We start from the raw sequence: 84,591 nt of genomic DNA on the forward strand, positions 1-84,591 counted from the left end.
TAAGGCTCGGTAGCTCAGTTGGTAGAGCAATGGATTGAAGCTCCATGTGTCGGCGGTTCGATTCCGTCTCGCGCCATTTAAATATTTTGGAAGGGTAGCGAAGAGGCTAAACGCGGCGGACTGTAAATCCGCTCCTTCGGGTTCGGGGGTTCGAATCCCTCCCCTTCCATAACCTTAACTACGGGCATAGTTTAAAGGTAGAACTAAGGTCTCCAAAACCTTCAGTGTGGGTTCAATTCCTACTGCCCGTGTTTTAAAATTATGGCGGGTGTGGTGAAGTGGTTAACACACCAGATTGTGGCTCTGGCATGCGTGGGTTCGATCCCCATCACTCGCCTATTTTATATTATTGGGGTATAGCCAAGCGGTAAGGCAAGGGACTTTGACTCCCTCATGCGTTGGTTCGAATCCAGCTACCCCAGTTACTATTTGCCGGCGTGGCGGAATTGGCAGACGCGCTGGACTCAAAATCCAGTGTCCGCAAGGACGTGCCGGTTCGACCCCGGCCGCCGGTATAGTAATAAAGACAAGGTTTTCGAGCCTTGTTTTTTTATGTCTAACGCTATAATTAATTACCATTTTATACCAATTTCTTTTTTCTTTATCTATCTGATAAAGTTATTTTGTTTGAAAGTTATATAATGAAGTTAGACAACTAACATTTTTAAAAGTTAGATTCTTAAACTGGTTAAAAACTTGTTTAACAGTTATAAAGGGGCTTTTTTGTCAAATGAATGCGTAATTTAGACATAAGAAAACACCTCTGTGTTATACTTGTATTTCAACCACAAACACAAGAAAGCAACAGAGATGCAAATAAATTGTATTACAAAAAGTAAATATTTGATAATCGAAAGCAGTCATCTAATCGAGGAAGAAAGAAGGGAAGTCTAATATAGAAGTTGTTACTCTTGTCGGGAGAACTCCTCCACTATCATAACTAAAAGTTTTTGCCTGATAAGTTAGTCAAGGTTAAGAGAGTTAACGTTGGAATTTCAACTGTGAAATATTATTATATTTTTGGAGTTTCTGTTGAAATAGACTTTGCTTTTTCTTCTAGTATTGTTGCTTCCTTACCATATATAGTTTCTGGAGTTAAATTGAGAATCTTAAGTTGATTTTTAATCAATTCTACACTAGACGGAGAAATCTTTAGAGCAACACCCATTGATTCTCCATCATCTGCGGTAAAATTAATCCACTCGACACCTCTATAGTATCTAGCTTCATGCAGAGTAAATACTCCTGATTGTCTTGATATCCTTTGTGACTTCAAATCATAATCACTTTTTACAGCAAAGGGAATTGTAGCAAACGGAGTGTCATTCAGATCTGAAAAACAGTAATCAAATAGTTCATCATCAGCTTCATCTATACAGTATACCTCACTTACCGTGCGATTCCCTTCTTTATATTTCATTGCTGAATTCTCATTTAATCTTGTGGGATTTAAGATATAGACAACTGGAAATTCATCTTCGTTAGTGTACTCAAAGCCATCTACCGCGAAGTACAAAGCTATCAGAGGATCAGTAGACCAATCTAATGCTGGCGTCGGCATTCCATAATGTTGAGCAAGAAAAGTATAATGAAACAGATTAAGCCTGTCATCTAGAATTGCTTCTCTCAATTCATCTCTATACTGTTTTAAAGCCACGTTGAAATCCATAAAATTTTTGTATTTTATTGGATGTATAGAGCCATCATCTGGCATATCTAAAACTTCGTTTCTAAAAAGACTCGGCCGTAGTTTCCAGTCTTGGCTTCTATGCCCCCTATACCAAAGTTCGTGAGGGTTATTCCTTGCATAATCAAAAATGAGTGTTAGGAATTCCTCCACACTAGTAATTTCCTCAGAGTTGTAATAAATCGGCATAATAATATACTCCTTCATATTAATTTGATTTTTTAATATTATATCATAAATAATTAAGAGTTTACAGCTAATTTAGGCATAAGAAAACACCTCATATAGTGAAATTAAAGAAATATCAAAACAATATAGTGATAAATCGGAAGACTTGCCAATTGCTATGGCATTTTATCTCCTAGGTTTTTCTACATATTCAGGTTTTGATAAAAAATAATTAAAATAAAGACAAGGTTAAATACCTTGTCTTTGTTTTTAGAAAATTTCATCTAATTTGTTAGCAAGAGATTTCTGTTTACTGGGATATAAGTGAGAGTATGTATCGATTGTAGTTGTTATGGAAGCATGTCCCAAACGCTCCTTAACTACAAGATAGTTTTCCCCTTGATTGATAAGTAACGAAGCATGAGAGTGTCTTAAATCATGAATGCGAATTTTTTTAATATCATTATTTCTAGATAGTATTTGCTTAAACTTCTTATCAATCATATTTTTTGTAATTGATATAGGTGAACTTTGAATAACCTGAAGATTGTCAATATCATCAATAAACTCTTTTAGTAAAGTAGTTTGTTCTTGTTTCCAATCTCTCAGCATATTTGCTAATTTGTTATTAATTGTAATATACCTTGTGCCTGCTCTTGTTTTTGTTGAGTTTATATGATTTCTTTTATTTAGAAAATAAGCCGTTTTAGTAACGTGAATAGTGTTAGTTAATAAATTTATATCATTCCAGTTTAAAGCAAGAATTTCTCCCATTCTCATACCTGTAAAGAAAGCAAGTGTAAAGAAAAGATTGTAGCTTTTTTCTTCTTTGGTAATAAGTTTTCTAAATCTAGCAAATTCTTCTACACTCCAAAATGTGATTGTCTTCTTATTGATTGGTAACTTTCTCAAATTTTCAACAGGTTTTTTATCTATCAAGGACTTTCTCACACCGGTATCAAATATTTTTTTGAGAAGTATTATTATTTTATTGATAGTATTATTACTTAGATGTTGATTATCATTTTGTTTTTTGGGTTTAGTTTTTAAGTATTCTCTAAATTCAAAAATATTTTCATAACTTAGCTTATTCAGATTTACATTTTGAAAGTATGGTTTTATATGCCTTTCATAATTATTTTTTTGAGTACTTAGGTAACTAATTTTTCTATTATTTTGTCTGTCTTCTTCTTCAAGCAATTCAAAAAGCATATCAGTTGTTATTAAAAATCAAAACGTTTTTCTTTCAAGTCAACAATTCGGAGATGTTGCTCAAGTTCTAAAGCTTCCTTTTTTGTTTTTGAACCTTTTCGAACAACTCGGATTCTTTTTTGCGTTATAGGGTGAAATCCATCGGATATATCAACTGTCCAAGTTCCATTTTTTTCTTTCCTAACGGTCATTTTCTATACCTACTGAAATATCAAATCCTAGTAGTTCATTTGCAATAGTAGCTGGGATTGTACCAATACGTTTATTTTGATAGACATTAAAACCTCTTGTGACAAGAAGTTTCTTACCTTGCCGTATAATTCGTTTAGAGGTGCCTTCGGAAAATCCAAGGGCAACTAAGTCATTTTTATTTATTGTTGCAATCATTGTTTTACTCCTTAATATTTAATTTAATTTTTTTGTATTTCACATTATTATCAATATATTCGCCCCCTATATAAATTTTACTGTTATATTCGCTTTCATATACGATTTCTTCATTTGAGAATTTATAATCAAATGGGACATAATTTGTATTAATGATTGGTTGTTTTAGATTGTTTGAAGATAATTAAGGATGTTTACCAAAATTATCAAGGAGTTCTTGACCGATTCCTTTTTCAAAATACTTTGTAACATATCTCCCTCTATTATCTTTGCTATCAACATCAACTTTATTTATTCGTACTGCTCCATGTCCCCAAAGTTTGAGTAACTGATTATGAGGGATATAGGGAACATCAAAAAGCAAAATATGAGCATGCCAAGCACCACGCTTTTGTTTTTCTAAAACTGCTATATATTTTAATTGATTTTTCTTTGTTTGAAAAATGTTATAGTTAAAACGTTTAATAAATGTTTTTAGTAAGTTTTTAAATTTATTTCTATCTTGGATATTTTCTTTTGTGGTCAAAGTCAAAAATGATGTATTATCATTAAAATTACAATCCACTAACCTAAGTAACTTCCACTTTGCATTTAATCGAGTTTGTTTCATTCGTTGAAGACGTTTCCTTTGTTCTTTTTCAGTCAGTTCTTCAAATGTTCTTCTTTTTCTTGGTTCACTTTCATTGGCAGACTCCTTATGTTTTCTATTAGTAAAAATTGCTTTTTCATATTCCCAAATTTCAATATAAGAAGAAGTACGTATGATTTTCTTATTATATTTCATAGTATTCAATCCAAAATTAGTGGGAATGTCTTAGATGAATTTCGCCAAAATATTGTTTATATAATAAATAAACTAGAAGGGACTTTGTCCCTTCATTATCAATTTTTTTCTGCTGGTAAAATATCAGAACAGTTAAACCACAAGTTTCCATTATACTGTCCCATATTTAAATCTTTTAAAATTACATGTCTAGTTTTATTGTTAGACATTTCTTGTTTTGACAAGGTGGGAGTAATGGTTTTAACTTTAACAGTAATCATTTCCATAAAGAAATCGCTACTATCGTCTTGGATGGAAACATTAAGTCGTAGTGCTTCTGGTTTTCCTGTTTCCCTATTAAGTTCTTCACTATAACCCTTAACTGCGTAAAATTTATTACCAAGTAGTTCAGTTTTCAAAAAATCATTTAATTTCATTTCGTATATCCTTTCTTATATCACTGCTTTGCAGTGAGGAACAGTTAAAAGCATTTAGTTCTCTTCAGTTCGTGCGTCCGCGGAACTCCGTGCCATTGCGAGCTACGGCAATTTGCCCCCTCGCTCGCAGGCACGACCTAACCGCACTCAATCGAACTGCATGCCTTCAACTATTATTATTAATTATTTTAAAAATTTGAAAAAATGAGTCTGTCGTTGTTTTTCAAATTCTTCAAATCGTTTCTCAAGAGAAGCGACACGGCTAGCTAAAGATTTATTAGCGTTTTTCAATAATTGTATTTCAATGTTAGTATCCTTTTCGTTTTTCTTTTGAAGAGAATGTAAGTATAAGATTTGACGCTCTAAATCAACCTCATTTGAATCTGATACATCTTCCCAAATTTTTTTTATTGATTTATCCAAGTCGTTAGTTTTTTCCACTTGTTTAGATAGTTCTACAAATTTAGAAACTTCTTCTTTGGTAAAATCGAAGAATGTCTGTACGCTGCGATAACTAACTTTAGCCTTAATTTTTGTAAATTCATAGCCGGATAAAGTTTCTATTTTTTTTTCTCCATTTTTTAATAGTACTGATGGATTTACCTGTTTTATTCGCAACTTCTAAATAGTCAATAATACCACCTCCTATAATTTTAAAATGTTACATTATTTCGAAAAAATGTTATACTAGTAAGGTAAAACGATTTTTTACCCACCTTTATGACATCAAAAAGAATTTTACCTGTCAATAAAAAAGTAAAATGTTTTTTTACCAAGGAGAAATTTTTATGAAACCTTTATTTAACTATACAAATATTATTCGTGCTGGACAAATAGATATAAAGTCAGTGAGATTAAAAGCTGGTTTAACCCAAAAAGAATTAGCAAAAATAATTGGAGTAACTAAACAGACAATTATAAATTATGAAAAAGGCACAACAGAGCCTACTTGGGAAAGACTAGAGGAAATAGCGTTAGCCCTTAATGCGGATATTGAAGATTTTTTCCCATATAATGAAATGGGACAAGCAAAAGGTGATTTTGCTTGGGCAGAACATATGGATAGATTGAATAATAATTTTATGTATAGAAGATTGGCAGAAGAAGAAGCTTATCTTAATTCGCTATTTAAGTATGTTCGATTTCAGCAAGATCTAACAGAAAACAAGATAACAGAAGAACTGCTAAACAAAGAATTATCCTTTGATACCAATGTTCCAATCTCTCTTGAAGATAAAGTAAACCTAGTTAAACTTAAATTATCTGAACAACTTGATGAAAACAAAGAACGATTGATTGAATTGTATAAGATTGCTGATTCAGAAACGACTATGGAATTGATGAGATATGACATCAATAGAAATTTATCTAAAAAATAAAATCTATACCATTTTATGAGCTTAAATCAAAAAACCATTATTACGATAAAATAAATAGGCTTTTTTAAATATTTTTAAAAAATATTTTTAAAAAATATTTTCATTTATAAACACAATATATAGAGAGTTCGAAGGCTCCTTTCTATATATTGTGTTCTTTTTCTAAAAATAGCACCATATATGGAATTTTTAACTAAAAAAAGATTTGGGATGCTATATTTAGTGGTATGGAAAGGGGGTTTACAAAAAATTGGGATTAGGCTATAATGATTGTACAAGAACTCCCAAGGCTCCCTTTGATTAATCAATCAAATAGTTTTGCGAGGCTTTTTTTTTAAGGTGAATGATGAATACAACTGATGAAAAAATTAAGGAAAAAAATATTCCTGTCAGATATTACACACTTGTTCCTGATGAGAGCTCTTCAATGAAAGAATTTCTTGAATTTGAAAAGTTGAAGGAAAAACTTGCTAGACCGGTAGAGAACACCGGTGCTAAAGTAATAATTAATGAGTCTGAGGAGACTTTCGCTGAACAGTTCCTTTTTCAGACAAATTATTATGATTTTTCAATATATAGAAAGTGCTTACCGAGAAGGGAGGATAGTATTTTCTCTTTTCGAGATTGTATTGAACTTTATGAATTCAATTCATTTTTGAGAGAAAATTTGATGAAATTTACTGGTAAAATAGAATTACTAATCAAATCTTCTATTGTCCATACCTTATGTAGTAATTATAAAGGAAGTTTACAAAATGGCGAGTGCTATTTAGATAAATCAATTTATAAAAATGAGGATGAATATCAGGAAGTTATTGAAAGAATTGGAATGAGCTTGTTTAACGCAACTACTAAATCTCTTCCAGTAAGTCACCATGTGAACAAAAAGAATTGTAAGTTTCCTTTGTGGGTTGTCGTACCTGAGCTGACTTTTGGAGAAACCACTAGAATAATTGAGTTGTTAAATGATGAACTTTACAATTTATGGATAGAAGGGCTATTTTTCAGTAATGATTATTATAAAAATGATGCTACAATGAAGGATCACATTATATCTGCAAGCAAAAGTTGGATTTCTGCCACATGGTTTATTCGGAATGTTTGTGCACATTATGGAAGGTTATACGCACGTAACTTTAACATGGGTGTTCCAAGATTTTATGCTCCAGTTTTTCGGAAGATTAAAAATTATGGTAAGAAAAAAACACATAATAAAGACTTATTTGCCTATATGCTGGCAATAAAACAAATTCTTATTTGTCATAATTCAAGCGTTCATGATGAGTGGGATACCTTTATTAACGAAATTGAAAGAAAATTTATGACTAGCAGTATCATAGAAAAAACTAAAATTGGTTTTCCGGAATGCTGGAAGGATTGTTTAATAATTAAAAATGTGAATTTAAGCTAAATTGATGAACATAGTGGCGTTCTTAATAAACTGTCATTGGTTTTGAAAAAATTCTATATAAAGTTCTGAAAATACTTAATAAAAATATGAACGAATTATATAGTAGTTTCCACAAAAATACCATAATTGGCAAACTCAGCTAAAATCAGATATTTTTAAATAGTAGAATTGTTGATTACATGCTATTTTAATTGATATAAAAACATTGTATTAGAACTCAAAATCCAGTGTCCGCAAGGACGTGCCGGTTCGACCCCGGCCGCCGGTATAGTATTAAAGACAAGGTTTCGACCTTGTCTTTTTATTTGGGCTTATAGCCATGGTACAAACCACCCGTTTGACGGGTGGTCGTGATTGAGTAATTTATTAAAATTTCACTAAAAAAGGTCTATACCATTTACAAATTGTTTTGAAAGGTTTATAATGTAATTGACATAATAAATAGTAGATTATTTCTTAAGGGGGTTATCATTATGCCTAAATATATTAAAGCTGATCAATTTTTCTATCCACATGGTATTCGTCGTGGCGGTTATTTGGAACTTATTGATGGCAAGTTTGGTAAGCACGTTGAAGAGATTTTGGATGATGCAGAAATTTTAGACTACTCTGGTTACAGCATTGCACCGGGTCTAGTTGATACACACATTCACGGTTTTGGTGGTGTCGATGTTATGGATAATAATATCGAAGGTACACTTCATACGATGAGTGAAGGCCTCCTTAGCACAGGTGTTACTAGTTTCTTACCAACTACACTAACTTCATCATACGAACAATTGCTGGCTGTTACTGAAAACATTGGTGCACGCTATCAAGAAGCTTCTGGTGCTAAGATTCGTGGTATTTATTTTGAAGGACCTTACTTCACCGAAGAATTTAAGGGGGCTCAAAATCCTGCCTATATGAAAGATCCACGTATGGATGAATTCCGCGCTTGGCAGAAGGCTGCTAATGGTCTTCTTAACAAAATTGCTCTTGCACCTGAACGTGATGGTGTTGAGGATTTTGTACGTACTATTACTGGTGAAGGTGTAACTGTTGCTCTTGGTCACTCTAATGCTACCTTTGATGAAGCAAAAAAAGCTGTTGATGCCGGAGCTAGTGTATGGGTTCACGCCTATAATGGAATGCGTGGCTTAACACACCGCGAACTTGGGATGGTTGGTGCTATGTATGAGTTACCACACACTTATGCAGAATTGATTTGTGATGGTCATCACGTGGATCCTAAAGCCTGTGACATTCTACTTAAACAAAAAGGTACTGAAAATATTGCCCTTATCACTGACTGTATGACAGCAGGTGGTTTGCAAGATGGTGATTATATGTTAGGTGAATTTCCAGTTGTAGTTGCAAATGGGACTGCTCGCCTTAAATCTACAGGTAACTTGGCAGGTTCCATTCTCAAACTAAAAGATGGTCTCAAAAATGTAGTTGAATGGGGAATTGCAAATTCTCATGAAGCAGTCATGATGGCTAGTTTGAATCCAGCTAAATCAGTTCATATCGATGACGTCTGTGGACAAATTCGTGAAGGCTACGATGCAGACTTTATCGTGCTAGATAAAAATTTGGAATTAGTAGCAACTTATCTAGATGGAGAAAAACGCTATCAAGCATAATCTAAAAAGTAGAAACGACTTTAGTTTCTACTTTTTTTAATAAATTTGTTATCTCTTTCACATATCACTTGAATTTTATATTGAAAAGGCTTACAATTATGATATAAACAATACAAATAAAAAAGCGGAGGATTGCTTATGAAAGCTTATACTTACGTTAAACCCGGCCTTGCTTCTTTTGTTGATGTAGACAAACCAGTTATTCGCAAGCCAACAGATGCTATTGTGCGTATCGTTAAGACTACTATTTGCGGTACTGACCTTCATATTATTAAAGGTGATGTTCCCGCTTGTAAGAGTGGAACAATCCTAGGACATGAAGGAATTGGTATTGTAGAGGACGTTGGAGCAGGAGTTTCAAACTTCAAAAAGGGTGATAAGGTTTTAATTTCTTGCGTTTGTGCATGTGGCAAGTGTTACTATTGTAAAAAAGGAATCTATGCTCACTGTGAAGACGAAGGTGGATGGATTTTTGGACATCTGATCGACGGTATGCAAGCAGAATATCTTCGTGTGCCTCATGCTGATAATACTCTTTATCACACTCCAGCTGACTTGTCTGATGAAGCTTTGGTTATGTTATCTGATATCTTGCCAACTGGCTATGAAATTGGTGTCTTAAAAGGGGAAGTTGAGCCTGGTTGTAGTGTAGCTATCGTTGGTTCAGGGCCAGTTGGATTGGCAGCTCTCTTGACGGCACAATTCTATTCTCCAGCTAAATTGATTATGGTGGACCTAGACGATAACCGTTTGGATACTGCAGTTTCTTTCGGTGCTACTCATAAGATTAATTCTTCAGATCCTGAAAAGGCAATTCAAGAAATTTATGATTTGACAGATGGTCGAGGTGTGGATGTTGCTATAGAAGCTGTTGGTATTCCTGCAACGTTTGATCTCTGCCAAAAGATTATCGGTGTAGATGGAACAGTAGCCAACTGTGGTGTACATGGTAAACCAGTTCAGTTTGATTTGGACACTCTTTGGATTCGTAACATTAATGTTACTACTGGATTGGTTTCTACCAATACAACTCCTCAGCTTTTGAAAGCCTTAGAAAGTCATAAAATTGAACCTGAAAAATTGGTAACTCATTATTTCAAACTTAGTGAAATAGAAAAGGCCTATGAAGTATTTAGTAAGGCCGCCGATCATCATGCGATTAAAGTGATCATTGAAAACGATATTTCAGAAGGTTAATCTTGTTTTTAAATCCAGTTATTCGTTTTTGAATAGCTGGATTTTTTGAAAATGTTATATAATTCGTGAAAATGAGCAAAATTCTTTCATTGTTCTCAAAATTTCGCTATAATATACGGTACAAAGGAAGTTAAACTATGTATCGAGTTATAAAAATGTACGGAGATTTTGAACCGTGGTGGTTTATAGAAGGCTGGGAAGATGACGTCATTGCGAGCAAAAAATTTGATAACTATTATGACGCCTTGAAATATTATAAGTCTTGTTGGTTTGAGTTAGAAAAGGAGATTCCCCTTTACAAAAGTAGAGGAGACTTGATGACTATTTTTTGGGATCCAGAAGATAAACGCTGGTGTGAAGAATGCGATGAATTTCTTCAGCAATATCATTCCTTGGCTTTGTTGGAAGATGGTCAAGTCATTCCTGATGAAAAATTTAGACCTGGGTACGAAAAGCAGACTGGTTTAGAAATCCACCGTACTTGTCGCATAAAAAAAGAAGAAACAACTTTTTAATGAAGTTGTTTCTTCTTTTTTGATATTTTCTTCGAATAATAAGAATGAGGAGGAAGATATGGTACAAATACTTGCACAAGAATTGATTACTCTGGCCAAAAAACAGGGAGCTCAGGACATCTATTTTATTCCTAAAGAAAAGATTTACGAGCTACATATGCGAGTTGGAGATGAGAGACATTTGATTAACACCTATGACTTTGAAAAGTTGGGGGCTGTCATTAGTCATTTTAAGTTTATTGCGGGGATGAACGTTGGAGAAAAACGCCGTAGTCAGCTTGGTTCCTGTGATTATCAGCATGGAGATAAGGTTTCTTCATTACGTTTATCGACGGTGGGAGATTATCGTGGTCATGAGAGTTTAGTTATTCGCCTTTTGCACGATGAAGAACAAGAGTTGCGCTTCTGGTTTCAGGAACTTAAGGAACTGGAAAAGGGCTTTAGGCAACGCGGGCTTTATCTTTTTGCAGGCCCCGTAGGAAGTGGTAAAACTACTTTGATGCATGAATTAGCCAAGTCATTGTTCAAGGGACAGCAAGTCATGTCTATTGAAGATCCAGTAGAAATTAAGCAGGAAGAGATGCTGCAATTACAGCTCAATGAAGCTATCGGACTGAGCTATGAAAACTTGATAAAACTTTCCCTACGACATCGTCCAGATCTTTTAATCATTGGAGAAATTCGAGATAGTGAAACAGCCCGTGCCGTTGTACGAGCTAGTCTGACAGGTGCCACGGTATTCTCGACAATCCATGCCAAGAGTGTTCGTGGGGTTTATGAGCGCCTCTTAGAACTTGGTGTCAGTGAAGATGAACTTGCAGTTGTTTTACAAGGTGTTTGTTACCAGAGACTAATCGGAGGAGGAGGAATCATTGATGTTGCAAATGGAAATTATCAAGAACACCAGGCAGAAAAGTGGAATGGACAAATTGACCAGCTTCTTAAAGAAGGACATATCACTGCCCTTCAAGCTGAAACGGAGAAAATTAGCTACCAGTAAGCAGAAGAAAATCATCACTCTCTTTAACAATTTGTTTTCTAGTGGTTTTCATCTGGTAGAAATCATTTCCTTTCTAGATAGAAGTCTCTTGTTGGAAAAGGAATATGTATCGCAGATGCGTCTAGGACTTGCACAGGGAAAGTCTTTTTCGGAAATGATGGGTCATTTAGGTTTCTCGAGTGCGATTGTCACGCAACTTTCATTGGCTGAAGTTCATGGGAATCTCCATTTAAGTTTGGGGAAAATCGAAGAATATTTAGATAATCTAGCTAAGGTGAAGAAGAAGTTAATTGAAGTTGCGACCTATCCAATCATTTTGTTAGCTTTCCTACTGCTCATTATGTTGGGTTTGCGAAATTATCTCTTGCCCCAACTGGATAGTAGTAACATAGCTACTTTAGTGATTAGTAACCTGCCACAGATTTTTCTCGGGTTTGTTCTAGCACTGGGGTTAGTATCTTTAACTGGTCTGATTTTCTACAGGAAGTCTGCGAAGATTCAAGTCTTTTCTTATCTGGCTAGAATCCCCTTTTTAGCTGTGTTTGTTCAGTATTATCTAACTGCCTATTATGCTCGGGAATGGGGAAATATGATTGGGCAAGGTTTAGAGTTGGCACAGATTTTCCAGATGATGCAGGAGCAAGGAAATCCTCTTTTTAGGGAAATAGGACAAGATTTAGATCAAGCCTTGCAAAATGGGCATGAATTTTCGAAAGTTGTGCAACATTATCCTTTCTTTAGAAAGGAGTTGGGATTAATCATTGAATATGGGGAAGTCAAGTCCAAGCTGGGAAGCGAATTGGAAATCTATGCTGAAAAAACTTGGGAGGCATTTTTTACTCGAGTCAATCGTACCATGAATCTAGTTCAACCGCTGGTATTTATTTTTGTAGCCCTGCTAATCGTTTTATTGTACGCAGCCATGTTGCTGCCAATGTATCAAAATATGGAGGTAAATTTTTAGATGAAAAAGATGATGATGAAATTAAAAGAAGCCAAGGCAAAAGCTTTTACACTGGTAGAAATGTTGGTCGTGTTGCTCATCATTAGTGTCCTACTCTTACTGTTTGTGCCAAATCTTACTAAGCAAAAGGATGCAGTGAATGACAAGGGTAAAGCAGCTGTCGTCAAGGTGGTAGAAAGCCAAGCTGAACTCTATACTCTAGATAAAAATGAGGACGCTAGTCTAAGTAAACTTCAGGCAGATGGACGCATCACTGCTGAGCAAGCAAAAGCCTATAAGGAATACCATGCAAAACAAGGGACAAGTCAAACAGTTGCGGATTAGGGCTTTTACCATGTTGGAAAGTTTATTAGTTTTAGGAATAGCTAGTATGTTAGCCTTGGGTTTGTCAAGTTCAGTTCAATCAACTTTTGCAGCTGTGGAAGAGCAAATTTTCTTCATGGAGTTTGAGGAACTTTATCGAGAAACCCAGAAACGAAGTCTGGCTAGTCAGCACAAGATCAACTTGATTATGGAAGAGAGAAGTATTGGAAATGGCTATCAGAAATTAGCCATCCCTAAAGGAATTCACTTGCAGTCTAGTCAGTCAATTACTTTTGATAAGGCTGGAGGAAATTCGTCTCTTGCAAGTGTGAGATTTCAAACAAGGAAAGAAGTAGTTCGCTACCAACTATATCTAGGAAATGGAAAGATTAAACGTATTCAAGAAGCAAAAAATTAAGGCGGTTATTTTACTGGAGGCAGTGATTTCACTAGCCATTTTTGCCAGTATTGCAACCCTCTTGCTGGGGCAGATTCAAGAAAGTAGAAAAAGAGAAGCAGAGCTTCTAAAACAGGAAGAAGTTTTGCGAGTGGCTCGTATGGCTTTGCAGACTGGACAAAAACAGTTGACTGTCAATGGGCTTATGGTTAATATTGTCTCTAACGAGCGAGGTTTGGAGGTATACCATGGAACTGAAAAATTACTGGCGATTCAAGACAAGTAGAGTCAGAGCTTTTACCCTTTTAGAATCCTTGGTTGCTCTTATTGTGATTAGCGGTAGTTTGCTCCTCTTTCAAGCTATGAGCCAACTATTGGTTTCAGAGGTTCGCTATCAGCAGAAAAGTGAGCAAAAGGAGTGGCTATTATTTGTGGATCAGCTGGCAGCGGAGTTGAATCGAGCCCAGTTTGAAAAAGTGGAGAATGATAGACTTTATCTCAAACAGGATGGGAACCCCATTTCCATGGGAAAATCAAAGTCAGATGATTTTCGGAAAACAGATGCTAGTGGACGTGGCTATCAACCCATGGTCTACGGTCTGAAATCAGCACATATTTACCAAAAAGGGCAAAATGTTCATTTCAATTTTCAGTTTGAAAAGGGACTAGAGAGGGAGTTTATCTATCGTGTGGAAAAAGAAAAAAGTTAGAGCTGGAGTTCTCCTTTACGCTGTCACTATTGCTGGAATTTTTAGTCTCTTGTTACAGTTTTATCTGAATCGGCAAGTAGCTCATCATCAGGATTATGCACTGAACAAAGAAAAACTTCTTGCATTTGCAATTGCTAAGAGAACCTATGAAAGAGCTAGTTCTGAGAGTGGTCAGCAGTCATTTAATGCAGGAAAGGCAACTTATCGTAATGACCAAAAGGGATTTATAGCGATTGTTGACACAGGAAAAAATAAGTTTGAATTTCACTTTTCTCCTTTAAAAAAGACCGGTCAAAAGTCTGAGAAAACAGAAAACAAGTCAAAAGAAGAACCGGTAAAAAATGAGGCCACCGAAACATCTAAAGTTGCTCCTTCTAAGAATGATAAGACATAGATTATCAGATTTGTGAAATCTAGTTTAAGTGGTGATGTTGGACTCAGTGGGTTAAGACGAGGTTTTTGCTTTAAATCATGCTATAATAGATACATATGGAGGACGGAAAATGGCAAGTGTAAAATTGTATCTAGTGCGTCATGGGAAAACAATGTTTAATACGATTGGGCGTGCTCAAGGTTGGAGTGATACTCCCCTAACAGCTGAGGGAGAGCGAGGTATTCATGAATTGGGAATTGGCTTGCGTGAGTCTGGCTTAAGATTTGAGCGGGCTTATTCAAGTGACTCTGGACGGACTATTCAGACAATGGGAATTATCCTTGAGGAACTAGGTTTGACAGGGCAAATTCCTTATCGTATGGATAAGCGAATCCGTGAATGGTGCTTTGGTAGCTTTGATGGTGCTTATGATGGGGACTTATTTATGGGCATCATCCCACGTATCTTTAATGTCGACCATGTGCATCGTTTGTCCTATGCTGAGCTGGCTGAAGGCTTGGTAGAAGTGGATACAGCAGGATGGGCTGAAGGTTGGGAAAAACTAAGTGGTCGCATCTGGGAAGGTTTTGAAGCCATTGCTAAGGAAATGGAAGCTAATGGGGGAGGAAATGCTCTCGTAGTCAGCCATGGAATGACTATTGGAACCATTGTTTATTTAATTAACGGCATGCATCCGCATGGCCTTGATAATGGAAGTGTGACGATTCTTGAGTACGAAGATGGTCAGTTCTCAGTCAAGATTGTTGGGGATCGTAGCTACCGTGAAATTGGACAAGCTAAACTAGAGGAGCAAGCTAGTTCAGAGAAATAAAAATTCTGTTCTCAATTAGAAGATTTTTAAACGTTTTTATAGAATGCTGATGTCGTGATTCACAAGCTTGCGAGAGCTGAGTGCTTTGACAATAGCATTCTTTTTTGTTAGAATAGCATCAACATGAAAGCATAAGAAGGGACTGACAGAGTTGTCGTTCCCTTTTATCTATCTTATAAAGGGGGGGAATATGCTGTTTCAGAAAATAAAAGCCTATAAATGGCAGGCTCTAGCTTCCTTAATTATGACAGGTCTAATGGTAACGAGCTCACTCCTGCAACCACGTTATCTACAGGAAGTTTTAGAGGCACTGCTAACAGGTGATAACGAAGCTATTTATCATATTGGTTTTTGGTTAATCCTTGTTGCCTTGATTGGTTTGATTGCAGGTGGCATCAATGTTGTGTTAGCTGCCTACATTGCTCAAGGAGTTTCGTCAGACCTAAGGGAAGATGCCTTTCGTAAGATTCAAATTTTCTCATACGCTAATATTGAGAAGTTTAATGCAGGGAACCTTGTTGTTCGTATGACCAACGATATCAATCAGATTCAGAACGTAGTCATGATGACCTTTCAAATTCTCTTTCGACTACCACTTTTGTTTATCGGTTCCTTTATTCTAGCAGTTGTCACCCTACCTTCTCTGTGGTGGGTGCTAGTTCTCATGGTCGTTCTGATTGTTGCCATAATGGGTTTTATGATGGGAGTTGTGGGACCACGCTTTGCAAAATTCCAGACCTTACTAGAGCGTATCAATGCCATTGCTAAAGAAAATTTGCGTGGTGTGCGCGTGGTTAAGTCTTTTGTCCGAGAAAAAGATCAGTTTGATAAATTTACGCAGGTGTCAGATGAATTGTTGGGAGAAAACCTTTATATCGGTTATGCCTTTTCTGTTATGCAACCTGCAATGATGTTGATTTCTTACGGGGCTGTTTTTCTCTCAATCTGGCTTGTAGCAGGTATGGCAGAGTCAGATCCATCAGTAGTTGGTTCCATTGCTTCCTTTGTGAACTATCTGAGTCAGATTATCTTTACCATCGTCATGGTTGGATTTTTGGGGAATTCAGTCACTCGTGCTATGATTTCCTTCCGTCGTATTCGTGAAATCCTGGATACAGAACCGGCTATGACCTTCAAGGATGTGGAAGATGAAGAATTGGAAGGAAGTCTCAGTTTTGAAAATGTGACCTTCACCTATCCAAATGATGCAGAACCTATCCTAAAAGATGTATCCTTTGATATCGCAGCTGGTGAGATGGTTGGGGTTGTTGGAGAAACTGGTGCAGGGAAATCAACCTTGGCTCAGTTGATTCCACGACTATTTGATCCTCAGCAAGGTTCGATCAAAATTGGCGGAAAGGACATTCGGACAGTTAGTGAAGGGACACTTCGCAAAACAGTTTCTATCGTCTTACAGAGAGCCATTCTTTTTAGTGGAACCATCGCAGATAACCTCAGACAAGGAAAGGGAGATGCGACAGTTTCAGAACTGGAACGCGCAGCTCGTATCGCCCAGGCAAGTGAATTTATTAGTCGTATGGACTTAGCCTTTGAAAGTCCGGTTGAAGAACGTGGGACCAACTTTTCTGGTGGACAAAAACAAAGAATGTCCATTGCGCGTGGGATTGTCAGCAATCCTAAAATCTTGATATTTGATGATTCAACCTCTGCCCTTGATGCCAAGTCAGAGCGCTTGGTTCAAGAAGCTCTCAACAAGGATTTGAAGGGAACGACTACGATTATCATCGCGCAAAAGATTAGCTCTGTTGTTCATGCTGATAAAATTTTAGTGCTTGACCAAGGTCGCTTGATTGGTCAAGGTAAACATGCTGACTTGGTTGCAACAAACCCAGTTTATCGCGAAATTTACGAAACGCAAAAAGGAAAGGAGGAGTAGGATGAAGACAGTTGAATTTTTTTGGAACTATTTTAAAGTTTACAAGACATCCTTTGTCGTTGTTATTGCTATGATTATCATTGCAACGATTGCACAAGCCCTCTTTCCAGTATTTGCAGGTCAAACAGTCACAGAGCTGGCTAACTTGGTTATAGCCTATCAAAATGGTAACCCAGATATGGTTTGGCAAAGTCTCCTAGGACTCCTGCTCAATCTTGCCTATATTTTAATCGTTTTAGTAGTTTCTAGTCTTATCTATATGGTCTTGATGAGCCGCATTATTGCCGAATCTACAAATGAGATGCGTAAGGGACTTTTTGGCAAGCTTTCTCGCTTGACGGTTTCCTTCTTTGATCGCCATCAAGATGGGGATATCCTGTCACGTTTTACCAGTGATTTGGATAATATTCTCCAAGCTTTTAATGAAAGTCTTGTGTCTGTCATGACCAATATTGCCCTTTACATTGGCTTGCTGATTGTCATGTTCGCAAAAAATGTCACCTTGGCTTTAATCACAATTGCCAGCACTCCAATAGCTGTTATCATGGTCTTCTTTATCTTAAAGCTAGCACGAAAATACACCAACCACCAACAAAAAGAAGTTGGGAAGCTCAATGCTTATATGGATGAGAGTATCTCTGGACAAAAAGCCGTTATTGTTCAAGGCATTCAAGAAGATGTGATTGCAGGTTTTGTTGAGCAAAATGAACGGGTTCGAAAGGCCACTTTCAAGGGAAGAATGTTCTCAGGAATTCTTTTCCCTGTTATGAACGGAATGAGCTTGGTCAATACAGCAGTAGTTATTTTTATAGGTTCAGCTGTTTTACTGAATGATCAGAACATCGAGACAGCAACTGCTCTGGGTTTGATTGTCATGTTTACTCAGTTCTCGCAACAGTATTACCAGCCCATTATCCAATTAGCAGCGAGCTGGGGAAGCTTGCAACTGGCCTTTACAGGTGCGGACCGTATCCAAGAAATGTTTGATGCAGAAGAAGAAATTCGTCCTCAAGATGCTCCAGTATTTAACGAATTAAAAGAAGGTGTGGAGATTCGTAACGTGGACTTCTCCTACCTGCCAGGAAAACCAATTTTGAAAGATGTTAGCATTTCAGCTCCAAAAGGAAAAATGATTGCGGTAGTTGGTCCGACAGGTTCGGGGAAAACAACCATCATGAACCTCATCAATCGTTTTTATGATGTGGATGCAGGAAGTATCAGCTTTGATGGCAGAGATATTCGCGAGTTTGATTTAGACAGTTTGCGAAGTAAGGTAGGAATTGTTCTACAGGATTCTGTCTTATTTAGCGGAACCATTCGAGACAATATTCGCTTTGGTGTTCCAGATGCCAGTCAAGAAATGGTAGAAGCTGCTGCTAAGGCTACGCATATCCATGAGTATATCGAAAGTTTGCCAGATAAGTATGATACCTTGATTAATGATGACCAGAGCGTCTTCTCAACCGGTCAGAAACAGTTGATTTCCATCGCTCGTACCTTGATGACAGATCCACAGGTCTTAATCTTGGATGAGGCAACATCAAACGTTGATACTGTGACAGAAAGCAAGATTCAAAATGCCATGGAAGCTATCGTGGCAGGAAGAACTAGTTTTGTGATTGCCCATCGCTTAAAAACCATTCTCAATGCAGATCAGATTATTGTCCTTAAGGATGGTGAGGTTATCGAACAAGGAAATCATCACGAATTACTCAAGCTTGGAGGCTTTTACTCCGAACTTTACCATAATCAATTTGTCTTTGAATAATACTCTTCGAAAATCTCTTCAAACCACGTCAGCGTCCCCTTGCCGTATATGTGTTACTGACTTCGTCAGTTCTATCCACAACCTCAAAACTGTGTTTTGAGCAACCTGCGGCTAGCTTCCTAGTTTGTTCTTTGATTTTCATTGAGTATAAGCAAAAAAGTTGTCCTAATTTTGGGCAACTTTTTCTGATAAAAAAATTTTATCACGGACTTTAAAAAAACATATTAGACAGGAGTGGGGAAGGATGGTAAGATAAGATTATCAATAGAAAACGAAAGGAAATCAGTAATGGCAAGAACGGTTGTTGGAGTAGCTGCGAATCTATGTCCTGTGGACGCAGAAGGAAAAAATATTCATTCATCAGTCTCTTGTAAATTTGCTGAGAGTATTCGTCAGGTTGGCGGACTTCCTTTGGTGATTCCAGTTGGTGATGAATCGGTTGTTCGTGATTATGTAGAAATGATTGACAAGCTTATCTTGACTGGGGGACAAAATGTCCATCCTCAGTTTTATGGTGAGGAAAAAACGATTGATAGCGATGACTATAATCTAGCTCGAGATGAGTTTGAGTTGGCCCTTCTACAAGAGGCTCTACGTCAGAACAAACCAATTTTAGCCATTTGCCGTGGTGTCCAGCTAGTTAACGTTGCCTTTGGCGGTACGCTCAATCAGGAGATTGAAGGTCATTGGCAAGGCCTACCTTTTGGGACTTCACATTCTATTGAGACAGTGGATGGCAGTGTAGTGTCTAAATTATTTGGTAAAGAAAGTCAAGTTAATTCAGTGCACCGTCAGAGCATTAAAGACTTAGCTCCAAATTTCCGCGTAACAGCAGTAGATCCACGTGACCAAACTGTTGAAGCAATTGAATCCATTGATGAACACCGTATTATTGGTCTCCAGTGGCATCCAGAATTTCTGGTCAATGAAGAAGATGGCAACTTAGAATTATTTGAGTATTTATTGAATGAATTGTAACGACTAGAAAATTAGTCGTTTTTTTATTCGTTGTTCGCGAATATTTATAGAGTTGTATTTTTACGCAAACGTTTGAATTGTGATAAAAATTGGAAATTTTTAGTATAAAAACTTGAAAAAATTGTTAGTAAGCGTTATGATAGAAAAGAAGAAATTTTGGAGGAATACTATGTCACATATTAAATTTGATTATTCAAAAGTATTAGACAAATTTGTTGCACCACATGAAGTGGAGTACATGCAAGCACAAGTTACAGCAGCAGACGAATTGATTCGTAAAGGAACTGGTGCTGGTAGCGACTTCTTGGGTTGGTTGGACCTTCCTGAGAACTACGACCGCGAAGAATTTGACCGCATCTTGAAAGCTGCTGAACAAATCAAAGAAGACAGCGATGTTTTGGTCGTGATCGGTATCGGTGGATCATACCTTGGTGCGAAAGCAGCTATTGACTTCTTGAACCACCACTTTGCAAACTTGCAAACAAAAGAAGAGCGTAAAGCGCCACAAATCCTTTACGCTGGAAACTCAATCTCATCAACTTACCTTGCTGACTTGGTAGAGTACGTTTCAGATAAAGACTTCTCAGTAAACGTGATTTCTAAATCTGGTACAACAACTGAACCAGCTATCGCTTTCCGTGTCTTCAAAGAACTCTTGGTTAAGAAATACGGTCAAGAAGAAGCTAACAAACGTATCTACGCAACAACTGACCGCCAAAAAGGTGCAGTTAAGGTTGAAGCAGATGCTAACGGTTGGGAAACATTTGTTGTTCCAGATGACATCGGTGGACGCTTCTCAGTATTGACAGCAGTTGGATTGCTTCCAATCGCTGCATCAGGTGCAGACATCAAAGCCCTTATGGAAGGTGCTAACGCAGCTCGTAAAGATTACACATCAGACAAACTTTCTGAAAACGAAGCTTACCAATATGCAGCAGTTCGTAACATCCTTTACCGTAAAGGATACGCTACTGAAATCTTGGTAAACTACGAACCATCACTTCAATACTTCTCAGAATGGTGGAAACAATTGGCTGGTGAGTCAGAAGGGAAAGACCAAAAAGGTATTTACCCAACTTCAGCTAACTTCTCAACAGATTTGCACTCATTGGGTCAATTTATCCAAGAAGGAACTCGTATCATGTTTGAAACAGTTGTCCGTGTTGACAAACCACGTAAGAACGTGATTATCCCTACTTTGGAAGAAGATCTTGATGGACTTGGCTACCTCCAAGGAAAAGACGTTGACTTCGTAAACAAAAAAGCGACTGACGGTGTTCTTCTTGCCCACACTGATGGTGACGTACCAAACATGTACGTAACTCTTCCTGAGCAAGATGCCTTCACTCTTGGTTACACTATCTACTTCTTCGAATTGGCTATCGCCCTTTCAGGTTACTTGAATGCCATCAACCCATTTGACCAACCGGGTGTTGAAGCTTACAAACGTAACATGTTTGCCCTTCTTGGTAAACCAGGATTTGAAGAATTGAGCAAAGAACTTAATGCTCGTCTATAATAGAGCTGAAAAGGGTGGTTTTACCACTCTTTTTGCTTTTTCTTGAAAAGAGAAATTGGACTCTGGCAAGACTTGTGTTATAATATAGAGAGCAAAAAGGCAGAGGCCTAGAGACTTTATAGGAGAAGATATGTCAAAAGATATTCGTGTGCGTTATGCACCAAGTCCAACAGGACTACTACACATCGGTAATGCCCGTACAGCATTGTTTAACTACCTTTACGCACGTCATCATGGTGGAACTTTTATCATCCGTATCGAAGATACTGACCGTAAGCGCCACGTCGAAGATGGAGAACGTTCACAGCTTGAAAACCTTCGTTGGTTAGGTATGGATTGGGATGAAAGTCCAGAAACTCATGAAAACTACCGCCAGTCTGAGCGTTTGGAACTCTATCAAAAATACATCGACCAACTCTTGGCTGAAGGAAAAGCCTACAAATCTTACGTTACAGAAGAAGAATTAGCAGCGGAACGTGAACGTCAAGAAGCCGCTGGTGAAACACCTCGTTACATTAACGAATACCTTGGTATGAGCGAGGAAGAAAAAGCAGCTTACGTTGCAGAACGTGAAGCAGCAGGTATTATCCCAACTGTACGTTTGGCAGTGAATGAGTCTGGTATCTACAAGTGGCATGACATGGTCAAAGGTGATATCGAGTTTGAAGGTGGCAATATCGGTGGGGACTGGGTTATCCAAAAGAAAGATGGTTACCCAACATACAACTTTGCCGTTGTCATCGATGACCACGATATGCAAATCTCTCACGTTATCCGTGGAGATGACCACATTGCTAATACACCAAAACAGCTTATGGTTTATGAAGCACTTGGTTGGGAAGCTCCAGAGTTCGGTCACATGACTTTGATTATCAACTCTGAAACTGGTAAGAAGTTGTCTAAACGTGACACCAATACACTTCAGTTCATCGAAGATTACCGTAAGAAGGGCTACCTTCCAGAAGCAGTCTTTAACTTTATCGCTCTTCTTGGCTGGAACCCTGGCGGGGAAGATGAAATCTTCTCTCGTGAAGAACTTATCAAGCTCTTTGATGAAAACCGTCTTAGTAAGTCTCCAGCAGCCTTCGACCAGAAGAAACTTGATTGGATGAGCAATGACTATATCAAGAATGCAGACCTCGAGACTATTTTTGAAATGGCAAAACCATTCCTTGAAGAAGCAGGACGTTTGACAGACAAGGCTAAAAAATTGGTGGAACTCTACAAACCACAAATGAAGTCAGTTGACGAAATCGTTCCATTGACAGATCTTTTCTTCTCAGACTTCCCAGAATTGACAGAAGCTGAACGAGAAGTGATGGCTGGTGAAACTGTTCCGACTGTACTTGAGGCCTTTAAGGCAAAACTTGAGTCTATGTCAGACGACGAGTTTGTGGTGGAAAATATCTTCCCACAAATCAAAGCAGTTCAAAAAGAAACAGGTATCAAAGGGAAGAACCTCTTCATGCCAATCCGTATCGCTGTTTCAGGTGAGATGCATGGGCCAGAACTACCAGAAACCATCTACTTGCTTGGCCGCGAAAAATCAATCCAACATATCGAAAAAATGTTGGCTGAAATTGCGAAATAATCTGGCGAAACTAAATTTCGTTCTAGATATTTGTAGTAGTAAAATCTGAGAGAATCACCTGGTTCTCTCTTTTTTATTGCCAAAGCAGAATCATATTCAATTAATACTCTTCGAAAATCAAATTCAAACCACGTCAGCTTTATCTGCAACCTCAAAGCCGTGCTTTGAGCAACCTGCGGCTAGCTTCCTAGTTTGCTCTTTGATTTTCATTGAGTATAAATTTTTAAGTGACGCTTTAAAAAGAGTTCTTTTTATATGTACTTATTTGAAAATGCAAAAGTTTTAGTGTATAATACTAAGTGACAGGGCAGGGAAAAGAAGTCAGTGATATGGTAAAATTCTTTACAAACAGACTCGAATTAGCCCAGACATCGTCTATGTTGTTTGTTGAGTCGACTTATTTTTTCTTTGCGTTTTGCTGGACACAGGAAGAAATTCATGAGTCCATGCAACTATCATCCATAACGATGCCTTCGTTTTCGATTCGAAGTTTATATGCGAGACCTTAGATTTAGATGTATGTCTTACTAGAGGTGCATATTTTTCTCTTTCTTCTCCCAAAAATAGAAAGAAATCGACCTTGCTCTGTTTACCTTGCGTTAAGCAAGGTTTTTTTGTGGAATAGTACTGGGCGATTTACGATTTTTCTATCAAGTGGTATAATATTAACTATCCTGATGAATTGAGGAAATCAAATGAAAGAATTTAACAAATCAATCAAATTAGAGCATGTGGCTTATGATATTCGTGGACCAGTTCTTGAGGAAGCCATGCGTATGCGAGCAAATGGAGAAAAAATCCTCCGTTTGAATACAGGGAACCCAGCTGAGTTTGGTTTTACCGCACCAGATGAGGTTATCCATGATTTGATTATGAATGCGCGTGATAGTGAAGGTTATTCAGATTCAAAAGGTATCTTTTCAGCCCGCAAAGCTATTATGCAGTACTGTCAGCTCAAAAAATTCCCAAATGTAGGTATTGATGATATCTATCTTGGAAATGGTGTTAGTGAGCTAATTGTTATGTCCATGCAAGGTCTCTTGGACAATGGCGATGAAGTCTTGGTTCCAATGCCTGACTACCCACTTTGGACAGCTGCAGTTAGCTTGGCTGGAGGAAATGCCGTTCACTACGTCTGTGATGAAGAAGCTGAATGGTATCCAGACCTGGATGATATCAAGTCTAAGATTAGTTCAAATACTAAGGCTATCGTTTTAATCAATCCAAATAATCCAACGGGAGCCCTCTATCCCAAAGAACTCTTGTTAGATATTATTGAGATTGCTCGTCAAAATGACTTGATTATCTTTGCGGATGAAATCTACGACCGTATGGTTATGGATGGCAATGTCCACACACCAGTAGCTAGTTTGGCTCCAGACCTTTTCTGTGTCAGCATGAATGGTTTGTCTAAATCTCACCGTATCGCTGGTTTCCGTGTAGGTTGGATGGTCTTGTCTGGACCTAAACATCATGTAAAGGGCTATATTGAAGGTCTCAACATGCTTTCAAACATGCGCCTTTGTTCCAACGTCTTGGCTCAACAGGTTGTTCAAACTTCACTAGGTGGTCACCAATCGGTGGATGAATTACTCTTACCAGGTGGTCGTATCTACGAGCAAAGAAACTTCATTTATAATGCCATTCAAGATATCCCAGGTTTGTCTGCGGTTAAACCTAAAGCGGGTCTTTATATCTTCCCTAAAATTGATCGCAATATGTACCGTATCGATGATGATGAACAGTTTGTCCTTGATTTCTTGAAGCAAGAAAAAGTACTTTTGGTTCACGGACGAGGCTTTAACTGGAAAGAACCAGATCACTTCCGTATCGTTTATCTGCCACGCGTAGATGAGTTAGCCCAAATCCAAGAAAAGATGACTCGTTTCTTGAAGCAGTATCGTAGATAAGGCTTTCATAGCAAAAAAGCTGGAAACATTTGTCAGAGCTATTGACAAATGCGAAAGAATCAGATAGAATAGTAAAGTATGTTTAGTAACTGATCACTTTATAGCCGGCTAAACGAATACAAAATCTATGAGGAGGTATTCATCGTGAAACGTACTTATCAACCAAGTAAACTACGTCGTGCGCGTAAACACGGATTCCGTAACCGTATGTCAACTAAAAACGGTCGTCGCGTATTGGCAGCTCGTCGTCGTAAAGGACGCAAAGTTTTGGCTGCATAATCCAAACGAATTCAACAAAGAAGTCAGTAGGAACTCGAGTCTACTGGCTTTTCTGTTGCCTAAAAAAGTGAATTTTCCAAAATACCTTTTTTAGAATAAAAACTTCAGCAGATGTATTGGAAAGACAGCATATAGAAAAAAGCTCAAAATCAGAAGGTGAATTTCTGATTTTGAGCTTTTCTTTATTCTTTCAAATGATAAGAGTAGCTGGCAACGACGACATCTTCGTGCCATCTGAGAGCATATTTTAATTTGAGGCTCATTTGATTGTGTAGGATATTTTGCCAAGGTTTGTTAGGGATAAATTGGGGTACTAGAACTGTAACTGTGTAGTTCTTTTTCTTGGCTTCTTGAGAGATTTTACGAACATAGCGAACTGTAGGAGTGATGATATCGCGATAGCTAGTATTAATGTTTTTTAGAGTGATATTTGGGAAGTAGTCGGCAAATTCTTGGAGGATTTCTTGGTCTTTTTCTTCGGTTTCCTTGGTGGAAATGTGCATGGCCAAAACTTCATCTCCAATGCTTTGAGCGTAATTAATCGCTCCAACACTGACTCGGGTAACATTTCCCACTAAGACAAGGACGATATTGCCATCGTAGGTTTTCTTTTGAATTCCTTCATAAAGTCGAAGCTGTTTGGCCACTTTTTGGTAATGACTGTGGATGGACAAGAAGAGGAAGGTTAAGACTAGGATAATTGGGAAGAAGGGCCAGATATCTCCAAGTCTGAAGAAGAGTAGGATAAGAACGATAGCGTAACAAATGATGGCTCCGAGGATATTTGCAAAAGCTGACTTCAAGAAATGAGAGCCTTTTTCTTTTTTCCAGTGGCGAATCATTCCTGTTTGAGAAAGTGCAAAAGGTACGAAAACTCCAATGGTATAAAGAGGGATCAAGCGTTCTGTATTTCCGTTGAAAATGAGCAGAAGGATTATAGCACCGAAGGCCAAGGTCAAAATACCATTTGAATAACCAAGGCGGTCTCCTTTTTCCATAAAAAGATGGGGCATGTACTTGTTTTTAGCCATATTGTAAGCCAACATCGGAAAGGCAGAAAAACCAGTATTTGCAGCAACGGCTAGGATTAGAGCAGTTGAGAATTGGAAGAGATAATAAACAACCTGACCGAGAGCAGAATCCCCTAAAATCCCTCTAGCCATTTGTGAAAGGATCGTTTCTCCGTGTTGAGGAGTAATTCCCATCCAGTAGTTTAGGAAGGTAATTCCTGCAAATAGAAATCCAAGAATCAGAGACATGATGGTCAGTGTCTGAGCAGCGTTCTTCTCTTTAGGAGTTTTGAAAAATGGAACAGCATTTGAGATTGCTTCAACCCCGGTTAATGAAGCTGAACCGCTGGTAAAGGCTCTTAAAATCAGGACGATTGAGAGACTTGGGACAGTTTGACCAATTGCAGAAGTTGCATGATAGCTGAGAGAACCTGTCAACAGTTGGAATAAGCCAAACAATAAGAGGAAGACCGTGCTAAAGATAAAGAGATAGACAGGGATCATCAGAGAACTAGCAGATTCCCTCAAGCCTCGCAGATTCAAAAGCATGAGCAAACAGACCAAAAAAATGGAGATGTGGAGGTTGTAGGGATGGAGAGCAGGAAGTGCTGCTGTGATAGCATCAGCCCCTGCGGCCACGGATACGGCTACTGTTAGCATATAGTCAACAAGCAAGCTTCCACCGGCAATCAAACCGAGCTCAGGAGAAAGATTTTCTCGTGTTACCATATAGGCACCCCCACCTTGAGGGTAGGCGTGAATGATTTGTCGGTAAGAAATGGTTAGACTAGCAAGTAGCAAGAGGACAAAAATGCCGATAGGAAGACTCCACCAAATAGCGAGGGGAGAAAGGCTAGCCAAGACAAGGACGACCTGCTCAGGTCCATAGGCGATAGATGAAAGGGCATCGCTTGAGAGCATTGCAAGTGCCTGTGTTTTTCCAAGTAGTCCTCCCTCGCCTTCAGTTAAGGACTTAAGGGGACGACCAATAAAGGTATATTTTAATTTCGTAAACATTTTCTTTCCTTTTCTGAAAATTTCAACAAGAGTTATTATACTGCTATGAAAATAAGTCGTCAAGAAAAAGTGAGTGATTTTAAAATATTTTTTCCTATAAGAATGAGACTAGTTTTTTGGTATAATAGAAGGTAGAAAAAACGAGGGAATATACATGATTTTTGATACACATACCCACTTGAATGTGGAAGAATTTTCAGGAAGAGAAGCAGAAGAAATAGCCTTAGCGGCTGAAATGGGTGTGACTCGGATGAATATTGTTGGTTTTGACAAACCAACCATTGAACGTGCCTTAGAATTGGTGGAAGAATATAACCAACTTTATGCGACGATTGGTTGGCATCCGACAGAAGCAGGGACTTATACAGAAGACGTTGAGAAATACCTGTTGGACAAGCTAAAACATCCTAAAGTTGTAGCCTTGGGTGAGATTGGTTTGGACTATCACTGGATGACAGCCCCTAAAGAAGTGCAGGAGCAAGTTTTCCGCCGTCAGATTCAGCTATCTAAGGAACTGGACTTGCCTTTTGTGGTCCATACCCGTGATGCGCTAGAAGATACCTATGAGATTATCAAAAGTGAGGGAGTCGGTCCCCGTGGTGGTATCATGCACTCCTTCTCAGGTTCTCTGGAATGGGCTGAAAAGTTTGTGGAGTTAGGTATGACCATTTCCTTTTCTGGAGTGGTTACCTTTAAAAAAGCGACAGACATTCAGGAGGCTGCCAAAGAGTTACCTTTGGATAAGATTTTGGTGGAGACAGATGCGCCTTACTTGGCACCCGTTCCCAAGCGTGGTCGTGAAAACAAGACAGCTTACACGCGCTATGTAGTGGACTTTATTGCAGATTTGCGTGGCGTATCGACAGAAGAATTAGCTGCTGCGACAAGTGTAAATGCGGAACGAATTTTTGGACTGGAAAGTAAATTATGAAAAAGAAAATTTCCCAAGTCATCGTAGTCGAAGGGCGTGATGATACGGCCAATCTCAAACGTTATTTTGATGTGGAGACCTATGAGACTCGTGGCTCTGCTATCAATGAGCAAGATCTTGAACGAATCCAACGTCTACACCAACGTCATGGGGTGATTGTCTTTACAGATCCTGACTTTAATGGGGAACGCATTCGCCGGATGATTATGACGGCTGTTCCAACAGTTCAACACGCTTTTCTAAAACGTGATGAGGCAGTGCCAAAGTCCAAGACCAGAGGACGTTCCCTAGGAATCGAACATGGCAGTTATGAAGATTTAAAAACAGCGCTGGAACAAGTCACAGAGCAGTTTGAAGCGGAAAGTGACTTTGATATTAGCCGTAGTGACTTGATCCGATTAGGGTTTCTAGCTGGAGCAGACAGCCGAAAACGCAGAGAATATCTAGGAGAGAATCTTCGTATCGGTTATTCCAATGGTAAACAACTTCTCAAGCGTTTAGAATTATTTGGCATCAGTCTAGCTGAAGTTGAAGATGCCATGAAATCGTATGAGAATTGAGAAACCGTCCCAAAATGTAGGGGGAATATGATACAATAGAAGTAATCATATACGGTTTAATCAGGCTTGATAGCAAGCATTAGAAAAGTGCTCCACGGGATTAGGCTTGTGTGGAGTTAATGAGGAAAAGTTATGGGAATCTTTGATTTTTTAAAAAAGACGGAAACTGCAGAGGCAACTGAAATAACTGAAGCACAGAATGAAATAGATGAATTTAAAAACAATGCATGTATTGGAATTTTAGATTTGTTCCCAATGAAGGAAACGAATCAATTATTGATTGTTGGGAGTTTAGAAGGGACTCTCAAGGTTGGGGATCAGTTGCAGTTTTGCAATCCTGACCAAGGAATGGAAGCTCTCGGCTCTGTAGAGGTTAAAAAGCTCAGCAGTCAAAACAAAGATGCAGATAGTCTTACTGATGAAGTTCTTGCCCATCTAGTGGTTGATAGGCTTCCTTCTTTGGATAAATTGAAAAAAGGAAGTGTGCTCTTTAGTTCAGGTGTTGAGGAAGAGCAAAAATTATCAAGCTATTCAGATGCTCTTTATCGTGCTTTTGTAGCCATCCAAGAAGGTCAATTGACTAATGAAGACTATTTGGCATCTAGTCTTGATGATAGCGTAGAGATTTTACGCCTCTTTTTATGGAAATGCCGTCAAAATCAGGAAACTGAAAGTGAAGAAAGCTATCAAACTAACACCCGCAAGTTGGAGCGTCTAGCAGAAATTGTCAAGGATAAGTTGTTAGCAGCAGATTCTGTTTATGCAGTGTATTCAGAAAAAACAGGCGAACCTTACCTTTTCTCAACGACCTATGACAGGGGAGAAGAGGGGTATCTCTGTACGGATCCCATGATCATGCTTTTGACGCCATCTTGGTATCGCCAATTCAAGGAAACCATTGATAGTCGACCAAACTCAGTCGTAAAACTGATTGAAAATACGGAAGATAAAAAAGGGATTGAGAATTTTCTTGGGACAGCCTTTTACTTAAATGGTGCCTTGGGAGCAATCTTTAATTCCAAGGAAGTCAGCATCAGTGCCTCGGCTTTGGTTCAAAAGCCAGATTATTCTAATTTGCCAGAAATACAAGTTCCTGTCATGAATCCTGATCTGGTAAGATGGATGTTGTTGATGGGACAATTGGATAGCCCGACGACAGAAGATGAAGAAGTAATTTATAAGCTCTATTATAAGTTCTTCTCGGAAGCTATGCCGAAAGCAAAATTCCTAATTCCTTTAGATGCTGCTTCGGAATTTAAGGACGATAGTCAGGAAGGAAGCTCCTTTGTCTTGGAAAAAGATTCTAGTTTCAACATACCAGTTAAAGAAGGAAAAGATGGACGAAATTCTGTTCCAGTATTTACTGATTGGAAACGTCTGCGAATGGTCTTTGATGAAAAATGGAATGGCATGATAGAAGAAGCAGGAGGCATGATTGAAGTTTTTGATTATGCCATTAATCCAACGGAATACTATGAAGCGGGTGCTTATGTTAGTCTAACAGCTTTTAAAGACATGCAAGAGCTCAGTGAGGAACTAGAAGGCAGAGCTAACGGTTAAACAAAGAATGAAAATACAAGTTGATAGAGATTCTGTCTGTATGGGGGATGATGTCCTGTCTCATGAGATGGAATTTGATGTTCCTGAAGATATGACGGTGAAAGACTTTTTTGATTTTTTAGAAAAGGAACGTTATTTGCCGTCTATCCAAGGAAATAATGTGGCCTGGGAACTTCGAAATCGAAATGGGGAACAAGGTGTTTATTTCACTAAAACAGGAGAGATTATCCATCAAGATGAGGTATTAAAAGAAATGTTAGAAGGAATTACTGAGACTCCCTTATTTGTTTTGCTCTATCATTACACCCCGGAAGCATACTACATTAGTAAAGAGAATAAATAAGAATTGCAGATGATGACCTGACCAAGGCTAAACTGGTTATGTAGTGTTATCGCCCCTTGGTGCTTTTATGAAACATCTTTTTCAATGAAGACTAGGTTTTCGATTGAGCATGAAAAATTGGAAACTTTATAGTTTTATCTACATCCCACTTGAACCACTAACCTTTTTCAAAGATTTTGAAAGGAAATGATATGGCAAATAGAAGTTATATTTACTTAAAAAACGGAGATGAAGCCCGTATTTTAACAGAGGGAATTTACACAATACCCTATTTTTGGCAATTGTTTTGGGATGAAGAAGATTTAAAAGCTCCTATTGCTCTCTGGGAAACAGCAGAAAAACTCGAAGAAGATGAAGAGCAAGCAGAAAAGTTTTACCAAGAGCAGAATGTAGATATCTTGCTTTCTATTGAAAAACTCCAGCAAAACGCCCTCCAAAATCGGTCTTTTTTAGAAGAGAATGTCCCACAAGCCTTGAAACTCTATGATGCCTTTGTCCGTTATATTCTTGTAAACGTAAAAGATGGTGATGTGCTTGGATTTGATGTTTTGGATGTAGTTTTTATGGACCAAGTGTCTGTAGCCGCTGATAAACTGTTAAAAAATATCCGAGCTATTCAGGAAAACCAGCCAAAAGATTTGGATTTTTCTCTAACGGATAAGAACTTAATAGGCCTTGCTATGGGCTTTCCTGATTATTATGCTTCAGAATTATTGCCAGAAGACAATATTCTAGATTCGGATGCTTATCAGGATGAACTGAAGAAAATGAACCCCCAAGAAGATAAGAAAGTGCTTGATATGACTGGATCTGATTCAAAAGGGAACAAGCCTCGTGTTCTTTTAGTGTTTTGGATTTTGTTGGCACTAGGAATGATGTGGGTTTTATATATTATTTTTAGCTAATAAATAGAAAAGAGAATAAATGAGAATTGCAGATTATAGCGTGACCAAGGAAGTGCTGGAGCGTCACGGCTTTACCTTTAAAAAGTCCTTTGGGCAAAATTTTTTGACGGATACTAATATCCTTCAAAAAATTGTGGATACGGCTGAAGTTGATGACCAGGTCAATGTCATTGAGATTGGGCCAGGTATTGGGGCCTTGACTGAATTTTTGGCTGAGCGTGCAGCTGAAGTCATGGCCTTTGAGATTGACCACCGTTTGGTACCAATCCTAGCAGATACCTTGCGTGATTTTGACAATGTGACCGTAGTCAATGAGGACATTCTAAAAGTTGACCTAGCGCAACATATCCAGAATTTCAAAAATCCTGATTTACCAATCAAGGTAGTAGCAAACTTGCCTTACTATATCACGACGCCTATTCTCATGCACTTAATCGAGAGTGGCATTCCTTTTAGTGAGTTTGTGGTTATGATGCAAAAAGAAGTGGCGGATCGTATCTCTGCACAACCAAATACCAAGGCTTATGGTAGCTTGTCCATTGCGGTTCAGTATTACATGACAGCTAAGGTTGCCTTTATCGTGCCTCGTACGGTCTTTGTACCAGCACCCAACGTGGACTCAGCTATCCTGAAAATGGTGCGTCGTCCAGAACCGGCGGTTGCGGTCGAAGATGAGAACTTCTTCTTTAAGGTTTCCAAGGCTAGTTTCACTCATCGTCGCAAGACCTTGTGGAACAACTTGACTGGTTACTTTGGGAAAACTGAGGAAATCAAGGACAAGCTGACCAAGGCTTTGGACCAGGCAGGCTTGTCACCAAGTGTACGTGGTGAAGCTCTCAGTTTGGCAGAGTTTGCCAGCCTAGCAGATGCGCTTAAAGGACAAGGACTCTAGGATGCAGGGACAAATCATTAAAGCCTTGGCCGGCTTCTACTATGTGGAAAGTGATGGTCAAGTTTATCAAACACGCGCGCGTGGGAATTTTCGTAAAAAAGGCCATACACCCTATGTTGGAGATTGGGTAGAATTTTCTGCAGAGGAGAATTCAGAAGGCTATATATTGGAAATTCATGAACGAAAAAATAGTCTGGTTCGTCCACCCATTGTCAATATTGACCAAGCTGTTGTCATTATGTCCGTTAAAGAACCTGACTTTAATAGCAACTTGTTGGATCGCTTCTTGGTTCTTTTGGAGCACAAGGACATTCATCCTATCGTCTATATTTCTAAAATGGACTTGTTAGAGGATAGGGGAGAGCTGGATTTTTACGAGAAAACCTATGATGCTATTGGTTACGACTTTGTGACGAGTAAAGAAGAACTTTTACCCTTGTTGACAGGCAAGGTTACGGTCTTTATGGGGCAGACAGGTGTTGGAAAGTCAACTCTCCTCAATAAAATCGCACCAGATCTCAATCTTGAAACGGGAGAAATCTCAGACAGTCTGGGTCGCGGTCGTCACACCACCCGAGCGGTTAGTTTTTACAATCTCAATGGTGGGAAAATCGCAGATACACCAGGTTTTTCATCGCTGGATTATGAAGTATCGACGTCAGAAGACCTCAACCAGGCCTTTCCAGAGATTTCCTCTGTCAGCCGAGACTGCAAGTTCCGTACCTGTACTCATACCCATGAGCCATCTTGCGCAGTGAAACCAGCTGTCGAAGAAGGTATCATTGCTACCTTCCGTTTTGACAACTATCTACAATTCCTCAGTGAGATTGAAAATCGTAGAGAAACCTATAAAAAAGTCAGCAAAAAAATTCCAAAATAAGGAGAAACCTATGTCTCAATACAAGATTGCTCCGTCAATTCTGGCAGCAGATTATGCCAACTTTGAACGTGAAATTAAACGCCTAGAAGCAACTGGGGCAGAATATGCCCACATCGATATCATGGATGGTCACTTTGTGCCACAAATCAGCTTTGGTGCAGGCGTGGTCGAAAGCCTTCGCCCCCATAGCAAGATGGTTTTTGATTGCCACTTGATGGTCTCTAATCCTGAACACCATCTAGAAGATTTTGCGCGTGCAGGGGCAGATATCATCAGCATTCACGTAGAGGCAACACCTCATATCCATGGCGCTCTTCAAAAGATTCGTTCTCTAGGTGTCAAACCATCGGTTGTTATCAATCCTGGAACACCTGTTGAGGCTATCAAGCACGTGCTTCACTTAGTTGATCAAGTCTTGGTCATGACGGTTAACCCTGGATTTGGTGGACAAGCCTTTCTGCCAGAAACCATGGATAAGATTCGTGAGTTGGTGGCCCTTCGCGAGGAAAAAGGTTTGAACTTTGAAATTGAAGTCGATGGCGGAATTGATGATCAAACCATTGCTCAAGCCAAGGAAGCTGGTGCAACAGTTTTTGTAGCAGGATCTTATGTCTTTAAGGGAGATGTCAATGAACGAGTGCAAGCTCTCCGAAAACAACTGGACTAAAGTTGCAGTTTTTGCTGGTGGAGATCGTGGACATTACCGGACAGATTTTGATTGCTTTGTAGGTGTGGACCGTGGCTCACTCTGGGTACTGGAGGAAAAACTTCCTCTTACTATAGCCGTTGGGGATTTTGATTCTGTGACTGTAGAAGAACGTCAGTTGATTCAAGAACATGCCCAGCATTTTGTCCAAGCTCAGCCAGAGAAGGATGATACCGATCTGGAACTAGCACTGTTAACGGTTTTTGAAAAGGATCCTCAAGCTCGAGTGACCATTTTTGGCGCCCTAGGTGGTCGCATCGACCATATGCTGGCCAATGTCTTTCTGCCTAGCAATCCTAAATTGGCGCCCTATATGCGTCAAATAGAGATTGAGGATGGGCAAAACTTGATTAGCTATTGCCCAGAAGGGACCAGTCAACTTGAACCACGTTCGGACTATGATTATCTGGCCTTTATGCCGGTTAGGGATAGTCAGTTGACCATTATCGGTGCCAAGTATGAGTTGACAGAGAAAAATTTTTTCTTTAAGAAAGTTTACGCTTCTAACGAATATATAGATAGGGAAGTGTCGGTGAATTGCCCAGATGGCTATGTGGTCGTCTTGCATAGCAAAGACAGGAGGTAGGATGGAAAGTTTACTTGTTGTTTTATTAGTTGCTAATCTAGCCGGCCTCTTTCTTATTTGGCAAAGGCAGGATAAGCAGGAGAAATATCTGACCAAGAGCTTGGAGGATCAGGCAGATCATTTGTCAGACCAGTTGGATTACCGCTTTGAACAAGCCAGACAAGCTAGTCAGCTTGACCAAAAAAATCTTGAAGTGGCTGTTAGTGACCGTTTGCAGGAGGTGCGACTTGAATTGCACCAAGGCTTGACTCAGCTTAGGCAGGAGATGAATGAGAATCTTCTCCAAACAAGAGATAAGACTGACCAACGCCTTCAGGCCTTGCAGGAATCAAATGAGCAACGCTTGGAACAGATGCGCCAAACGGTTGAGGAAAAGCTAGAAAAGACCTTGCAGAAACGCTTGCAGGCCTCTTTTGAGACAGTTTCCAAGCAACTGGAATCTGTCAATCGTGGCCTTGGAGAAATGCAATCTGTTGCACGAGATGTCGGTGCGCTAAATAAAGTTCTTTCTGGAACTAAAACGCGAGGAATTCTAGGAGAACTACAACTGGGACAGATCATTGAAGATATCATGACACCTGCCCAGTATGAACGAGAATTTGCAACAGTTGAAAACTCTAGTGAACGTGTGGAATACGCCATCAAGTTACCTGGACAAGGTGACCAGGAATATGTCTATCTACCGATTGATTCTAAGTTTCCACTGGCAGATTATTACCGTCTGGAAGAAGCCTATGAAGCAGGTGACAAGGACGAGATTGAGCGTTGTCGTAAGTCTCTCCTAGCAAGCGTCAAGCGTTTTGCTAAGGATATTAAGAGTAAGTACTTGGCGCCACCTCGGACAACCAATTTTGGAGTCTTGTTTGTTCCGACAGAAGGACTCTATTCGGAAATTGTTCGAAATCCGATTTTCTTTGATGATTTGAGACGGGAGGAGCAAATTATCGTTGCAGGTCCAAGTACCTTGTCGGCTCTTCTTAACTCCCTATCAGTTGGTTTCAAGACTCTAAACATTCAAAAAAGTGCCGACCATATTAGTAAAACCCTAGCTAGTGTCAAAACCGAATTTGGCAAGTTTGGTGGGATTCTGGTCAAGGCACAAAAACATCTCCAACATGCCTCTGGCAATATTGATGATTTATTAAACCGTCGTACTACAGCTATCGAGCGAACGCTTCGTCACATTGAGTTATCAGAAGGTGAGCCTGCGCTTGATTTGCTCCAATTCCAAGAAGATGAGGAAGAATATGAAGATTAGTCACATGAAGAAAGATGAGCTTTTTGAAGGCTTTTACCTGATCAAGTCAGCTGACCTGAGACAGACACGTGCTGGGAAAAACTACCTAGCCTTCACCTTCCAAGATGATAGTGGAGAAATCGAAGGGAAGCTCTGGGATGCTCAACCCCACAATGTTGAAACCTTTACAGCAGGGAAAGTAGTCCATATGCAAGGTCGTCGTGAAGTGTACAACAATACGCCTCAGGTTAATCAAATCACCCTTCGCTTACCACAACCTGGCGAACCAAATGACCCAGCGGACTTCAAGGTTAAATCTCCAGTAGATGCCAAAGAGATTCGTGAGTATATGGCGCAGATGATTTTTAAAATTGAAAATCCAATTTGGCAGCGAATTGTTCGGAATCTCTACACCAAGTATGACAAGGAATTCTACTCCTATCCGGCTGCTAAGACCAACCATCATGCTTTTGAAACAGGGCTTGCTTATCATACTGCCACTATGGTTCGTTTAGCAGAAGCAATTGCAGATATTTATCCTCAGCTCAATAAGAGCTTGCTCTACGCGGGGATTATGTTGCATGACCTGGCCAAGGTTATTGAGTTGACAGGTCCTGACCAGACAGAGTACACAGTAAGAGGAAATCTTATCGGTCATATCGCTCTGATTGATAGCGAAATTACTAAAGCGGTAATGGAACTTGGCATTGATGATACCAGAGAAGAAGTTGTACTTCTTCGCCATGTCATTCTCAGTCACCATGGTCTCCTTGAGTATGGTAGTCCAGTTCGTCCTCGAGTGATGGAAGCAGAAATTATTCATATGATTGATAATTTGGATGCCAGCATGATGATGATGACAACAGCTCTGGCCCTTGTTGATGAGGGAGAAATGACCAATAAAGTCTTTGCTATGGACAATCGTTCCTTCTACAAGCCGAAATTAGACTAGAAACTAAAAAAATGAACTTTATTTAGGCAATAAAGTTCGTTTTTTTGCTTTAGTGTGATATAATGAGAAAAAGACTAAATAAAAAAGAATGGTAAAAATATAATGAAATTAAGAAGAAGTGATCGGATGGTTGTCATTTCCAATTACTTGATTAACAATCCATACAAATTAACCAGTCTCAACACCTTTGCGGAAAAGTATGAATCTGCCAAATCGTCTATTTCTGAAGATATCGTCATCATTAAACGTGCTTTCGAAGAAATTGAAATCGGTCATATTCAAACGGTGACAGGTGCTGGTGGTGGTGTTATTTTTACACCATCGATCTCTACCCTTGAGTCTAAAACGATTATCGAAGAGCTTCGTGATAAACTTTCAGAGAGTGACCGTATTCTTCCGGGTGGCTACATTTATTTATCTGACCTATTGAGCACTCCAGCTATTTTGAAAAATATCGGTCGCATTATTGCTAAGAGCTTCATGGATCAAAAGATTGATGCCGTTATGACTGTGGCTACCAAAGGGGTTCCACTTGCAAATGCGGTAGCAAACGTTCTCAATGTACCATTTGTCATTGTCCGTCGTGACTTGAAAATTACTGAGGGTTCAACTGTTAGTGTCAACTATGTTTCAGGTTCAAGTGACCGTATTGAAAAAATGTTTCTTTCAAAACGTAGCCTTAAGGCAGGAAGCCGTGTCTTGATTGTCGATGACTTCTTGAAGGGTGGAGGAACCATTAACGGGATGATTAGCCTCTTGGCAGAATTTGATTCAGAGTTGGCTGGTGTAGCTGTCTTTGCTGATAATGCACAGGAAGACCGTGAACAACAGTTCGACTACAAGTCACTCTTGAGAGTCACAAATATTGATGTGAAGAACCAACAAATTGCTGTTGAAGTTGGAAATATCTTCGATACAGAAAAATAAGAATTGACTTGAAATACAAAGGTTGGAACTTTCGTCCCAGCCTTTCTTTGATAATGAATATGAAGGAGTCCTATGAAAACACCATTTATTAAACGTGATACCTTAGAAAAGATTGTTGAGAAGTTTCCAACCCCATTCCATCTTTACGATGAAAAAGGGATTCGTGAGAAAGCACGCGCAGTAAACAAAGCCTTTTCTTGGAATAAGGGCTTTAAAGAATACTTCGCAGTTAAAGCAACCCCAACACCAGCTATCTTGAAGATTTTGCAAGAAGAAGGATGTGGAGTGGATTGTTCTAGTTATGTCGAACTCTTAATGAGTCATAAACTAGGATTTGCAGGTTCCGATATGATGTTCTCATCTAATAATACTCCAGATAGAGAATATGCCTATGCCCGTGAATTAGGTGCGACGATTAATTTAGATGCCTTTGAAGATATCGAGCATTTGGAACGTGCAGCAGGCATCCCTGAGATTATCTCTTGCCGGTACAATCCTGGTGGCGTATTTGAACTGGGTACGGACATTATGGATAATCCTGGTGAAGCTAAGTTCGGGATGACTAAGGAACAGCTTTTTGAAGCCTTTGCAATCTTGAAAGAAAAGGGAGCTAAAACCTTTGGGATTCATTCCTTCCTAGCGTCAAATACAGTGACCCATCTCTACTATCCAGAATTAGCACGTCAGCTCTTTGAATTGGCAGTAGAAATCAAGGAAAAGTTAGGTATTTCACTGGACTTTATCAATCTTTCTGGAGGTATCGGGGTTAACTATCGCCCAGATCAAGAACCTAATGACATTGCTTTGATTGGTGAGGGAGTTCGTCAGGTTTATGAAGAGGTTTTGACACCAGCAGGCCTTGGTCAGGTTAAGATCTTTACAGAACTAGGACGTTTTATGTTGGCACCTCATGGCATTCTCGTTACAAGAGTTACTCATAAAAAGAAAACCTATCGTACTTATCTAGGAGTAGATGCGTCAGCTGTCAACCTGATGAGACCAGCTATGTATGGTGCCTATCACCACATCACCAATATGATGCATCCTAATGGTCAGACTGAAGTGGTTGATGTTGTTGGTTCTCTTTGTGAAAACAACGATAAGTTTGCAGTTAATCGTGAACTACCTCAAACAGAAATTGGTGATTTGTTAGTCATTCATGATACAGGTGCGCATGGCTTCTCTATGGGCTACCAGTACAATGCCAAGCTTCGTTCGGCAGAAATTCTCTATACAGAGGACGGTGGAGCACGCTTGATCCGCCGAGCAGAGCGACCAGAGGATTATTTTGCGACTCTCTATGGGTTTGATTTTGACAAGGATTAATAAATATTTTGAAAATCATGAAAGTTGAAAGTGAAAAACAGATTGTTTTCTAAAAAATAGGCAAAATCTGTGGTTTTTCTTTTCAGTCATGGTATAATAAAGACTATAAAACGTTTTCAAGGAAGGTAACGATATGTCTGAGGAAATAATTGACTATGGACAAGTGACAGGAATGGTGCATTCGACAGAGAGTTTTGGGGCGGTAGATGGCCCTGGGATTCGTTTTATTGTCTTTTTGCAAGGCTGTCAGATGCGTTGCCAATATTGCCATAACCCAGATACTTGGGCTATGGAAACCAATAAATCTCGTGTACGAACAGTAGATGATGTTCTAGAAGAAGCGCTTCGTTATCGTGGTTTCTGGGGTGACAAGGGGGGTATCACAGTCAGTGGAGGAGAAGCCCTCTTGCAGATTGATTTCTTGATTGCCCTCTTTACTAAGGCAAAGGAAAAAGGTATCCACTGCACCTTGGATACTTGTGCCCTTCCATTCCGTAACAAACCACGCTATTTAGAAAAGTTCAACAAGTTAATGGCCGTGACAGACTTGGTTCTCCTTGATATCAAGGAAATCAACGAAGCACAACACAAGATTGTAACCAGCCAAACAAATAAAAACATCTTGGCTTGTGCTCAATACTTGTCAGAAATCGGTAAACCTGTTTGGATTCGTCACGTTCTTGTACCTGGATTGACAGACCGCGATGAAGATTTGATTGAGCTTGGTAAGTTTGTAAAAACTCTCAAAAATGTTGATAAGTTTGAAATCTTGCCTTACCACACCATGGGTGAGTTCAAGTGGCGTGAACTTGGGATTCCATATTCCCTTGAAGGAGTTAAACCTCCAACAGCAGATCGCGTCAAGAATGCTAAGGAACTAATGGACACAGAAAGCTATCAAGACTATATGAAACGTGTACATGGATAAAAAAGAAGCCTGATGGAAACATCGGGCTTTTAAGTTTACACAAATAAATATAGATAAGACTAAATTAAACAAAATAAAATTTTTATGAGTTATATGACAGTACAGATTTTACAAAGATTTAAAATTCTGAAAAAAATCCGAAAATTATTGGTTAATATATACTTGTTTAAATTGATACAACAAATTGAATAGGAGAACATCATGGAACAAAGTATTACCATTAAAAATCTATGTAAGTCATATGGTCAAACTCAAATTTTAAAAGATATTTCTTTTGAAGCAAAAGCAGGTAGAGTGACTGCTTTCCTGGGTCCAAATGGAGCTGGTAAAAGTTCAACCTTACGTATCTTATTAGGATTAGACAAAGCAACATCTGGTCTTACCAAAATTGGAGATCAAACTTATAAGGAATTAAAATTTCCTCTAAAGACTGTAGGAGCTTCATTTGACAGTGTCGGAGCTCCTGATGATCGGACTGTTTATCAACATTTGAAAATTGTTGCTGCTAGTAATGGGATATCCAGTCAGCGAATTGAGCAAGTCTTGGATATGGTGGATATTAGTCATAAGAAAAAATCTAAAATTGGGAAATTATCATTAGGAGAAGGACAACGCTTGGGAATTGCAACAGCTTTATTAGGGAATCCTCAGTATCTGATATTGGATGAACCGACAAATGGGTTGGATCCAAGAGGAATTCGTTGGTTTAGAGAGTTTATAAAAAAACAGGCTCAAGAAGGGAAGACAGTCTTACTATCCTCTCATATATTATCGGAAGTGGAAGCAGTAACAGATGATGTGGTCATCATAAATAAAGGCAAAGTTCTTATAAAAGGGACTTTACAAGAAGTGATGAAAAATCTTTCTTCACTAGAAGAAGTCTTCTTTAGTTTAACAGAGGGAGGAAAGTGATATGGGACTTATTTACTCTCTTCATTCTGAAATCTTGAAATTACTTTATAAGAGAGCTACTCATATTGTACTATTCTTGATACTAGTATTTCAAACGTTTTTAGCAAATGTTGGTGCATCTCAAATTGTTTCAGTTGGTATCCATGCTACACCAGAGACAACCCCAGAGTTAGTAGAAGCTATTCCACCTATTGAATTTTTAGGATTTGATGTTACTCTAGTTGGCATTTTTTTTATGATTATCTTAGGCTCAATCTACGGAGCTGAAGAGTATAAAGGCTCTGCTATTCGCACAAGCCTCCTCTCGAATACGAGTCGAATTACTCTCCTAGTTTCAAAGACATTAATTTGGCTGGCATTTTCTTTTGTCATTTCCTTCATATCAATATTTCTGACGATTAACATGACACATTATGTTTTAGGACAAGATGGTTTATTGCTTTTTTCACTAAATGGGACAGTTTGGTTCTATATGTTTTTGGACAGTATAGCTTGGACCTTGTTGGGGCTTTTAGCCTATGTTCTAGCTTTAACATTTAAAAAAGCCCTTGTTCCCCTATTGTTTTTGCTTCCTCAAGTCTACAATTTAGGAACATTCTTAGCCGACCATATATCAATTGCAAAATTTCTGCCAGTTTCATTGAGCTATGGACTGATTGCTACATCTCCTCAAATGTTAGAACAGAATAGTTTACAAAATATTTTGCTTTTACTTTGTTGGAACTTCTCATTCTTGGCTTTAGCAATCTACCGATTACTTCAGTCAGATATCGGAGGAGGTGAGTAAGTTGAAAGAGCAACTTAAAAGTGAGTATCTCAAGTTTATGATGAATCCTTGGCACTGGTTGATTATAGGTGCTCTGTTACTTTGTGTTCCGGCGATGGTTATTTTTTTAAATAGTAAGCCAGACCAGTTGACCCTACACTTTGTTTTGGAACAGCTACTGCAAAGTCTCTATTTAGGACAGGCAGGTTTTATTAGTCTAGCTGTACTATTTATAGGTCAAGAATTTACAGGTTCTAGCCTTCGTACCAGTTTTCTTACCTGTCCAAACCGTTTGAAATTTATAATATGTAAACTAGCTATTGTGTTATGTGTGGAACTTGTATTATTGGTAGCTGTAATATCAGTGTGTATACTAATTGCCCAAGGATACTACAATATCAATCTTTTGAGCAATATTAAACATGTTCTAACAATCCTATTTCCAGTTTGTATTTCTATTTTAACCTTCTCTCTTTTAAGTGGTATTTTTGTATTTATTTCCCAGTCTTTTATCTTAATTTTGGGAATAAGTTTATCCCTTTTATTGGGGTTGGGACAAATGCTACTACAATTCAGTTCTTTTTTTAGAAATTTACCATTACTAGCTAGTATGAATTGTTTTTATACCCATCCCTTGTCGCTTTATTATCCAGTGTGGCAAGGCTTAGAGATACAAATAGTATGGTTATTAATTGTTTTTGTAGTTGCTACACTGATACTTAGAGAAAGAAATGTACGCTAAAGACAGGGGATATCCTGTCTTTTTCTCAGTTAATGATATAATATAATTTAGGAGCGTGAGTTATGGCTTATAAAATTTTAGTGGTAGATGATGATCTTGATATTCTTCGCCTAATAAAAAAGGTACTAGAGTATGAAAAGTATGAAGTAGTCATACGAAATAACATAGAAGAGATTGATCTTTGTGATTTTACAGAATTTGACTTGATTTTGTTAGATATTATGATGCCTGTTAGTGGTTTAGAAATCTGTCAGATGATTCGCGATCAGATAACTGTTCCTATCTGTTTTATAACTGCTAAGGATATGGATGAAGATTTGGTGGCTGGAATCAATGCAGGAGCTGATGATTATATTATGAAGCCCTTTAGTATGCCAGAGCTTTTAGCACGTGTTAAAATGCACCTACGTCGTGAAGAACGGACTAAAGGAACTGTTCATCAAATAAAGATTGGGAAGCTTATACTATATACGGATAGTAAGGAACTATTTATAAAGAATGATAAGATTGCCTTGACAAGAAGGGAATTTGATATTGTCAGCCTTCTAGCAAGTCACCCAAATAAAATATACTCAATTGAGGAAATTTATAATTATCTATATCCACAAAGTTCAGAAGCTCTTTTACGTTCGGTTTCAGAGTATATTTATCAAATTCGTCAAAAGCTGAAACCTTATCAATTAAATCCGATTAAAACCTTGTACGGTGGAGGTTATCAATGGGTAGAATCAAAAGTTTTAGACAATTAATTCGAGAAACCTGTTGGAGAATTATTTGGCAGTTTAGTCTTGGCTTATTAATGGCCTATCTTATTCCCTTAGCTTCTGTATCCATACAAATAATGGAGGATGGAAAACCTCTTAAAAATAATGATGTTCAATCAATTTTTTTCAATGTGTCATCATGGATATATATTTGTGTTTTATTGATTATTCTAATAAGTTATCACATTGGTAAATTGTTGAAAAAACTAAGTTATGAAATGAATTTGATTTATGAAAAGAGTATGTGGCTAGAAAGCGAATGTACAGAAAGATTAACAGTTAAGGAATTTCGTGAGACTGGAAATCGAATTATTGTGATGCAAGATCGTATTCGACAGCTATTAGATGATGAGAAGCAACAGAAAGAAGATTTGATGTTTCAGGTTTCAGCAGTGTCTCATGATTTGAAGACACCTTTAACTATCATCAAAGGGAATGCAGAATTTTTGCACACGTCCACTAAAGATGAGCAGTCTAAAGAATGTTTAGCAGATATAGTTCATGCTAGTCAACGCTTGCTTGATTATTTTAATCAGTTGATTCATTATTCTAAAACTTACTATGATGATGAGACAGGTTGGACGGAGTATTCTTCTTCAGATTTTATCAATGAATTAGAGAAAGAAGTCTCTTTTTTGATAAAAAATCAGATGAAGTTTTCTTTTGAACAAAATTTGAAAGGAACTGAAAGCTATTATATAAATCCATCTCTTCTGATTCGTGCAATACAAAATATTTTAACAAATGCTTTGGAGTACGCAGATAAACAGAATCCTAAAATTAAAATTAGAGTAGAGCAAGAGGGAAAAGAATTAAAAATAGGTATATGGAATAATGGCTCTGAATTTCCAGAAGAAGTTTTAAATAATTATGGGAAGCTCTTTTATCGTATGGATAAAGCTAGATCGTTTAAAGAGCAACATTATGGTATTGGACTTAGTTTTGTATGTAGAGTTGCAAAACTGCATAAAGGCCAAGTCGAACTGAGGAATAGAGACGAGGGAGCAGAAGTTTTAATGACTCTCAATTGTATTAAATCAAAGTGATTTACTTACTAATTTGTTGTTATAGGATTTAAATAAATTAAGATGTGAAAGTAGATAATAAAAACGAATGAATGATACCTAGTTCATGAAAACTATTTGTCATTCATTCGTTTTTTAATTATTGGATAATACACGTAGCTTTATCTAGAATGTTGTTTGCCAGAATTGCGTTTTTTGTTTTTCTTCTTGTTAGAAGTTGCGATAGCTGAGACTGGTTCAGGTGTGACATCTTTACGAGTAGCTGAAGTTTTACTTGCTTTTGGTGGATTCTTGGCATATTCTTCACGTACTTTTTTACGAAGTTTTGGACGAACGATGTAGTTGATGATAAATTGTTGAAGAATCATCATGAAACCACCGACAACCCAGTAAAGTGTAACGCTGGCTGGTGAGAAGACAGAGAACACGACAATCATGAGAGGGCTCATATAGAGCATCTTCTTGATTTGTTCTCTTTGAGTTTCATCCTCAACTCCATGTAAAGAAAGGAGTGATTGAAGATAGTAAAGGATACCAGCAAAGGCAACCAAAATCATACTAGGTGAGCCTAGAGGAATTCCTAGGTAGCTTGCTTGGGCAACTCCTTCAGTATGTTGGGCAGCAAAGTAGATAGCAGAGAAGAAAGGCATTTGAATGAGAATAGGGAAACATCCCACGCCGCCAAACATGCTGATGCCGTGCTCTTTTTGAGCAGCAAAGAGAGCTTGTTGAGCTTCTAATTTTTCTTCTTGAGTCGTTGCTTCTTTCAGACGAGTCTGATGTGGTTCAAGAACATGCTTGAGAGCATTCATCTTCTCAGAGTGAAGCGTTGCTTTCCATGATTGGTAGATACCAAGTGGGAGGATAATCAAGCGAACGATAATGGTTACGATGATGATCCCAACACCGAAACCGAGACCTTGATCATTAGCGAAGTATTTGATAGCTTCTCCCATTGGAGCACCCAAGAAATCCCAAACGGGACCAGTTGGGAGTCCTGTTGATTTATCAACCTGGACACAACCTGTCAAGACTAATAGCATAGCCACTCCCATGACTGAGAGAGCGATTCGTTTAATTGATTTCACTGTTTTTATTCCTTCTTTAAAAATTATACCTTTCTATTCTACTGTTTTTTTGGAAAATATACAATAGTTCTAGAGACCTAATTTGCGACTTTGAAGTCTGAATAAGATGGAAAGTTACTCAATTGAACATCAAGATAGGTTACTTTAGAGAATGGGGTAGGGCCTTTTCGAATCTCTTGGATAAACTTGGCCATGATGGCTGAAGATTCTGCTTGAGCAAGAATTTCAACGGTTCCGTCATCGTTATTCCAGACACGACCCGTAATGCCACCTAGTTCTAGAGCTAGGGTATAGACACCCCAGCGAAAGCCCACTCCTTGGACGCGACCTTGGGCGATCATTTTAACCTTTTGCATACCAAACCTCCTTGATTGTGTTATAATATTTCTATGACTATTATAACCTCTAAAGCCAATTCTGTGGTAAAAAATGCCAAGAAATTACATCAAAAAAAATATCGGAAAACCTCTTATCTGATTGAGGGATGGCATCTGTTTGAAGAAGCTATTCAAGCAGGTGCAAAGATTGAGAAAATTTTTGCTCTCGCAGAGTATGGTGAAAAATTAGTAGACTATCCTCAGACTGTCCTTGTGACAGAAGAAATCTTGCTCGATTTAGCAGATTCTCAAACTCCTCAGGGTATTGTTGCCATTGTTCAAAAGGAGGATGAGCAGTTACCAGATTTGAGCCAAGGAAAGTATCTCTTTTTAGAAGATGTGCAGGATCCTGGAAATGTTGGGACCATGATTCGGACGGCAGATGCAGCAGGTTTTTCTGGAGTCATCGTTTCCAGCAAGTCAGCAGATATCTATAGCCTCAAAACGCTTCGCTCCATGCAAGGCAGTCATTTCCATTTGCCGATTTATCGCATGTCTGTCGAAGGGTTTGTGGAACAAGCTAAAAAGAGCGGTTTACCAATTCTAGCAACCACCTTGTCCCAGAACTCTAAAGATTATCGTGAACTGGCTCGGTTAGAAGATTTTGTCTTAGTCATGGGGAATGAAGGTCAAGGCATTAGCCCATTCATGACAGACCAGGCAGACCGATTGGTCCACATCAGCATGAAAGGGCAAGCGGAAAGCCTCAATGTCGCCATTGCGGCAGGCATACTCATGTTTTATTTGAGTTAAATGATTTAATTTTTGTTATAATCAGTAAAAAGATTTCATAAGGAGAAAAAGATATGAATCAAACAATTATTCAAGAACGTTCAGGTTTGAATCAATTTTATGCAAAAGTTTATGCTTTTGTAGGGATTGGGATCGCCTTATCTGCACTTGTTTCAGCCTTAATGTTAACGACCTTCCAAGACCTTCTTGTTCAGTTGATGTTTAACGCCCGCATATGGTTAATCGTAACAGGAGTAGTTGAAGTTGCTCTTGTAATTGCAGCAAGCAATATGGCTTATAAAAATAGCCCAGCAGCTCTTCCGATGTTTCTCATCTATTCAGTAGTGAACGGTTTTTCACTGAGTTTCATCGTGTCGCTCTATCTACCAGGAACGGTTCTAACGGCCTTTATTTCCAGCGCAGCTCTCTTCTTTGTCATGGCTATTATTGGAGTTGTAATTAAAAAGGACTTGAGTGGTATCGGACGTGCTTTGATTGGAGCCTTGGTAGGTCTCATCTTGGCTATGATTGTTAATATATTCTTAAACAGTGGTCTATTCGATTACATTATCAGTATTGTCATGGTTCTTGTTTTTGCAGGTTTGATTGCCTGGGATAACCAAAAGATTCGCTATGTTTATGAAGAATCAAATGGTCAAGTCGCTACAGGTTGGGCAATTTCATTAGCACTTAGCCTCTATCTTGACTTTATTAACCTCTTCCTTAGCTTCTTGCGTATCTTTGGAAGTGACGATTAATACTTTTAGAGCTCAAATGAGCTCTTTTTTTAATTTTTACTTTTATTTTTACTGGCAAAAGGGTATAATCATCTTATTATTCAAAAGGAGAGATGTATGAAGAAAAGTTTTATCCATCAACAGGAAGAAATTTCCTTTGTAAAAAATACCTTTACCCAGTATTTGAAAGATAAATTAGAAGTTGTAGAAGTGCAAGGACCAATCTTGAGTAAGGTTGGTGATGGGATGCAGGATAACCTTTCAGGGATTGAACATCCAGTTTCTGTTAAGGTTTTGCAAATCCCGGATGAAACCTATGAAGTGGTGCATTCCCTTGCTAAGTGGAAACGCCATACCTTAGCTCGTTTTGGTTTTGGCGAGGGTGAAGGCCTCTTTGTTCACATGAAGGCCCTTCGTCCAGACGAAGACTCGCTAGATGCGACTCACTCAGTCTATGTGGACCAGTGGGACTGGGAAAAGGTCATTCCTAATGGGCAACGCAATCTTGCCTATCTTAAAGAAACAGTAGAAAAGATTTATAAGGCTATTCGTTTGACAGAGTTAGCAGTAGAAGCACGCTATGATATTGAGTCCATTTTGCCTAAGCAAATTACCTTTATCCATACAGAAGAATTGGTAGAACGCTACCCAGACTTGACACCAAAAGAACGTGAAAATGCTATCTGTAAGGAGTTCGGTGCGGTCTTCCTAATTGGTATCGGTGGAGAATTGTCAGATGGAAAACCTCATGACGGACGTGCACCAGACTATGATGACTGGACAACTGAGTCTGAAAATGGCTATCATGGCTTGAATGGGGACATCCTTGTTTGGAATGATAATTTGGGTGCAGCCTTTGAATTGTCTTCAATGGGCATTCGTGTCGATGAAGACACTCTCCGTCGTCAAGTAGCTATCACAGGAGACGAAGACCGTTTAACCTTAGAATGGCATAAGGCTCTTCTAAATGGACTCTTCCCATTGACAATCGGTGGAGGAATTGGCCAATCTCGTATGGCTATGTTCCTGCTTCGTAAGAAGCACATCGGTGAAGTCCAAACCAGTGTTTGGCCGCAAGAAGTGAGAGATACTTACGAAAATATTCTTTAATCAATCGAGCCGTAAGGTTCGATTTTCTTTTTTTGATAAGAATTTGGTATAATAGACGTTATGAAAATCGTATCAGGAATCTACGGTGGGCGTCCTTTAAAGACGCTGGACGGTAAAACGACAAGGCCAACATCAGACAAGGTTAGGGGCGCTATTTTCAATATGATTGGCCCTTACTTTGAAGGCGGGCGTGTGCTAGATCTCTATGCTGGTAGCGGGGGGTTATCCATTGAAGCAGTTTCAAGAGGGATGTCTAGCGCTGTCCTAGTTGAGAAGGATCGCCGAGCCCAGAATATAGTCGCAGAAAATATTCGGATGACCAAGGAAACCTCTAAATTTCAATTATTGAAAATGGAATCCAGTCGCGCATTGGAGCAAGTGGATGGTGTCTTTGATCTTGTTTTTTTGGACCCTCCCTATGCAAAAGAACAAATCGTGTCCGATATTGAAAAAATGGCAGAGAGAAATCTTTTTTCAGAAGATGTCATGGTGGTTTGTGAGACCGATAAATCAGTAGAACTTCCAGAAGAAATTGCTTGTTTGGGTATCTGGAAGGAAAAAATATATGGGATTAGTAAGGTGACGGTTTATGTCAGATAAGATTGGGCTATTTACAGGTTCCTTTGATCCGATGACCAATGGACATTTGGATCTTATTGAGCGTGCAAGTAAGCTCTTTGATCAATTGTATGTAGGGATTTTTTATAATCCCCATAAAACGGGATTTTTACCGATAGAGAGCCGAAAGAAAACTGTTGAAAAAGCAGTAGCACATCTCAACAATGTCAAAGTCATAGCTTCTCACGATGAATTAGTCGTTGATGTTGCTAGAAGATTAGGTGCAGAGATCTTAGTGCGTGGTTTACGCAATGCTACGGATCTTCAGTATGAAGCTAGTTTTGATTTTTACAACCATAAATTAGCGGGAGAAATGGAGACAATCTATCTCCACAGTCGGCCAGAGCATGTTCACATCAGCTCTTCAGCTGTGAGAGAACTATTGAAATTTGGTCAAGATATCAGTGAGTATGTACCAAATGCTGTCCTAGAGGAGTTAAACAATGAAGAAAAAAACTAGATGGCCCCTATATCTCATTATTGGGCTCATTATCACTTTTATAGCTTTTACGGTGCCCCTGCCATATTATATAGAGGTGCCAGGAACTTCTGAAGATATTCGAAAGGTTTTACAAGTTAATAACCAACCTGACCAAGAGGAAGGTTCCTACCAATTTGTGACGGTTGGAGTTAAGCACGCCAGAATGGTTGACTTGTTTTATGCCTGGCTAACACCTTTCACGGATATACATAGTGCCAAAGAAATGACGGGTGGTTCGTCAGATGCAGAATTTATGCGAATCAACCAGTTTTACATGGAAACTTCGCAAAATATGGCCAAATATCAAGGTCTGAAGACGGCGGGTAAGGAAATTGAGCTCAAATATCTGGGTGTCTATGTTTTGACTGTAACAGATAACTCGACTTTCAAGGGAGTTCTTAATATTGCTGACACCGTGACAGCTGTGAATGATAAGACTTTTGAGAGTTCCAAGGAGATGGTTGACTACGTTAATTCTCAAACTCTAGGTGATCAGGTGAAGGTTACTTATGAGGAGGATGGAAAAGTCAAAACTGCCGAAGGAAAGATCATTACTCTAGAAAATGGGAAGAATGGTATCGGAATCGGCTTGATTGACCGCACAGAAGTATCTAGTGATGTGCCAATCAAGTTTTCAACTGCAGGCATTGGTGGTCCTAGTGCTGGGATGATGTTTAGTCTATCCATCTATACGCAAATTGCAGATCCCACTCTTCGAAATGGACGCATCATTGCTGGTACAGGAAGTATCGACAGAGATGGGAATGTTGGTGATATTGGTGGAATTGATAAAAAGGTTGTGGCCGCAGCTAAGAAAGGAGCAACTGTATTCTTTGCTCCTAACAATCCAGTAACTGAAGAAGCTAAAAAAGCAAATCCAAATGCCAAGAGTAATTATGACACAGCTCTAGAAGCAGCTCAAATGATTAAAACAGACATGAAAATCGTTCCAGTCAAAACGCTTCAAGATGCGATTGACTATTTGAAAAACAATCCCTAAACAGTAGGCGAATCCCTAAACTAGCTTAGAAAAAAAGAAGATGGTATAATAGGCAAATGATTCAATTGTTTTTTACCCTTAGTAGTCATATGTTTTTTGTCTACCTAGTCTTTCAGCTCTTGAAAGATTTGGTCAGATGGGATCAAATTTTGAAGGTGACAAAGGATAATGCGAAGAAGGTTCGACTCTTGGTAGTATTGTGTAGTATCGGTTTAGGATATCTGATTAGTTCCTTTTTCCTAAATCTCTACCAACTTTGGCAAGAAGCAGTTAGAACACTATTCTAAAATTGTAAGTGAAGGAAAATACTCTATGGAAAAAATTGTAGTTCAAGGTGGCGATAATCGTTTGGTTGGAAGTGTTACCATCGAGGGCGCAAAAAATGCAGTTTTGCCACTGCTTGCAGCAACTATTTTAGCAAGTGAAGGAAAAACAGTCTTAAAAAATGTTCCTATTTTATCGGATGTTTTTACCATGAATCAGGTGGTTCGTGGATTAAATGCGAAAGTAGACTTTGATCAAGAAGCACATATTGTTGAAGTTGATGCAACCGGTGATATCACAGAAGAAGCTCCCTATAAATATGTCAGCAAGATGCGTGCTTCTATTGTAGTATTGGGGCCAATCTTGGCTCGTGTGGGACATGCTAAAGTTTCTATGCCAGGTGGCTGTACGATCGGTAGTCGTCCGATAGACCTCCACCTTAAAGGACTCGAAGCAATGGGGGCTGAGATTACTCAGACGGCAGGTTATATTGAAGCTAAGGCGGAACGCTTGCACGGTGCACATATCTACATGGACTTTCCAAGTGTAGGTGCTACTCAAAACTTGATGATGGCAGCAACTCTTGCTAACGGCGTTACAGTCATTGAAAATGCTGCGCGTGAACCTGAGATTGTCGACTTGGCTGTTCTCCTAAATAAAATGGGTGCCAAAGTTAAGGGGGCAGGAACAGAAACTATTACCATTACTGGTGTTGAGCAACTACACGGTGCAACCCACAATGTTGTGCAAGACCGTATTGAAGCAGGGACCTTCATGGTAGCAGCTGCCATTACAGGTGGAGATGTCTTGATTCTGGATGCTATCTGGGAACATAATCGTCCCTTGATTGCTAAATTACAGGAAATGGGTGTTGAAGTCATCGATGAGGACGAAGGAATTCGTATTCGTTCTCAACGTGAAAAATTAAAGGCTGTTCATGTTAAGACACTTCCACATCCAGGATTTCCGACAGATATGCAAGCGCAGTTCACTGCTCTAATGACCGTTGCTCAAGGTGAGTCAACTATGGTAGAAACTGTATTTGAGAATCGTTTTCAACATTTAGAGGAAATGCGTCGTATGGGCTTGCACTCTGAAATCATCCGTGATACAGCCCGTATCGTCGGAGGACAGCCTCTCCAAGGTGCAGAAGTTCTATCGACAGACTTACGTGCCAGTGCAGCCTTGATTTTGACAGGCTTGGTAGCTGAAGGCGAAACAGTTGTAGGAAAGCTTGTCCATTTAGATAGAGGTTACTACCGTTTTCATGAAAAATTAGCCCAGTTAGGAGCTAAGATTGAACGGGTAAGTGTGGAAGCTGATGAAGATGAATAAACAATCCAAATATGTCTTACGTCGCTTAATCTTAGTAATTGTAGTATTACTACTAGGAGTCTTAGCTCTTGCTATTGGTTTGATGATTGGCTATGGTATTCTAGGAAAAGGTCAAGATCCTTGGGCTATTTTAGCACCAGCAAAATGGCAAGAACTCATCGCAAAATTTACAGGAAAATAGAGAGTGGGACAGAAATCGGTAATTCGTTAGAATTCGATTTCGTCGTCCCACCTCCGCACAGTTGAGTAGGGCTGTAAAAGCTGATGAAATCAGCGTAGTAGAGCCCACTCAACCACTGCGTCTTGCTCGACAATCCAAAGACAATTGAGAGACTAGGACTTTTGTCCCAGCTTTTTTCTAGAAATTGAATGTAATACTCAATGAAAATCAAAGAGCAAACTAGGAAGAGAGCCGCAGGTTGCTCAAAACACCGTTTTGAGGTTGCAGATGGAAGCTGACGTGGTTTGAAGAGATTTTCGAAGAGTACAAGGAGAAAATATGAATAAAAAAACAAGGCAGGCTCTAATTGGCCTCTTGCTCTTTTTGCTCTTGTCAGCAGGAAGCTACTATATTAAACAAATGCAGTCTTCCAACACTGCACCACAAACACGAGTAAAACAAAAATCACAGTCGTCTGATACTCCAAGTCAAGAACTGGCTGAAAGTGTACTGACCGATTCAGTTAAAAAACAAATTAAGGGCACTCTAGAGTGGAATAGCGCAGGAGCCTTTATCGTCAATAACAATAAAACCAATCTAGACGCCAAGGTTTCAAGTAAACCCTATGCGGATAATAAAACAAAGACTGTAGGAGGAGAGACAGTTCCCACAGTAGCGAATGCAATCATGTCAAAAGCGACCAGACAGTACAAGGACCGTGAAGAAACTGGCAATGGTTCAACATCTTGGACGCCTGCGGGTTGGCATCAGGTTAAGAATCTAAAGGGAAGTTACAACCATGCGGTCGATAGAGGGCATTTGTTGGGCTATGCCTTAATCGGTGGTTTAGATGGCTTTGATGCTTCTACTAGCAATCCTAAAAACATTGCCGTACAGACAGCTTGGGCCAACCAAGCGCGTGCAGAAGATTCGACAGGCCAAAACTATTATGAAAGTCTGGTTCGAAAAGCCCTAGATCAAAACAAACGAGTGCGTTACCGTGTGACGTTGCTCTATGCGTCTGAGGAAGATTTGGTGCCGTCCGCATCGCAGATTGAAGCCAAGTCCTCTGATGGGGAGTTGGAGTTTAATGTCGTTATTCCAAATGTCCAAAAGGGAATTCAGTTAGATTACCGAACAGGTGAGGTCACAGTCACAAAAAATAACTAATTGATCAAGAGGTTGAGGAAAAATCCCAACCTCGTTTTTTATTAGTCATGAACTGTAGAAACGATTGCTTGTTTTTTGCTCTTCTGATTTTAAAGAGCTTTTTTGAAGATTCACAAGGCTTGAACTAGGGCGTCGAGACTTGGATTGCGGCTCTCTATTCAGCGCCCCTTTATCATAGAAATTGAAAATTAATGTGTAGAAATTGGAAAATATGGTATAATGGTTTCAATTATACTTTTTAGGAGAAGGAAAATGGAAGACCCGAGCAGTCAGGATTTGTTACTGCAATTTGTTTTATTAGTTGTTTTGACCTTTTTAAATGCCTTTTTCTCTGCAACAGAAATGGCCATGGTTTCACTTAGTCGTTCACGTGTTGAGCAAAAAGCTGAAGAGGGAGATAAACGCTATATCCGTTTACTAAAGATACTTGAAAACCCCAATCACTTTTTATCAACCATTCAAGTTGGTATCACCTTAATTACGATCTTGTCAGGGGCTAAACTAGCAGATTCACTTGGAGAGTTAATCGCCTCTTGGATGGGAAATAGCGAAACTGCCTATGCGGTAGCTAGCTTCTTATCATTAGCTTTCTTGACCTATATTTCTATTGTTTTTGGTGAGCTTTATCCTAAGCGAATTGCTCTAAATCTTAAGGATGCCTTGGCTATCAGAACAGTACCGTTTATTATTGGACTTGGTAAGATTGTGAGTCCCTTCGTTTGGATGCTCTCAGCATCAACTAATCTCTTGAGTCAATTGACACCGATGACATTTGACGATGCAGATGAAAAAATGACTCGTGATGAGATTGAGTACATGTTGTCTAAAAGTGAAGAAACCTTGGATGCTGATGAAATTGAAATGTTACAAGGGATTTTCTCGCTAGACGAGCTCATGGCACGTGAAGTCATGGTTCCTCGAACCGATGCTTTCATGGTAGATATTCAGGATGACACTCAAACCATTATCCAAAGTATCTTAAAACAGAATTTTTCTCGGATTCCTGTTTATGATGGGGATAAGGACAATGTTATTGGATTGATTCATACTAAGAGTCTCCTTAAAGAAGCCTTTGCCAGCGGGTTTGACAATATTGTCTGGAAGCGAATCTTACAAGATCCACTCTTTGTACCTGAAACTATTTTTGTGGATGATTTATTAAAAGAGTTTAGAAATACTCAAAGACAGATGGCTATCCTTCTGGATGAGTATGGAGGTATGGCTGGTCTAGTTACGCTGGAGGATCTCCTTGAGGAGATTGTCGGTGAAATTGATGATGAAACTGACCGAGCTGAAGTTTATGTTCATACAATTGGCGAAGATACCTATATCGTCCAAGGGACAATGAATTTAAATGACTTTAATGCTTACTTTGATGTTGAACTTGAAAGTGATGATGTAGATACAATCGCTGGTTACTATTTGACCGGTGTGGGAACTATTCCAACATCAGAAAAACTTAGCTATGAGTTAGAAAGTAGCAATAAGCATATCACCCTAACTAATGATAAGGTCAAAAATGGACGTGTAACCAAGCTTAAGGTTCAAATTCAAGAACTTGAATCAGAAGAAGAAACAGAATAAAACAAAAGCTTTATCAGAGCAGAACTGATAAAGCTTTTCTAATAGTTAAAAAGAAAAGACTCCTGTAGGAGTCTTTGATAATATAGAGGCGGTAGACGGATTTGAACCGACGATCAAGCTTTTGCAGAGCCGTGCCTTACCACTTGGCTATACCGCCTTAACTTTTATTATTATACCTTTTAAATTAAATCTCGTCAATAGTTTCTTTTCTGAAAATGTAAGTTTTCCTGCTTTCAAAAGGCATGCGACAAAATATTCTGAAAATTCGTTTACTTTTGAAAGGAAGTGTGGTATAATTAACAGTATCTCATTAATTTTAATAGAGGAGTTAACTAAACATGAAAAAAAGTCGGATTTTTGCGGTAGCAGGGGTTGCCCTACTCGCAACAGGCGTTCTCGCAGCTTGTGGTTCTTCAAAATCATCAAATGCTGAAGCACCAAAAGCATATGGTTATGTATACACTGCTGATCCAGAAACATTGGACTACCTTATCTCTAGTAAACAAAGTACTAAAGCTGTCACTTCAAATGGTATTGACGGACTCTTTACAAATGACCAATATGGCAACTTGACTCCAGCAGTCGCTGAAGACTGGTCAGTTTCTCAAGATGGATTGACATACACTTATAAGATTCGTAAAGGTGTAAAATGGCTCACATCTGATGGTGAAGAATATGCAGAAGTAACTGCTAATGACTTTGTTACAGGTTTGAAACACGCAGCTGACAAAAAATCAGAAGCATTGTATCTTGCTCAAGGTTCTGTAAAAGGTCTGGCAGATTATGTGGCTGGGAACTCAACTGACTTTTCAACTGTTGGTGTAAAAGCTGTTGATGATTACACTCTTCAATACACTTTGAACAAACCAGAGCCATACTGGAACTCTAAAATGTCTTACTCAATCTTCTGGCCTTTGAATGCAGAGTTTGAAAAATCAAAAGGCTCAGACTTTGGTAAATCAACAGATCCAACATCATTGCTTTACAATGGTCCTTTCTTGCTTAAAGGGTTGACTGCTAAATCTTCTGTTGAGTTTGTGAAGAATGAGCAATATTGGGATAAAGATAATGTTCACATAGATACTGTGACGCTTGCATTCTATGATGGTTCAGACCAAGAGTCACTTGAGCGTAACTTTACAAGTGGTGCATACAGTTACGCCCGTCTCTTCCCAACAAGTTCAAATTATTCTAAAATAGCAGAAACATACAAAGACAATATTTACTATACTCCACAAGGAGCTGGTATTGCTGGTTTGGGTGTTAATATTGACCGTCAAAGCTATAAATATACATCAAAAACAACTGACGAAGAAAAGACTTCTACTAAGAAAGCCCTTCTCAACAAAGATTTCCGTCAAGCTTTGAACTTTGCATTTGATCGGACATCATACTCTGCTCAGCTGAATGGTGAAGATGGGGCAGCGCTTGCTGTGCGTAACCTATTTGTAAAACCAGACTTCGTTTCTGCAGGTGAAAAAACATTTGGTGACTTGGTAACTGAGAAGGTTGTTTCTTATGGTGATGAGTGGAAAGATGTAAACTTTGCAGATGGCCAAGATGGTCTTTACAATGCTGATAAAGCGAAAGCAGAATTTGCTAAAGCTAAGAAGGCTTTGGAAGCAGATGGCGTGAAATTTCCAATTCACTTGGATATTCCAGTTGACCAAACTGCTAAGAGCTACATTGCTCGTATCCAGTCCTTCAAACAATCTGTTGAAAAAGTTCTTGGTGAAGAAAATGTAGTCATCGACATTCAACAAGTAACAAAAGATGAATCATTTAACATCACTTACTATGCTCCGAATGCAGCAGCTGAAGACTGGGATCTTTCAGGTGCTGTTGGATGGAACCCAGACTATCAAGACCCATCAACTTACCTTGATATTTTGCAAACAAGTAACAGCGAGCAAACAAAGACTTACATGGGTTATGATAATCCATCAAATCCAGCAGTTACCCAAGTTGGTTTGAAGGACTACGACAAGTTGCTTGAAGAAGCTGGTAATGAAACAAGTGACCTTAACAAACGTTATGAGAAATATGCAGCAGCTCAAGCTTGGTTAACAGATAGCTCACTCTTCCTTCCAGCTATGTCATCTTCAGGAGCAGCACCAGTTATTTCTCGTGTAGTACCATTCTCAGCCTCTTACACTCAATCTGGTGATAAAGGTTCAGATGTATACTTCAAGTACCTTAAATTGCAAGCTAACACTGTAACAACCAAAGAGTACAAAGAAGCTCGTGAAAAATGGCTCAAAGAAAAAGCTGAATCAAACGAAAAAGCTCAAAAAGAGTTAGCGAGTCATGTGAAATAAATAATGCTCATCAGAACTTTCTCTCCTAAAGGAGAAGGTTCTTTTGGGATTTTAAAGGAAATAATATGAAAAAATATGTTTTTATGCGTATCTTGCGGTCGTTGGTTTCTATTTTCTTAGTAACGACCTTGATTTACACAATCATCTATACGATGGTTCCACGGAAGTTGATCTTCAAACAAGATACTAACTACAATAAAATTGCGACAACAGCTGATAAACGAGATAACTATGAAAATACTGTCTTTGAGCGTATGGGTTATATCGAATATTACGATACGAAAGAGTTGCAGGAAAAAGCTAGTAGCATTGACTCTTCTGTTACAGTAGATGCAAATGATACAAATAAAGCAATCTATGAAAAATATATCCAACAACTTGGGAATGGTTGGACTCTAGGTGAGTTTACAGAGAGTGGACAATTCTACGCTACACGTGAAATTCCTATTTTTGAGCGTGTGTTCAAATTCTATGCAAACTTGCTTGATATTGACCATACAAACAAGATACAAGATCCTGAGAATCCTAACTTAGAGCGTTATTTGCGCTTTGAGAATGACCCTGCTATTGGTTGGTCTCTTGTGGGTTCAGGTACTAAACATAAATACCTCTTGTACTTCAATAGTCAGTTCCCATTTGTTCACCAAAACTTTGTCAACTTGAACCTAGGAGATTCTTATCCAACTTATGCCAATACTCCTGTTCTTCAAGTTATTACACAAGGACAAGGACAAACCAAGACTTCTGAAGTTCAATTCCCAACTGGTAAGAAAACATCATCAGTTAATATTTACTCAAGAACTTATAAATCTCCGAGTCAAGCTGATGCTCGTGAAGTAGCCAACTACGGTAAAGATGATCCATATACAGCTACTGAGAGCAACTATCAGTACCCATCTATGATTGCAAGTTCTGCTATCACTGGTTTGATTGGTCTTGCGATTTCATATGCGATTGCGATTCCTCTTGGTTCAGCAATGGCTCGTTTCAAAAACACTTGGATCGATAGTTTCTCTACAGGGACTCTAACTTTCTTGTTGGCTCTTCCAACGATTGCCCTAGTCTATATTATTCGTTTGATTGGTTCTTCAATCGGCTTCCCAGACTCATTCCCAATCTTGGGTGCTGGTGATTGGCGTTCTTATGTCCTTCCTGCAGTGATTCTGGGCTTGCTAGGAGCACCTACTATGGCAATTTGGATTCGCCGTTATATGATTGACTTGCAATCACAAGATTTCGTTCGTTTTGCTCGTGCTAAAGGTTTGTCTGAGAAAGAAATTTCTGATAAGCACATCTTTAAAAATGCTATGGTACCACTCGTTTCTGGTATCCCAGGTTCTATCATTGGTGTTATTGGTGGAGCAACTCTTACTGAAACAGTCTTCGCCTTCCCAGGTATGGGTAAAATGTTGATCGACTCTGTAAAGGCTTCAAACAATAATATGGTAGTTGGTCTCGTCTTTATCTTCACTTGTATTTCAATCTTCTCAAACCTTATTGGAGATATTTGGATGACCATTATTGACCCACGTATTAAATTGACAGAGAAAGGAGGCAAATAATGTCTACAATTAGTAATGAAAAATTTCAGTTTGTAAAACGTGATGATTATGCCTCTGAAGCAATTGATGCTCCTGCCTACTCATACTGGGGTTCTGTCTTTAGACAGTTTTTGAAGAAGAAATCAACAGTAATCATGCTAGGTATCTTGATTGCAATTGTTTTGATGAGTTTCATTTACCCAATGTTCTCTGATTTTGACTTCAATGATGTAAGTAAGGTAAATGATTTTAGCGCTCGTTACATTAAACCAAATGCTGAGTATTGGTTTGGTACAGATAGTAATGGTAAATCTCTCTTTGATGGTGTCTGGTTTGGAGCTCGTAACTCTATCTTGATTTCTGTCATTGCGACCTTTGTCAACCTTTTTATCGGTGTTGTTATTGGTGGAATTTGGGGAATCTCAAAATCAGTTGACCGTATCATGATGGAAGTCTACAACGTTATCAACAATATCCCATCACTTTTGATCGTTATTGTTTTGACTTACTCTATCGGTGCAGGTTTCTGGAATTTGATCTTTGCCATGAGTGTAACCACTTGGATTAGTGTTGCCCATTCAATTCGTATCCAAATGTTACGTTACCGTGATTTAGAGTATAACCTTGCTTCACGAACTTTGGGAACACCAAGTTACAAAATTATTGTAAAAAACATTATGCCCCAATTGGTATCTGTTATTGTTACGAGTACGTCGCAAATGCTCCCAGCCTTTATCTCATATGAAGCTTTCCTTTCATTCTTTGGTCTTGGATTGCCGATTACAGTTCCTAGCTTGGGACGTTTGATTTCAGATTATTCTCAAAACGTAACAACCAATGCATACCTCTTCTGGATTCCATTGACTACATTGGTCTTGGTATCCTTGTCACTGTTCGTTGTTGGTCAAAACCTAGCAGATGCTAGTGATCCACGTACACATAGATAGGAGTAGACATGATAAAAGGAAAAAATGTAATTTTGACTGCTCAAGATATTGTCGTGGAATTTGATGTTCGTGACAAGATTTTGACAGCTATTCGAGGTGTCTCCATCGATTTGATTGAGGGAGAGGTCCTCGCCTTAGTTGGGGAGTCAGGCTCAGGTAAATCAGTTTTGACAAAAACATTCACAGGAATGTTGGAAGAAAATGGTCGCATTGCACAAGGTAGTATTAATTACCGTGGACAAGATTTGACAGCCTTATCTTCTCATAAAGAATGGGAAAGTATTCGTGGTGCGAAGATTGCAACTATCTTCCAAGATCCGATGACCAGTCTAGACCCAATCAAGACAATCGGAAGTCAAATCACAGAAGTTATTGTTAAACACCAAGGCAAGACTGCTCAAGAAGCTAAAGAGATGGCTATTGACTATATGAATAAAGTTGGTATTCCAGATTCTGAGAAACGTTTTGACGAGTATCCATTCCAATATTCTGGGGGAATGCGTCAACGTATTGTTATTGCGATTGCTCTTGCCTGTCGTCCAGACATTCTTATCTGTGATGAGCCGACAACAGCTCTTGACGTGACCATTCAGGCACAGATTATTGATTTGTTGAAGTCACTTCAACACGAATACCACTTTACAACAATCTTTATCACCCACGACCTAGGTGTAGTAGCAAGTATCGCTGATAAAGTTGCGGTTATGTATGCTGGTGAAATCATCGAGTATGGTACTGTTGAAGAAATCTTCTACGACCCACGTCATCCATATACATGGAGCCTCTTGTCGAGCTTGCCTCAACTTGCGGATGACAAAGGTGAATTGTACTCAATCCCTGGAACACCTCCATCGCTTTATACTGAATTGAAGGGAGATGCTTTTGCTCTTCGTTCAGATTATGCTATGAAGATTGACTTTGAGGAAAAAGCACCTCAGTTTGCAGTATCTGATACTCATTGGGCTAAGACATGGTTGCTTCATGAACAAGCTCCAAAAGTTGAAAAACCATCGGTGATTGCAGATTTACACGACAAGATTCGTGAAAAGATGGGCTTTACACATCTTGAGGACTAGGAGGAAGGAAATGTCTGAAAAATTAGTAGAAATTAAAGACTTAGAAATTTCCTTCGGTGAAGGAAGCAAAAAGTTTGTCGCTGTTAAAAATGCGAACTTCTTTATCAACAAAGGAGAAACTTTCTCACTTGTTGGAGAGTCTGGTAGTGGTAAGACAACAATTGGTCGTGCTATTATCGGTCTTAATGATACTAGCAAAGGTGATATCATCTTTGAAGGTCAAAAAATTAATGGTAAAAAATCACGTGAACAAGCTTCAGAATTAATTCGTCGTATTCAAATGATTTTCCAAGACCCTGCTGCAAGTTTGAATGAACGTGCAACGGTTGACTATATCATTTCTGAAGGTCTTTATAACTATCATTTGTTTAAAGATGAAGAAGAAAGAAAAGAAAAAGTTCAAAATATCATTCGTGAAGTGGGACTTTTGGCTGAACACTTGACACGTTACCCACATGAGTTCTCAGGTGGACAACGTCAACGTATCGGGATTGCCCGTGCCTTAGTTATGCAACCTGACTTCGTTATTGCGGATGAGCCAATTTCAGCCTTGGACGTTTCTGTTCGTGCTCAAGTTTTGAACTTGCTCAAGAAATTCCAAAAAGAATTAGGATTGACTTATCTCTTTATCGCCCACGATTTGTCAGTAGTTCGTTTCATTTCTGATCGTATTGCGGTAATTTATAAGGGTGTCATTGTTGAAGTGGCTGAAACTGAAGAATTGTTTAACAATCCAGTTCATCCATACACGCAAGCACTTCTATCAGCTGTTCCTATTCCAGACCCAATCTTGGAACGTAAAAAAGTTTTGAAAGTCTATGATCCAGATCAACATGATTATGAAACTGATAAGCCTTCTATGGTAGAAATTCGTCCAGGTCACTATGTTTGGGCAAACCAAGCAGAGTTGGAACGCTATAAAAAAGAGTTGAAATAAGAAAGAGTTTTGTAATCTTGATAGAACAATTCTATTAAGATTATGAAACTTTTTTATTTTTGTAAAAAAACTAGTTTAAAGATAGACAACTATATACCCGAGAACATGCTAATACTCAATGAAAATCAAAGAGCAAACTAGGAAGCTAGCCGCAGGTTGCTCAAAGCACGGCTTTGAGGTTGCAGATAAAGCTGACGTAGTTTGAAGAGATTTTCGAAGAGTATAAGATTAGTCTTCAATGACAATTGGATGAGAGATCAAAGAAGCTGTTTTCCTTGAAAGTGTATTGAATCTAGACAGAATGGAATAGATAAAACTACTTTCAGATAAGCTTTTATGAATCTTCAAAATTAAAATCACTTTCTATTTAAAAATCCATCTTGCAAAGCATACCTATATGTGCTAGAGTTATGGTAACGGTTACAAAATTAAGGAGGGTTTTATGAGAAATCCAGCACTAATAGAAGAAATGAAAACATACAAAGGAAGGGATGAAGTTCCTCATGATTTTGATGATTTTTGGGATGGGGAGATTGATAAGGTTTCGGTCCTGCCAGATTACCAACTAGAAGAACGAAACTTTCATATTCCAAATGTGAAGTGTTATGAGTTAACCTTTAAAGGTACCCGTGATGGTCTTGTTTATGCGCGTATAGTCTTACCAAAATCAGAAAAGAAAGTACCGGTCATTTTCCACTTCCATGGTTATATGGGACGTTGCTGGGATTGGACAGATATGCTAGCCTTTACAGTAGCTGGTTATGGTGTCGTATCGATGGATGTTCGTGGACAATCTGGATACTCACAAGATGGCTTACGCTCACCACTCGGAAATACAGTTAAGGGCCAAATCATTCGTGGTGCAGTAGAAGGAAAAGAGCAACTCTTCTATAAAGATGTCTATCTAGATATCTATCAGTTGATTGAAATTGTCGCTAGTTTCCCACAAGTGGATGAGGGGCAATTAGCAAGCTATGGAGCTTCTCAAGGAGGGGCACTAGCTCTAGTGGCTGCGGGGCTAAATCTACGTATCAAGCGTACAGTTGCTATTTATCCATTCTTATCAGACTTTAGACGGGTACTCGAGATTGGAAATACCAGCGAAGCCTATGATGAACTCTTTCGTTATTTTAAGTTCCATGATCCATTCCATGAGACAGAAGAGCAGATTATGGAGACGCTCGCCTATATCGATGTAAAAAATCTTGCCCATCGCATTAAGGGGGAAGTTCGAATGATTACTGGGCTTGATGATGATGTTTGCTATCCAATCACTCAGTTTGCTATTTACAACCGTTTGACTTGTGAAAAGAGTTATCGTATCATGCCTGAATACGCTCATGAGGCCATGAATGTTCATGTCAATGATCAAGTTTACAATTGGTTGTGTGGTAGTGAGATCCCCTTTACCTATCTTGGTCACTAAAAATTGAAAAAAAGCTCTGTAGTTTCGAATAAACTACAGGTTTTTCTTTATGTGACCCAGATAATGAGAAAGTAGTTTCAGGTAGTTTGAAACTTCTAAATATCTTTGAAAGTAGAATCTATTATAGATTATAAAGTCTAAAATTTAGAATATTTATTATATAATATGATTAAGATAAAATGTGAAAGGAGTATAGCTAGTTGCGAATCTTTTAACATGGAATTTATAAAAGAGCAACAGCATTTCATCTACAAAGAATGGCAATTTCATTCAATAATACAGTTTCTTATTTGCAGCTAGTCTGAAAGGCTAAAAATTTTAAGCAAAAAAGAAAGCGCTTTATTTTTTTAAAAATAACGGAAGGGAACACATGAATCAGAGAGATTTTAATAGAAAACAGAGATATGGAATTCGGAAATTTGCAGTTGGAGCAGCTTCAGTAGTGATTGGAGCGGTTGTTTTTGGTGCTGCACCGGCTTTGGCTCAAGAGGCGCCATCAACGAATGGTGAAACAGCGGGGCAATCTTTGCCAGAATTGTCTAAGGAAGTAGAGACAGGAAGTCTAGCTAATTTAGATAAGGAACCTGCAGGCCAAGTAACCACAGTAAATAATAGTGGAACAGAAGTGAGCCGTGAAGAGTTGCAAGCAAACCCAGGGTCTGAAAAACCAACAGAAACAGAAGCATCAAACGAAACTCCAGCTACAGAGAGTGAAGACGAAGTTGGAAACATTCCGCGTGACTTTTATGCAAGAGAGTTGGAAAATGCCAATACTGTTATAGAGAAGGAAGATGTTGAAACCAATCCTTCAAACGGTCAAAGAGTTGACATGAAAGAGGAACTAGATAAGCTTAAAAAACTTCAAAATGCGACCATTCATATGGAGTTTAAGCCAGATGCATCTGCTCCACGTTTTTACAACCTTTTCTCAGTTTCTAGTGACACCAAAGTAAATGAGTATTTCACTATGGCCATCCTTGATAACACAGCTATCGTTGAAGGTCGTGATGCAAATGGAAACCAATTCTATGGTGATTATAAAACTGCTCCTTTGAAAATTAAGCCAGGTGAGTGGAACTCTGTAACCTTCACAGTTGAAAGACCAAATGCAGACCAACCAAAAGGTCAAGTTCGTGTCTATGTAAATGGTGTCTTGTCGCGCACAAGTCCTCAGTCTGGTCGTTTCATCCAAGACATGCCAGATGTCAACCATGTGCAAATCGGTACAACGAAACGCACAGGCAAAAACTTCTGGGGCGCTAATCTTAAAGTCCGTAATCTAACTGTTTATGATCGTACCCTTTCACCAGAAGAAGTTAAAAAACGTAGCCAACTTTTTGAAAGAGGAGAGTTGGAGAAGAAACTTCCTGAAGGAGCAGAAGTTACTGATAAACTGGACGTTTTTGAAGGTGGTGAGAACCGCAAGCCAAATAAAGATGGTATTGCAAGCTACCGTATTCCAGCCCTGCTGAAAACTGATAAAGGAACCTTGATTGCTGGTGCAGATGAGAGACGCTTGCATCACTCTGACTGGGGTGATATCGGTATGGTTGTTCGTCGTAGTGATGATAAGGGCAAAACATGGGGAGATAGAATTGTCATCTCAAATCCTCGTGATAATGAGAATGCTAAGAATCCAGAATGGCCATCACCAGTCAACATTGACATGGCCCTAGTCCAAGATCCGAAAACTAAGAGAATCTTTTCAATTTATGATATGTTCCTTGAAGGTAAGGCTGTATTTTCTCTTCCAGGAAAAGCACCACAAGCCTATGAACAAATTGGGGACAAGGTATACCAAGTCTTGTACAAACAAGGTGATGCAGGACGTTATACAATTCGTGAAAATGGTGAAGTCTTCGACCCTGAAAATAGAAAGACAGAATACCGTGTTGTAGTTGATCCTAAGAAGCCAGCCTATAGTGATAAGGGGGATTTGTATAAAGGTGAAGAACTGATTGGTAATGTCTACTTTGATTATAGTGACAAGAATATCTTTAGAGTTTCAAATACCAACTATCTCTGGATGTCTTATAGTGATGACGATGGTAAAACTTGGTCTGCACCAAAAGATATTACATATGGAATTCGTAAGGATTGGATGCATTTCTTAGGTACTGGACCTGGTACAGGTATTGCCTTGCATTCAGGACCTCACAAAGGACGTCTGGTTATCCCAGTCTATACGACAAATAACGTATCCTACCTAAGTGGATCCCAGTCTTCACGCGTCATTTACTCGGATGACCATGGTGAAACTTGGCAAGCAGGTGAAGCGGTCAATGATAACCGTCCAGTAGGCAACCAAACAATTCACTCTTCAACCATGAATAATCCAGGTGCTCAAAATACTGAGTCAACTGTTGTTCAGTTGAATAATGGAGACCTCAAACTCTTCATGCGTGGATTGACAGGAGATTTGCAGGTTGCAACAAGTAAGGATGGCGGAGCAACTTGGGAAAAAGATGTGAAGCGCTATGCGGATGTCAAAGATGTCTACGTTCAAATGTCTGCTATTCACACTGTACAAAATGGTAAGGAATATATCGTTCTCAGCAACGCAGGTGGTCCAGGACGTTACAATGGTTTGGTACACTTGGCACAAGTGGAAGCTAACGGAGATTTGACTTGGCTCAAGCACAATCCAATTCAAAGTGGTAAATTTGCTTATAACTCCTTGCAAGATCTTGGAAATGGTGAATTTGGCTTGCTTTATGAGCATGCGACTGCCACTCAAAATGAATACACCTTGTCTTATAAGAAATTCAACTGGGATTTCTTGAGCAAGGATAGAATTTCTCCAACAAAAGCAACTGTGAAAAATGCTGTGGAGATGAGCAAAAATGTCATTGCTTTAGAATTTGATTCTGAAGTATTGGTGAATCGGCCACCAGTTCTTAAACTGGCAAATGGTAATTTTGCAACTTTCTTGACGCAATACGATACAAAAACATTGCTTTTCGCAGTTAACAAGGAAGATATTGGTCAAGAAATTACAGAAATCATTGACGGTGCAATTGAGAGCATGCATAATTTACCTGTAAGTCTTGAAGGTGCAGGAGTTCCTGGTGGTAAAAATGGAGCAAAAGCAGAAATCCATGAAGTCCCAGAATTTACAGGTGCAGTCAATGGTGAAGGTACAGTTCATGAGGATCCAGCCTTTGAAGGTGGCATCAACGGTGAGGAAGCAGCCGTTCATGATGTGCCAGACTTCTCAGGTGGTGTGAACGGCGAAGTAGCCGCTATTCATGAAGTTCCAGAAATAGAGGTCGAAGAAAATCCACCGGGAACTATTCATGAAGTCCCAGAATTTGAAGGCGGTGTCAATGGTGCTGAAGCAGCCATTCATGAGATTCTGGACTTCGAAGGTGGTGTGAACGGCGAGGAAGCAGCGATCCATGAAGTTCCAGAAGGTAGTCTAGTAGAAAGCTCAAAAGGGGAGTCTGTCATTCATGACGTTCCAGCTTTTGAAGGTGGCGTCAATGGTGAGGAAGCAACTACATCAGAAAGCCCAGCCTTTGAAGGTGGTGTGAATGCAGTAGAATCAGCTAAGTCAGACACTTCAGCCTTCGAAGGTGGTGTCAATGGTGAGGAAGGAGCTAAGGCAGAAAGTCCAGAGTTCGAAGGCGGTGTGAATGCAGTAGAATCAGCTAAGTCGGACACTTCAGCCTTTGAAGGTGGTGTCAATGGTGAGGAAGCAACTACATCAGAAAGCCCAGAATTTGAGGGTGGCGTCAATGCAGTAGAATCAGCTAAGTCAGAAATTCCGGAGTATACAGGTGGCGTCAATGCAGTAGAATCAGCTAAGTCAGAAATTCCGGAGTATACAGGTGGTGTGAATGGAGTGGAGGCCGCTAAGTTAGAAACTCCAGAATACACAGGTGGTGTCAACGGAGTAGAGTCTGCTAAGTTAGAAGTTCCAGAATACACAGGTGGCGTCAACGGAGTAGAGTCTGCTAAGTTAGAAGTTCCAGAGTATGCAGGTAGCGTCAATGGAGTAGAAGCCGCTAAGTTAGAAGTTCCAGAATACATAGGTGGCGTGAATGGAGTAGAGGCCGCTAAGTTAGATTCTCCAGAATACACAGGTGGCGTGAATGGAGTAGAGGCCGCTAAGTTAGAAGTTCCAGAGTACACAGGTGGCGTGAATGGAGTAGAAGCAGCAAGTTCAGAACTTCCAGCCTATGAAGGTGGCACTAATGCGGTAGAGGCTGTTAGTTCAGATATCTCAGCTTTTGCGGGTGGTGTAAACAGTGCTGAAGCTGCTGTTCATGAGATCTCAGAGTATAAGGGAGAACAGTCAGTTGTCGTTCAGGCTATGGCACAAGATCGTACTTATCAAGCTCCTGCTGCTCGCCAGCATCTCCTTCCTGAAACAGGAAGTGAAGATGTTGCTCCTCTTGCCTCTTTAGGATTTGTAGGCATGCTCCTAGGTATGTTTGCCATGGGTAAGAAAAAAGAAGATCAATGAAATAGTTAAAACCAACGAAATTCATAGAGAAATTTGATCTTATATTAGAAAGGGTCGTGACTAGAACTAGTTACGGCCTTTTTGATCTAGATAAATCAGGAGTCAAATAGTTAATACTCTTCGAAAATCAAATTCAAACCACGTCAGCTTCGCCTTACCGTATATGTGTTACTGACTTCGTCAGTTCTATCCACAACCTCAAAACGGTGTTTTGAGCAACCTGCGGCTAGCTTCCTAGTTTGCTATTTGATTTTCATTGAGTATAAGTTTGAGATAAAGTTCATTAAAAAAACGATTCAACTGAATGAAGCAATTTTATGTTAGAAAAATCCAAAGCATCCGAAAGTAGTTTCAAATGTCCAATTTTATATTTCTAAAACTGAAAGTAAAATCTGTTCTATATTTATCTATCTTAAAATAGAGAAATTTATTATATAATGAGAATAAGATAAAATTTGAAAGGAGTAGGAGACTCTAGTTAACGATGGCATGATGATAGATTGTTGATCGTTAAGTGAGAGAAAATTTGAAAGAGCGAGTGTAACCATTCGTGAAAAAGTAATTTTTGTCATTTAGTCAGATGACTAAAAATTTTAATCAAAAAAGAAAGCGCTTTATTTTTGAAAATGAAAGGAAGAAAGATGAAGCATAATCAGTTGGATAGAAAACAACGATACGGAATTCGCAAATTTACAGTAGGAGCCGCTTCAGTCGTTATTGGAGCAGTTGTTTTTGGTGCATCGCCAGTATTGGCACAAGAAGCAACAGCTACCAATAAGGAAACGACAGAACTAGGAGTAGAGAAGGATCAGGCAGAAAAAGCAGTAGATACTGAAAAGAGTGCGACAGAGTCTAATGGGGTAGATACAGTCACACATACATCTACAGAAGCACATACTGGAACAGAGACAACTGCAACGGCAGCAACAACTGCAACAGCAGAAACGGCAGAAGCAACTAGAGAAACCGAAAAAGATCCAGCTGCGCTTCCACGTGATTACTATGCTAGAGAGTTGGAAAATGTCAATACTGTTCTTGAAAAGGAAGATGTAGAGACTAATGCTGCAAATAGCAATAGAATTGATCTGACAGAGCAATTGGAAAAACTGAAACAGCTTCAAAATGCGACCATTCATATGGAGTTCAAACCAGATGCTTCTGCACCAGCATTTTACAACCTTTTCTCAGTCTCAAGTGATAAGGTTCGAAATGAATATTTCACCATGGCTGTGTATAACAATGTTGCCTTGATTGAGGGGCGCGATCAAAACGGCGATCAATTTTATGATAGATACACAGACGCACCATTAACTGTCAAACCAGGTCAGTGGAACTCAGTAACCTTTACAGTTGAAAGACCAAGTGCAGATTCTCCAGATGGGCAAGTTCGTCTCTATGTAAACGGAGTTTTGTCACGAACAAGTAAGAAATCAGGACGCTTTATCAAAGATATGCCTGATGTGAATCATATGCAAATTGGTACCACAAATCGTGCAGGAAGTATGGTTTGGGGGGCAGGTTTACAAGTTCGTAATCTAACTGTTTACGATCGTGCCTTGAGTCCAGAAGAAGTTCAAAATCGTAGCTACCTCTTTGAAAGATCCGAATTAGAGAAAAAGCTTCCAGAAGGAGCTGAGATAACAGATAAAAAGGATGTTTTTGAAGCTGGTAAAAATGGGCAGTCAAATCCAGATGGTATTAATAGTTATCGTATTCCAGCCCTTCTTAAGACTGACAAGGGAACTTTGATTGCTGGAGCTGATGAACGTCGTTTGCACCACTATGACTGGGGCGATATCGGTATGGTCGTCAAACGAAGTGAAGATCAGGGTCAAACATGGGGCGATCGTATCACACTTACGAATCTACGTGACAATCCAAAAGCTACTGATCCATCTGTTGGTTCACCAGTAAATATCGATATGGTTTTAGCCCAAGATACTGAAACCAAACGAATCTTTTCAGTCTATGATATGTTCCCAGAAGGAAAAGGTATCTTTGGGATGTCAGCTGAAAAAGAGGAAGCTTATAAAGAAATTGATGGGAAAACCTACCAAATTCTTTATCGTGAAGGAGAAAATGGAGCCTATACCATTCGTGAAAATGGTGTTGTCTACACACCAGATGGTCAGGCAACGGATTACCGTGTTGTTGTAAATCCTGTCAAGCCGGCTTATAGCGATAAAGGTGATCTTTATCAGGGTGAGCAACTGCTAGGAAATATCTACTTTACAAGCAATAAAACCTCTCCATTTAGAATTGCTAAAGACAGCTACCTGTGGATGTCTTACAGTGATGATGACGGTAAGACTTGGTCTGCGCCACAAGATATTACCCCAATGGTCAAAGCTGATTGGATGAAATTCTTAGGTGTGGGACCTGGAGTGGGCATTACCCTCCAGAATGGACCTCATAAAGGTCGAATCGTCGTTCCTGTCTATACGACGAATAGAACAAACCACCTCAATGGTTCTCAATCATCTCGTATCATCTACTCAGATGACCATGGTAAGACTTGGCATATGGGTGGCGGTGTCAATGATAACCGTACACTTTATGATGGTACAGTAGTTGATTCAAGCAACATGAACAATTATTACGCTCAAAATACGGAATCTTCTGTTGTTCAGTTGAACAATGGTCAGTTGAAACTCTTTATGCGTGGTTTGACTGGTGATTTGCAAGTTGCGACAAGTAATGATGGTGGTATTACATGGGACAACTATGTAGCACGCTATGATGTACCAGATGTCTATGTTCAAATGGCAGCGACTCATACGGTTCAAGATGGTAAGGAATATATCCTTCTAGCAAATGCCAATGGCCCAGGTCGTAAGAATGGTTACATTCGAGTGGCTCGCGTAGAAGAAGATGGCGAGTTGACTTGGCTGCATCATCATTTGATTCAAGAAGGGGAATATGCCTATAACTCACTTCAACAGATTGGACCAAAAGAATTTGGTCTCTTGTATGAACATCATGAAGCTGGTGGCAATCCTTATACTCTATCCTTCAAGAAATTCAACTGGGATTTCTTAACGAAGGAAAGAATTTCTCCTAAAGAAGCCAAAGTTAAAAATGTTATTGAAAAATGGCCAGGAATTCTTGCAGTAGAGTTTGATTCAGAAGTTTTGGTTAACAAAATTCCAACACTTCAGTTGGCAAATGGTAAAAAAGTAAACTTCATGACCCAGTATGATACTAAGACTCTTCTATTTACAATAGACAAGTCAGATCTTGGTCAAGAAATAACTGGACTTGCTTCTGGAGCAATCGAGAGTATGCACAATCTTCCAGTGAGTCTTGAAGGAGCAGGTATTCCTGGAGCTGCCAACGGTAGTGAAGCAGCTGTTCACGAAGTACCAGAATTCACAGGTGGTGTTAACGGTGTAGAAGCAGCTGTACATGAAGTACCAGAATTCGAAGGTGGGGTGAATGGTGAAGAAGCTGCTGTAACGGAGCTCCCAGAGTATACTGAACCTATTGGTACAGTAGGCGAAGAAGCAGCACCGATAGCTGAACTTCCAGAATTTACAGGTGGAGTCAATGGTAGTGAAGCAGCTGTACATGAAGTACCAGAATTCACAGGCGGAGTAAGCGCTGATAGTCCTGTAACTCCTGAAAAACCAGGATTTGTGGGTGGCGTTAATGGTCTTGAACCAGCGGTGCATGAAGTGCCAGCATTCACGGGCAGTGTGAAGAATGACATCGCACCGACAGAAAAACCAGGACTTACAGCTGGTACCAAAGGTTCAGAAGGAGCAGGACATAAAGATCCAGATCACAAAGGTCAGCAGTCTATTGTATCACAGGCTATGTCACAAGATAAGACCTATCAAGCACCTGCAGTTCGTCAAGATGTTCTTCCTAAGACAGGAAACGAAGATGCCTCTGCCCTTGCATCAGTAGGACTTGTGGGGATGCTCCTTGGTATGTTTGCTTTGGGGAAGAGAAAAGAAGATTAGTCAAATAGTTGAAAGTGAAGGTTTCCTTAGTGAAACTAGATCTTAGTTAGAAAGGGTCGTAACGAAAATTTGTTACGGCCTTTTTTCTTTCATGTTTGCGAGAAAAAAGGGCTGGTTTCAAGATTTAAGAGGTGTTGGGATAGATTTTATGTCCCTGAAACTACTTTCAGAAGAAACTGTTGCATAAAATTGTTTTGAAACTTCAATCTATTCTAGCACAAGTTATTGAAAGCGCTTTAATAATAAGTTATAATAGTCACATAAACACAAAGGAAAAGAAAAGGAGGAAAGTTGATGCCACAAATTAGTAAAGAAGCCTTGATTGAACAAATCAAAGATGGAATCATTGTTTCTTGCCAGGCTCTTCCTCATGAACCGCTCTACACAGAAGCGGGAGGAGTAATCCCCTTGTTGGTCAAAGCAGCAGAGCAAGGTGGAGCGGTTGGTATTCGGGCAAACAGTGTCCGAGATATCAAGGAAATCAAGGAAGTTACAAACCTTCCAATTATCGGGATTATCAAGCGGGACTATCCACCGCAAGAACCATTCATTACTGCTACAATGAAGGAAGTGGATGAATTAGCTGCGCTTGATATCGAAGTAATCGCTCTTGACTGTACTAAGCGTGAACGTTATGACGGCTTAGAGATTCAAGAATTCATCCGTCAAATCAAAGAAAAATATCCAAATCAATTGTTGATGGCGGATACAAGTACCTTTGAAGAAGGCTTAACAGCAGTAGAGGCAGGAATTGACTTTGTCGGAACAACCTTATCAGGTTACACTTCTTACAGTCCAAAAGTGGATGGCCCAGATTTTGAACTCATCAAAAAACTCTGCGACGCAGGGGTGGACGTCATTGCTGAAGGAAAAATTCATACACCAGAACAAGCTAAGCAAATCCTAGGTTATGGAGTGCGAGGCATCGTTGTAGGTGGCGCTATTACTAGACCAAAAGAGATTACGGAACGCTTCGTTGCCGGTCTTAAGTAACATAATATTAAAAACGAGGAGAGTGGTTGATTAGTAGGAAAAAATGAAAACGTATACAAATTCGACATTGCTCTTTATCCGATTCGGATACGCTTATCATCATTTAGGAGAATACAAATGAAATTTAGAAAACTAGCTTGTACAGTACTTGCGGGTGCTGCGGTTCTATCACTTGCTGCTTGTGGCAAATCAGACGCTAACAAAGATGCTGCCAAATCAGGCGATGCAGCAACAACAGAAATTACTTGGTGGGCATTCCCAGTATTTACTCAAGAAAAATCTGGTGACGGTGTTGGAACTTATGAAAAATCTATCATCGAAGCTTTCGAAAAAGCAAATCCAGATATCAAAGTTAAACTAGAAACAATCGACTTCAAGTCTGGACCTGAAAAAATCACTACTGCTATCGAAGCTGGAACAGCTCCAGATGTACTTTTTGACGCACCAGGTCGTATCATCAATTACGGTAAAAATGGTAAATTGGCTGAGTTGAATGACCTCTTTACAGATGAATTTGTAAAAGATGTTAACAACGAAAACATCATTCAAGCAAGTAAAGCTGGTGATAAAGCTTACATGTATCCAATCAGTTCTGCACCATTCTACATGGCTATGAACAAGAAAATGTTGGAAGACGCTGGTGTAGCTGGCCTTGTTAAAGAAGGTTGGACAACAGACGACTTTGAAAAAGTTTTGAAAGCGCTCAAAGATAAAGGATATACTCCAGGTTCATTGTTCAGTTCTGGTCAAGGGGGAGACCAAGGAACACGTGCCTTCATCGCTAACCTTTACGGCGGTTCTGTAACTGATAAAGAAGTAACTAAATATACAACTGACGATCCTAAATTCGTTAAAGGTCTTGAAAAAGCAGCTAGTTGGATCAAAGACGGTTTGTTGAACAACGGTTCACAATTTGACGGTGGAGCAGACATCCAAAACTTTGCAAACGGTCAAACTTCATACACAATCCTTTGGGCACCAGCTCAAAATGGTATCCAAGCTAAACTTTTGGAATCAAGTAAAGTAGAAGTGGTAGAAGTACCATTCCCATCTGATTCAGGTAAACCAGCTCTTGAATACCTTGTAAATGGATTTGCAGTATTTAACAACAAAGACGAAAAGAAAGTCGCAGCAGCTAAGAAATTCATCCAATTCATCGCAGATGACAAAGAATGGGGTCCTAAAGACGTAGTTCGTACAGGCGCATTCCCAGTTCGTACTTCATTTGGAAAACTTTATGATGACAAACGTATGGAAACAATCGGTAGCTGGACTCAATACTACTCACCATACTACAACACAATCGACGGCTTTGCTGAAATGAGAACACTTTGGTTCCCAATGTTGCAAGCTGTATCAAATGGTGACGAACAACCTGCTGCAGCATTGAAAGCATTCACTGAAAAAGCGAATGAAACAATCAAAAAAGCAGCTAAATAATAAGCCCTAAATAAAAACTGAGTTCCCCCCTTTTCCCTGAGCATATCTGTGTATGAAAAGGGGGACTTTTGTTTGAAATAGAAGCAACTGACAGGTCAAAATTAAAATGAAGTTTTTACATTGACGAATCTTAGAAAAATTTCATTTTGATTTTAGATCAGAGTCAGATAACAGTCAAAAAAACAAAACTATGTGAAAGTGAGGTGCCGACTGTGAAAATCAATAAAATTCGCATGCGGGAAACTATTGTTTCCTACGCATTCCTAGCACCAGTATTAATCTTCTTTACCGTCTTCGTTTTAGCTCCAATGATCATGGGCTTCATCACAAGTTTCTTTAACTACTCGATGACTAGCTTTGAGTTTGTTGGCTTGGACAACTACATTCGTATGTTTAAAGACCCTGTCTTTACAAAATCTTTGATTAATACCGTAATCTTGGTTATTGGGTCTGTACCAGTCGTTGTACTCTTCTCGCTCTTTGTGGCATCACAAACTTACCAACAAAATGCCGTTGCTAGATCTTTCTACCGTTTCGTATTTTTCCTTCCTGTAGTAACAGGTAGTGTTGCCGTAACAGTAGTATGGAAATGGATCTACGATCCACTATCAGGTATTTTGAACTTCGTGCTTAAGTCAAGCCATATCATCAGCCAAAACATTTCTTGGTTGGGAGATAAAAACTGGGCTTTGATGGCGATTATGATTATCCTTTTGACAACATCAGTTGGTCAACCAATCATTCTTTACATCGCTGCAATGGGTAATATTGATAATTCACTTGTAGAAGCAGCTCGTGTTGACGGTGCGACTGAATTTCAAGTGTTCTGGAAGATTAAATGGCCAAGCCTCCTTCCAACAACACTTTATATCGCAATCATTACAACCATCAACTCATTCCAATGTTTCGCCTTGATTCAATTGTTGACATCTGGTGGTCCAAACTACTCAACAAGTACACTTATGTACTACCTCTACGAAAAAGCCTTCCAATTGACTGAATATGGCTATGCCAATACTATTGGTGTATTCTTGGCAGTTATGATTGCCCTTGTCAGCTTCGCTCAATTCAAGATCCTCGGAAACGATGTAGAATATTAAGGAAAGGAGACAGCTATGCAACCTACACAACAAAAGAAACCATTAACAGCCTTTACTGTTATTTCAACAATCATTTTGCTCTTGTTGACTGTACTGTTTATCTTCCCATTCTACTGGATCTTGACAGGTGCATTCAAATCACAACCAGATACCATTATGATTCCACCACAATGGTTCCCTAAAGCTCCAACTATGGAGAACTTCCAACAATTGATGGTGCAAAACCCAGCCTTGCAATGGATGTGGAACTCAGTGTTCATTTCTTTAGTAACGATGTTCTTGGTTTGTGCAACCTCTTCACTAGCGGGTTATGTATTGGCTAAGAAACGTTTCTATGGACAACGCATTCTCTTTGCTATCTTTATCGCTGCCATGGCTCTTCCAAAACAAGTTGTCCTTGTACCATTGGTACGTATCGTCAACTTCATGGGAATCCATGACACTCTTTGGGCGGTTATCTTGCCTTTGATTGGATGGCCATTTGGGGTCTTCCTCATGAAACAGTTCAGTGAAAACATTCCTACAGAATTGCTCGAATCTGCTAAAATCGATGGATGTGGCGAAATTCGTACCTTCTGGAGCGTAGCCTTCCCTATCGTGAAGCCAGGATTTGCAGCTCTTGCAATCTTCACCTTCATCAATACTTGGAATGACTACTTCATGCAATTGGTAATGTTGACTTCACGTCAAAACTTGACCATCTCACTCGGGGTTGCGACTATGCAGGCCGAGATGGCAACTAACTACGGTTTGATCATGGCAGGTGCTGCCCTTGCAGCTGTGCCAATCGTAACAGTCTTCCTTGTCTTCCAAAAATCCTTCACTCAAGGGATTACTATGGGAGCTGTCAAAGGATAGTCCTCTGCGAAAATTGAAAATAGTACAAATTGTTTATCAGTATGCAGCAGTATAGTTGATAGACTAAGAGAATACAGGATATATAAGTGTCTACAAAATGGAGAGGAGTTGCTTACTTCATGAAGTTTTGTTAGACACTTATAAACTTACTGGCCAGACATCTTATGTCTGAAGGTAACAATCAGGTAAAGGAAATTACTATGATTTTTGATGATTTAAAAAACATTAGCTTTTACAAGGGAATTCACCCAAATTTGGACAAGGCCATTGATTATCTCTATGAGCATCGTAAGGATAGCTTTGAATTAGGCAAATACGAGATTGATGGAGATAAGGTTTTCTTAGTTGTACAGGAAAATGTTCTTAACCAAGAGGAAAATGATCGCTTTGAGCATCATAAAAAATATGCAGATTTGCATTTGTTGGTTGAAGGGCATGAGTACTCTAGCTATGGTTCTCGCGTCAAAGATGAGGCTGTAGCCTTTGACGAAGCTAGCGATATCGGCTTTGTTCATTGTCACGAACAATACCCACTCTTGTTGGGTTATCACAATTTTGCAGTCTTTTTCCCAGGTGAACCTCATCAACCTAATGGTTATGCAGGTATGGAAGATAAAGTTCGCAAATACTTATTTAAAATTTTAATCGATTAGTCAGTTAGGAGGAGTAAACAATGGCACATAAAGGATCTGGATTGATAAAAGCGGCATTTGATACGGATAACTTTCTTATGCGATTTTGTGAGAAGGTTTTAGATATCGTGATGGTCAACCTACTCTTTGTTGTGTCTTGTTTGCCTATTGTAACGATTGGAATAGCAAAGATCAGTCTCTATCAGACAATCTTCGAAGTTAAGGGTAGTCGACGTGTTCCTGTTTTTAGAACGTATATGAGAGCCTTTAAGCAAAATTTGAAATTAGGTCTCCAGTTAGGTTTGTTGGAACTAGGGATTTTTCTAATTAGTGTAGTTGACTTGTCTCTATTCTGGGGGCAAACCAGCCTAGGCTTCCAGCTAATTAAGGCCATTTGCTTGGGAATTCTAATATTTTTAACTCTGGTTATGTTGGCTAGCTATCCAATTGCAGCACGCTATGACTTGACTTGGAAAGAAGTTCTTCAAAAGGGCTTGCTTTTGGTCAGCTTTAACTTCGTGTGGTTCTTCTTGATGTTTGCAATTATTTTATTAATCATGATGCTTCTCTATCTATCAGGCTTCACTCTAGTGCTTGGTGGTTCAGCATTTCTACTTTTTGGCTTTGGCCTTCTTGCCTTTTGCCAAGCTGGATTAATGGAAAAATTGTTTGCTAAATATCAAGCAGATTGAAAATGATATGAAACTACTTTCAAACATAAAAAGCTATGGGAGATGAATAGAAATTAAAATCTAAGTGGCTAAGATGTATTGAAAGCGCTTTTCACAAGGTGTATACTAAAATAGTAAAAAATCATCTGCCAAGAGCAGAAAATAAGAAATCTTAGGAGAAATCTATGTCAGATTTAAAAAAATATGAAGGTGTCATTCCTGCCTTCTACGCATGTTATGATGATGCGGGTGAAGTAAGCCCAGAACGTACTCGTGCCTTGGTGCAATACTTTATTGATAAAGGTGTTCAAGGACTTTATGTCAACGGTTCTTCAGGTGAATGTATCTACCAAAGCGTAGAAGACCGCAAATTGATCTTGGAAGAAGTCATGGCAGTTGCTAAAGGTAAATTGACAATTATTGCTCACGTGGCTTGCAACAATACCAAAGACAGTATCGAACTTGCTCGCCATGCTGAAAGCTTGGGAGTAGATGCTATTGCGACGATTCCACCAATTTACTTCCGTTTGCCTGAGTACTCAGTTGCTAAATACTGGAACGACATCAGTGCTGCTGCACCAAACACAGACTATGTTATCTACAACATTCCTCAATTGGCAGGTGTTGCTTTGACTCCAAATCTTTACACAGAAATGTTGAAGAACCCACGTGTTATCGGTGTTAAAAACTCTTCAATGCCAGTTCAAGATATTCAAACTTTTGTTAGTCTTGGTGGTGATGATCATATCGTCTTTAATGGTCCAGACGAACAATTCTTAGGTGGACGTCTCATGGGAGCAAAAGCTGGTATCGGTGGTACTTATGGTGCTATGCCAGAACTCTTCTTGAAACTCAACCAATTGATTGCAGATAAAGACCTAGAAACAGCGCGTGAATTGCAATATGCTATCAACGCTATCATCGGTAAATTAACTGCAGCTCATGGAAATATGTACGGCGTTATCAAAGAAGTCTTGAAAATCAATGAAGGACTTAATATCGGATCAGTTCGTTCTCCACTTACACCAGTGACCGAAGAAGATCGTCCAGTTGTAGAAGCAGCTGCGGCATTGATTCGTGAAACTAAGGAGCGTTTCCTCTAATCAATAGGAGGCTTTATGACTAATTACGTTGCAATTGATATTGGTGGAACTAATGTCAAATATGGTTTAATTGATCAGGATGGACAACTTGTAGAGTCTCACGAAGTAGCAACTGAGGCTCATAAAGGTGGTCCCCACATCTTACAAAAGACAAAAGATATCGTAGCTAGCTATCTAGAAAAAGGACCAGTGTCAGGTGTGGCCATTTCCTCTGCGGGAATGGTTGACCCTGATAAGGGTGAGATTTTCTATGCTGGTCCACAAATTCCAAACTATGCAGGAACTCAATTTAAAAAAGAAATTGAAGGAAGCTTTGGAATTCCTTGTGAAATTGAAAATGATGTCAACTGCGCAGGGCTAGCAGAAGCGGTTTCTGGATCTGGAAAAGGTGCAGGAATAACACTATGTCTGACCATTGGAACGGGTATCGGTGGTTGTTTAATCATTGATAGCCAGATTTTCCATGGATTTAGTAATTCTGCCTGTGAAGTTGGCTATATGCATATGCAGGATGGGGCTTTCCAAGATTTAGCTTCTACAACTGCCTTGGTTGAGTATGTAGCCAAGGCTCATGATGAGGAAGTGGCTCATTGGAATGGTCGTAGAATTTTCAAAGAAGCTACAGAAGGCAATAAACTCTGTATGGAGGGCATTGACCGTATGGTAGACTATCTTGGGAAAGGTCTTGCTAACATCTGTTATGTTGCCAATCCAGAGGTTGTTATACTAGGTGGTGGTATTATGGGGCAAGAAGCGATTTTGAAACCGAAAATTCGTACAGCTCTGAAAGATGCGCTTGTTCCGAGCTTAGCGGAAAAAACAAGATTAGAATTTGCGCGTCATCAAAATACTGCAGGTATGCTTGGAGCCTACTATCACTTCAAAACAAAACAATCCTAAGTTGGCCTTGCCGATTTAGGATTTTTTAGTCATAAACAGTAAAATAATCATTTAGTAAAAATCTAGTTAAAATTTTGAAAACCCTTGCATTTTTTAATATAACATAGTATATTTATAATAATGCGAAAACTCTAGAAAAATTCTTGCTAATGGAAGCATTATTTTATTTTTTAAAAATGTAAGCGATTTCTACAAAAGGACTTACCAAAAAATAAATAGCTTAGGAGCAGAGTTTTAAGCTAGGGAATCAAACAAAAAATGTCGCCAGCTAAAGCTGGGCTCGGGCAGTAGCTGACTGCTCTAGAAGATTAGGAGTATTTGATGAAACAATATTTTTTAGAAAAAGGTCGAATATTTAGTATTCGTAAACTGACTGTTGGTGTTGCTTCTGTAGCAGTCGGTCTTGTTTTTTTTGCATCTGGTAATGTTGCGGCTAGTGAACTTGTGACGGAACCAAAACTTGAAGTAGATAGTCAAGCAAAAGAAGTAGTAGATGTAGATCATAAAAAAGAAGAAGCAGTAAAAGAAGAAGTAACTGAAAAAACAGAAACTGCTGTCGAGAAGGTGGCAGAGGAAGGAAAAACTGCTGAAGTGGCTAGTGATTTACTCCCTGAAGAAATCCCTGACCGTGCCTATCCTGATACACCAGTGAAAAAAGTGGATACTGCAGCTATTGTATCAGAAAAAGATAGCCCACAAGTAGAGACTAAGAGCATTTTGAAACCTACAGAAGCAGCTCCATCTGAAGGCGAAAAAGAAAATAGAGCTATTATCAATGGCGGACAAGACCTTAAGCATATCAATTATGAAGGTCAACCAGCAACATCTGCTACTATGGTTTATTCAATCTTTAGCTCACCTTTGGCCAATGGCGGTAGTCAGCGATACCTTAACTCAGGTTCAGGTATCTTTGTTGCTCCAAATGTCATCTTGACAGTGGCCCACAACTTCTTGGTCAAGGATGCAGATACTAATGCGGGTTCTATCCGTGGTGGTGATACGGCTAAGTTCTATTACAATGTAGGTTCAAATACTGCTAAGAATAATTCTTTGCCAAGCTCAGGAAATACTGTTTTGTTCAAGGAAAAGGACATTCATTTCTGGAATAAAGAAAAATTCGGTGAAGGCTATAAGAATGACCTAGCCTTGGTTGTAGCCCCAGTTCCACTTTCAATTGCAAGTCCAAATAAGGCAGCTACCTTTACTCCTTTAGCAGAACATCGAGAATACAAAGCTGGAGAACCTGTTAGCACCATCGGTTACCCTACTGATTCAACATCTCCAGAATTGAAGGAACCAATTGTTCCAGGTCAATTGTATAAGGCGGACGGTGTTGTTAAAGGTACTGAAAAGTATGATGATAAGGGAACAGTTGGTGTCACTTATCGTTTGACTTCTGTATCAGGTCTTTCAGGTGGTGGAATTATCAACGGTGAAGGAAAAGTTATCGGAATTCATCAACGTGGTACTGTCGATAATGCAAACATTGCTGAAAAAGATCGCTTTGGAGGAGGGCTTGTCCTCTCACCAGAACAATTGGCATGGGTCAAAGAAATCATTGACAAATACGGTGTTAAAGGCTGGTATCAAGGCGATAACGGCAATCGTTATTACTTCACTCCAGAGGGAGAAATGCTTCGAAATAAGACAGCTGTTATCGGTGAAAACAAATATTCCTTCGATGAAAGTGGTGTAGCGACTCTTCTTGAAGGTGTTGATTATGGACGAGTTGTTGTCGAACACCTAGACCAAAATGATAATCCAGTCAAAGAAAACGATACTTTTGTTGAAAAGACAGAAGTTGGAACTCAGTTCGACTATAACTATAAAACAGAAATTGAAAAGACTGACTTCTTCAAGAAGAATAAAGAAAAATATGAGATTGTATCGATTGACGGCAAAACTGTCAATAAGCAACTAAAAGACGCTTGGGAAGATGATTATAGTGTTGTGAGCAAGGCTCCTGCAGGAACTCGCGTTATCAAGGTTGTTTATAAGGTCAATAAAGGTTCCTTTGACGTTCATTATCGTTTGAAAGGTACCGACCAAGAATTGGCAACTGCAACTGTGGACAATAATGAAGGTAAAGAATATGAAGTTTCCTTTGTTCACAGATTCCAAGCCAAAGAAATTGCAGGCTACCGTGCAGTCAATGCAAGTCAAGAAGCAACAATCCAACATAAAGGAGTGAACCAAGTTATTTTTGAATACGAAAAAATTGAAGATCCAAAACCAGTAACTCCTGCAACTCCAGTAGTGGATCCAAAAGACGAAGAAACAGAAATTGGAAACTATGGACCACTACCAAGCAAGGCCCAATTGGACTACCACAAGGAAGAATTGGCTGCCTTCATCCACTATGGAATGAATACCTACACTAACTCTGAGTGGGGTAACGGTAGAGAAAATCCTCAAAACTTTAATCCAACAAACCTTGATACAGACCAGTGGATTAAGACTTTGAAGGATGCTGGGTTCAAACGAACAATCATGGTTGTCAAACACCATGACGGTTTTGTGATTTATCCATCTAAATACACAGACCATACGGTAGCTGCAAGTCCATGGAAAGACGGTAAGGGAGACCTTCTCGAAGAAATCTCTAAATCAGCGACTAAGTATGACATGAATATGGGTGTTTACCTATCACCATGGGATGCCAATAACCCTAAATATCATGTTTCAACTGAAAAAGAGTACAACGAATACTACCTCAACCAGCTCAAGGAAATCCTTGGCAATCCTAAATATGGAAATAATGGTAAATTTATCGAAGTCTGGATGGATGGTGCGCGTGGTAGCGGAGCTCAAAAAGTAACCTACACCTTTGACGAGTGGTTCAAGTACATCAAGGAAGCTGAAGGAGATATCGCTATCTTCTCTGCACAACCGACAAGTGTCCGTTGGATTGGTAATGAACGTGGTATCGCTGGAGATCCCGTTTGGCATAAGGTTAAGAAAGCTAAGATCACTGACGATGTGAAGAATGAATATCTCAATCATGGAGACCCAGAAGGAGATATGTACTCTGTCGGTGAAGCAGACGTTTCTATTCGTTCAGGTTGGTTCTACCATGACAATCAACAACCAAAATCAATCAAAGATTTGATGGATATCTACTTCAAGTCTGTTGGTCGTGGAACGCCACTTCTACTCAACATTCCACCAAATAAAGAAGGTAAATTCGCAGACGCAGATGTCGCTCGCTTGCAAGAATTCCGAGCAACCTTGGATCAAATGTATGCGACTGACTTCGCCAAGGGAGCAACTGTCACTGCAAGCTCTACCCGTAAGAATCACTTGTATCAAGCAAGCAACCTAACAGATGGTAAGGATGATACTAGTTGGGCATTGTCAAATGATGCCAAGACAGGTGAATTTACTGTCGATCTCGGTCAAAAGAGACGCTTTGACGTAGTCGAACTCAAAGAAGATATTGCTAAAGGTCAACGTATCTCTGGATTTAAGGTTGAAGTTGAACTTAATGGTCGCTGGGTTCCATATGGAGAAGGTTCGACTGTTGGTTATCGTCGTCTTGTCCAAGGTCAACCTGTGGAAGCACAAAAGATTCGTGTGACTATCACGAATTCACAAGCAACTCCTATTTTGACAAACTTCTCTGTTTATAAGACACCAAGTAGTATCGAAAAAACAGATGGTTATCCTCTAGGCTTGGATTACCATTCAAATACAACAGCTGATAAAGCAAATACAACCTGGTATGACGAATCCGAAGGCGTTCGTGGAACATCCATGTGGACCAATCAAAAAGATGCTAGCGTAACCTACCGTTTCAATGGAACTAAGGCTTATGTCGTATCTACAGTGGATCCAAATCACGGTGAAATGTCAGTTTATGTGGATGGTCAAAAGGTTGCAGACGTACAAACTAATAATGCGGCTCGTAAACGTAGCCAGATGGTTTATGAAACAGATGACTTGGCTCCAGGTGAACACACCATCAAACTCGTCAACAAAACTGGCAAAGCTATTGCAACTGAAGGTATTTACACGCTCAATAATGCTGGTAAAGGTATGTTTGAGTTGAAAGAAACTACCTATGAAGTTCAAAAAGGCCAACCAGTTACTGTAACCATTAAACGTGTTGGTGGTAGCAAAGGAGCTGCAACAGTCCATGTCGTGACTGAACCAGGAACAGGGGTTCACGGTAAGGTTTATAAGGATACAACAGCTGATTTGACCTTCCAAGAAGGTGAAACAGAAAAGACTTTGACAATTCCAACAATTGACTTTACGGAGCAAGCTGACTCTATCTTTGACTTCAAAGTGAAAATGACGAGTGCTTCAGATGAAGCTTTGCTTGGCTTTGCTTCAGAAGCAACGATTCGAGTGATGAAAGCTGAATTGCTTCAAAAAGATCAAGTCAGTCATGATGATCAGGCCAGTCAACTTGACTATAGCCCAGGTTGGCACCATGAAACCAATTCATCAGGTAAATACCAAAACACTGAGTCTTGGGCGTCATTTGGTCGTTTAACGGAAGAGCAGAAGAAAAATGCTAGCGTAACAGCCTACTTCTACGGTACAGGTTTAGAAATTAAAGGTTTTGTAGACCCAGGTCATGGTATCTACAAGGTGACGTTAGACGGTAGAAGAGTCGAGTATCAAGATGGCCTAGGTAATGCGTCTGAATACAACGGTAAGAAGTACTTCAGTGGTACAGCTGCCACACGTCAAGGTGATCAGACTCTCGTTCGTTTGACAGGACTTGAAGAAGGTTGGCATGCTGTAACCTTGCAATTGGATCCAAAACGTAATGATACTACGAAAAATATTGGTATCCAAGTTGACCAGTTTATCACGCATGGAGAAGATAGTGCTCTTTATACCAAAGAAGAGTTACTTCAAGCTATGAAGAACTGGAAGGATGAATTGGATAAATTTGACCAAACAAGCTTGAAGAACACTCCAGAGGCACGTCAAGCCTTTAAGTCAAACTTGGACAAATTATCAGAGCAACTTTCAGCAAGTGATGCTAAACCACAAGAAGTTCTCAAAACAGCAACAGCCTTGCAAACGATCCTTGATAAGGAAGAAAACTACGGTGTCGAAGAAACACCAGCCCAACCAGAAGAGCCTAACTATGATAAGGCTATGGCAAGTCTGGCAGAGGCCATCCAAAACAAGAGCAAGGAACTAGGTGATGATAAGGAAGCTAAGAAGAAACTAGTTGAGTTGTCAGAACAAGCTCTTGTATCTATCCAAGAAGCTAAGACTCAAGATGCAGTAGACAAAGCCTTGCAAGCAGCTCTAACTTCTATCAACCAG

74 protein-coding genes, 7 tRNA genes and 2 pseudogenes are annotated in these 84,591 nt (G+C 39.2%); 73 read left to right on the forward strand and 10 right to left on the reverse strand.

Going from position 1 to position 84,591, the window contains the following annotated elements:
* Positions 1 to 3: 3 nt before the first annotated feature.
* The 6 genes from ACESOD_RS03685 (at position 4) to ACESOD_RS03710 (ending at position 515) form a co-directional block, all read left to right on the forward strand.
* Positions 4 to 76: transfer RNA gene (locus tag ACESOD_RS03685), tRNA-Phe, on the forward strand.
* Positions 77 to 88: 12 nt separating this feature from the next.
* Positions 89 to 169 (forward strand) — tRNA-Tyr (locus tag ACESOD_RS03690).
* Between the two features lie 11 nt (positions 170 to 180).
* Positions 181 to 251 (forward strand) — tRNA-Trp (locus ACESOD_RS03695).
* Positions 252 to 264: 13 nt separating this feature from the next.
* Positions 265 to 337, forward strand: a tRNA-His gene (locus ACESOD_RS03700).
* A 13-nt stretch (positions 338 to 350) separates the two neighbouring features.
* Positions 351 to 422: transfer RNA gene (locus ACESOD_RS03705), tRNA-Gln, on the forward strand.
* Between the two features lie 9 nt (positions 423 to 431).
* Positions 432 to 515 (forward strand) — tRNA-Leu (locus tag ACESOD_RS03710).
* A 497-nt stretch (positions 516 to 1,012) separates the two neighbouring features.
* On the opposite strand, the gene ACESOD_RS03715 is transcribed toward ACESOD_RS03710, so the two are convergent.
* The 6 genes and pseudogenes from ACESOD_RS03715 to ACESOD_RS03740 form a co-directional block, all read right to left on the reverse strand.
* Positions 1,013 to 1,876: an FRG domain-containing protein gene (locus ACESOD_RS03715; protein ID WP_373094083.1), complete on the reverse strand. Its 864-nt coding sequence runs from the start codon at positions 1,874 to 1,876 to the stop codon at positions 1,013 to 1,015.
* Between the two features lie 249 nt (positions 1,877 to 2,125).
* Positions 2,126 to 3,258, reverse strand: a pseudogene (locus tag ACESOD_RS03720) (tyrosine-type recombinase/integrase).
* A complete protein-coding gene (locus ACESOD_RS03725) occupies positions 3,248 to 3,454 on the reverse strand; it encodes a DUF3173 domain-containing protein (protein WP_042900203.1) in 207 nt (68 codons plus the stop codon). Before ACESOD_RS03725 ends, ACESOD_RS03720 begins: the two are co-directional and overlap by 11 nt.
* A gap of 4 nt (positions 3,455 to 3,458) precedes the next feature.
* A pseudogene (locus ACESOD_RS03730) lies at positions 3,459 to 4,238 on the reverse strand (rolling circle replication-associated protein).
* A gap of 98 nt (positions 4,239 to 4,336) precedes the next feature.
* Complete coding sequence (locus ACESOD_RS03735; protein WP_261064964.1) at positions 4,337 to 4,654, reverse strand: hypothetical protein; 318 nt, start codon at positions 4,652 to 4,654, stop codon at positions 4,337 to 4,339.
* A gap of 183 nt (positions 4,655 to 4,837) precedes the next feature.
* The gene (locus ACESOD_RS03740; protein ID WP_373094085.1) at positions 4,838 to 5,272 is read right to left on the reverse strand and encodes a hypothetical protein; all 435 of its coding nucleotides are present in this window, start codon (positions 5,270 to 5,272) and stop codon (positions 4,838 to 4,840) included.
* A 170-nt stretch (positions 5,273 to 5,442) separates the two neighbouring features.
* Between ACESOD_RS03740 and ACESOD_RS03745 the strand changes: the two genes are divergently transcribed.
* The 20 genes from ACESOD_RS03745 (at position 5,443) to rpmH (ending at position 25,302) form a co-directional block, all read left to right on the forward strand.
* Positions 5,443 to 6,033: a helix-turn-helix transcriptional regulator gene (locus tag ACESOD_RS03745; protein ID WP_373094086.1), complete on the forward strand. Its 591-nt coding sequence runs from the start codon at positions 5,443 to 5,445 to the stop codon at positions 6,031 to 6,033.
* A 346-nt stretch (positions 6,034 to 6,379) separates the two neighbouring features.
* Positions 6,380 to 7,444, forward strand: coding sequence for an Abi family protein (locus ACESOD_RS03750; RefSeq protein WP_373094088.1), 1,065 nt, complete (start codon positions 6,380 to 6,382; stop codon positions 7,442 to 7,444).
* Between the two features lie 473 nt (positions 7,445 to 7,917).
* On the forward strand, positions 7,918 to 9,069 hold the full coding sequence (gene nagA / locus ACESOD_RS03755; protein WP_373094090.1) for an N-acetylglucosamine-6-phosphate deacetylase: 1,152 nt from the start codon (positions 7,918 to 7,920) through the stop codon (positions 9,067 to 9,069).
* A gap of 138 nt (positions 9,070 to 9,207) precedes the next feature.
* Complete coding sequence (locus tag ACESOD_RS03760; protein WP_373094092.1) at positions 9,208 to 10,266, forward strand: zinc-dependent alcohol dehydrogenase family protein; 1,059 nt, start codon at positions 9,208 to 9,210, stop codon at positions 10,264 to 10,266.
* Positions 10,267 to 10,403: 137 nt separating this feature from the next.
* Positions 10,404 to 10,781 (forward strand): DUF1033 family protein, encoded by a 378-nt coding sequence (locus ACESOD_RS03765; protein WP_007555701.1) that lies wholly within the window; start codon positions 10,404 to 10,406, stop codon positions 10,779 to 10,781.
* Positions 10,782 to 10,839: 58 nt separating this feature from the next.
* Entirely contained in the window at positions 10,840 to 11,781 is a 942-nt protein-coding gene (gene comGA / locus ACESOD_RS03770; protein WP_373094094.1) for a competence type IV pilus ATPase ComGA, read from the forward strand.
* A complete protein-coding gene (gene comGB / locus ACESOD_RS03775) occupies positions 11,702 to 12,745 on the forward strand; it encodes a competence type IV pilus assembly protein ComGB (RefSeq protein ID WP_373094096.1) in 1,044 nt (347 codons plus the stop codon). The genes comGA and comGB overlap by 80 nt, the downstream gene beginning before the upstream one ends.
* Positions 12,746 to 13,069: a competence type IV pilus major pilin ComGC gene (gene comGC / locus ACESOD_RS03780; RefSeq protein WP_373094098.1), complete on the forward strand. Its 324-nt coding sequence runs from the start codon at positions 12,746 to 12,748 to the stop codon at positions 13,067 to 13,069.
* Positions 13,032 to 13,466: a competence type IV pilus minor pilin ComGD gene (gene comGD / locus ACESOD_RS03785; protein WP_373094100.1), complete on the forward strand. Its 435-nt coding sequence runs from the start codon at positions 13,032 to 13,034 to the stop codon at positions 13,464 to 13,466. Before comGC ends, comGD begins: the two co-directional genes overlap by 38 nt.
* The gene (gene comGE / locus ACESOD_RS03790; protein WP_373094102.1) at positions 13,429 to 13,731 is read left to right on the forward strand and encodes a competence type IV pilus minor pilin ComGE; all 303 of its coding nucleotides are present in this window, start codon (positions 13,429 to 13,431) and stop codon (positions 13,729 to 13,731) included. Before comGD ends, comGE begins: the two co-directional genes overlap by 38 nt.
* Positions 13,694 to 14,155, forward strand: a complete 462-nt coding sequence (gene comGF, locus ACESOD_RS03795) for a competence type IV pilus minor pilin ComGF (RefSeq protein ID WP_373094104.1) — start codon at positions 13,694 to 13,696, stop codon at positions 14,153 to 14,155. Before comGE ends, comGF begins: the two co-directional genes overlap by 38 nt.
* Positions 14,133 to 14,549, forward strand: a complete 417-nt coding sequence (gene comGG / locus ACESOD_RS03800; protein WP_322741504.1) for a competence type IV pilus minor pilin ComGG — start codon at positions 14,133 to 14,135, stop codon at positions 14,547 to 14,549. Before comGF ends, comGG begins: the two co-directional genes overlap by 23 nt.
* A gap of 109 nt (positions 14,550 to 14,658) precedes the next feature.
* Complete coding sequence (locus ACESOD_RS03805) at positions 14,659 to 15,360, forward strand: histidine phosphatase family protein (protein WP_049503745.1); 702 nt, start codon at positions 14,659 to 14,661, stop codon at positions 15,358 to 15,360.
* Positions 15,361 to 15,550: 190 nt separating this feature from the next.
* The gene (locus tag ACESOD_RS03810; RefSeq protein WP_373094106.1) at positions 15,551 to 17,257 is read left to right on the forward strand and encodes an ABC transporter ATP-binding protein; all 1,707 of its coding nucleotides are present in this window, start codon (positions 15,551 to 15,553) and stop codon (positions 17,255 to 17,257) included.
* Position 17,258: 1 nt separating this feature from the next.
* Positions 17,259 to 19,025, forward strand: coding sequence for an ABC transporter ATP-binding protein (locus tag ACESOD_RS03815; protein ID WP_373094107.1), 1,767 nt, complete (start codon positions 17,259 to 17,261; stop codon positions 19,023 to 19,025).
* Between the two features lie 288 nt (positions 19,026 to 19,313).
* A complete protein-coding gene (locus ACESOD_RS03820; protein WP_373094109.1) occupies positions 19,314 to 20,003 on the forward strand; it encodes a gamma-glutamyl-gamma-aminobutyrate hydrolase family protein in 690 nt (229 codons plus the stop codon).
* A 169-nt stretch (positions 20,004 to 20,172) separates the two neighbouring features.
* Entirely contained in the window at positions 20,173 to 21,522 is a 1,350-nt protein-coding gene (locus ACESOD_RS03825; RefSeq protein WP_373094111.1) for a glucose-6-phosphate isomerase, read from the forward strand.
* Between the two features lie 130 nt (positions 21,523 to 21,652).
* Positions 21,653 to 23,113, forward strand: a complete 1,461-nt coding sequence (gltX, locus tag ACESOD_RS03830; RefSeq protein WP_373094113.1) for a glutamate--tRNA ligase — start codon at positions 21,653 to 21,655, stop codon at positions 23,111 to 23,113.
* Positions 23,114 to 23,808: 695 nt separating this feature from the next.
* Positions 23,809 to 25,023, forward strand: a complete 1,215-nt coding sequence (locus tag ACESOD_RS03835) for a pyridoxal phosphate-dependent aminotransferase (protein ID WP_045762715.1) — start codon at positions 23,809 to 23,811, stop codon at positions 25,021 to 25,023.
* A 144-nt stretch (positions 25,024 to 25,167) separates the two neighbouring features.
* Positions 25,168 to 25,302: a 50S ribosomal protein L34 gene (rpmH, locus tag ACESOD_RS03840; RefSeq protein WP_000831905.1), complete on the forward strand. Its 135-nt coding sequence runs from the start codon at positions 25,168 to 25,170 to the stop codon at positions 25,300 to 25,302.
* Positions 25,303 to 25,484: 182 nt separating this feature from the next.
* Here rpmH and ACESOD_RS03845 read toward each other — a convergent pair whose 3' ends face one another.
* Entirely contained in the window at positions 25,485 to 27,329 is a 1,845-nt protein-coding gene (locus tag ACESOD_RS03845) for an APC family permease (protein ID WP_373094114.1), read from the reverse strand.
* A gap of 154 nt (positions 27,330 to 27,483) precedes the next feature.
* Between ACESOD_RS03845 and ACESOD_RS03850 the strand changes: the two genes are divergently transcribed.
* From ACESOD_RS03850 to ACESOD_RS03940, 19 genes are all read left to right on the forward strand, one after another.
* Positions 27,484 to 28,260, forward strand: a complete 777-nt coding sequence (locus ACESOD_RS03850; RefSeq protein ID WP_373094115.1) for a TatD family hydrolase — start codon at positions 27,484 to 27,486, stop codon at positions 28,258 to 28,260.
* Complete coding sequence (gene rnmV, locus ACESOD_RS03855; RefSeq protein ID WP_373094117.1) at positions 28,257 to 28,820, forward strand: ribonuclease M5; 564 nt, start codon at positions 28,257 to 28,259, stop codon at positions 28,818 to 28,820. Before ACESOD_RS03850 ends, rnmV begins: the two co-directional genes overlap by 4 nt.
* A 132-nt stretch (positions 28,821 to 28,952) precedes the next feature.
* On the forward strand, positions 28,953 to 30,380 hold the full coding sequence (locus ACESOD_RS03860; RefSeq protein ID WP_373094118.1) for an SseB family protein: 1,428 nt from the start codon (positions 28,953 to 28,955) through the stop codon (positions 30,378 to 30,380).
* Positions 30,381 to 30,387: 7 nt separating this feature from the next.
* Complete coding sequence (locus ACESOD_RS03865; RefSeq protein WP_373094120.1) at positions 30,388 to 30,723, forward strand: hypothetical protein; 336 nt, start codon at positions 30,388 to 30,390, stop codon at positions 30,721 to 30,723.
* A 191-nt stretch (positions 30,724 to 30,914) separates the two neighbouring features.
* Complete coding sequence (locus ACESOD_RS03870; protein WP_373094121.1) at positions 30,915 to 31,628, forward strand: dimethyladenosine transferase; 714 nt, start codon at positions 30,915 to 30,917, stop codon at positions 31,626 to 31,628.
* A gap of 19 nt (positions 31,629 to 31,647) precedes the next feature.
* Complete coding sequence (gene rsmA / locus ACESOD_RS03875; protein WP_373094122.1) at positions 31,648 to 32,520, forward strand: 16S rRNA (adenine(1518)-N(6)/adenine(1519)-N(6))-dimethyltransferase RsmA; 873 nt, start codon at positions 31,648 to 31,650, stop codon at positions 32,518 to 32,520.
* A gap of 1 nt (position 32,521) precedes the next feature.
* Positions 32,522 to 33,400 carry a ribosome small subunit-dependent GTPase A gene (rsgA, locus tag ACESOD_RS03880; RefSeq protein ID WP_373094124.1) on the forward strand — a complete coding sequence of 293 codons (879 nt, stop codon included), beginning with the start codon at positions 32,522 to 32,524 and terminating at the stop codon, positions 33,398 to 33,400.
* A gap of 10 nt (positions 33,401 to 33,410) precedes the next feature.
* Positions 33,411 to 34,067 carry a ribulose-phosphate 3-epimerase gene (rpe, locus tag ACESOD_RS03885; RefSeq protein WP_000085013.1) on the forward strand — a complete coding sequence of 219 codons (657 nt, stop codon included), beginning with the start codon at positions 33,411 to 33,413 and terminating at the stop codon, positions 34,065 to 34,067.
* The gene (locus tag ACESOD_RS03890) at positions 34,030 to 34,692 is read left to right on the forward strand and encodes a thiamine diphosphokinase (RefSeq protein ID WP_373094126.1); all 663 of its coding nucleotides are present in this window, start codon (positions 34,030 to 34,032) and stop codon (positions 34,690 to 34,692) included. Before rpe ends, ACESOD_RS03890 begins: the two co-directional genes overlap by 38 nt.
* 1 nt (position 34,693) lies before the next feature.
* Positions 34,694 to 35,950 (forward strand): DNA recombination protein RmuC, encoded by a 1,257-nt coding sequence (rmuC, locus tag ACESOD_RS03895; RefSeq protein WP_373094127.1) that lies wholly within the window; start codon positions 34,694 to 34,696, stop codon positions 35,948 to 35,950.
* Positions 35,940 to 36,881 (forward strand): 3'-5' exoribonuclease YhaM family protein, encoded by a 942-nt coding sequence (locus ACESOD_RS03900; protein ID WP_000703215.1) that lies wholly within the window; start codon positions 35,940 to 35,942, stop codon positions 36,879 to 36,881. Before rmuC ends, ACESOD_RS03900 begins: the two co-directional genes overlap by 11 nt.
* A 102-nt stretch (positions 36,882 to 36,983) precedes the next feature.
* The gene (gene purR / locus ACESOD_RS03905) at positions 36,984 to 37,808 is read left to right on the forward strand and encodes a pur operon repressor (RefSeq protein WP_223140183.1); all 825 of its coding nucleotides are present in this window, start codon (positions 36,984 to 36,986) and stop codon (positions 37,806 to 37,808) included.
* A 72-nt stretch (positions 37,809 to 37,880) separates the two neighbouring features.
* Positions 37,881 to 39,134, forward strand: coding sequence for a diaminopimelate decarboxylase (locus tag ACESOD_RS03910; RefSeq protein ID WP_373094130.1), 1,254 nt, complete (start codon positions 37,881 to 37,883; stop codon positions 39,132 to 39,134).
* 133 nt (positions 39,135 to 39,267) lie between these two features.
* The gene (gene pflA, locus ACESOD_RS03915; protein ID WP_001287990.1) at positions 39,268 to 40,062 is read left to right on the forward strand and encodes a pyruvate formate-lyase-activating protein; all 795 of its coding nucleotides are present in this window, start codon (positions 39,268 to 39,270) and stop codon (positions 40,060 to 40,062) included.
* Positions 40,063 to 40,263: 201 nt separating this feature from the next.
* Positions 40,264 to 40,974, forward strand: coding sequence for an ABC transporter ATP-binding protein (locus ACESOD_RS03920; RefSeq protein ID WP_000438101.1), 711 nt, complete (start codon positions 40,264 to 40,266; stop codon positions 40,972 to 40,974).
* A 1-nt stretch (position 40,975) separates the two neighbouring features.
* Complete coding sequence (locus ACESOD_RS03925; RefSeq protein ID WP_373094133.1) at positions 40,976 to 41,761, forward strand: ABC transporter permease; 786 nt, start codon at positions 40,976 to 40,978, stop codon at positions 41,759 to 41,761.
* Between the two features lies 1 nt (position 41,762).
* The gene (locus ACESOD_RS03930) at positions 41,763 to 42,482 is read left to right on the forward strand and encodes an ABC transporter permease (protein ID WP_373094135.1); all 720 of its coding nucleotides are present in this window, start codon (positions 41,763 to 41,765) and stop codon (positions 42,480 to 42,482) included.
* Between the two features lie 62 nt (positions 42,483 to 42,544).
* Complete coding sequence (locus tag ACESOD_RS03935; protein WP_373094137.1) at positions 42,545 to 43,231, forward strand: response regulator transcription factor; 687 nt, start codon at positions 42,545 to 42,547, stop codon at positions 43,229 to 43,231.
* A complete protein-coding gene (locus tag ACESOD_RS03940; protein ID WP_373094139.1) occupies positions 43,201 to 44,292 on the forward strand; it encodes a sensor histidine kinase in 1,092 nt (363 codons plus the stop codon). Before ACESOD_RS03935 ends, ACESOD_RS03940 begins: the two co-directional genes overlap by 31 nt.
* 140 nt (positions 44,293 to 44,432) lie before the next feature.
* On the opposite strand, the gene yidC is transcribed toward ACESOD_RS03940, so the two are convergent.
* Together yidC and ACESOD_RS03950 are read right to left on the reverse strand one after the other, a co-directional pair.
* Positions 44,433 to 45,359 (reverse strand): membrane protein insertase YidC, encoded by a 927-nt coding sequence (yidC, locus tag ACESOD_RS03945; RefSeq protein ID WP_373094141.1) that lies wholly within the window; start codon positions 45,357 to 45,359, stop codon positions 44,433 to 44,435.
* 77 nt (positions 45,360 to 45,436) lie between these two features.
* On the reverse strand, positions 45,437 to 45,715 hold the full coding sequence (locus ACESOD_RS03950; protein WP_001174501.1) for an acylphosphatase: 279 nt from the start codon (positions 45,713 to 45,715) through the stop codon (positions 45,437 to 45,439).
* A gap of 33 nt (positions 45,716 to 45,748) precedes the next feature.
* On the opposite strand from ACESOD_RS03950, the gene ACESOD_RS03955 reads away from it, so the two are divergent.
* The 11 genes from ACESOD_RS03955 to ACESOD_RS04005 all read left to right on the forward strand — a co-directional run bounded on the left by ACESOD_RS03955 (position 45,749) and on the right by ACESOD_RS04005 (position 54,927).
* Positions 45,749 to 46,489: a TrmH family RNA methyltransferase gene (locus ACESOD_RS03955; protein WP_373094142.1), complete on the forward strand. Its 741-nt coding sequence runs from the start codon at positions 45,749 to 45,751 to the stop codon at positions 46,487 to 46,489.
* Positions 46,490 to 46,542: 53 nt separating this feature from the next.
* A complete protein-coding gene (locus ACESOD_RS03960; RefSeq protein ID WP_373094143.1) occupies positions 46,543 to 47,226 on the forward strand; it encodes a Bax inhibitor-1/YccA family protein in 684 nt (227 codons plus the stop codon).
* 96 nt (positions 47,227 to 47,322) lie between these two features.
* A complete protein-coding gene (asnA, locus tag ACESOD_RS03965; protein ID WP_000747986.1) occupies positions 47,323 to 48,315 on the forward strand; it encodes an aspartate--ammonia ligase in 993 nt (330 codons plus the stop codon).
* 60 nt (positions 48,316 to 48,375) lie between these two features.
* Complete coding sequence (gene rsmD / locus ACESOD_RS03970) at positions 48,376 to 48,915, forward strand: 16S rRNA (guanine(966)-N(2))-methyltransferase RsmD (protein WP_049502925.1); 540 nt, start codon at positions 48,376 to 48,378, stop codon at positions 48,913 to 48,915.
* Positions 48,905 to 49,393, forward strand: coding sequence for a pantetheine-phosphate adenylyltransferase (coaD, locus tag ACESOD_RS03975; RefSeq protein WP_049529746.1), 489 nt, complete (start codon positions 48,905 to 48,907; stop codon positions 49,391 to 49,393). Before rsmD ends, coaD begins: the two co-directional genes overlap by 11 nt.
* On the forward strand, positions 49,377 to 50,414 hold the full coding sequence (locus ACESOD_RS03980) for a SepM family pheromone-processing serine protease (RefSeq protein ID WP_000730764.1): 1,038 nt from the start codon (positions 49,377 to 49,379) through the stop codon (positions 50,412 to 50,414). Before coaD ends, ACESOD_RS03980 begins: the two co-directional genes overlap by 17 nt.
* 56 nt (positions 50,415 to 50,470) lie before the next feature.
* Positions 50,471 to 50,701 carry a DUF1146 family protein gene (locus ACESOD_RS03985; protein WP_000615324.1) on the forward strand — a complete coding sequence of 77 codons (231 nt, stop codon included), beginning with the start codon at positions 50,471 to 50,473 and terminating at the stop codon, positions 50,699 to 50,701.
* A gap of 25 nt (positions 50,702 to 50,726) precedes the next feature.
* Positions 50,727 to 52,013 (forward strand): UDP-N-acetylglucosamine 1-carboxyvinyltransferase, encoded by a 1,287-nt coding sequence (murA, locus tag ACESOD_RS03990; RefSeq protein WP_070460789.1) that lies wholly within the window; start codon positions 50,727 to 50,729, stop codon positions 52,011 to 52,013.
* Positions 52,006 to 52,194, forward strand: a complete 189-nt coding sequence (locus tag ACESOD_RS03995) for a DNA-directed RNA polymerase subunit beta (protein WP_049502949.1) — start codon at positions 52,006 to 52,008, stop codon at positions 52,192 to 52,194. The genes murA and ACESOD_RS03995 overlap by 8 nt, the downstream gene beginning before the upstream one ends.
* Before the next feature lie 318 nt (positions 52,195 to 52,512).
* Complete coding sequence (locus ACESOD_RS04000) at positions 52,513 to 53,343, forward strand: DNA/RNA non-specific endonuclease (protein WP_373094145.1); 831 nt, start codon at positions 52,513 to 52,515, stop codon at positions 53,341 to 53,343.
* Between the two features lie 252 nt (positions 53,344 to 53,595).
* Positions 53,596 to 54,927: a hemolysin family protein gene (locus tag ACESOD_RS04005; RefSeq protein ID WP_373094146.1), complete on the forward strand. Its 1,332-nt coding sequence runs from the start codon at positions 53,596 to 53,598 to the stop codon at positions 54,925 to 54,927.
* An 86-nt stretch (positions 54,928 to 55,013) separates the two neighbouring features.
* On the opposite strand, the gene ACESOD_RS04010 is transcribed toward ACESOD_RS04005, so the two are convergent.
* Positions 55,014 to 55,084, reverse strand: a tRNA-Cys gene (locus ACESOD_RS04010).
* 181 nt (positions 55,085 to 55,265) lie between these two features.
* Between ACESOD_RS04010 and ACESOD_RS04015 the strand changes: the two genes are divergently transcribed.
* From ACESOD_RS04015 to ACESOD_RS04095, 17 genes are all read left to right on the forward strand, one after another.
* A complete protein-coding gene (locus ACESOD_RS04015; RefSeq protein WP_373094147.1) occupies positions 55,266 to 57,245 on the forward strand; it encodes a peptide ABC transporter substrate-binding protein in 1,980 nt (659 codons plus the stop codon).
* A gap of 65 nt (positions 57,246 to 57,310) precedes the next feature.
* Positions 57,311 to 58,807 (forward strand): ABC transporter permease, encoded by a 1,497-nt coding sequence (locus tag ACESOD_RS04020; RefSeq protein ID WP_373094149.1) that lies wholly within the window; start codon positions 57,311 to 57,313, stop codon positions 58,805 to 58,807.
* On the forward strand, positions 58,807 to 59,733 hold the full coding sequence (oppC, locus tag ACESOD_RS04025) for an oligopeptide ABC transporter permease OppC (RefSeq protein ID WP_060956209.1): 927 nt from the start codon (positions 58,807 to 58,809) through the stop codon (positions 59,731 to 59,733). Before ACESOD_RS04020 ends, oppC begins: the two co-directional genes overlap by 1 nt.
* A gap of 8 nt (positions 59,734 to 59,741) precedes the next feature.
* The gene (locus tag ACESOD_RS04030) at positions 59,742 to 60,809 is read left to right on the forward strand and encodes an ABC transporter ATP-binding protein (RefSeq protein ID WP_070460776.1); all 1,068 of its coding nucleotides are present in this window, start codon (positions 59,742 to 59,744) and stop codon (positions 60,807 to 60,809) included.
* A 10-nt stretch (positions 60,810 to 60,819) separates the two neighbouring features.
* Entirely contained in the window at positions 60,820 to 61,746 is a 927-nt protein-coding gene (locus ACESOD_RS04035) for an ATP-binding cassette domain-containing protein (RefSeq protein ID WP_373094150.1), read from the forward strand.
* Between the two features lie 442 nt (positions 61,747 to 62,188).
* A complete protein-coding gene (locus tag ACESOD_RS04040; protein ID WP_070460772.1) occupies positions 62,189 to 63,172 on the forward strand; it encodes an acetylxylan esterase in 984 nt (327 codons plus the stop codon).
* A 370-nt stretch (positions 63,173 to 63,542) separates the two neighbouring features.
* Complete coding sequence (locus ACESOD_RS04045; RefSeq protein WP_373094152.1) at positions 63,543 to 67,640, forward strand: SIALI-17 repeat-containing surface protein; 4,098 nt, start codon at positions 63,543 to 63,545, stop codon at positions 67,638 to 67,640.
* Positions 67,641 to 68,281: 641 nt separating this feature from the next.
* The gene (locus ACESOD_RS04050) at positions 68,282 to 71,605 is read left to right on the forward strand and encodes an SIALI-17 repeat-containing surface protein (protein ID WP_373094154.1); all 3,324 of its coding nucleotides are present in this window, start codon (positions 68,282 to 68,284) and stop codon (positions 71,603 to 71,605) included.
* Positions 71,606 to 71,899: 294 nt separating this feature from the next.
* On the forward strand, positions 71,900 to 72,598 hold the full coding sequence (locus ACESOD_RS04055) for an N-acetylmannosamine-6-phosphate 2-epimerase (RefSeq protein WP_373094156.1): 699 nt from the start codon (positions 71,900 to 71,902) through the stop codon (positions 72,596 to 72,598).
* A gap of 117 nt (positions 72,599 to 72,715) precedes the next feature.
* Complete coding sequence (locus tag ACESOD_RS04060; RefSeq protein WP_373094158.1) at positions 72,716 to 74,038, forward strand: ABC transporter substrate-binding protein; 1,323 nt, start codon at positions 72,716 to 72,718, stop codon at positions 74,036 to 74,038.
* Between the two features lie 233 nt (positions 74,039 to 74,271).
* A complete protein-coding gene (locus ACESOD_RS04065) occupies positions 74,272 to 75,138 on the forward strand; it encodes a carbohydrate ABC transporter permease (protein WP_081108297.1) in 867 nt (288 codons plus the stop codon).
* 15 nt (positions 75,139 to 75,153) lie between these two features.
* On the forward strand, positions 75,154 to 75,996 hold the full coding sequence (locus ACESOD_RS04070; protein ID WP_001183246.1) for a carbohydrate ABC transporter permease: 843 nt from the start codon (positions 75,154 to 75,156) through the stop codon (positions 75,994 to 75,996).
* Between the two features lie 200 nt (positions 75,997 to 76,196).
* Positions 76,197 to 76,649, forward strand: a complete 453-nt coding sequence (locus ACESOD_RS04075; protein ID WP_311523630.1) for a YhcH/YjgK/YiaL family protein — start codon at positions 76,197 to 76,199, stop codon at positions 76,647 to 76,649.
* Positions 76,650 to 76,669: 20 nt separating this feature from the next.
* Positions 76,670 to 77,320 carry a DUF624 domain-containing protein gene (locus tag ACESOD_RS04080; RefSeq protein WP_373094160.1) on the forward strand — a complete coding sequence of 217 codons (651 nt, stop codon included), beginning with the start codon at positions 76,670 to 76,672 and terminating at the stop codon, positions 77,318 to 77,320.
* A gap of 164 nt (positions 77,321 to 77,484) precedes the next feature.
* On the forward strand, positions 77,485 to 78,402 hold the full coding sequence (locus ACESOD_RS04085) for a dihydrodipicolinate synthase family protein (protein WP_373094162.1): 918 nt from the start codon (positions 77,485 to 77,487) through the stop codon (positions 78,400 to 78,402).
* A gap of 15 nt (positions 78,403 to 78,417) precedes the next feature.
* Positions 78,418 to 79,302, forward strand: a complete 885-nt coding sequence (locus ACESOD_RS04090; protein ID WP_373094163.1) for an ROK family protein — start codon at positions 78,418 to 78,420, stop codon at positions 79,300 to 79,302.
* Positions 79,303 to 79,623: 321 nt separating this feature from the next.
* Positions 79,624 to 84,591 (forward strand): alpha-L-fucosidase (locus tag ACESOD_RS04095; protein ID WP_373094164.1); only part of this gene is annotated, 4,968 nt, incomplete at its 3' end.

It is taken from the genome of Streptococcus oralis (assembly GCF_964238205.1).
GTDB classification, from domain to species: domain Bacteria; phylum Bacillota; class Bacilli; order Lactobacillales; family Streptococcaceae; genus Streptococcus; species Streptococcus oralis_CZ.

What these genes read in the sequence shown, in the direction of transcription:
- ACESOD_RS03890 (WP_373094126.1), top strand. Translation starts at nt 34,030, where the DNA reads ATGAACGAGTGCAAGCTCTCCGAAAACAACTGGACTAAAGTTGCAGTT.
- ACESOD_RS03995 (WP_049502949.1), top strand. Translation starts at nt 52,006, where the DNA reads ATGAATAAACAATCCAAATATGTCTTACGTCGCTTAATCTTAGTAATT.
- pflA (WP_001287990.1), top strand. Translation starts at nt 39,268, where the DNA reads ATGTCTGAGGAAATAATTGACTATGGACAAGTGACAGGAATGGTGCAT.
- ACESOD_RS03815 (WP_373094107.1), top strand. Translation starts at nt 17,259, where the DNA reads ATGAAGACAGTTGAATTTTTTTGGAACTATTTTAAAGTTTACAAGACA.
- purR (WP_223140183.1), top strand. Translation starts at nt 36,984, where the DNA reads ATGAAATTAAGAAGAAGTGATCGGATGGTTGTCATTTCCAATTACTTG.
- ACESOD_RS03835 (WP_045762715.1), top strand. Translation starts at nt 23,809, where the DNA reads ATGAAAGAATTTAACAAATCAATCAAATTAGAGCATGTGGCTTATGAT.
- ACESOD_RS04050 (WP_373094154.1), top strand. Translation starts at nt 68,282, where the DNA reads ATGAAGCATAATCAGTTGGATAGAAAACAACGATACGGAATTCGCAAA.
- murA (WP_070460789.1), top strand. Translation starts at nt 50,727, where the DNA reads ATGGAAAAAATTGTAGTTCAAGGTGGCGATAATCGTTTGGTTGGAAGT.
- asnA (WP_000747986.1), top strand. Translation starts at nt 47,323, where the DNA reads ATGAAGAAAAGTTTTATCCATCAACAGGAAGAAATTTCCTTTGTAAAA.
- comGF (WP_373094104.1), top strand. Translation starts at nt 13,694, where the DNA reads ATGGAACTGAAAAATTACTGGCGATTCAAGACAAGTAGAGTCAGAGCT.
- ACESOD_RS03765 (WP_007555701.1), top strand. Translation starts at nt 10,404, where the DNA reads ATGTATCGAGTTATAAAAATGTACGGAGATTTTGAACCGTGGTGGTTT.
- ACESOD_RS04090 (WP_373094163.1), top strand. Translation starts at nt 78,418, where the DNA reads ATGACTAATTACGTTGCAATTGATATTGGTGGAACTAATGTCAAATAT.
- ACESOD_RS04005 (WP_373094146.1), top strand. Translation starts at nt 53,596, where the DNA reads ATGGAAGACCCGAGCAGTCAGGATTTGTTACTGCAATTTGTTTTATTA.
- rpe (WP_000085013.1), top strand. Translation starts at nt 33,411, where the DNA reads ATGTCTCAATACAAGATTGCTCCGTCAATTCTGGCAGCAGATTATGCC.
- ACESOD_RS03955 (WP_373094142.1), top strand. Translation starts at nt 45,749, where the DNA reads ATGACTATTATAACCTCTAAAGCCAATTCTGTGGTAAAAAATGCCAAG.
- gltX (WP_373094113.1), top strand. Translation starts at nt 21,653, where the DNA reads ATGTCAAAAGATATTCGTGTGCGTTATGCACCAAGTCCAACAGGACTA.
- ACESOD_RS03870 (WP_373094121.1), top strand. Translation starts at nt 30,915, where the DNA reads ATGGCAAATAGAAGTTATATTTACTTAAAAAACGGAGATGAAGCCCGT.
- comGB (WP_373094096.1), top strand. Translation starts at nt 11,702, where the DNA reads ATGGACAAATTGACCAGCTTCTTAAAGAAGGACATATCACTGCCCTTC.
- ACESOD_RS03935 (WP_373094137.1), top strand. Translation starts at nt 42,545, where the DNA reads ATGGCTTATAAAATTTTAGTGGTAGATGATGATCTTGATATTCTTCGC.
- ACESOD_RS03940 (WP_373094139.1), top strand. Translation starts at nt 43,201, where the DNA reads ATGGGTAGAATCAAAAGTTTTAGACAATTAATTCGAGAAACCTGTTGG.
- nagA (WP_373094090.1), top strand. Translation starts at nt 7,918, where the DNA reads ATGCCTAAATATATTAAAGCTGATCAATTTTTCTATCCACATGGTATT.
- ACESOD_RS03760 (WP_373094092.1), top strand. Translation starts at nt 9,208, where the DNA reads ATGAAAGCTTATACTTACGTTAAACCCGGCCTTGCTTCTTTTGTTGAT.
- rmuC (WP_373094127.1), top strand. Translation starts at nt 34,694, where the DNA reads ATGGAAAGTTTACTTGTTGTTTTATTAGTTGCTAATCTAGCCGGCCTC.
- ACESOD_RS04015 (WP_373094147.1), top strand. Translation starts at nt 55,266, where the DNA reads ATGAAAAAAAGTCGGATTTTTGCGGTAGCAGGGGTTGCCCTACTCGCA.
- ACESOD_RS03845 (WP_373094114.1), bottom strand. Translation starts at nt 27,329, where the DNA reads ATGTTTACGAAATTAAAATATACCTTTATTGGTCGTCCCCTTAAGTCC.
- ACESOD_RS03980 (WP_000730764.1), top strand. Translation starts at nt 49,377, where the DNA reads ATGAAGAAAAAAACTAGATGGCCCCTATATCTCATTATTGGGCTCATT.
- ACESOD_RS04020 (WP_373094149.1), top strand. Translation starts at nt 57,311, where the DNA reads ATGAAAAAATATGTTTTTATGCGTATCTTGCGGTCGTTGGTTTCTATT.
- ACESOD_RS04075 (WP_311523630.1), top strand. Translation starts at nt 76,197, where the DNA reads ATGATTTTTGATGATTTAAAAAACATTAGCTTTTACAAGGGAATTCAC.
- ACESOD_RS04045 (WP_373094152.1), top strand. Translation starts at nt 63,543, where the DNA reads ATGAATCAGAGAGATTTTAATAGAAAACAGAGATATGGAATTCGGAAA.
- ACESOD_RS04000 (WP_373094145.1), top strand. Translation starts at nt 52,513, where the DNA reads ATGAATAAAAAAACAAGGCAGGCTCTAATTGGCCTCTTGCTCTTTTTG.
- comGE (WP_373094102.1), top strand. Translation starts at nt 13,429, where the DNA reads ATGGAAAGATTAAACGTATTCAAGAAGCAAAAAATTAAGGCGGTTATT.
- ACESOD_RS03950 (WP_001174501.1), bottom strand. Translation starts at nt 45,715, where the DNA reads ATGCAAAAGGTTAAAATGATCGCCCAAGGTCGCGTCCAAGGAGTGGGC.
- ACESOD_RS03725 (WP_042900203.1), bottom strand. Translation starts at nt 3,454, where the DNA reads ATGATTGCAACAATAAATAAAAATGACTTAGTTGCCCTTGGATTTTCC.
- ACESOD_RS03865 (WP_373094120.1), top strand. Translation starts at nt 30,388, where the DNA reads ATGAAAATACAAGTTGATAGAGATTCTGTCTGTATGGGGGATGATGTC.
- ACESOD_RS03825 (WP_373094111.1), top strand. Translation starts at nt 20,173, where the DNA reads ATGTCACATATTAAATTTGATTATTCAAAAGTATTAGACAAATTTGTT.
- comGD (WP_373094100.1), top strand. Translation starts at nt 13,032, where the DNA reads ATGCAAAACAAGGGACAAGTCAAACAGTTGCGGATTAGGGCTTTTACC.
- ACESOD_RS04065 (WP_081108297.1), top strand. Translation starts at nt 74,272, where the DNA reads ATGCGGGAAACTATTGTTTCCTACGCATTCCTAGCACCAGTATTAATC.
- ACESOD_RS03805 (WP_049503745.1), top strand. Translation starts at nt 14,659, where the DNA reads ATGGCAAGTGTAAAATTGTATCTAGTGCGTCATGGGAAAACAATGTTT.
- ACESOD_RS03745 (WP_373094086.1), top strand. Translation starts at nt 5,443, where the DNA reads ATGAAACCTTTATTTAACTATACAAATATTATTCGTGCTGGACAAATA.
- ACESOD_RS03850 (WP_373094115.1), top strand. Translation starts at nt 27,484, where the DNA reads ATGATTTTTGATACACATACCCACTTGAATGTGGAAGAATTTTCAGGA.
- ACESOD_RS03750 (WP_373094088.1), top strand. Translation starts at nt 6,380, where the DNA reads ATGAATACAACTGATGAAAAAATTAAGGAAAAAAATATTCCTGTCAGA.
- ACESOD_RS03900 (WP_000703215.1), top strand. Translation starts at nt 35,940, where the DNA reads ATGAAGATTAGTCACATGAAGAAAGATGAGCTTTTTGAAGGCTTTTAC.
- ACESOD_RS03985 (WP_000615324.1), top strand. Translation starts at nt 50,471, where the DNA reads ATGATTCAATTGTTTTTTACCCTTAGTAGTCATATGTTTTTTGTCTAC.
- ACESOD_RS04085 (WP_373094162.1), top strand. Translation starts at nt 77,485, where the DNA reads ATGTCAGATTTAAAAAAATATGAAGGTGTCATTCCTGCCTTCTACGCA.
- ACESOD_RS04035 (WP_373094150.1), top strand. Translation starts at nt 60,820, where the DNA reads ATGTCTGAAAAATTAGTAGAAATTAAAGACTTAGAAATTTCCTTCGGT.
- rsmD (WP_049502925.1), top strand. Translation starts at nt 48,376, where the DNA reads ATGAAAATCGTATCAGGAATCTACGGTGGGCGTCCTTTAAAGACGCTG.
- coaD (WP_049529746.1), top strand. Translation starts at nt 48,905, where the DNA reads ATGTCAGATAAGATTGGGCTATTTACAGGTTCCTTTGATCCGATGACC.
- ACESOD_RS03925 (WP_373094133.1), top strand. Translation starts at nt 40,976, where the DNA reads ATGGGACTTATTTACTCTCTTCATTCTGAAATCTTGAAATTACTTTAT.
- comGC (WP_373094098.1), top strand. Translation starts at nt 12,746, where the DNA reads ATGAAAAAGATGATGATGAAATTAAAAGAAGCCAAGGCAAAAGCTTTT.
- ACESOD_RS03715 (WP_373094083.1), bottom strand. Translation starts at nt 1,876, where the DNA reads ATGCCGATTTATTACAACTCTGAGGAAATTACTAGTGTGGAGGAATTC.
- ACESOD_RS04080 (WP_373094160.1), top strand. Translation starts at nt 76,670, where the DNA reads ATGGCACATAAAGGATCTGGATTGATAAAAGCGGCATTTGATACGGAT.
- ACESOD_RS03810 (WP_373094106.1), top strand. Translation starts at nt 15,551, where the DNA reads ATGCTGTTTCAGAAAATAAAAGCCTATAAATGGCAGGCTCTAGCTTCC.
- ACESOD_RS04040 (WP_070460772.1), top strand. Translation starts at nt 62,189, where the DNA reads ATGAGAAATCCAGCACTAATAGAAGAAATGAAAACATACAAAGGAAGG.
- ACESOD_RS03820 (WP_373094109.1), top strand. Translation starts at nt 19,314, where the DNA reads ATGGCAAGAACGGTTGTTGGAGTAGCTGCGAATCTATGTCCTGTGGAC.
- ACESOD_RS03735 (WP_261064964.1), bottom strand. Translation starts at nt 4,654, where the DNA reads ATGAAATTAAATGATTTTTTGAAAACTGAACTACTTGGTAATAAATTT.
- ACESOD_RS03860 (WP_373094118.1), top strand. Translation starts at nt 28,953, where the DNA reads ATGGGAATCTTTGATTTTTTAAAAAAGACGGAAACTGCAGAGGCAACT.
- ACESOD_RS03960 (WP_373094143.1), top strand. Translation starts at nt 46,543, where the DNA reads ATGAATCAAACAATTATTCAAGAACGTTCAGGTTTGAATCAATTTTAT.
- ACESOD_RS03920 (WP_000438101.1), top strand. Translation starts at nt 40,264, where the DNA reads ATGGAACAAAGTATTACCATTAAAAATCTATGTAAGTCATATGGTCAA.
- oppC (WP_060956209.1), top strand. Translation starts at nt 58,807, where the DNA reads ATGTCTACAATTAGTAATGAAAAATTTCAGTTTGTAAAACGTGATGAT.
- rsmA (WP_373094122.1), top strand. Translation starts at nt 31,648, where the DNA reads ATGAGAATTGCAGATTATAGCGTGACCAAGGAAGTGCTGGAGCGTCAC.
- ACESOD_RS04060 (WP_373094158.1), top strand. Translation starts at nt 72,716, where the DNA reads ATGAAATTTAGAAAACTAGCTTGTACAGTACTTGCGGGTGCTGCGGTT.
- ACESOD_RS03910 (WP_373094130.1), top strand. Translation starts at nt 37,881, where the DNA reads ATGAAAACACCATTTATTAAACGTGATACCTTAGAAAAGATTGTTGAG.
- rsgA (WP_373094124.1), top strand. Translation starts at nt 32,522, where the DNA reads ATGCAGGGACAAATCATTAAAGCCTTGGCCGGCTTCTACTATGTGGAA.
- comGA (WP_373094094.1), top strand. Translation starts at nt 10,840, where the DNA reads ATGGTACAAATACTTGCACAAGAATTGATTACTCTGGCCAAAAAACAG.
- ACESOD_RS04055 (WP_373094156.1), top strand. Translation starts at nt 71,900, where the DNA reads ATGCCACAAATTAGTAAAGAAGCCTTGATTGAACAAATCAAAGATGGA.
- rnmV (WP_373094117.1), top strand. Translation starts at nt 28,257, where the DNA reads ATGAAAAAGAAAATTTCCCAAGTCATCGTAGTCGAAGGGCGTGATGAT.
- ACESOD_RS04070 (WP_001183246.1), top strand. Translation starts at nt 75,154, where the DNA reads ATGCAACCTACACAACAAAAGAAACCATTAACAGCCTTTACTGTTATT.
- ACESOD_RS04030 (WP_070460776.1), top strand. Translation starts at nt 59,742, where the DNA reads ATGATAAAAGGAAAAAATGTAATTTTGACTGCTCAAGATATTGTCGTG.